General features: G+C 70.1%; 102 protein-coding genes (2 of these 102 running past the window's edge). 52 read left to right on the forward strand and 50 right to left on the reverse strand.

Annotated elements, in window-relative coordinates; translation table 11 throughout:
* On the forward strand, window positions 1-264 hold the end of the coding sequence (locus JEQ17_RS03950) for an enoyl-CoA hydratase/isomerase family protein (protein ID WP_143641711.1). 558 nt of this gene lie to the left of the window's left edge; the window shows 264 of its 822 coding nt (coding positions 559-822); the start codon falls outside the window, past its left edge; it ends in the stop codon at window positions 262-264.
* Window positions 265-329: 65 nt separating this feature from the next.
* A complete protein-coding gene (locus tag JEQ17_RS03955; RefSeq protein ID WP_200393868.1) occupies window positions 330-830 on the forward strand; it encodes a MaoC family dehydratase in 501 nt (166 codons plus the stop codon).
* Here JEQ17_RS03955 and JEQ17_RS03960 read toward each other — a convergent pair.
* Both JEQ17_RS03960 and JEQ17_RS03965 read right to left on the reverse strand, forming a co-directional pair.
* Window positions 809-2,218 carry a family 1 glycosylhydrolase gene (locus JEQ17_RS03960; protein WP_200393869.1) on the reverse strand — a complete coding sequence of 470 codons (1,410 nt, stop codon included), beginning with the start codon at window positions 2,216-2,218 and terminating at the stop codon, window positions 809-811. The genes JEQ17_RS03955 and JEQ17_RS03960 overlap by 22 nt on opposite strands.
* 237 nt (window positions 2,219-2,455) lie before the next feature.
* A complete protein-coding gene (locus JEQ17_RS03965) occupies window positions 2,456-3,322 on the reverse strand; it encodes a crotonase/enoyl-CoA hydratase family protein (protein WP_200393870.1) in 867 nt (288 codons plus the stop codon).
* 127 nt (window positions 3,323-3,449) lie between these two features.
* On the opposite strand from JEQ17_RS03965, the gene JEQ17_RS03970 reads away from it, so the two are divergent.
* The 3 genes from JEQ17_RS03970 to JEQ17_RS03980 are packed head-to-tail and all read left to right on the forward strand — an operon-like array spanning window position 3,450 to window position 6,453.
* Complete coding sequence (locus tag JEQ17_RS03970; RefSeq protein WP_200393871.1) at window positions 3,450-4,244, forward strand: enoyl-CoA hydratase/isomerase family protein; 795 nt, start codon at window positions 3,450-3,452, stop codon at window positions 4,242-4,244.
* A gap of 5 nt (window positions 4,245-4,249) precedes the next feature.
* Window positions 4,250-5,434, forward strand: coding sequence for an acyl-CoA dehydrogenase family protein (locus tag JEQ17_RS03975; RefSeq protein WP_200393872.1), 1,185 nt, complete (start codon window positions 4,250-4,252; stop codon window positions 5,432-5,434).
* Window positions 5,431-6,453, forward strand: a complete 1,023-nt coding sequence (locus JEQ17_RS03980; RefSeq protein WP_200393873.1) for an LLM class F420-dependent oxidoreductase — start codon at window positions 5,431-5,433, stop codon at window positions 6,451-6,453. Before JEQ17_RS03975 ends, JEQ17_RS03980 begins: the two co-directional genes overlap by 4 nt.
* 69 nt (window positions 6,454-6,522) lie before the next feature.
* Here JEQ17_RS03980 and JEQ17_RS03985 read toward each other — a convergent pair whose 3' ends face one another.
* The 6 genes from JEQ17_RS03985 to JEQ17_RS04010 form a co-directional block, all read right to left on the reverse strand.
* Window positions 6,523-7,272 (reverse strand): FadR/GntR family transcriptional regulator, encoded by a 750-nt coding sequence (locus JEQ17_RS03985; RefSeq protein WP_234048055.1) that lies wholly within the window; start codon window positions 7,270-7,272, stop codon window positions 6,523-6,525.
* Between the two features lie 17 nt (window positions 7,273-7,289).
* Window positions 7,290-7,709: a Zn-ribbon domain-containing OB-fold protein gene (locus JEQ17_RS03990; protein ID WP_200393874.1), complete on the reverse strand. Its 420-nt coding sequence runs from the start codon at window positions 7,707-7,709 to the stop codon at window positions 7,290-7,292.
* The gene (locus JEQ17_RS03995) at window positions 7,706-8,857 is read right to left on the reverse strand and encodes a thiolase family protein (RefSeq protein ID WP_200393875.1); all 1,152 of its coding nucleotides are present in this window, start codon (window positions 8,855-8,857) and stop codon (window positions 7,706-7,708) included. The genes JEQ17_RS03990 and JEQ17_RS03995 overlap by 4 nt, the downstream gene beginning before the upstream one ends.
* A gap of 4 nt (window positions 8,858-8,861) precedes the next feature.
* The gene (locus JEQ17_RS04000) at window positions 8,862-10,460 is read right to left on the reverse strand and encodes an AMP-binding protein (protein WP_234048056.1); all 1,599 of its coding nucleotides are present in this window, start codon (window positions 10,458-10,460) and stop codon (window positions 8,862-8,864) included.
* 27 nt (window positions 10,461-10,487) lie between these two features.
* The gene (locus JEQ17_RS04005) at window positions 10,488-11,978 is read right to left on the reverse strand and encodes an aldehyde dehydrogenase family protein (protein ID WP_200393876.1); all 1,491 of its coding nucleotides are present in this window, start codon (window positions 11,976-11,978) and stop codon (window positions 10,488-10,490) included.
* A gap of 113 nt (window positions 11,979-12,091) precedes the next feature.
* Window positions 12,092-13,234 carry an acyl-CoA dehydrogenase family protein gene (locus JEQ17_RS04010; protein WP_200393877.1) on the reverse strand — a complete coding sequence of 381 codons (1,143 nt, stop codon included), beginning with the start codon at window positions 13,232-13,234 and terminating at the stop codon, window positions 12,092-12,094.
* 85 nt (window positions 13,235-13,319) lie between these two features.
* Between JEQ17_RS04010 and JEQ17_RS04015 the strand changes: the two genes are divergently transcribed.
* From JEQ17_RS04015 to JEQ17_RS04040, 6 genes are all read left to right on the forward strand, one after another.
* Window positions 13,320-14,075, forward strand: a complete 756-nt coding sequence (locus JEQ17_RS04015; RefSeq protein ID WP_200393878.1) for an SDR family NAD(P)-dependent oxidoreductase — start codon at window positions 13,320-13,322, stop codon at window positions 14,073-14,075.
* A 2-nt stretch (window positions 14,076-14,077) separates the two neighbouring features.
* Window positions 14,078-14,857, forward strand: a complete 780-nt coding sequence (locus JEQ17_RS04020; RefSeq protein WP_200393879.1) for an enoyl-CoA hydratase/isomerase family protein — start codon at window positions 14,078-14,080, stop codon at window positions 14,855-14,857.
* A gap of 110 nt (window positions 14,858-14,967) precedes the next feature.
* The gene (locus tag JEQ17_RS04025; protein ID WP_200393880.1) at window positions 14,968-16,122 is read left to right on the forward strand and encodes a CaiB/BaiF CoA transferase family protein; all 1,155 of its coding nucleotides are present in this window, start codon (window positions 14,968-14,970) and stop codon (window positions 16,120-16,122) included.
* Between the two features lie 28 nt (window positions 16,123-16,150).
* Window positions 16,151-17,062, forward strand: a complete 912-nt coding sequence (locus JEQ17_RS04030; protein ID WP_200393881.1) for an SDR family NAD(P)-dependent oxidoreductase — start codon at window positions 16,151-16,153, stop codon at window positions 17,060-17,062.
* Window positions 17,059-17,583 (forward strand): DoxX family protein, encoded by a 525-nt coding sequence (locus JEQ17_RS04035; protein ID WP_200393882.1) that lies wholly within the window; start codon window positions 17,059-17,061, stop codon window positions 17,581-17,583. Before JEQ17_RS04030 ends, JEQ17_RS04035 begins: the two co-directional genes overlap by 4 nt.
* Before the next feature lie 46 nt (window positions 17,584-17,629).
* Window positions 17,630-18,787, forward strand: coding sequence for an acyl-CoA dehydrogenase family protein (locus JEQ17_RS04040; RefSeq protein WP_200393883.1), 1,158 nt, complete (start codon window positions 17,630-17,632; stop codon window positions 18,785-18,787).
* Between the two features lie 184 nt (window positions 18,788-18,971).
* On the opposite strand, the gene JEQ17_RS04045 is transcribed toward JEQ17_RS04040, so the two are convergent.
* Genes JEQ17_RS04045 through JEQ17_RS04075 form a run of 7 tightly spaced genes read right to left on the reverse strand, consistent with a single transcriptional unit; the run spans window position 18,972 to window position 25,993 of the window.
* On the reverse strand, window positions 18,972-20,093 hold the full coding sequence (locus JEQ17_RS04045) for an acyl-CoA dehydrogenase family protein (RefSeq protein ID WP_200393884.1): 1,122 nt from the start codon (window positions 20,091-20,093) through the stop codon (window positions 18,972-18,974).
* The gene (locus tag JEQ17_RS04050) at window positions 20,090-21,334 is read right to left on the reverse strand and encodes an acyl-CoA dehydrogenase family protein (RefSeq protein ID WP_200393885.1); all 1,245 of its coding nucleotides are present in this window, start codon (window positions 21,332-21,334) and stop codon (window positions 20,090-20,092) included. Before JEQ17_RS04050 ends, JEQ17_RS04045 begins: the two co-directional genes overlap by 4 nt.
* A gap of 32 nt (window positions 21,335-21,366) precedes the next feature.
* Window positions 21,367-22,515, reverse strand: coding sequence for a thiolase family protein (locus JEQ17_RS04055; protein ID WP_200393886.1), 1,149 nt, complete (start codon window positions 22,513-22,515; stop codon window positions 21,367-21,369).
* Window positions 22,512-23,018: a Zn-ribbon domain-containing OB-fold protein gene (locus tag JEQ17_RS04060; protein ID WP_200393887.1), complete on the reverse strand. Its 507-nt coding sequence runs from the start codon at window positions 23,016-23,018 to the stop codon at window positions 22,512-22,514. The genes JEQ17_RS04055 and JEQ17_RS04060 overlap by 4 nt, the downstream gene beginning before the upstream one ends.
* Before the next feature lies 1 nt (window position 23,019).
* Window positions 23,020-23,931 (reverse strand): SDR family oxidoreductase, encoded by a 912-nt coding sequence (locus JEQ17_RS04065; RefSeq protein WP_200393888.1) that lies wholly within the window; start codon window positions 23,929-23,931, stop codon window positions 23,020-23,022.
* Window positions 23,932-23,933: 2 nt separating this feature from the next.
* A complete protein-coding gene (locus JEQ17_RS04070) occupies window positions 23,934-24,668 on the reverse strand; it encodes a hypothetical protein (RefSeq protein ID WP_200393889.1) in 735 nt (244 codons plus the stop codon).
* Window positions 24,668-25,993, reverse strand: a complete 1,326-nt coding sequence (locus JEQ17_RS04075) for a phenylacetate--CoA ligase family protein (protein WP_200393890.1) — start codon at window positions 25,991-25,993, stop codon at window positions 24,668-24,670. Before JEQ17_RS04075 ends, JEQ17_RS04070 begins: the two co-directional genes overlap by 1 nt.
* Before the next feature lie 174 nt (window positions 25,994-26,167).
* On the opposite strand from JEQ17_RS04075, the gene JEQ17_RS04080 reads away from it, so the two are divergent.
* The 6 genes from JEQ17_RS04080 (at window position 26,168) to JEQ17_RS04105 (ending at window position 33,306) form a co-directional block, all read left to right on the forward strand.
* Window positions 26,168-26,929, forward strand: a complete 762-nt coding sequence (locus JEQ17_RS04080; RefSeq protein WP_200401287.1) for an electron transfer flavoprotein subunit beta/FixA family protein — start codon at window positions 26,168-26,170, stop codon at window positions 26,927-26,929.
* An 84-nt stretch (window positions 26,930-27,013) separates the two neighbouring features.
* Window positions 27,014-27,976 carry an electron transfer flavoprotein subunit alpha/FixB family protein gene (locus JEQ17_RS04085; protein WP_200393891.1) on the forward strand — a complete coding sequence of 321 codons (963 nt, stop codon included), beginning with the start codon at window positions 27,014-27,016 and terminating at the stop codon, window positions 27,974-27,976.
* Window positions 27,977-28,060: 84 nt separating this feature from the next.
* Window positions 28,061-29,140, forward strand: coding sequence for an amidohydrolase family protein (locus JEQ17_RS04090; protein ID WP_200393892.1), 1,080 nt, complete (start codon window positions 28,061-28,063; stop codon window positions 29,138-29,140).
* A 35-nt stretch (window positions 29,141-29,175) separates the two neighbouring features.
* Window positions 29,176-31,773 carry a bifunctional acetate--CoA ligase family protein/GNAT family N-acetyltransferase gene (locus JEQ17_RS04095; RefSeq protein WP_200393893.1) on the forward strand — a complete coding sequence of 866 codons (2,598 nt, stop codon included), beginning with the start codon at window positions 29,176-29,178 and terminating at the stop codon, window positions 31,771-31,773.
* On the forward strand, window positions 31,770-32,744 hold the full coding sequence (locus JEQ17_RS04100; protein ID WP_200393894.1) for an LLM class flavin-dependent oxidoreductase: 975 nt from the start codon (window positions 31,770-31,772) through the stop codon (window positions 32,742-32,744). Before JEQ17_RS04095 ends, JEQ17_RS04100 begins: the two co-directional genes overlap by 4 nt.
* 16 nt (window positions 32,745-32,760) lie before the next feature.
* Window positions 32,761-33,306 carry a PaaI family thioesterase gene (locus tag JEQ17_RS04105; protein WP_234048057.1) on the forward strand — a complete coding sequence of 182 codons (546 nt, stop codon included), beginning with the start codon at window positions 32,761-32,763 and terminating at the stop codon, window positions 33,304-33,306.
* Window positions 33,307-33,312: 6 nt separating this feature from the next.
* On the opposite strand, the gene JEQ17_RS04110 is transcribed toward JEQ17_RS04105, so the two are convergent.
* Both JEQ17_RS04110 and JEQ17_RS04115 read right to left on the reverse strand, forming a co-directional pair.
* Window positions 33,313-34,464 carry an acyl-CoA dehydrogenase family protein gene (locus JEQ17_RS04110; RefSeq protein ID WP_200393895.1) on the reverse strand — a complete coding sequence of 384 codons (1,152 nt, stop codon included), beginning with the start codon at window positions 34,462-34,464 and terminating at the stop codon, window positions 33,313-33,315.
* Between the two features lie 235 nt (window positions 34,465-34,699).
* The gene (locus JEQ17_RS04115) at window positions 34,700-37,057 is read right to left on the reverse strand and encodes a hypothetical protein (protein ID WP_200393896.1); all 2,358 of its coding nucleotides are present in this window, start codon (window positions 37,055-37,057) and stop codon (window positions 34,700-34,702) included.
* Window positions 37,058-37,384: 327 nt separating this feature from the next.
* Here JEQ17_RS04115 and JEQ17_RS04120 point away from each other — a divergent pair, with 327 nt between their 5' ends.
* From JEQ17_RS04120 to JEQ17_RS04140, 5 genes are all read left to right on the forward strand, one after another.
* Window positions 37,385-37,948, forward strand: a complete 564-nt coding sequence (locus JEQ17_RS04120) for an MSMEG_1061 family FMN-dependent PPOX-type flavoprotein (protein ID WP_200393897.1) — start codon at window positions 37,385-37,387, stop codon at window positions 37,946-37,948.
* 57 nt (window positions 37,949-38,005) lie between these two features.
* Entirely contained in the window at window positions 38,006-38,875 is an 870-nt protein-coding gene (locus JEQ17_RS04125; RefSeq protein ID WP_200393898.1) for an ABC transporter ATP-binding protein, read from the forward strand.
* Entirely contained in the window at window positions 38,872-39,852 is a 981-nt protein-coding gene (locus tag JEQ17_RS04130) for an iron-siderophore ABC transporter substrate-binding protein (RefSeq protein WP_200393899.1), read from the forward strand. The genes JEQ17_RS04125 and JEQ17_RS04130 overlap by 4 nt, the downstream gene beginning before the upstream one ends.
* Before the next feature lie 35 nt (window positions 39,853-39,887).
* Window positions 39,888-41,957: an iron ABC transporter permease gene (locus JEQ17_RS04135; RefSeq protein ID WP_200393900.1), complete on the forward strand. Its 2,070-nt coding sequence runs from the start codon at window positions 39,888-39,890 to the stop codon at window positions 41,955-41,957.
* A gap of 146 nt (window positions 41,958-42,103) precedes the next feature.
* The gene (locus JEQ17_RS04140) at window positions 42,104-42,997 is read left to right on the forward strand and encodes a Gfo/Idh/MocA family protein (RefSeq protein ID WP_200393901.1); all 894 of its coding nucleotides are present in this window, start codon (window positions 42,104-42,106) and stop codon (window positions 42,995-42,997) included.
* A 33-nt stretch (window positions 42,998-43,030) separates the two neighbouring features.
* Here the strand turns inward: JEQ17_RS04140 and JEQ17_RS04145 are convergent, their stop codons facing one another.
* The 4 genes from JEQ17_RS04145 to JEQ17_RS04160 all read right to left on the reverse strand — a co-directional run bounded on the left by JEQ17_RS04145 (window position 43,031) and on the right by JEQ17_RS04160 (window position 46,929).
* On the reverse strand, window positions 43,031-43,459 hold the full coding sequence (locus JEQ17_RS04145; RefSeq protein WP_407700136.1) for a cupin domain-containing protein: 429 nt from the start codon (window positions 43,457-43,459) through the stop codon (window positions 43,031-43,033).
* Between the two features lie 223 nt (window positions 43,460-43,682).
* Window positions 43,683-45,044: an NAD(P)/FAD-dependent oxidoreductase gene (locus JEQ17_RS04150; protein WP_200393903.1), complete on the reverse strand. Its 1,362-nt coding sequence runs from the start codon at window positions 45,042-45,044 to the stop codon at window positions 43,683-43,685.
* Between the two features lie 117 nt (window positions 45,045-45,161).
* The gene (locus JEQ17_RS04155; protein ID WP_200393904.1) at window positions 45,162-46,085 is read right to left on the reverse strand and encodes an SGNH/GDSL hydrolase family protein; all 924 of its coding nucleotides are present in this window, start codon (window positions 46,083-46,085) and stop codon (window positions 45,162-45,164) included.
* A 241-nt stretch (window positions 46,086-46,326) separates the two neighbouring features.
* Window positions 46,327-46,929, reverse strand: coding sequence for a tellurite resistance TerB family protein (locus tag JEQ17_RS04160; RefSeq protein WP_200401289.1), 603 nt, complete (start codon window positions 46,927-46,929; stop codon window positions 46,327-46,329).
* Window positions 46,930-47,112: 183 nt separating this feature from the next.
* On the opposite strand from JEQ17_RS04160, the gene JEQ17_RS04165 reads away from it, so the two are divergent.
* Both JEQ17_RS04165 and JEQ17_RS04170 read left to right on the forward strand, forming a co-directional pair.
* Window positions 47,113-47,505, forward strand: coding sequence for a helix-turn-helix domain-containing protein (locus JEQ17_RS04165; protein WP_200393905.1), 393 nt, complete (start codon window positions 47,113-47,115; stop codon window positions 47,503-47,505).
* Between the two features lie 82 nt (window positions 47,506-47,587).
* Window positions 47,588-47,998, forward strand: a complete 411-nt coding sequence (locus tag JEQ17_RS04170) for a VOC family protein (RefSeq protein ID WP_200393906.1) — start codon at window positions 47,588-47,590, stop codon at window positions 47,996-47,998.
* 57 nt (window positions 47,999-48,055) lie between these two features.
* On the opposite strand, the gene JEQ17_RS04175 is transcribed toward JEQ17_RS04170, so the two are convergent.
* The 3 genes from JEQ17_RS04175 to JEQ17_RS04185 all read right to left on the reverse strand — a co-directional run bounded on the left by JEQ17_RS04175 (window position 48,056) and on the right by JEQ17_RS04185 (window position 51,722).
* Window positions 48,056-48,820, reverse strand: a complete 765-nt coding sequence (locus JEQ17_RS04175; RefSeq protein ID WP_200393907.1) for an alpha/beta fold hydrolase — start codon at window positions 48,818-48,820, stop codon at window positions 48,056-48,058.
* A 204-nt stretch (window positions 48,821-49,024) separates the two neighbouring features.
* Entirely contained in the window at window positions 49,025-50,305 is a 1,281-nt protein-coding gene (locus JEQ17_RS04180; protein ID WP_200393908.1) for an MFS transporter, read from the reverse strand.
* 724 nt (window positions 50,306-51,029) lie between these two features.
* Window positions 51,030-51,722: a hypothetical protein gene (locus JEQ17_RS04185; RefSeq protein ID WP_200393909.1), complete on the reverse strand. Its 693-nt coding sequence runs from the start codon at window positions 51,720-51,722 to the stop codon at window positions 51,030-51,032.
* Window positions 51,723-51,944: 222 nt separating this feature from the next.
* Between JEQ17_RS04185 and JEQ17_RS04190 the strand changes: the two genes are divergently transcribed.
* Window positions 51,945-53,576 carry an amidase gene (locus JEQ17_RS04190; protein ID WP_200393910.1) on the forward strand — a complete coding sequence of 544 codons (1,632 nt, stop codon included), beginning with the start codon at window positions 51,945-51,947 and terminating at the stop codon, window positions 53,574-53,576.
* Between the two features lie 84 nt (window positions 53,577-53,660).
* Here JEQ17_RS04190 and JEQ17_RS04195 read toward each other — a convergent pair whose 3' ends face one another.
* Together JEQ17_RS04195 and JEQ17_RS04200 are read right to left on the reverse strand one after the other, a co-directional pair.
* Window positions 53,661-53,861: a ferredoxin gene (locus tag JEQ17_RS04195; RefSeq protein ID WP_200393911.1), complete on the reverse strand. Its 201-nt coding sequence runs from the start codon at window positions 53,859-53,861 to the stop codon at window positions 53,661-53,663.
* Between the two features lie 11 nt (window positions 53,862-53,872).
* Window positions 53,873-55,099, reverse strand: a complete 1,227-nt coding sequence (locus JEQ17_RS04200; protein WP_200393912.1) for a cytochrome P450 — start codon at window positions 55,097-55,099, stop codon at window positions 53,873-53,875.
* Window positions 55,100-55,480: 381 nt separating this feature from the next.
* Between JEQ17_RS04200 and JEQ17_RS04205 the strand changes: the two genes are divergently transcribed.
* The 4 genes from JEQ17_RS04205 (at window position 55,481) to JEQ17_RS04220 (ending at window position 58,727) form a co-directional block, all read left to right on the forward strand.
* Window positions 55,481-56,869 (forward strand): glycoside hydrolase family 43 protein, encoded by a 1,389-nt coding sequence (locus JEQ17_RS04205; protein WP_200393913.1) that lies wholly within the window; start codon window positions 55,481-55,483, stop codon window positions 56,867-56,869.
* A 42-nt stretch (window positions 56,870-56,911) separates the two neighbouring features.
* Window positions 56,912-57,268 carry a VOC family protein gene (locus tag JEQ17_RS04210; protein ID WP_200393914.1) on the forward strand — a complete coding sequence of 119 codons (357 nt, stop codon included), beginning with the start codon at window positions 56,912-56,914 and terminating at the stop codon, window positions 57,266-57,268.
* 73 nt (window positions 57,269-57,341) lie between these two features.
* Complete coding sequence (locus JEQ17_RS04215) at window positions 57,342-57,983, forward strand: class I SAM-dependent methyltransferase (protein WP_200393915.1); 642 nt, start codon at window positions 57,342-57,344, stop codon at window positions 57,981-57,983.
* A gap of 186 nt (window positions 57,984-58,169) precedes the next feature.
* The gene (locus JEQ17_RS04220; protein WP_200393916.1) at window positions 58,170-58,727 is read left to right on the forward strand and encodes a DUF1062 domain-containing protein; all 558 of its coding nucleotides are present in this window, start codon (window positions 58,170-58,172) and stop codon (window positions 58,725-58,727) included.
* Between the two features lie 122 nt (window positions 58,728-58,849).
* Here the strand turns inward: JEQ17_RS04220 and JEQ17_RS04225 are convergent, their stop codons facing one another.
* From JEQ17_RS04225 to JEQ17_RS04235, 3 genes are all read right to left on the reverse strand, one after another.
* On the reverse strand, window positions 58,850-59,503 hold the full coding sequence (locus JEQ17_RS04225) for a hypothetical protein (RefSeq protein ID WP_200393917.1): 654 nt from the start codon (window positions 59,501-59,503) through the stop codon (window positions 58,850-58,852).
* A 19-nt stretch (window positions 59,504-59,522) separates the two neighbouring features.
* Window positions 59,523-60,977 carry an alpha/beta hydrolase gene (locus JEQ17_RS04230; protein ID WP_200393918.1) on the reverse strand — a complete coding sequence of 485 codons (1,455 nt, stop codon included), beginning with the start codon at window positions 60,975-60,977 and terminating at the stop codon, window positions 59,523-59,525.
* Window positions 60,978-61,348: 371 nt separating this feature from the next.
* Window positions 61,349-62,332, reverse strand: a complete 984-nt coding sequence (locus tag JEQ17_RS04235) for an oxidoreductase (protein WP_200393919.1) — start codon at window positions 62,330-62,332, stop codon at window positions 61,349-61,351.
* Between the two features lie 108 nt (window positions 62,333-62,440).
* On the opposite strand from JEQ17_RS04235, the gene JEQ17_RS04240 reads away from it, so the two are divergent.
* Window positions 62,441-63,385 (forward strand): AraC family transcriptional regulator, encoded by a 945-nt coding sequence (locus tag JEQ17_RS04240; protein ID WP_200393920.1) that lies wholly within the window; start codon window positions 62,441-62,443, stop codon window positions 63,383-63,385.
* A gap of 44 nt (window positions 63,386-63,429) precedes the next feature.
* On the opposite strand, the gene JEQ17_RS04245 is transcribed toward JEQ17_RS04240, so the two are convergent.
* Entirely contained in the window at window positions 63,430-63,996 is a 567-nt protein-coding gene (locus JEQ17_RS04245) for a nucleoside deaminase (protein WP_200393921.1), read from the reverse strand.
* A gap of 77 nt (window positions 63,997-64,073) precedes the next feature.
* Between JEQ17_RS04245 and JEQ17_RS04250 the strand changes: the two genes are divergently transcribed.
* Window positions 64,074-65,051, forward strand: a complete 978-nt coding sequence (locus tag JEQ17_RS04250; RefSeq protein ID WP_234048058.1) for an antibiotic biosynthesis monooxygenase — start codon at window positions 64,074-64,076, stop codon at window positions 65,049-65,051.
* A gap of 54 nt (window positions 65,052-65,105) precedes the next feature.
* Window positions 65,106-66,488 (forward strand): FAD-binding oxidoreductase, encoded by a 1,383-nt coding sequence (locus JEQ17_RS04255; protein WP_200393922.1) that lies wholly within the window; start codon window positions 65,106-65,108, stop codon window positions 66,486-66,488.
* Between the two features lie 19 nt (window positions 66,489-66,507).
* Here JEQ17_RS04255 and JEQ17_RS04260 read toward each other — a convergent pair whose 3' ends face one another.
* The 3 genes from JEQ17_RS04260 to JEQ17_RS04270 all read right to left on the reverse strand — a co-directional run bounded on the left by JEQ17_RS04260 (window position 66,508) and on the right by JEQ17_RS04270 (window position 69,312).
* Window positions 66,508-68,022 carry an FAD-binding oxidoreductase gene (locus JEQ17_RS04260; protein WP_200393923.1) on the reverse strand — a complete coding sequence of 505 codons (1,515 nt, stop codon included), beginning with the start codon at window positions 68,020-68,022 and terminating at the stop codon, window positions 66,508-66,510.
* A gap of 225 nt (window positions 68,023-68,247) precedes the next feature.
* Complete coding sequence (locus JEQ17_RS04265; protein ID WP_200393924.1) at window positions 68,248-68,691, reverse strand: hypothetical protein; 444 nt, start codon at window positions 68,689-68,691, stop codon at window positions 68,248-68,250.
* Window positions 68,692-68,859: 168 nt separating this feature from the next.
* Window positions 68,860-69,312: an Lrp/AsnC family transcriptional regulator gene (locus JEQ17_RS04270; RefSeq protein WP_200393925.1), complete on the reverse strand. Its 453-nt coding sequence runs from the start codon at window positions 69,310-69,312 to the stop codon at window positions 68,860-68,862.
* 114 nt (window positions 69,313-69,426) lie between these two features.
* Between JEQ17_RS04270 and JEQ17_RS04275 the strand changes: the two genes are divergently transcribed.
* Both JEQ17_RS04275 and JEQ17_RS04280 read left to right on the forward strand, forming a co-directional pair.
* Window positions 69,427-70,044: a LysE family translocator gene (locus JEQ17_RS04275; RefSeq protein WP_200393926.1), complete on the forward strand. Its 618-nt coding sequence runs from the start codon at window positions 69,427-69,429 to the stop codon at window positions 70,042-70,044.
* Between the two features lie 161 nt (window positions 70,045-70,205).
* Complete coding sequence (locus JEQ17_RS04280) at window positions 70,206-70,580, forward strand: PaaI family thioesterase (protein ID WP_234048682.1); 375 nt, start codon at window positions 70,206-70,208, stop codon at window positions 70,578-70,580.
* 80 nt (window positions 70,581-70,660) lie between these two features.
* Here the strand turns inward: JEQ17_RS04280 and JEQ17_RS04285 are convergent, their stop codons facing one another.
* Window positions 70,661-71,374 carry a hypothetical protein gene (locus tag JEQ17_RS04285; protein ID WP_200393928.1) on the reverse strand — a complete coding sequence of 238 codons (714 nt, stop codon included), beginning with the start codon at window positions 71,372-71,374 and terminating at the stop codon, window positions 70,661-70,663.
* 167 nt (window positions 71,375-71,541) lie between these two features.
* Here JEQ17_RS04285 and JEQ17_RS04290 point away from each other — a divergent pair, with 167 nt between their 5' ends.
* Window positions 71,542-74,418 carry an ABC transporter substrate-binding protein gene (locus tag JEQ17_RS04290; protein WP_200393929.1) on the forward strand — a complete coding sequence of 959 codons (2,877 nt, stop codon included), beginning with the start codon at window positions 71,542-71,544 and terminating at the stop codon, window positions 74,416-74,418.
* On the opposite strand, the gene JEQ17_RS04295 is transcribed toward JEQ17_RS04290, so the two are convergent.
* Complete coding sequence (locus JEQ17_RS04295; RefSeq protein WP_234048059.1) at window positions 74,396-75,388, reverse strand: GlxA family transcriptional regulator; 993 nt, start codon at window positions 75,386-75,388, stop codon at window positions 74,396-74,398. The two genes, JEQ17_RS04290 and JEQ17_RS04295, sit on opposite strands and share 23 nt — an antisense overlap.
* Window positions 75,389-75,576: 188 nt before the next feature.
* Here JEQ17_RS04295 and JEQ17_RS04300 point away from each other — a divergent pair, with 188 nt between their 5' ends.
* On the forward strand, window positions 75,577-76,014 hold the full coding sequence (locus JEQ17_RS04300; protein WP_200393930.1) for a Rid family hydrolase: 438 nt from the start codon (window positions 75,577-75,579) through the stop codon (window positions 76,012-76,014).
* A 40-nt stretch (window positions 76,015-76,054) separates the two neighbouring features.
* Here JEQ17_RS04300 and JEQ17_RS04305 read toward each other — a convergent pair whose 3' ends face one another.
* Together JEQ17_RS04305 and JEQ17_RS50455 are read right to left on the reverse strand one after the other, a co-directional pair.
* A complete protein-coding gene (locus JEQ17_RS04305; protein WP_200393931.1) occupies window positions 76,055-76,738 on the reverse strand; it encodes a response regulator in 684 nt (227 codons plus the stop codon).
* Window positions 76,735-79,152 carry a sensor histidine kinase gene (locus tag JEQ17_RS50455; RefSeq protein WP_200393932.1) on the reverse strand — a complete coding sequence of 806 codons (2,418 nt, stop codon included), beginning with the start codon at window positions 79,150-79,152 and terminating at the stop codon, window positions 76,735-76,737. Before JEQ17_RS50455 ends, JEQ17_RS04305 begins: the two co-directional genes overlap by 4 nt.
* Before the next feature lie 330 nt (window positions 79,153-79,482).
* Here JEQ17_RS50455 and JEQ17_RS04315 point away from each other — a divergent pair, with 330 nt between their 5' ends.
* Window positions 79,483-79,938, forward strand: coding sequence for a DUF5707 domain-containing protein (locus JEQ17_RS04315; protein ID WP_200393933.1), 456 nt, complete (start codon window positions 79,483-79,485; stop codon window positions 79,936-79,938).
* A gap of 158 nt (window positions 79,939-80,096) precedes the next feature.
* Complete coding sequence (locus JEQ17_RS04320) at window positions 80,097-80,561, forward strand: SRPBCC family protein (protein ID WP_200393934.1); 465 nt, start codon at window positions 80,097-80,099, stop codon at window positions 80,559-80,561.
* A 32-nt stretch (window positions 80,562-80,593) separates the two neighbouring features.
* Here JEQ17_RS04320 and JEQ17_RS04325 read toward each other — a convergent pair whose 3' ends face one another.
* The 4 genes from JEQ17_RS04325 to JEQ17_RS04340 all read right to left on the reverse strand — a co-directional run bounded on the left by JEQ17_RS04325 (window position 80,594) and on the right by JEQ17_RS04340 (window position 85,104).
* The gene (locus JEQ17_RS04325) at window positions 80,594-81,430 is read right to left on the reverse strand and encodes a carbohydrate ABC transporter permease (protein ID WP_200393935.1); all 837 of its coding nucleotides are present in this window, start codon (window positions 81,428-81,430) and stop codon (window positions 80,594-80,596) included.
* Window positions 81,427-82,422, reverse strand: coding sequence for a carbohydrate ABC transporter permease (locus JEQ17_RS04330; protein WP_200393936.1), 996 nt, complete (start codon window positions 82,420-82,422; stop codon window positions 81,427-81,429). Before JEQ17_RS04330 ends, JEQ17_RS04325 begins: the two co-directional genes overlap by 4 nt.
* A gap of 2 nt (window positions 82,423-82,424) precedes the next feature.
* Window positions 82,425-83,729, reverse strand: a complete 1,305-nt coding sequence (locus JEQ17_RS04335) for an ABC transporter substrate-binding protein (protein WP_200393937.1) — start codon at window positions 83,727-83,729, stop codon at window positions 82,425-82,427.
* A gap of 151 nt (window positions 83,730-83,880) precedes the next feature.
* Window positions 83,881-85,104, reverse strand: a complete 1,224-nt coding sequence (locus JEQ17_RS04340) for an aminotransferase class V-fold PLP-dependent enzyme (RefSeq protein WP_200393938.1) — start codon at window positions 85,102-85,104, stop codon at window positions 83,881-83,883.
* A gap of 220 nt (window positions 85,105-85,324) precedes the next feature.
* On the opposite strand from JEQ17_RS04340, the gene JEQ17_RS04345 reads away from it, so the two are divergent.
* Complete coding sequence (locus JEQ17_RS04345) at window positions 85,325-86,041, forward strand: FadR/GntR family transcriptional regulator (protein ID WP_200393939.1); 717 nt, start codon at window positions 85,325-85,327, stop codon at window positions 86,039-86,041.
* Window positions 86,042-86,233: 192 nt separating this feature from the next.
* A complete protein-coding gene (locus JEQ17_RS04350) occupies window positions 86,234-87,766 on the forward strand; it encodes a DUF4419 domain-containing protein (protein WP_200393940.1) in 1,533 nt (510 codons plus the stop codon).
* 132 nt (window positions 87,767-87,898) lie between these two features.
* Here the strand turns inward: JEQ17_RS04350 and JEQ17_RS04355 are convergent, their stop codons facing one another.
* Window positions 87,899-88,972: an alkene reductase gene (locus tag JEQ17_RS04355; protein WP_200393941.1), complete on the reverse strand. Its 1,074-nt coding sequence runs from the start codon at window positions 88,970-88,972 to the stop codon at window positions 87,899-87,901.
* Between the two features lie 123 nt (window positions 88,973-89,095).
* Between JEQ17_RS04355 and JEQ17_RS04360 the strand changes: the two genes are divergently transcribed.
* From JEQ17_RS04360 to JEQ17_RS04405, 10 genes are all read left to right on the forward strand, one after another.
* Window positions 89,096-89,473 (forward strand): MerR family transcriptional regulator, encoded by a 378-nt coding sequence (locus JEQ17_RS04360; RefSeq protein WP_200393942.1) that lies wholly within the window; start codon window positions 89,096-89,098, stop codon window positions 89,471-89,473.
* A gap of 64 nt (window positions 89,474-89,537) precedes the next feature.
* Window positions 89,538-90,389, forward strand: coding sequence for a class I SAM-dependent methyltransferase (locus JEQ17_RS04365; protein ID WP_200393943.1), 852 nt, complete (start codon window positions 89,538-89,540; stop codon window positions 90,387-90,389).
* Window positions 90,390-90,437: 48 nt separating this feature from the next.
* Window positions 90,438-90,974: a hypothetical protein gene (locus JEQ17_RS04370; protein WP_200393944.1), complete on the forward strand. Its 537-nt coding sequence runs from the start codon at window positions 90,438-90,440 to the stop codon at window positions 90,972-90,974.
* Window positions 90,975-91,041: 67 nt separating this feature from the next.
* The gene (locus tag JEQ17_RS04375) at window positions 91,042-92,553 is read left to right on the forward strand and encodes a HEAT repeat domain-containing protein (protein ID WP_200393945.1); all 1,512 of its coding nucleotides are present in this window, start codon (window positions 91,042-91,044) and stop codon (window positions 92,551-92,553) included.
* Window positions 92,554-92,663: 110 nt separating this feature from the next.
* Window positions 92,664-94,115 carry a hypothetical protein gene (locus tag JEQ17_RS04380; protein ID WP_200393946.1) on the forward strand — a complete coding sequence of 484 codons (1,452 nt, stop codon included), beginning with the start codon at window positions 92,664-92,666 and terminating at the stop codon, window positions 94,113-94,115.
* Between the two features lie 126 nt (window positions 94,116-94,241).
* Complete coding sequence (locus JEQ17_RS04385) at window positions 94,242-95,504, forward strand: AAA family ATPase (protein WP_200393947.1); 1,263 nt, start codon at window positions 94,242-94,244, stop codon at window positions 95,502-95,504.
* A complete protein-coding gene (locus JEQ17_RS04390) occupies window positions 95,501-96,775 on the forward strand; it encodes a vWA domain-containing protein (protein ID WP_234048060.1) in 1,275 nt (424 codons plus the stop codon). The genes JEQ17_RS04385 and JEQ17_RS04390 overlap by 4 nt, the downstream gene beginning before the upstream one ends.
* A 235-nt stretch (window positions 96,776-97,010) precedes the next feature.
* Window positions 97,011-99,242, forward strand: a complete 2,232-nt coding sequence (locus tag JEQ17_RS04395) for an MMPL family transporter (protein WP_200393948.1) — start codon at window positions 97,011-97,013, stop codon at window positions 99,240-99,242.
* Window positions 99,235-99,744, forward strand: a complete 510-nt coding sequence (locus tag JEQ17_RS04400; protein ID WP_200393949.1) for a hypothetical protein — start codon at window positions 99,235-99,237, stop codon at window positions 99,742-99,744. The genes JEQ17_RS04395 and JEQ17_RS04400 overlap by 8 nt, the downstream gene beginning before the upstream one ends.
* A 174-nt stretch (window positions 99,745-99,918) precedes the next feature.
* Window positions 99,919-102,732 carry an ATP-binding protein gene (locus tag JEQ17_RS04405; RefSeq protein ID WP_234048061.1) on the forward strand — a complete coding sequence of 938 codons (2,814 nt, stop codon included), beginning with the start codon at window positions 99,919-99,921 and terminating at the stop codon, window positions 102,730-102,732.
* A 63-nt stretch (window positions 102,733-102,795) separates the two neighbouring features.
* Here JEQ17_RS04405 and JEQ17_RS04410 read toward each other — a convergent pair whose 3' ends face one another.
* The 8 genes from JEQ17_RS04410 to JEQ17_RS04445 all read right to left on the reverse strand — a co-directional run bounded on the left by JEQ17_RS04410 (window position 102,796) and on the right by JEQ17_RS04445 (window position 109,904).
* On the reverse strand, window positions 102,796-103,635 hold the full coding sequence (locus JEQ17_RS04410) for an alpha/beta fold hydrolase (RefSeq protein WP_200393951.1): 840 nt from the start codon (window positions 103,633-103,635) through the stop codon (window positions 102,796-102,798).
* A 113-nt stretch (window positions 103,636-103,748) separates the two neighbouring features.
* Entirely contained in the window at window positions 103,749-104,438 is a 690-nt protein-coding gene (locus JEQ17_RS04415) for an alpha/beta fold hydrolase (protein WP_200393952.1), read from the reverse strand.
* Between the two features lie 81 nt (window positions 104,439-104,519).
* Complete coding sequence (locus JEQ17_RS04420) at window positions 104,520-105,407, reverse strand: alpha/beta fold hydrolase (RefSeq protein WP_200393953.1); 888 nt, start codon at window positions 105,405-105,407, stop codon at window positions 104,520-104,522.
* 85 nt (window positions 105,408-105,492) lie between these two features.
* Window positions 105,493-106,461: an RNA polymerase sigma factor gene (locus JEQ17_RS04425; protein ID WP_200393954.1), complete on the reverse strand. Its 969-nt coding sequence runs from the start codon at window positions 106,459-106,461 to the stop codon at window positions 105,493-105,495.
* A 101-nt stretch (window positions 106,462-106,562) separates the two neighbouring features.
* A complete protein-coding gene (locus tag JEQ17_RS04430) occupies window positions 106,563-107,573 on the reverse strand; it encodes an ArsR/SmtB family transcription factor (protein WP_200393955.1) in 1,011 nt (336 codons plus the stop codon).
* A 133-nt stretch (window positions 107,574-107,706) separates the two neighbouring features.
* Window positions 107,707-108,468 carry an N-acetylmuramoyl-L-alanine amidase gene (locus JEQ17_RS04435; protein ID WP_200393956.1) on the reverse strand — a complete coding sequence of 254 codons (762 nt, stop codon included), beginning with the start codon at window positions 108,466-108,468 and terminating at the stop codon, window positions 107,707-107,709.
* A gap of 94 nt (window positions 108,469-108,562) precedes the next feature.
* Window positions 108,563-108,928 carry a peptidoglycan-binding domain-containing protein gene (locus JEQ17_RS04440; protein WP_200393957.1) on the reverse strand — a complete coding sequence of 122 codons (366 nt, stop codon included), beginning with the start codon at window positions 108,926-108,928 and terminating at the stop codon, window positions 108,563-108,565.
* A 124-nt stretch (window positions 108,929-109,052) separates the two neighbouring features.
* Window positions 109,053-109,904 carry an 8-oxoguanine DNA glycosylase OGG fold protein gene (locus JEQ17_RS04445; RefSeq protein WP_200393958.1) on the reverse strand — a complete coding sequence of 284 codons (852 nt, stop codon included), beginning with the start codon at window positions 109,902-109,904 and terminating at the stop codon, window positions 109,053-109,055.
* A gap of 185 nt (window positions 109,905-110,089) precedes the next feature.
* Between JEQ17_RS04445 and JEQ17_RS04450 the strand changes: the two genes are divergently transcribed.
* Complete coding sequence (locus JEQ17_RS04450) at window positions 110,090-110,944, forward strand: DUF4132 domain-containing protein (protein ID WP_200393959.1); 855 nt, start codon at window positions 110,090-110,092, stop codon at window positions 110,942-110,944.
* Window positions 110,941-113,779 carry the 5' portion of a hypothetical protein gene (locus JEQ17_RS04455; protein ID WP_200393960.1) on the forward strand. It continues 2,249 nt past the right edge of the window, so the window shows 2,839 of its 5,088 coding nt (coding positions 1-2,839); its start codon is at window positions 110,941-110,943; the stop codon falls past the right edge of the window. Before JEQ17_RS04450 ends, JEQ17_RS04455 begins: the two co-directional genes overlap by 4 nt.

A 113,779-nucleotide genomic window follows, 5' to 3' on the forward strand; every position in this document is an offset into this window, starting at 1 on the left:
AAGTGCGTCGACGACGAGGACGTACACGCGGAGGGTCTGCGGGTGGCCACCGCCCTGGCCGCCGGGCCCGCCAGTGCCATCAGCTGGACCAAGCGGTCCCTCAACCACTGGTACCGCACCGCTCAGCCGATCTTCGAGGCCTCGCTGGGGCTCGAGTTCTTCGGATTCGGCGGGCACGAGGTCGTCGAAGGACTGGCCGCCCATCGCGAGAAGCGCGCCCCGGACTTCGAGGGCGTGGCGGACAAGCACCCGATCGACCTCTGACCGACGGACACCCACGGAACCCCACAGACGCCTGCGAACGCCCACAAGTACATGAGGAGCCCGCCATGACATCGGAGTACACCGCCACCGAGATCCCTGCGCTGGTCGAGGGGATGACGTACGAGGAGATGCCGAAGGGCCAGATCTTCCGGACCGCCCGCCGCACCGTCACCGAGACGGACCTGGTCAACTTCATCACCTGGGGCGGCTTCAACGAGCCGCTGTTCTGGGACGCCTCGCACGCCGCGGACGGCGGCTACACGGGCCGACTGGTCCCGGGGGCGCTGACGTACTGCATCGCCGAGGGACTCGTACTGCAGACGAACGTGCTGCACGGCACGGGCCTCGCCTTCCTGCACATGGAGCTGACGGTGCAGGGGCCGGTGTACGTCGGCGACACGCTGTACGCCGTCGTGGAGACCACGGACTCCCGCCCGTCCAGCAAGCCAGGCAGGGGTGTGGTGACCAGCCGGATCACCGTACGCAACCAGCGGGACGAGGACGTGCTCGTCTACACCCCGGTGCGACTGATCCGGGGCAGGGACTACGGAGCTCCGACGCTCTGAGCCCGGGGCCCGGTCGGCACCAGCGTCAGGCCGGCCGCGGCACCGGACGGGACCGGGCTCGCGAACGCCCCTCCACGCACCCAGTCCGAGGGCATCGGCGGACGCGGCGGGGGCTCGTGGTCCGGGACCGCCATCGCGTAGAGGCGGGTGTAGCGGAACTTCGCCTCCAGGTTGTCGAGCACCGACCAGTACTCGTAGCCGCAGACGGGCACACCGCGTGCGATCACCCGGCCCAGCCAGGAGAGCCTGGCGCGCAGCAGCGCCCGGCGCCGGGTGTCGTCGCTGTGCCCCGTCTCGTCGACCAGGTCCAGATCGCCCATGCCGTTGTCGATGACGGACAGCGGGGGCAGCAGCTCCCCGTACAGGTCGTGGAGGTCCGCGACGGCGTCGGCGAGCGCCTCGGGGATGAGGGGCCAGCCGTACGCCGTCGTCTCCACGTCGTCGAACGGGGTGATCGCGAAGCCGAGGCCGACGAGCAGGCGGTTCACCTCGTTGAGGGTGCCCAGGCACTTGTCGGCCGGCAGCACGTGGGGCAGGTTCTCCGGTGCGGTGACGCGGAAGGGCGTGTGCCAGGACAGGCCCAGCATGTCCTGGGCGGTGGCGATGACCTCCAGGTCGCCGGGGTGTACGCAGCCGGTGGCCTCGACCGGTGAGACGTCGTCCTCGGTCACCATGTGCTCGCCGAGCAGCATGGGGTCCAGGAAGAGGCGGTTGGTCCAGCTCTCCAGGCGTTCCAGGGCGAGGCGGTCGAAGGGGTCGTCGGTGGCCGGGTAGCCGCCGACGAGGGTGACCGTGGTGCCGATGCGGCCGCTCGCGCCGACGGCCCTGAGTGCCTGGGTCGCGAGTCCGTTGGCGAGCAGGATGTGGTGGACCGTGGACAGACCCGCGCGGCCGATGCCCCGGCCCGGTGTGTACATCCCGGCCACATGGTCCGCGAGTGTGGGCCCGGCCAGGTCGGTGGAGGTGATCCAGCGGGTCACGCGGTCGCCGAAGCGGCGGCCCAGTTCGGCGGCGTAGGCGGCGAAGTGTTCCGCGGTGTCGCGGGCCAGCCAGCCGCCGGAAGCCTCCAGCCAGGGCGGCAGTGACCGGTCGAGCAGTGTCAGACCGGGGCGCAGACCGAGTTCGAGCAGCGAGTCGAGGGCGCGGTCGCAGCGGTCCAGGGCCTGCCGGTCCCAGACGCCGGGGCCGTCGGGCTGCAGCCGTGGCCACCCGGCCACCATCCGGTGCGCCTCGGGCGTGACACCGACCAGCTGCCGGATGTCGTCGGTCCACTGCCTGAAGTGCCCGCCGCGCTCTGGCGGGGGCGGCGGCGGGGCCGCGATGGCATCCGCGGTGGCGACCCCCCAGTCGACACCACGGAACGATTCGTACAGGAAACCATCGCTCATGGTCACCGTCCAGGGCGTAATGGTTTAACGCATTCAACTGAATGAACGCCGTGCGGACGCTAACACTTCAGGGAAACTACGACAATGTTTCGGACAGATCTCATCAATTCGCAAGGCGCCGACGGACAACCACTCGGCCCTTGTCGAGCTTGTCGAGGCCGGTATGGATGATCGCGTGACTGTCCCGGGCCGTGGGAGAAGGTGGTGTTTCGGCCATGATCCGGTCGGCGATCGGGGCTACTCCCCGAAGGGCCGGAACTCCTCCTCCTGCCACCAGGGGTGGACGTCCGGCATGTCCTTGCTGACCCGGCCGGGGAACTCGGGCGGCCGCTTGGCGAGGAACGACTCGACGCCCTCGACCGGGTCCGGGCCGCCGCCGATCTGGCTCATGATCCGCGAATCGAGGCGGTGTGCGGCCATCGGATGGGACTCGCCGAGCATCCGCCACATCATCTGGCGCGACAGCGCGACCGAGATCGCCGAGGTGTTCTCGGCGATCTCACGGGCGAGTTCGTACGCCGCGGGCAGCAGTTCCTCCGGCGGGTGGACGGAGCGGATCAACCCGGCCGCCAGCGCCTCCTCGGGGCCGAAGACGCGGCCGGTCGCCACCCACTCCATGGCCCGCTGCATACCCACGGCCCGCGGCAGGAACCAGCTCGCGGCGGACTCCGGCACGATGCCGCGGCGCGCGAAGACGAAGCCGAATTTGGCCGAGGTCGACGCCAGGCGGATGTCCATGGGCAGGGTCATGCTGGCCCCGACACCCGCCGCCGGGCCGTTGACCGCCGCGATCACCGGCTTGTTGCTGGAGTAGATCCGCAGCGCGACCCGGCCGCCGGTGTCCCGGTGCCAGGCGCCCGCCTTGCGATGGTCGAAGGACGAGCCGCCGGAGCTGACGTCGGCGCCGGCACAGAAGCCGCGGCCGGCTCCGGTCACCACCACCACGCGCACCTCGTCGTCGGCGTCGGCCGCGTCCAGGACGTCCAGCAGGTCGCTCATCATCTGCGGATTGAAGGCGTTCAGCCTCTCCGGCCGGTTGAGGGTGACCGTGAGAATCCGGTCCGCCACCTCGGCCCGCACGGTCTCGTACTCCTGCTCGGGCATACGCGTCCCTCCGTCAGCCTCGCCACCCTGCGGCCGGCCTCGTCACTCTGCGACCGGTTCCCAGTTAGCTTAATTAGTTATAGCATTACACTCTACTTACTCATTGATGGATTGCGGCGGTGTGGACATGCCTGAACCGGCGGATCTGGTGGTGACCTCCCACGGGGCGGTCCGGCTGATCGAGCTGAACCGGCCGGAACAGCTCAACTCGATGAGCGAGGAGCTGCACTCCGGGCTCGCGTCGGTGTGGGACACGTTCGCCGACGACCCGGAGGCGCGAGTGGTCGTACTCACCGGACGCGGGCGGGCGTTCAGCGCCGGGGGCAACTTCGACATCATGACCCGGGTCCAGCGCGACCGGGCCTTCCGGGAGCGCAACGTCGACGAGGCCCGGCGGATCATCACCGGCATGGTCCGCTGCCCGCTGCCGGTGATCGCGGCGGTCAACGGGCCCGCCGTGGGCCTCGGTTGCAGCCTGGCGCTGCTGAGCGACCTCGTACTGATCGCCGACGACGCCTACATCGCCGACCCGCACGTCCAGGTCGGGCTGGTCGCTGGCGACGGCGGGGCACTGGTCCTGCCACTGCTGGTCGGTCTGACCCGGGCGAAGGAACTGCTGTTCCTCGGCGACCGGGTGGGCGCCGAGGAGGCCGTCCGGCTGGGTATCGCCAACCGCGTCGTACCGAAGGACAAGCTGCTGGACGAGGCCATGGACCTGGCGAGGCGGGTGGCCGCCCTGCCCGTGCGGGCGCTGCGCGAGACCAAACGGGCGGTGAACCTGCACCTGGAGCAGGCCATGGCCGGCGTGCTGGAACCTGCTCTGCTCGCCGAGCGGGACACCATGCACGACCCGGACCACATCGCCGTCGTCGAGAAAATCATCGCGTCGCGCGGCGGTCGCCGGGCCGTCGAGAAGGGCTGAGGGGCATGGACTTCGCGTTCAGCGAGGAGCAGGAGGAACTGCGGCGCACAGTCCGGGCGTTCCTCGCGGACACCTCCCCCGAGACCGAGACGCGGCGCCTGATGGAGACCCCTCGGGGCTTCGACCGGGCACTGTGGCGACGGATGGGAACGGAGCTCGGGCTCCAGGGGCTTGCCGTCCCCGAGGAGTACGGCGGTGCGGGCTACGGGCCGGTCGAAGTGGGCGTCGTAATGGAGGAGTTGGGACGGGCACTGACGTGCGCGCCGTTCCTCTCGTCGGCCGTGCTCGCGACCACCACGCTGCTGCGCTGCGACGACGAGGACGCCCGCAAGCGACTGCTGCCTGGCCTGGCCTCCGGCGAGCTGGTCGGGACGCTGGCCCTGACCGAGGGCTCTCCCCCGGGCCCTGACGGCCTGGGAGGCGCCCCCACCCGCTGGGACGCCGAGGGGATCCGGCTCACCGCCCGCGAGTCGGCGGGGAGTTGGCTGCTGACCGGGCACAAGATGTTCGTGCTCGACGGCGCCGCCGCCGATGTCGTCCTCACGGTGGCCCGTACCGGCGAAGGCATCGGCGTCTTCTGGGTGGACGGCGACGCGGCCGGGCTGACCCGGGAGCCCCTGCCCACGATGGACCCCACCCGCAGGCAGGCACGCCTCGACTACCACGACGTACCGGCGACCCGGCTCCGTACGAGGAGTGGTGACGGCTGGGGCCTGGTGTCGGAGGTGCTCGACCGGGCCGCGGTGGCGCTGGCGGCCGAGCAGGTCGGAGTGGCGTCCCGCGCGCTCGACATGGCGGTGGAGTACGCCAGGGTGCGGCAGCAGTTCGGGCGGCCCATCGGCTCCTTCCAGGCTGTCAAGCACCTCCTGGCGGACGTCCTGCTGGAGGTGGAGTCGGCCCGTGCCGCCGCGCACTACGCACTGCTCGCGGCCGAGAACGAGGACCCTGAACTGCCCGCCGTGGCAAGCCTGGCCAAGGCGTTCTGCTCCGATGCCTGTCTGCAGGCGACGGAGCAGAACATCCAGGTCCACGGAGGCATCGGCTTCACCTGGGAGCACCCCGCCCACCTGTATCTGAAGCGGGCCAAGACTTCACAACTGCTGTTCGGCGATCCGACGTACCACCGGGAACTGCTCGCACAGCGCATCGGCATGGACAGCGGCACGAACGCGGTCGGAGGAGCGGTATGAAGGTCGACGGGAAGCTCAATGTGTGGCGCACCGCCGAGGTGGTCGAGGAGGCCCGGCACCACGAGAAGGCCGGCTACGACGGCCTGTGGGCCTCGGAGTCCAAGCACGACCCCTTCCTGCCGCTGCTGCTGGCGGCCGAGCACACCGACCGACTCGAGGTCGGTACGGCCATCGCGGTGGCCTTCGCCCGCTCGCCCATGCAACTGGCGTACACCGCCCACGACTTGCAGAGCTACTCCGGCGGACGATTCGTGCTGGGCCTCGGCAGCCAGATCAAGCCGCACATCGAGCGGCGCTTCGCCATGCCGTGGAGCCGGCCCGCCGCCCGGATGCGGGAGTACGTGAGCGCGCTGCGCGCCATCTGGGCCGCCTGGAACGAGGGCGAGAAGCTCGACTTCCGCGGTGACTTCTACACGCACACGCTGATGTCGCCGTTCTTCTCTCCCCCGCCCGCTCCCGGCGGCGCGCCCCAGGTCTTCGTGGCCGCCGTCGGGGAGGCGATGACCCGGGTGGCGGGCGAGGTGGCGGACGGACTCCTCGCGCACGGCTTCACGACCGAGCGGTATCTGCGGGAGGTCACGCTGCCCACCGTCGAGGCCGGGCTGGCGAAGTCGGGCCGCACACGCGGCGACTTCTCCGTCTCCCATCTGCTGCTCACCGCGACCGGGCGCACCGAGGAGGAACTGGCCCGCGCGGTCGACGGCACCAGGCGCCAGATCGCCTTCTACGGCAGCACCCCCGCCTACCGCGGCGTCCTGGAGCTGCACGGCTGGGGCGAACTCGGCGACGAGCTCAACGCGTTGTCGAAGTCGGACCGCGACGACAAGTGGGAGGCGATGGGCGGGCTCGTCGACGACGACGTGCTGCACACCTTCGCGGTGGTGGCGGAGCCGCAGCGCATGGCTGCCGAGATCCGCCGCCGGTACGGGGCACTGGTCGACCGGGTGTCCTTCTACACCGCGTACGAGATCGACGCCGAGGTGTGGGAGCCCATCGTGCGGGAACTGCACGGCAGTTGACGGCCACACGGTCGGTCAGCCGCTGCCCGTCAGGCACAGACCGCCAGCCGGTGTGTCAACCGCTGCCCGTCAGCCGAGCAGGTCCAGGACCGTCGTCATGGACCTGCTCTGCAGCAGGTAGTCCTCGGCCTCCTGGAGGTGGACGCGCCACAGCTCCTCGGCGGCCTCCGCCCGGCGGGCCGCCACCAGCTCGACGAGCGCCCCATGGGCACGGAAACCACGGCGGTTGGCCCGTACGTTCTCGGGGCTGCCCGCGTCGAGGTCGACGTGGGACCAGTTCGCCTGGTCGATGATGTGCCGGACCATGCCGTTGAGGACGCTCAGCGTCTCGTTGCCCGCGAGTTCGACGACGAGCGCGTGGAACTCCATGTGGGCGCGGATGAAGGCCGACGGGTCGTCCATCAGCGCCTCGGCCTCGGTGACGGCGGCCCGCAGTCGCTCCAGGTCCTCGTCCGTGCGCCGCTCGGCGAGCAGCCCGGCGCACGGCGCCTCGATGACCGTACGGGCGTCGTAGACGTCCTTGAGGGTCGTGCCCCGGTATTCGAGGACCACCCCGGCGTAGCGGGCGGCGACGGTGCCCTCCGGGATCTGTACCCGTGCCCCGCCCCTGGCTCCTCTGCGCACGCTGATCAGCGACTCCGACTCCAGTACCCGGAACGCCTCGCGCAGTGTCGGTCTGGAGACGGCGAACTCCTCCATCAGCGCCGTCTCGGCCGGCAGCGCCTCGCCCTCGGTCAGCTCTCCGCGCACGATCTTGCGGCGCAGTTGTGCCGCCACCAGCTCGGCCATCTTGGGGACCCGTACCGGCGTGTTCGTCACCGCGCCCACCTCCACGCTCATTCGGTTGTCAGTCGCTCGTGTCTCGTGTCCGGCACGAAGTACGGGAGTGCGATCTCGTCCGTGAAGTGCCGGAAATCCACGCGTACGCGCATGCCGATGACGACGTCGTCCGGATCGCCGGCGTCGACGTGCGAGAGCAGGGTGGCGCCGTCGTCGAGGTCGATCACGGCGAGCGCGAAGGGTGTGTCGAATCCGGGGCCGGGCGCCCGGTGGACGACGGTCACCGAGTAGACGGTCCCGCGACCCGCGCTGGGCACGTACCGCCAGTCCCGGGACATACAGCCGGGGCAGGCCGGTTCGGGCACGAAGAAGCGCAGGCCGCAGCTCGTGCAGCGGGGCACGACCAGGTCTCCGCGACTCGCCGCGTCCCAGAACGGCCGGGACAGCGGGGTGGGGACGGGTACGGGCCGGCTCATCGGGTCCTCCCCAGCACGCTCATCTCGTAGTGCTGCGCCCCCGAGCCTGCGTTGCCGACGACCGCCAGCTCCGCGCCCTCGACCTGGTGCACCGCGCTGCCGCGCAACTGGCGTACGGCCTCGACGACCTTGAGCGTCATCTGCTGTGTCCCGTTCCACGCGTACGCCAGGCAGCCGCCGTCCGGATTGACCGGATGCTTGCCGCCGACGGCGATGGCACCACTGGCTGCCAGCGGTCCGCCCTCCCCCTCCCCGCACAGGCCGAGGATCTCCAACTGCCTGATGATCTCGAAGGAGTTGGGGTCGTAGAGCGAGAACACGTCCACATCGTGCGGGCCGATGCCGGCCATCGCGTAGGCGCGGGCGGCGGCGTCGCGGCCGAGCTGACCGACCTCCCGGTGCAGCGCCGGATTGGCGTACGCGGCCTGGTGGTACTCCATGCCTCCGCCGAGTACGGCGACGGGCGGGTGGGGCAGGTCGCGGGCCCGTTCGGCGGTGGTCACCACGAGTGCGGCGCCGCCCTCGCCGACGATGCAGCAGTCCAGCAGGTGGAAGGGCGTGGCGACCATACGGGAGGCGAGTACGTCGTCGGCGGTGTACGGTCCGCGGCCGTACATCATCGCCTCGGGGTTGGTCGTGCCGTTGTTGCGGATCGTCGCGGCCACCTCGGCCAACTGGCGCGCCGTGGTGCCGTATTCGTGCATGTGCCGTGCCGCCACCAGCGCGAACTGCGCGACCACGTAGCTGCCCCACACATCGGCGAACTCCAGCGGTACACCGGCCCCGACGGGGCCCGCCCCGCGCGCGACCAGTTTGCAGCCGCCCACCACGACGGTGTCCGCGAGTCCGGCCCGCACGGCGGCCGCCGCCTTCAGCAGGCCCCGGGAGCCCGCGTTGTCGAGCATCGAGTCGCTGGTCCAGCGCAGGTCCCGGCCGAGCATACGGGCCCATGAGCTGCCCTCGCCCGGTACGCCGCCGGGGCCGGGCCAGTCGACCTGGGCGCCGTCGACGTCCGCCGGGGTCAGCCCGGCGTCGGCGATCGCTCCGGTCACCGCTTCGAGGGCGAGGTCCATGGCGTCACGGTCGGGGAGGGTCAGTGCCTGTTCGGTGGCGTGGACGCCGACCACCACGGGCCGGCGGTCGTTCACGGGGTCACCGTCCCGCGCCCAGTGTGTCGCCGCCGGGATAGCCGCCACCGCCGAACCGCTCGTCGAGTGCCTCGTAGTCCTTGGCGAAGTCCTTGGTACGGGGCAGCGCCTCGACGAACTCCACCGTCTTCGGCTTCTTGTACGAGGCGATGCGCGACCGGCAGTGCTCGACGATGTCCGCGGCCGTGACCCCGTCGGCGTCCTGGTGGAGCACCACGACGGCCTTGACGTCCTGGGCCCAGCGTTCGTTGGGCACACCGATCACGGCGGCCTCCTTCACCGCGGGGTGGGACTCGACGCAGTTCTCCACCTCGGCGGGGAAGATGTTCTCGGCGGCCGACTTGAGCATGCGGGTCGTCGTGCCGAGGAAGCTGATCGTGCCGTCGGGCTCACGCCGTCCGAGGTCGGTGGTGTGCCACCAGCCGAAGCGGAATCGCTCCTCGTTGGTTTCCGGCCGGTTCCAGTAGCCGAGGTGCACGAGGTCTCCGCGGACGCAGATCTCGCCGGCCTCCCCGATCGCGCACTCCTTGCCGGCGCTGTCCAGGATGCGTACGGCGCTGAAGGGGCCCGGTCGTCCCGCGTTGCCGGTGCCCGATCCGCCGTGGGCGCCGGTGACGGCGAACCCGGTCACCTCGGTCTGCCCATAGCCACGGCCTTCGCCGCCGCCGTTGCGGGTGAAGCGGCTCGGGTCCGTGGGCACGGTGCCCTGCCACAGGGGTGCGGCGACGCTGGCCCGCAGATGGGAGAGGTCGTGGCCGGCATCGCGGTTCAGCGCGACGAGCTGCGCGATGGTCGGGGGCATCAGATACGCGTGGGTGCACTGCTCCGCCGCCAGCAGCGGGAGCAGTTCCTCGGCGATCACCCGGCGGACGATGACGTTCTTACCGCCGTGGACGAAGGCCGGGACGCCCCAGAACTGGTAGTTGCCGATGTGGAACATCGGTCCGGCGCCGAGGAAGGCGGTCTCCCGGCCGATGTCGCCCATCCAGGCGCTGCTCGCGCCCATGGCGAGCAGGTTGCGGTGCGAGAGCATCGAGCCGGACTGCCGTCCGGTGATCGCGGCGGTGTAGATGACCAGGAGCGCGGAGTCCGGGTCGACGTCGACGGACGGGTCCTCGGGCGATCCGGAGGCCAGGAAGGACTCGTAGGAGTCGGGGCCCACAGCGCCCCCACTGCTCTCGCCGTCATGTCGCAGCCACAACGCCCGGTGGTCGCTGCCCAGTTCGGCTCGCGCCTTGCCGACCGTGTCGCCGATCTCCTCGTCCTGCCAGACGACGACCTTGGGGTCGAAGTCCTCGACGGCGAACGCCATTTCCGGAGCTGCCCAGCGCCAGTAGCCGGGACAGACCATGGCGCCGGTCTTCGCCGCGGCGCCGAGCAGTTCCCAGATCCGGAAGGAGTTCTGCCCCAGCCACAGGATGCGGTCGCCCGGGCCGACTCCGGCGTCCAGGAGGGCGTGGGCGAGCCGGTTGGTGCGCTCGTCCAACTCGGGCCAGGTCAACCGGACTTCGCCGTCGACCAGGGCAATACCGTCGGGGAAGGACCTTCGGTGCTCGCGGATGATGTCGCCGAGCGTCAGGCGGCGGGCGGAATGCATGCTCATGGCTCCAAAGGCTTCGGAAGGTGAGGGTCAGACGCGGCCGATGCCGACACCCTTGACGTTGATGAACTCCTCCAGGCCGGCCCTGCCGCCTTCCCGTCCGAAGCCGCTGAGGCCGACGCCGCCGAAGGGCGTGGCGGGCGAAGTGATGGGATTCGGCCCGGGGTTGACGTAGACGGTGCCGGCCTTCAGACGCGGCACCAGGCGGTTGACGCGCGCGATGTCACGGGACTGGATGTAGGCGGACAGGCCGTACTCGCTGTCGTTGGCCAGGGCGACCGCCTCGTCCTCGGTGTCGAACGGGGTGATGGCCAGGACCGGGCCGAAGATCTCCTGCTGGGCGAGGTCGCTGCGGTTGTCGACGTCCGCGAAGACCGTCGGGGACACGAAGTAGCCGTCGGAGTCGATGCGTTCACCGCCGAACACGAGCCGGCCTGAGCCTCCCTCGACGGCTTTGTCGATCATGCCTTGGACGCGGTCGCGGGCGGCTTCGTTGATGAGGGGGCCTATGTAGGTCGTCGGGTTGAGCGGGTCGCCGACGGGCAGGTGGGCCACGACCCCTGTGACACGCGCGACGACCTCGTCGTATATCGGCCGCTCGACGAGCAGCCGGGTGGGCAGTGCGCAGCCCTGCCCGGTGTTGCTCATGGCGAACGCCGCGCAGTAGGGCACGACTGTGTCCAGGTCGGTGTCGGCGAAGAGCAGGTTGGCGGACTTGCCACCCAGCTCGAACACGACGGGCTTGAGGCTCAGCGCCGCGTCGGCCATGATGCGGCGCGCTGTGGCGGGTCCGCCGGTGAAGGAGATCTTGTCGACCCCGGGGTGCGTCACCAGGGCGGCTCCCGCGTCCCCGAGCCCGGTGACGACGTTGATCACACCGTCGGGGATGCCCGCCTCGCGGGCCAGATCGGCGAAGAGCAGCGCGGAGAACGGCGTCGACTCGGCCGGTTTGATGACCACCGTGTTCCCGGCGGCGAGCGAGGGCGGGACCTTCATCGCCAAGGAGAGCGCGGGCGAGTTCCAGGTGATGATGTGACCGATGACGCCGTAGGGCTCGGCGATGGTGTACTCGACGTTCTCGTGCGGGCTGTAGGCCGCGCCGACCATGCCCTCGATCTTGTCGGCCCAGCCGGCGTAGTACTCGGTCCATTCGGCGACATGCGGTCCGACGTTCTCCGCCCAGCCGCCGACGCAGACGCCGTTCTCCAGCGGGCAGACGGCAGCGAAGGCGGGGATGTGGTCGCGGAGGAGCTGGGCGAAGCGGGTGAGCAGGCGGCGGCGCTCGGCGGGGCGCATGGTGCCCCACACCTCGAAGGCCCGGCGTGCGGCGGCCACGGCCCGGTCCACCTCGGCGGCACCCGCGAGGGGGATGTGCGCCTGGACCAGGCCGGTCGCCGGATTCCTGTGCTCGTAGAGGCCGCCGCTGGTGTCGGTGATGTCCTTGCCGCCGATGACCAGCCGCGGCTGCGGCAGATCGTGCTCGGCTCTGTCCTGGTGCAGTTTCACATCGACCGTGACCACGGATGCCTCCTTGAAACCGTCCGGCGCCGTCCGCGCATCCGCGCATCCAGGTTAAATAGCTAACCTATTTAGCCAAGGTAGTCAATGACTGGAGTGCGCACGACCCCACTTGTTCACAGTCCGAGCGAGCGCCCGATGATCTCCTGCATGATCTCCGAGGTCCCGCCGAACACCCGCTGCACCCGGCTGTCCCGCCAGATGCGCGCGATCTCGTACTCGTTGACGTAGCCGTAGCCGCCGAAGAGCTGCATGCAGCGGTCGATGACCTCCCAGCCGGTCTCCGAGGTCCAGTACTTGGCCGCGGCCGCCTCTTCGGGCGTCAGCTCGCCCTGGAAGAGGGCCATGATGCAGCCGTCCACATAGACCCGGGCGACGCCCAGCTTGGCCTTGATGTCGGCGAGGGCGAACCGGTTCGCCTGGAACTGCCCGATGGGCTGTCCGAACGCCGTACGGGTCTTGGCGTACTCCAGCGCCAGCGCGTAGGCCCGCTCGGCCGCGGCGAGCGAGGAGACGGCGATGGCCAGCCGCTCGGTCGGGAGGTTGCCCATCATGTGGTAGAAACCGCGCCCCTCCTGCCCGATGAGGTTCTCGGCCGGGACGCGGACGTCATGGAAGAACAGCTCGGCGGTGTCCTGGGCCTTCATTCCGACCTTGTCGAGCTTGCGTCCGCGCTCGAAGCCCCCGGTGTCGCGCTCGACGACGATCAGGCTGATGCCCTTGTGGCCGGCCTCCGGGTCGGTCTTGCAGGCGACGATGACCAGGTCGGCCAGGATGCCGTTGGTGATGAAGGTCTTGGACCCGTCGATCACCCACTCGTCGCCGTCCCGGCGGGCGGTGGTGCGGATGCCCTTGAGGTCGGACCCGGCGGCCGGCTCGGACAGCGCGAGGGCGCAGATGGTCTCGCCGCTGATCACCCCGGGCAGCCAACGGGCCTTCTGCTCAGGGGTGGTGAGGTGCATCAGATAGGGCGGAATGACGTCGTTCTGCAGGCCGAGCCCGATGCCGACCGAGCTGGTGGCCGCCATCTCCTCCGCCATGATGGCGTTGTAGCGGAAGTCCCAGATCCCCTGCCCGCCGTACTCCTCAGGGAACTGCCAGCCGATGAGCCCGGCCTTGCCCGCCGCCGCCCACGCGGCCCTGCCCACCTGGCCGTCCCGCTCCCACTGCTCGGCATTGGGGGCACATTCACGCAGGTAGAAGGTGCGGGCGGTGTCCCGGAACAGCTCGTGCTCCGCGGTGAAGATCGTACGGCGCATGCTCGACTCCACTCATGCATCTCGCTTATTTAGCTGAAGTAGTTATACGATAGCGCTGTATCGGCGGCTGGGCGAGGGAGGGCGCGTGAGCGTACGGGACAAGGTGGCGCTCGTCACCGGAGCGGGACGCGGCATCGGTGAGGCGATCGCCGACCGGCTCGCCGCCCAGGGAGCCTCGGTCGCCGTCTGCGACCTGGACCAGGAGGCCGCCGTGAAGGTCGCGGCCGGACTCGCCGAACGGCATTCCGTCCGCGCGACAGGCGTCGGCGTGGACATCTCCGACAGCGCGGCCGTGCGCTCGGCCGTGGAGCGGGTCACCGCCGAACTCGGCCCGGTGGACATCCTGGTCAACAACGCGGCCGTCGACGTCATCGGCCGCTTCGTCGACAGCACCGAGGAGACCTGGGACCGGATCATCGCGGTCAATCTGCGGGGCACCCTCACGATGACCAGGGCCCTGCTCGACTCCATGACCGAGCGAGGCAGCGGCCGGGTCGTCCTCATCGCCTCGGACGCCGGCCGGGTCGGCTCGTCCGGCGAGGTGGTGTACTCCGCGACGAAGGGCGGGGTCATCGCCTTCGGCAAGGCGCTGGCCCGCGAGGTCGCCCGGCACGGCATCACCGTCAACAGCGTCTGCCCGGGCCCGACCGACACCGCGCTGCTCGGCCAGGTCTCCGAGTACAGCCAGAAGATGTACGACGCGACCGTGCGGGCGATCCCGCTGCGCCGCGTCGCCCAACCCGCCGAGATCGCCGGTGTGGTGGCCTTCCTCGCGTCCGACGACGCCGCCTACATGACCGGGCAGACGCTCTCGGTCAGCGGCGGCCTCACGATGGTCTGAGGGTGAGCGCCGTGCTGCGTGTCCAACTCCGCGACAAACTGGCCGTGTTGACCCTGGACCGGCCAGGACAGCTCAATGCCATCGGCTCCGAGACCGCCGACCGGCTCGCCCAGGCCCTGAACGACGTACGCGACAACGACGACGTCCGTGCCCTGGTCCTGACGGGAGCGGGCCGCGCCTTCTCGGCCGGGGCAGACATCAGCGAGATCGAGTCGTTCACGACACCCGGACAGTTCCGTGCCTTCGTGGGCCGCCTGACCGAGGTGTACGCGCTTCTGGAGGAGTTCCCCAAGCCCTCGGTCGCGGCCGTCCACGGGTTCACCTTCGGCGGCGGACTCGAACTGGCGCTCGCCTGCGACCTGCGGGTGGTGGAACGGGGTACGCGGCTCGGCCTGCCCGAGATGAAGCTCGGCGTTCTGCCGGGCGCGGGCGGCACACAGCGGCTGCCGCGTCTGCTGCCGCCCGCGATCGCCAGGCAGATGATCCTCACCGGCGAGCCGATCGACGCGGAGCGGGCCTGGCAGCTCGGGCTGGTCAACGAACTGGCCGAGCGCGGCGGAGCACTCGCCGCCGCCGAGGCGCTGGCCGCCGTGCTGGCGGCCGGGGCACCGCTGGCGCTCGCGGCGGGCAAGCGGCTGATCGACCACGGGCTCGGCATGGATCTGGAGACGGCGATCGCGTACGAGCGCGAGACCGTCTCGGTGCTCTTCTCCACCGAGGACCGGGCCGAGGGGCTCAAGGCCTTCCGCGAGCGCCGCCCGGGAGAGTTCCGCGGCAGATAGCGAGCGTTCCCGAAAACCCATGCCAGACCCCATGACAGACCCCGTGAAAGACCCACGACAGACCCCTGTCAGATCCCGACTGATCCGAACCGGTGTGGAGGTGGTGGACCGTGCGGCCACTGGAGGGCATTGCCGTCGTCGAGCTGGGCATGTGGGTGGCGGCACCCGCCGCTGCCACCATGCTCGCCGACTGGGGCGCCGACGTGGTGAAGGTGGAGGCTCCGACCGGTGACCCCAACCGGTACACCCTCCGGCACGTCGGTCAGGACATCGACAGCGCGCCCCCGTTCGAGACCGACAACCGCGGCAAGCGCGGAATCGTCCTCGACCTGCGGTCGGACGAGGGCAAGGACGCGTTGGAGCGGCTCCTTGAGCGCGCCGACGTCTTCCTCACCAACCTCCGCCCCGGCGCGCTGGAACGCCTGGGCCTGGCACCGGACGAGCTGCGTGCCCGCCATCCCCGCCTCGTCATAGGCACGTTGACGGGCTACGGCTGGACGGGCGCCGAGCGCGACCGGGCCGGGTACGACGTCTCCGCGTTCTGGGCCCGCCCCGGCATCGCCGCCATGCTCAACCCGGCCGGAGAGCCTCCGCCCGGCATCCGCCCCGGCCTCGGCGACCGTACGGCCGCCTCCAACCTGGTGGCGGGCGTCCTGGCCGCGCTGCTGCGGAGAGGGCGTACGGGCGAGGGCGGTGTGGTCGACGTGTCGCTGCTGCGCTCCGGCACGTACGCCAACGGCAACGACCTGGCCCTGCAGAACTTCTTCGGCAGGCGCGGGCGTACCCGTCACCGCACCGAGCACGAGTCCCCGCTCTACAACTCCTACCGGGCCGCCGACGACCGCTGGTTCTGGCTGGTCGGCCTGGAGGGCAGCCGCCACTGGCCCGGTGTCGTCAAGGCGCTGGGCCGCGAGGACCTGGCGGCGGACGAGCGGTTCGCCACCGGCAGGGCCCGGCGTGGCCACGTACGCGAACTGATCGCCGTGTTCGACGAGGAGTTCGCGCGGCGCCCGCTGGACGAGTGGGCCGAGCGCTTCGATGCCGAGGGCGTGTGGTGGGCACCCGTACAGACCCTCGCGGAGGTGTCGGCCGATCCGCAGGCGGAGGCGGTCGGGGCGTTCGTCGAGCAGCCCGGCATGGGTGACGCCCCGATGCTGCGGACGGTGGCGACACCCGTCGCCTTCTGGGGCGTCGACGACAAGCCACGCGGAGGCGCGCCGACGCTCGGCGAGCACACCGACGAAGTACTCCGCGAACTCAACTGACCCGACAGATCTGCTCAGGAGGTACGGCGTGGGCATCCTCGACGACAAGGTCGCCATCGTCACCGGCGGCGGGAGAGGGCTGGGGCGGGCGCACTGCCTGGCGCTCGCCGAGGCCGGCGCGACCGTGGTGGTGAACGATCTCGGCTCGGGCGTCCACGGTGAACAGACCGGTGACTCCCCCGCCGACGAGGTCGTCGCCGAGATCACCAAGCTCGGCGGCCGGGCGGTCGCCAACCACTGCTCGGTGACGGACTGGGCGGCGACCGAGACCATGGTCGCGGACACCGTCACGGAGTTCGGCCGCCTCGACATCGTCGTGAACAACGCGGGCATCGTGCGCGACCGCATGCTGTTCTCGATGAGCGAGGCCGAGTTCGACGCGGTGATCGCCGTGCACCTGAAGGGCACCTTCGCTCTGACGCGGCACGCCTGCGCGTACTGGCGCGAGGCTTCAAAGAGGGGCGAGCGCGTCGCCGGCCGCGTGATCAACACGACGTCCGGGACCGGCCTGTTCGGCAACCAGGGCCAGTCCAACTACGGCGCGGCGAAGGCCGGGACAGCCGGGCTCACCGTCCTCACCGCCCTGGAGATGCGCCGGTACGGCGTCACCGCGAACGCCGTTTCGCCGATCGCGGCCACACGGATGACGGACGGGCTGGACGTCGGCGCGTCCCTCCAGGCCGTCGACGGTTTCGATCCGCGCGATCCCGCCAACGCCTCCGGTGTCGTCGTCTACCTGGCCTCCGACAGCTCGGCCTGGCTGACCGGCCAGGTCCTTCGCATCGAGGGCAACCGGCTGAACCGGCTGCAGGGCTGGACCGTCGCCGGCGTCCATCCCAGCCGGTCCGGCGAAGCCCTCACGTACGACGAACTCGTCGACGCCGTCCCGCAGTTGTACGGGGTCGCCCCCGCCGGCCGCGCCACCGGAGTCGGGCAGTGAAGGCCCGGGGACACGACGTCGCCGCCCTCGTGCTGCGCGCGACGCTGGGCCCGATGCTGTTCGCGCACGGCTGGAACAAGGTCGCGGGGCCGGGCGGGCTCAAGGGCACGACGGGCTGGTTCGAGGCGCTCGGTCTGAAGCCGCCCGGGGTGCATGCCCGGATGGCCGCAGGGACCGAGATGGCGGCGGGCGTGGGCATCGCCCTGGGCGCGGCCAACCCCCTCCCGGCGGCGGCAGCCGTCGGCCTGATGGCCGTGGCGGCCCGGACCGACCACCGTGACAAGGGCTTCTTCGTCTTCAAGGGCGGCTGGGAGTACGTCGGTGTCGTGGGCGGCGCTGCCGTCGCACTGGCGGCACTGGGCAACGGCAGGTACTCGCTCGACGGGCTGCTGCGACGCCAACGGGCGGGCGTGGGGCCCGCGTTGCTGGCCGCGGGAATCGGCACGGCGAGCGCGGCGGCGCTGCTGGCCGTGTGCTACCGGCCGGAGCGGAAGCCGGACGAGACACAAACAGATCACTGATTGCAACCAGATCTATCAGAGTCATCAGGACTATCAGGGAGTCGACATGGACGCGGCTGACTTCAGCGCGGTGCTGTCCGAGGTCCGGCGCTTCGTCCGGGAGCGCGTCGTGCCGCTGGAGGCGGAGATCGACGAGAAGGACGAGATGCCCGCGGACATCCGCGAGGCGGCCAGGAAGATGGGCCTGTTCGGCTTCGCGCTGCCCGAGGAGTACGGCGGGCTGGGGCTGTCGATGTACGAGGAGGCCCAGCTCATGTTCGAGCTCGGCTACACGACCCCGTCCCTGCGGTCGATGTTCGGGACCAACAACGGCATCGCGGGTCATGTCCTCATGGTCGGCGGCACGGAGGAACAGAAGGCCGAGTGGCTGCCGAGGATCGCCTCCGGTGACGTACTGGCGTCGTTCGCTCTCACCGAGCCCGAGGCCGGGTCCGACCCGTCGACGCTGACCACTCGCGCGCATCCGGACGGCGACGAGTGGGTGATCAACGGCGCCAAGCGGTACATCACCAACGCCCCGCTCGCCGACGTCTTCATGGTCTTCGCCCGCACCGACCCCGAGGCTCCACGCACCCGTGGGATCTCCACGTTCCTGGTCCCGGCCGGCACGCCGGGCCTCACCGTGGCTCCGAAGGACCACAAGATGGGCCAGTTCGGCGCCTGGACGGCGGACGTGTTCTTCGACGACGTACGTGTACCGGCCTCCGCGCTCGTCGGCGGCGAGGGCGGCCTGAACCGGGGGTTCGCCACGGCGATGGGCTGCATCGCGCACGGCAGGGTGCACATCTCGGCGCTCTGCGTGGGCATGGCCGAGCGGCTGGTCCACGAGTCGGTCGAGTACGCCCGCACCCGCCGCCAGTCCGGCAGGCTGATCGGTTCGTTCCAGCTGGTCCAGGGCCTGGTCGCCGACTCGATGACCGACTACTACGCGGGCCGCGCCACGGTCCTGGAGGCCGCCCGTGCCTTCGACGCCGGTACGGACACCAAGATCGGCCCGTCCTGTACGAAGTACTTCGCCAGCGAGATGGTGTGGCGGGTCGCGGACCGCGCGGTGCAGATCCACGGTGGCGCGGGCTATATGCGGGGGGTCGCCGTCGAGCGCTTCTACCGCGACGCCCGGCTGTTCCGTATCTACGAGGGCACCAGCCAGATCCAGCAGGTCATCATCGCCAAGGCGCTGCTCGGTGAGGCGGCGCGGGGTTGAACCGGCCACCGGGTCCGTCCGGACCGAGTACGTTCCCGGGCCCGCGCTCGCCGAAGGCGTGACCGAGCGCGGGCTCGTCCGTCGTGGCCTCAAGCCGTCCCAGTCACGGGCCGGCACGTACGAACCCCCGCCTTCATGTCCCCGGAGCAGGTCAGGGGACATGAAGGCGACGGCCGTGCCGGTTTCAGATGCCGAGCCGGTCCAGGAGTCGCTCGTGGTACACCGCCGGGCCGCCGAAGAGCAGTTGTGAGGACTTGGCCCGCCGGAAGTAAAGGTGTGCGGGATGCTCCCAGGTGAAGCCGATGCCGCCGTGGACCTGGATGTTCTCCATGGCCGCGAAGACATAGGCCCGTGAGCAGCATGCGTGGGCGACGGCGGCGGCGACCGGGAAATCGGGGGCACCCTCGGCGGCCGACCGCGCCGCCTCGCGGGACGCGGCCTCGGCCAGCTCCACCTGCACGAGCATGTCCGCGCACTTGTGCTTGACCGCCTGGAAGGAACCGATCGGCCGGCCGAACTGGTACCGAGTGCGCGCGTAGTCGGCGCTCATCTCCAGACACCGGCGGGCCCCGCCCGCCTGCTCGGCGGCCAGTCCGACCGTGGCGATGTCCAGGACCTTGGCCATGACGCGCCCGCCCGCCCCGTCCGAGCCGACGAGGGTGGCGGGCACGGCGTCGAACGTCAGCCGGGCCATCGCGCGGGTGGCGTCCAGGGTCTGCATCGGTTCGGCCTCCAGCCCTGTCGCCTGCCGGTCGACGGCGAACAGCGAAGGGCCGGCGACGGTGCGGGCGACGACGAGGAGCAGATCGGCCGTCGTACCGTCGATGACGAATGCCTTGCGGCCACTCAGTCGCCAGGCCCCGGCTCCACCCCCGTCCGGCACGGCACGTGCCGAGATCAGGGCGGGATCCCAGGAGCCGCTGTCCTCGGCTACGGCGAGTGCGGCCGTGGTCCGCCCGGAGGCGATGCCGGGGAGGTGGCGCGCGCAGGCCGCATTGTCGCCCGAGGCCAGGAGGGCCTGGGCGGCCAGGACGACGGTGGCGAAGAAGGGCGCGCACAGCAGGGCGCGGCCCATCTCCTCCAGTACGACGCCGAGTTCGACCGGCCCGAAGCCGTCACCGCCGTACTCCTCCGGGATCACCAGCCCAGGCAGCCGCAGCTGATCGGCGGCCTGTGCCCACACCGCCGGGTCGAAGCGCGGTTCGCTCTCCATGAGCTTGCGCACGGCTTCCTCGGGCGACTTGGCTTCGAGGAACTCCCGTACAGAGGACCGTAGTTCACGCAGTTCGCTCTCGATGGCGGTCACGACCGCACCTCCTTGGTCGTGGCGACGGCCGGTTCCTTGGGCAGACCGAGGACGCGTTCCGCGAGGATGTTCTTCATGATCTCCTCAGTACCGCCGAGGATGCGCAACGCCGGGGTGGCCAGGAGGAGTTCGGACCAGGCGTACGTGCCCCACCTGCCGGTGTCGGCGATCACGCGGGGGCCGAGGACGTCGGAGACGAAGTGGGCAGCCCTGGTGAGGTTCTGACCGTACATCAGCTTCGACACGGACATCTCGGGACCCGGTACGACCCCGCCGCGCAGTTTGCGCAGGGCGCGCGCGTTGAGGTGCTCGGTGGCCATGGCGTCCACCAGGAGTTCGGCGAGGCGGGCGCGCAGGGCGCGGTCGTCCCAGGTCCAGGTGGCGCGCATCAGTGCCGAGAGCCGGTCCGGGGAGAGGGCGGCGGCCACCGGGCCCGCGCCCTCGCTGCCGACCGTCGCGCGCTCATTCATCAGGGTGGTCAGGGCGACGGTCCAGCCGCCGTCGATCTCGCCGAGGCGGTGGTCGTCGGGGACGCGTACGTCGGTGAGGAAGACCTCGTTGAAGTCCGCGCCGCCGGTCATCTGCCTCAGTGGCCGGACCTCGACACCGGGGGCGTCCATGGGGACCAGGAAGGCCGTGATGCCGCGGTGCTTGGGCGCGTCCGGGTTCGTACGGGTCAGTGCGAGGCCGATCTGGCTGTGCTGGGCGACCGACGTCCACACCTTCTGCCCGTTGAGCACCCAGTCCCCGCCGTCCCGCACGGCCCGGGTCGCCACACTCGCCAGGTCGGATCCCGCTCCCGGCTCACTGAACAGCTGGCAGGCGATGGCGTCCCCGCGGTACATCGCGGGCAACCAGCGGTCCTTGAGGTGGGGTTGGGCGTGGGCGAGGATCGTCGGGCCGATCATGCCCAGGCCGATCACGCTCAACGTGCCGGTGTCGGCCACGTCGTACTCGGACTCGATGGAGTCGTAGAGCAGGTCGTGGACGGGGGTGAGGCCGCGGCCGCCGTACTCGGGCGGGCCGGTGATCCAGCCGAAGCCGTTCTCGTGGCGGATCCGCTGCCAGTCCCGCGCCCGTCGCACGTGTTCGCGTTCCTCCTCGGGCGGGAGGCTGCTGAAGTACGCCATCGTGTCGTCGCCCTCGCCCCAGGTGAAGGCGGTGCGGTCGGGGGCCTTCGCCGCGTGGGCGTCGAGGAAGCGGCGCACTTCGGCGGCGAAGTCCTGCATGTCATGTTCCATCGGGGGTCCCCTGCTGCTGTCAGGTGCTGCTTTCAGGTCGAGAGGATCGTGACCGCGGACACGCCCGGTGCGCCGTACAGGTGGGTGTAGCCGACGCGCGGTGTGCCGGGGATCTGCCGGGGGCCGGCCGTGCCGCGCAGTTGGAGCACGATCTCGTGGATCTGGCGCAGCCCGGAGGCCCCGATGGGCTCGCCGTTGCCGAGCAGGCCGCCGTCCGTGTTGACCGGGAGGCGGCCGCCGATCTCGGTGGCGCCCTCGGCGATGAGGCGTTCCTGTTCGCCGTCCTTGCAGAGGCCGTTCTCCGCCATGTGGATGATCTCCGACCCGGCGTCGGTGTCCTGGAGCTGAGCCACGTCGACGTCCTCGGGTCCGATGCCGGCCCGTTCGTACGCCTCGCGTGCGGCGTCCACCGTCGGGCTCTCCACCGGTTCTCCGACGGGGAACGACGGGCTCTGCACCTCGAAGGCGCCGAGCCTGCGGCTGCGCAGGGAGGTGGACCGGACCCGTACGGGCGTGGAGGTGTACTTGTGGGCCTGGTCGGCGCGGCACAGCACGAGGGCCGCGGCGCCCTCGTCCGGGCCGCAGTACATGTACTGGCGGAGCGGGTAGTTGAGGACCGGGGAGGCGAGGATCTCCTCCGGTGTGAGGGGAGTCCGGCGCCAGGCCTTCTCGTTCCCGGCCGCGTTGCGGAAGTTCTTCGACGCCACGCGCGCGAGCGTCTCGTGAGAGATGCCGTGGTCGTGCATATAGCGGTTGATCTTCATACCGAAGAAGTGGGTGGTGAGGAAGAGCCCGGTCTGCCCGTACCAGGAGGGGATGCCGGCCACGGAGGGGTCCGCGGCGAACGCGCCTCGCGGGTGCTTGTCCAGGCCGATGGCGATGGTCAGGTCGTGCTCGCCGGTCTCGATGGCCCGGGCGGCTAGGGCCACCGCCGTACCGGCCGTGGCGCAGCCGTTGAACACACCGCGCAGCGGAACGCCGGTCAGGCCCAGCTTGCCGACGATCGCGTCCGGGTTGGCGACCTCGAAGCTGCCGACGTAACCGCCCTGGATCCGCGGCCAGGTCACGCCGGCGTCGGCGAGCGCCAGCCGTACGGCGTCCGCGCCCATGTCCATGGCGGGCTTGCCGGGAAACCGGCCGAAGGGGTGGAGGCCCACCCCGATGATGACGGCCTCGGTCATGACGCCTCCTCCTCAACCGGCTCTGCCTGGGCGAAGTCCTCGGCCCCGGCGGGCTCTTCGGCCTCCGCGGACGCTTCGACCGGGGCGAACGCGAACGTCATGACCTCGGTGCCGTCGTCCCGCACGGCATAGGGCACGAGCGTCAGCCGCATGTCCTGCCCGATCCGCAGCTTCTCCGGGTCGGGTTCGGTGAGGCGGGCCTCGACCAGCAACTCGCCGGGCAGTTCGACGTAGCCGACGGAGTACGGCTCGAAAGTCTCCGGGCCGTCGTAGGGCGGGGACGGCGGGCGGAAGTTCTGGGTCGTGTACGTCCACAGCGTCCCGCGGTCCGCGAGCAGCCGTGGTTTCGACTCGTCGCTCGCGCACCGGACACAGTCCGAGGCCGCCGGGAAACTCACCAGACCGCACGCCGTGCACTCGGAGCCGATGAGCCGGAGGGGTTCGGACACGGAGGGCGGCCAGGTGAACAGGCCCTCGGCGACCGGTTGTTGCGTTGTCGTCATGTCACGCCCCGTTCCGGTTGCCGAGGGCGTCGGCGTTCGGAGCCGCCTTGGCCACCAGGTTCGGGACGACGGACGACAGTTCCTCCGGCGTCCACCGGGTCCCGGCACTCGCGCCGGGGCCGTTGACCCAGCCCTCCAGTACGGTGATCCGGTTGCCGACGACACCGAACACCCGACCGGTGACCTCGCGCGATGCCGCCGAGCCGAGCCACACCACGAGCGGCGAGATGGCCTCGGGGGTCAGGTCCTCGCTCTCGGCGGCCCGCTTCATCATCTCGATGTCCTCGGTCAGCCGGGTGAGCGCGGTGGGCGCGATGGCGTTCACCGTCACGCCGTAGCGGGCGAGTTCGGCCGCGGCGATGACGGTGAGGCTCGCGATGCCGGCCTTGGCCGAGCCGTAGTTCGACTGCCCCGGGTTGCCGAAGATGCCGGACGGCGACGTCGTGTTGATCACGCGGGCGTCGTTGTCGTGACCTGACTTGGCGCGCTCCCGCCACCACGCGGCCGCGTGGTGCAGGGTGGCGAAGCTGCCCTTGAGATGGACGGCGAGCACGCTGTCCCAGTCCCGCTCGGTCATCGACACGATCATCCGGTCGCGGAGGATGCCGGCGTTGTTGACCAGCACGTCGAGGCCGCCATAGGTGTCCACGGTCTGCTGGACGAGTCGGCCGGCGCCCTCCCAGGTGGAGATGTCGTCCGTGTTGGCCACCGCCTCGCCGCCGGCTTCGACGATCTCGTCGACCACGGTCTGGGCGGGCCCGGCCGAGGAGCCTCCTCCGTCGCGCGAACCGCCCAGGTCGTTGACCACGACCTTCGCGCCGTGCGCGGCGAACGCCAGGGCGTGCGCCCTGCCGATCCCGTTGCCGGCGCCGGTGACGACCACGACACGGCCGTCGACCACTCCTTCGGACATCCTCAACTCCTTGTTGAATACGGCGAGTTGGCGTCGCCGAGCAGTACTCGCGGGTCCTCGCTGCCGCAGGCGCACCTGCCGTCGACGACGCGGCCCGCGATGCCGAGCGGTGTCTCGGGGAGCGGCGAGGCACGCCCCTCCCCCGCCGCGATGTACAGCTGTCCGTCCGCACGCTCGCCGACCCGCCATTCGACGCCGTTGACGTGCGCGCCGCACCGCTCGGGGCACTCCAGCGCGAGAGCCGGCCCCACGGCGGAGATCAGGGACGCGGACACGCCCACCCCGCGGAGCACCGGCACTGCCGCGGGACGGGCCAGTACGACGGACGTCGAGCGGAACATGTCACCGAGATCGGCCGCTCCGGCGAGCCCCTCCAGGGTCTCCGCCGACAGGCCGATCACCATGTGCGGGTCCAGTTCGCGGTGGAAGACCGCGGTGCGGCGGTGGTCCCATCCCATCGCCTCGGCGATTCCGTACGTCACCTTCAGCTCCCGCAGGGCGCCGATCACCGCGCGGCCCCAGAAGCCCTCGAAGCCGGAGGTGGTCAGCAGTGCCCGCTGCCCGGCGGTCAGTCCGTGCTCCCGCAGCCGTGCCGTGACCCATGCGGTGTCCCGGGCGAGTTCGGCCCAGGTGAGCTCCATGTCCCGCATGCCGTCGGCGGTGGGGAAGCGTACGAGGTAGGCCAGTTCGGGCCGGTCGAGTGTCCTGGCGCGGGCCAGGGTGTCGGCGCGTGCCATCAGCTCTTCACCACCCGGGGGAACTTGGCGACGCTGGTCATGGTCTTCAACAGGTCCTCCTCGGTGCGCATGTCGAGCACCGGCTTGACTCCGGTCCGCTCGCGCACGGCCTCGCCGAGCCGCCCTGCCAGGGCGTCGACATCCGCGGTGAGCCCCGGGTCGTAGCCGACGCGCAGGCGCAGTTCGTCGACCTCGCGTCGGTCCCGGACGATCTGGAACACCCCGGCCACGGTCTCCGGCTGGTCCTCCACCGCCTGCCAGATGTCCCGCAGGACCACGGAACGCCCCTGGACCAGCGTCTCGTCGCCGCGCCGCCCGGCCACCCACATCCGGGCGTGGGTCCGCCCGCAGCCGCAGCGATCCCCCGAGAGGCGGACGAGGTCCTCGCTGCGGTAGCGGATCAGCGGGGCGGCCCGGTTGTCCAGGTCCGTGGCGACCAGTTCGCCGAGGTCCGTCTCCGGGACGTCACGCCATCCGCCCTGTTCGTCGACCTCGACGCACTCCGCGAAGACGGTGTCCTCCCAGAGGTGGAAGCCGTCGTGCTCCCGGCACTCCCAGGCGGTTCCGGTGTCGGCCGCGCTGGTGTACTCGTAGACGTCGATGCCCCAGTCGTCGCGGATCCGTTCGCGCATCTTCCGACTGAGGGGCTGTCCGGCGCACGAGGCGCCCTTGAGCGAGGAGAACGCCTCCTTGAGGTCCGTCTTCTCGGCGAGGTGCTCCAGCTCCACCATCTGCGGATACATCATCTGCAGGTAGGCCGGCCGGTAGGTGCGCAGGGCGTCCACGACCTCGTTCATCTTCCCGAGCCAGGTGTCCACCTCGATCACCACGGCGCCGAGCGCCTGATAGCCGGGGTCCATGAGGTTGCGGAAGGTGCCGGGCGGGCTCAGTACCCGGTCCCCGGGCCTGAGACCGAGTTCCCAGAGGTCACGCACCTGCGCGGTCACCAGGGGCGGCGCGTCCTCCCAGATCTCGGCGAAGAACTCCGGGTCGCCGGTGGTGCCGGAGCTGGAGGAGACGGAGGTCAGCCCTTCGACGGGAACGCAGAGCAGACCGCCGAAGGGATCGCCGGTGCGGGCCCGGTGGGCGCGCACCATGTCCTTGGTGATGAACGGTATGCGCGCCCGGAAGTCCTCCAGGCAGCGGATGTCACGCGGGTGCACCCCGTGCTCGTCCCAGAGCTCACGGTAGAAGGCGGAGTTGCCGTAGGCGTACTCGACGAGTTCCACGACCCGTTCCTCCTGCCGCGCCCTCAGCTGGTCGCGGGGCATGGTCTCCACCTGTGGCTCGAAGTACCTGTCCCCGGTGTCCCTGTCACCGCCCATGGCGCCTCCTCGCGGCTCGGCTGCCCAGATCTTCCAGCTATCAGCACAATCAGTCAACCAATTCGACGGATTTTCGGGAGACTCTCGCGCTCCCGTGATCCATATAGTTAACTATTAGCACTCATTAGACCTTCGGGAGAGCACGGAGAGAGCACTGTGAAGATCGTTGTCTGCGTGAAGCACGTGCCCGACGCCACGGCGGACCGCACCTTCACCGAGGAGGGGAGCACCGACCGCGAGTCGGTCGACTCCCTGCTGTCCGAACTCGACGAGTACGCCGTCGAGCAGGCCCTGCGGATCGCCGAGTCCGGCGTCGACACCGAGATCAGCTATCTCACCGTCGGCCCCGACGACGCGAAGGACGCCCTGCGCAAGGCACTCGCCATGGGTGGCGACTCGGCGACACATGTGAGTGACGAGGACATCGAGGGCAGCGACGCGTTCGGCACCTCACTCGTGCTGGCCAGGGCGATCGAGCGGCACGGCTTCGACCTCGTCCTGTGCGGGATGGCCTCGACGGACGGCACCATGGGCGTCGTACCGGCGCTGCTGGCCGAACGTCTCGGGGTCCCGGCCGTCACCCACATCGAGGAGCTGACCGTCGAGGACGGCACGGTCACCGGCCGCCGCGAGGGCGATTCCGCCACCGTCCGGGTCCAGGGCACACTTCCCGCCGTCGTGTCGGTGACCGACCGTTCCGGTGACGCCCGCTACCCCTCCTTCAAGGGGATCATGGCCGCGAAGAAGAAGCCCCTGGAGACCCTCGACCTCGACGACCTCGGCATCGACGCCGGGCAGGTGGGCCGGGCCGGTGCGCGGTCGGCCGTGGACACCGCCGCCAAGCGCCCGCCGCGCTCCCAGGGGGAGATCGTCGCCGACGACGGTACGGGCGGCGCGGGGCTGGCCGCGTTCCTCACCGCCAAGAAGTTCGCCTGACCGAGCCCCGCGCCAGGCCGCGTGCACCGCATCGCACCTCATCACCCCGCCCCGGAACCGTTCCAACAGGAGGAGTACAGCACCGTGGCCGAGATCCTCGTACTCGTCGATCACACCGACGGCGTCGTACGCAAGCCGACCCTCGAACTACTCACCCTGGCACGCCGGTTGGGCGAACCGTCGGCCGTCTTCCTCGGATCGGGCGCGGACTCCGCGACCGAGGCGCTCGGCCGGTACGGCGCGCACAAGGTGTACGTCGTGGACGCCCCCGAGGTCGACGAGCTCCTCGTCACTCCGGCCGTGGACGCGCTCACTCAGATCGCGGGAAGCACCGGTCCGGCGGCGATCCTGCTGCCCTCGAACCCGGACAGCAAGGAGACCGCCGCACGGCTCGCGCTCCGCCTGGAGTCGGGGCTGATCACCGATGCCGTCGATGTCGTCGCCGGAGACGACGGCCCGGTCACCGAGCAGTCCGCGTTCGCGGCGACGTACCAGGTGACGGCCCATGTCACCCGGGGCATCCCGGTGATCACGGTCAAGCCGAACGCCGCGGCCCCCGAACCGGCCCCCGTCACACCCGAGGTCGAGAAGTGGGACGTCACGTTCGGCCCCGCCTCCGCCGCCGTCAAGGTCCTGTCGCGCTCGCCGCGGGAGCGCGGCGAGCGGCCAGAGCTCACCGAGGCCGACATCGTGGTCTCCGGCGGCCGCGGTGTGAACGGCGCCGAGAACTTCGCGGTCATCGAGCGCGTCGCCGACACACTGGGCGCGGCCGTCGGGGCGTCACGCGCCGCCGTGGACGCGGGCTGGTATCCGCACAGCCACCAGGTCGGCCAGACGGGCACCCAGGTCTCCCCGCAGCTCTACCTCGCCGCCGGCATCTCGGGGGCGATCCAGCACCGCGCGGGCATGCAGACCTCCAAGACCATCGTCGCGGTCAACAAGGACCAGGACGCCCCCATCTTCGAGCTGGCCGACTACGGCGTCGTGGGCGACCTCTTCCAGGTGCTCCCGCAGCTGGTGGAGGAGATCGAGCGGCGCCGAAGCTGATCTCCGCCCCTCCCGGCCTTCCACCCGGAGGCCGATACGATTAAAATCGCTAACTGATTACATCCATTGACCCGAAGGAGCGCCATGACGAAGATCTGGGTCAACTCGGGGGACTCCCACGTGATGGAACCCGACGACCTCTGGATCCGGGCGCTGCCGCCGCGCCTCGCCGACCGTGCGCCGCGCAGCGAACGCGGCGACAAGTACGAGGTGCTCTACATCGACGGCGAGCGCATCGACCGCCAGCTGAACGACTTCATGGACGCCATGCGACCGCCGGGCGCCCGGGACCTCGACGTCCGGCTCAAGGACCTGGACCAGGAGGGCGTCTGGGGCCAACTGGCCTTTCCCTCCATGGGGTTCTGGCTCTGCTCGATCACCGAGCGGGAGCTCGCCCGGGAGACCGTACGGGCCTGGAACGACTGGGCGCACTCCGAGGTCCTCGGGAAGCAGAAGCGCATCATCACCCCCGCCTGCGTCTCGACGACGAACGTCGAGGACGCGGTCGCCGAGGTCGAGCGGGTCGCGGAGATGGGTTTCCAGTCGGTCTTCCTGCCGTGCTCCACCCGGCCCGGTGAGGAGTACGGCCTCGACCTGTGGGAGCCGCTGTGGACCGCGGCCGAGCGGGCCGGTCTCGTACTCGGCTTCCATATCGGCACGGGGGGCGAGAACGTCGTCTTCCGCGGACCCGGCGGCGCCGTCGTCAACTACATGGAGACGACCTACCCGGGCATGCGCGTGGTCTCGCACATGGTCGCGGGCGGTGCCCTGGACCGTCACCCCGACCTCAAGATCCTCATCGCGGAGGGCGGCGCCGGCTGGGTCCCGGCGATCGGCGACCGGATGGACGAGGCCTACCGCCAGCACGGCATGTTCGTACGGCCGAAGCTGAGCCGGCTGCCCAGCGAGATCATCAGGCAGCAGGTGTACGCCTCCTTCCAGCACGACAAGAGCTCCGTGGAGATCGTCGAGTCGACGGGCTACCGCAATGTCATGTGGGGCGACGACTACCCGCACCTGGAAGGCACGTACGGGCACACGCAGTCCACGCTGCACGAGCTGTTCGACGGTGTGTCCGACGAGATCCGCGAGCGGGTCACCCGCGGCACCTTCAACGAACTGTTCCGTCTGCCCGAGCAGACTCCCCAGGAGGCGGCCGTCTGAGCGGCGTCGGCGACGCGAGGACACCGGACGGAACAGTGACCACTCCCCCTGATCCCAAGGACCTGGAACAGCCCCCGTATCCCGAGGACCTGGAACAGCCCGGACTCGTCAGGACCGGGCGGTCGACCTTCGTCCGGCCCATCCGGCCGGAGGACGCCGACCGTCTGGTCGCCTTCGTCGGCGGCCTGTCGCGGGCGACCCTGGCCTACCGCTCGCTCGGCCCGGTGATCCGGGCGCGCGACGACGTGATCCGGCGCGGCGCGTACGTGGACTACCTCAACGAGCTGGCACTCGTCGCGCTGGCCGGCGACGAGATCGCTGGCCTGGTGCGCTACGTCCGTGACACCGAGGACCCGGACCACGCGGAGGTCACCTTCACCATCCGGGACGACGACCAGAGCGAGGGCTTCGGCAGGCTGCTGCTGGAGCACATCGCCGCTGCCGCCCGCGCCCGGGGCATCCGGGTCCTCAAGGCCGACGTCCTCGCCGACAACACCCGCATGATCAACGTGTTCCTCGGCTCCGGCTACCGGGTCGAGTCCGGGCCGCCCGGCCAGATCGTGCACTTCGACATCGCCGTCGACCCGCAGGCCCAGGCGGTCGCGCGGGCCGAGCGCCGCGAGCACACGGCCGTACGACGCTCCCTGCGCCCCCTGCTCGAACCCCGGTCGGTCGCGGTGATCGGTGCCAACCGGCGGCCCCTGACGATCGGTCACGAGATCGTGGCCAACCTGCTGCGAGGCGGCTTCCGCGGCAGCGTGTTCCCCGTCAATCCACGGGCCGAGCAGGTCGCGGGAGCCCGGGCGTACCCAAACGTCCGGGAGCTGCCCGAGCCGCCGGACCTGGCGCTGATCGCCGTACGGGCCGAGGCGGTGCCCGAGGTCGTACGGGAGTGTGCGGAGGCCGGCGTCAAGGCGGTGGTCGTCGTCTCCACCGGCTTCGGGGAGACAGGTGCGGCCGGGCGGTCGACCGAGCTGGAGCTGTCCCGGTTCGCCCGCGCCTCCGGGATGCGGCTGGTGGGCCCGAACTGCATGGGCGTGGTCAACACGACGCCCGCGGCGAGGCTGGCCGCGACCTTCTCGCCCGCCCTGCCCACGCCCGGCCGGGTGGCGATGTCCAGCCAGTCCGGGCCGCTGGGGCTCGCGGTGCTCGACTTCGCCCGGCGGCTGCGGCTCGGCTTCTCCGGGTTCGTATCGGTGGGCCATGCCGTGGACGTGTCCACCAACGACCTGCTCCAGTGGTGGGAGGAGGACCCCGAGACCTCGGTGATCCTGCTGCACGTCGAGACGTTCGGCAATCCGCGCCGGTTCGCGCGTATCGCCCGCCGGGTCGCGCCGCGCAAGCCGATCATCGCGGTCCACCCGGGTCACGCGCCCGCGACGGGCCCGGCGGACTCGGGGGTCCGAGGAGGCCCGGAAGTTCGTGGAGGCCCGGGGCGTCGAGGGGATTCGGTGAGTCGTGCGGATCCGGCGGCCGGTCCATCGGACTCCGTGGGTCGGGCGGATCCGGCGGCCGGTCCATCGGATTCGGCGGTGAGTTCGCTGTTCGCCCAGTCCGGTGTGATCCGTACGCGCAGCCTCCAGGAGCTGTTCGACGCGGCGCTGCTGCTCGCCCACCAGCCCCCTCCGCCCGGCAACAGGGTCGCCGTGATCACCAACGCGGGCGGCCCCGCGGCGCTGACCGTCGGCGCCTGCGCGGCGAGCGGCCTGCGCGTGCCCCCGCTCGGCGAACGCACCCGGGAGACGCTCCGCGCGGCCCTGGGCCCCGGGGCAGAGGTCGCCAACCCGGCCGACCTCACCCCCATGGCGACCGCCGCGCACTACCGGCAGGCACTCGACGCCGTGCTGGCCGACGACGGGATCGACGCCGCCATCGTCCTGTTCATGCCCCCACTGGCGGACAAGCCCGACGAGGTGGCGGCGGCGATCCTCGACGCGGCCGAGGCCGCGCCCTCGAAGCCGGTGGTGGCGAGCTTCCTGGGTGGCGCGGGCGTCGCCGACCTCCTCCATCGCGGCCAACTCGTCGTCCCCACCTACGCGTTCCCCGAAGCGGCGGCGGCCTCGCTCGGGCATGCCGCGGCCTACCAGGCGTGGCGGAGTACGCCCGCGGGTGTCATCCCGGATCTCCCCGGAGTGGACGCCGACCGGGCCAGGTCGCTGCTCGCGGGATGCGCCCCTGGTCCCGTACCTCCGCGTATCGCCGCCGAGTTGCTGGACTCGTACGGGATCGCCGTTCGGGACACGCGACCGGGCTCCGGCCCGGACGCGTTCCTCTCCGTGGGCGCCGATCCGGTGTTCGGCCCGGTGGTGGCCTTCGGCCTCACCGGGGACTACGCCGACCTGATGGCGGACGTCGCCCACCGGGTGACCCCGCTCAGCGACCGGGACGCCCGGGAGATGGTCCGCTCACTGCGGGCGGCTCCGCTGCTGGACGGCAGGGTGGGCGGCCCGGGCGTGGACCTCGCGGCGCTGGAGGAGACCGTGCTGCGGATCTCCGCGATGGTCGAGGACCTGCCCGAGATCGAGGCGATGGAGCTGCGTCCGATACGGCTGCTGCCGCCCGGGGACGGGGTCGCCGTCACCCGCGCGACGATCCGGCTCGCCGACGAAACAAGGAAAGGTGGCCCCTCGTGAGGGTCGGCATCTACTTCGACATGCGCAATCCCCCGCCCTGGCGGCAGAGTTGGTCCCGGGTGTACGGATTCGCCCTGGAGATGTGCGAGGAGGCGGACCGCCTCGGCATCGACTCGGTCTGGTTCTCCGAACACCACGGGTTCGAGGACGGATACCTCCCGCAGCCGCTCACCATGGCGGCAGCGGCAGCGGCCCGCACACGGCGGATCCGTCTCGGTACCGCGGTCATCCCCGCCCCGCTGCACGCGGCCCCCGAGATCGCCGAACAGGCCGCGCTCGTGGACATCATCAGCGACGGCCGGCTGGACCTCGGACTCGGCACGGGCTATCGCGTGCCCGAGTACCGGCTGTACGACGCGGACCTGACCAAGCGCTACTCCACGACCGACCAGCGGGTGCGGGAGATCCGTGGCCTGTGGGCCGAGTCGCTGGTCACGCCCGGCCCGGTCCAGGACCCGCTGCCGATCTGGCTCGGCTACCAGGGTCCGCAGGGCGCCCGCCGGGCAGGCCGGCTGGGCACCGGGCTGCTGTCGCTCAACCCCGCGCTGCTGGAGCCGTACCGGGAAGGGCTCGCCGAGAGCGGGTACGACGTGTCGGCGGGCCGGATGCAGGGTTCGTTCACCACGTTCGTCACCGAGGATCCGGAGGCCGACTGGCCGGTGGTCCGCAAGCATCTCTCCTACCAATGGGACAGCTACCGCCGGTACATGGTGGAGGGGACCGACCAGCCCGCCCCGCGTCCGATCAACCCCGAGAAGTGGCGGGAGACGGGACTGAGCGCGACCGGCGTCGGTCAGTTCCTGTACGGCACACCGCAGGAGACCGCCGATGCCATCAAGGCGTACGTGGCGGGGCTGCCGGTCGAAGGGGTCTTCCTGTGGGCCTCGCTGGCCGGGATGCCCGAGGAGATGGTCGCCCGCCAGGTCCAGCTCATCGCCGGGAAGCTGCGTCCGCTGCTTGCCGATGTCTGACACGAGGAGTTCCGCCATGTCGACGACGGGAACCGGAAAGACCGACGCGCCGACGCCGAACGGGCACTGGGCGGCGTCTGGCCTGTCGGAGCCGCCCCGTACCGCCGGGGGCGTGACCCTCTGTGGAGGGTGCCGCGCCCTCGGCTCGTGCAGGCTCGGCGTGGAGCGCGAGCGACTCGACGAGGACGGTGTGGCGAGGTTCGAGCTGAGCTGTCCGCGTTCCCACGAGGGCGGCCCCGATGTGGCACACGGCGGCTGGACGGCGGCCGTCCTGGACGACTGTCTCGGCCATCTCCCGTTGCTGCACGGCGTGATGAGCGTGACGGCCGAGCTGACGGTGAGCTTCGTGAAGCCCGTACCGGTGGAACGACCCCTGGAACTGCGGGTGTGGGCCGATCGGAGGGAGGGCTCACGCTGGTACATCACGGGCGAGTTGACCCTGTCGTCGGGCGGAGCCGTGCTGGCCCGCGCCTCCGGAATCTGGGTGACTCGCGACCAGAGCCACTACGTGCGGCACGCGCAGTGGCTGGCCGGGCAGGGCGGGGACGCCGAGAATCGGTGAGAGCGGTCAGTAGGACCGCAGCCCCATGCTGCGGGCGATCCCGTTGCGCTGGATCTGGCTGGTCCCGCCGGAGATCGTGGCGACGATCGACTCGCGGTAGCGGAAGCTCATCACACTCTCGGTCGAGAATCCGTGGCCCGCGCAGACCTGCATCCCGAGCCTGGCAGCCGCCACATACGTCTCCGACCCCTTCAGCTTCGCCATCGAGCCCTCACGAGTACACGGCTTGCCCTGCGCGAGCAGCCAGGCGGCGCGGTACGCGAGCAGCCGGGCGGAGTCGATCTCGGTCTGCAGATCGGCCATGGCGTGGGCGAGCGCCTGGAAGTTGCCGATCGGACGGCCGAAGGCGTGCCGGGTGCGCGCGTACTCCAGCATCTCGTCCAGCGTGGCCTGTGCGGCGCCCAGATATCCCCCGCTGATGATCACCTTCTCCAGTTCGATGTTGGAGAGCATGACCTTCCAGCCCTCGTCGCGCGGCCCGACGAGGTTCTCCTTCGGTACGAGGGCGTTGTTGAAGAAGACCTCGTTGGTGCCCAGGATGTGCCGGGCCAGCGTGGGTGTGCGGCGCACTTCGACGCCGTCGGTCGCGGGGTCGACGAGCAGCAGGCTGATGCCGCCGTGCTTGGGTTCGCGGGGTCCCGTACGCACATAGGTCGCGATGGTCGTGTCGGGGAGGCCGCCGCCGGTGCACCATGCCTTCTGGCCGCGGACGAGGAAGTGGTCGCCGTGGTCCTCCGCGGTGGTGCGCAGCGCGGCGGCGTCGGAGCCGCTGTCCGGCTCGCTGAGGCCGACGGCGAGCCGGTGGCGTCCCGTCATGACCTGCTCGCGGATGAATTCGCGCTGTGCCTCGTTTCCCCACCGGAACACGGTGATTCCCGGGATGAGCACGCCGATGTAGCACATGGCGACATCGAAACTGGCCCGCCCGAGTTCCTCGGCGATCAGAACGAGTTCGAGCGGTCCCCCGCCGTCACCGCCCTCCTCCTCGCTGAACGGCAGCGAGAACCAACCGAGTTCGGTCATGCCCCGAAACAGCTCGGGCGGTACGACGCCCTCCTCGTCCCACTGCTTCGCCTTCTCGGCCGGGCACACATCGGCAACGAACTGCCGTGCCGTCGCGCGCAACATGTCCTGCTCGTCGGTCAGCCCGAAGTCCACGACCACTCCTCGCCACCACTAGCCTATTCATCTATCTAATTATTCTATGTTAGCGGATAAGGCGAGAGGGTCACAGATGTGGGGCGCCTCGGCCCATCCCCGGTCGAGTCCCGATCAAGCCCCAGCGCTGATCGCCGGTGGCGAGCCAGGCGTCATCGAAGGGTTGCGCGTGGTCGCCGACAGGGCGAGCCGGTGGTTCCATGCCGCACCCGACGAGAAGGGTTCACTGGATGCGTCAGCGGATGTCACCGTTTCGGAAAGCCCGCACGGTTGCCTCGAACGCGGGGTCGGCGAAGTAGTTGGAATGGCCGAGGGCCGGGGGATGGACGAGGTCGCCCGCGGGGCGTGCAAACGCGGCAGGGTCGAGAAGTTGGCGATCGACAGGTGACGGGGCGGGGTCCACGGTGGTTCCTTCCCGGGGCAGCCCGGCGGGTGCGACCACCCAACTGCCGATCGGATCGGTGGGACGGTAGAGGTTTCGCCAGCGCCACAGGGCCGGGGCATCCTCGGGGGTCAGCAGTCCGCCGATCCGATCGAGGCTTTCCGCGTTGAAGAAGGCAGGGAAGAACCGGACGAACAGACGCGTGAGCGGGCTGCCGTAGGTGAGCATCCGGACGTCACGGTTGGTGTCGGCTGTGGTCTGCAGGATCACGGCCGCCCCTATCACCGATCCTTGGGAGTGGCAGGAGAGGATCACTTTCCCGCGCTTGGTCGGTTCGTCGCCTCCCGCCAGATATTCCAGCCGTTTCAGCAGGTCGGGCACGGTGCGCTCGGCGTAGCAGGGCGGCGCCAGCGGATGGGTCTCGCGCGGCCAGAACGTGCCGATGTCCCACAGGATGCCCACGGTGCGCCGGAAGCGTGGGCTCTTGTACGCCTGCCGCCCGGCCCACAGGAGCCCCACGAAGGCGGCACTGAGGACGAGGTTGGCGAGAAGGACGAGCCATCGCTGATCTGTGACAAAGGACGAATCGACCACGTAGACGACGATGCCGACGACGGCCACGGCCGCCGCAGTCGTCAGGAGGATGCCAAGGGTCTTTCGGCCGGTGGATTCGAGCAACTGTGCCCGCGCCCAGGCCGTGGCGATGTCCGCGGCCCGGCGAGGATCGCTCTGCGAAGCGGGATAGGCCTTCGCAACCTCCCGGGCGGCGGAGCGTCGTACACCACTCTGCACCAGCCACGAAACGGTGCCGATGCCGACGGCAGCCAGGACGAGGACGGCAGCGCCGGTGCCCGCCCAGAAGTAGACGTCCGGCACGATGAGTTGGGCCTGCTCCCTGCCGCGGCGGTAAGCGGCGGCAGGCGCACCCAGAATCTCGGCCACACGCAGCATCAGCCCTGCGGCCAGGGCGCCCGCGAGCGCCCAGCCGAGGAAGGCGACTCCGGTCTGAACGAACCCTCCCCACGGTTGGCGCGGAAGGTTCGGCGCAGGCGGGGCCTTGTCGCGTTTGCTGGTGAAGAGCTGAGAGACAAGGAGCGCCGCAAGCATCACGGCCTGGGCGAGGAACAGCATGTGGATCCAGGCGACTTCCCAGGGCAACTGGCTCGCCGCCGGCGTCCGGGCGCCGTTCGAGCCCCAGCTTGCGGCCACTGCCGCCCCGACGACCAGGGCGAGCGCAGCCCAGGGAAGGACACGGTAGAAGTCGGACTCGGAGGAGTTCTCAACCATGCCGTTCGGGCGCTCACGCCGCCCTGTCCCAGGGACCGCCACCCATACGACGACACACGCCAGCACCAGCAGCGCCAGCACCAGGCACGAACTACGGAAGAACATCGCCCCGGCTTCCCAGTTCCTGCCGTCAAGAAGGGCGTTGGGCCCTCGTTCAGGGCGGTCGAGCAGCGGGGCGAGCAAGAACACGGCGATGACGGTGAGCGCCGCCGTGATGTGCAGGGATCGGAGCCGTCGCACCGGCCCGCGTCCGTTCCACATACGGCGGTCCTCCAACGGCGTCCGCACATCGGGAGTTGGAGCACTCTGCAGTACGGGCTGCGCCTCCGCGACCTGCCAGGTCTTGTTTCCCAGGTACCACAGCAGCATGACCAGGGCGATCGGCACGGCGGCGGTCACAGTGAGATGGCGTCCGGGGGTGTCGAGCCAGCCGTAGTTCAGCCAACGCAGCCAGCTCTCGTTCCCGGCACAGGGCCTGACGGTCGCGTTGCCGCACTGCCAACCGACCAGGTCGACCGAGGCCGACACAGCGCCGAGGACGTAGGTGCCGGTGAGCGAGAGGGCGAGCAGTCGCTGGACGCCGGTGCGGAAGGCCACTGCCAGGCTGGGTGCACCGACGCGATGGCCCGGGTCGGCGAAGTAGGCCATGTTGAGGAGCATGAACGGCAACAGCAGCAGCCACAGGGCCCGTTGTCCGTCACCGGATGTCAGACCGCCCCACGAGTAGGCCTCGCGCCGGAACCCATCGGCGTCCTCCTCCGTCGGCGCGATCTGCCATCGACGCCGGTAGCAGCCCGCCTGTACGTCGCCGGCGACGCGCTCAACGCCCGGATGGTCCAGCAATGATTCGGGAGGGGTGCCCGAGACACCATGGACGCGTAGCTCAGTCCATCCCTCGCGGCCCCGGTTCACGTAAAGACCCACCGCCGCCTCCTGACGAGCCGACCCGATGCTCCCAGGATCGACGTCCAGCCCCCAAGCTGCCAGTCAGCGGACGACGATTCCGTTCGCGCCCGGTGTCCGAACTCGACGGGCATCCAGCCCGTGCGGCGGCGCCTGCTGCCCTCGCTGGTCCAATGATCGTCTGCGACTGGCAGATCCTCCACATGCCGCTCAAGACGCCCTTGGCCGGGCCACGAGAGCAGCCCCACGCGCCTGGGCGGTCGCCTCCGGGCTGCAAAGTAAGGTAAGCCTAACGTCGAATGATGTTCCATACGCGACTGCTCGCTGGACGTACGTTGGGAGTCGGCCTTGCCGCACACGATCGATACCGCCGGGAACGGGCCCGACACGGTGACCGAGGAGGGCTGGGTCGAGCTGGGGTCGAGCGTCGAGTTGCGTGAACTGTTGGGCGAGCCCTGGCCCGTGGTGATCGAGAAGGTTCACGACCGGCTCACCGACAAGGACCGGGACATAGTGGCCCGCTCGCCCTTCTGCCTGCTGGCCACGTCCGACGCGCGCGGCAACTGTGACGTCTCCCCGCGCGGGGACGCGCCGGGTTTCACGTACGTCATCGACTCCGGCACGATCGCCCTGCCCGACCGGCCGGGGAACCGGCGGGGCGACAGCTTCCACAACATCCTCGACAACCCGCACGCCGGTCTGCTGTACCTGATACCCGGGAGCAAGGAGGTCCTGCGGGTCAACGGCCGGGCCCGCATCCTCACCGACGCCCCGTTCTTCGACGCCATGAAGCTGGACGATCAGCGCCCCGCGCTGGCCCTGGTTCTGGAGATCGACGAGATCTACCTGCACTGCCCGCAGTCCCTGCGCCGCTCGGGAGTATGGAATCCGGCGTCGTGGCAGACCGGCTGAGCCGGCACCAGCGGCACCCCTTTCAAGATCAATTAAGGTTAGGCTAACCTTCACCGCGTGAGATCTGGTGAAGAAGCAGCCGAAACCCCTCGTCTGCGCGGTCATGAACTGTCGGCCACGGGTGTGACCGTGTCGTACGACGGCGTCGACGTCGTACACGACGCCGCTGTCGCGCTGCGGCCCGGCGAGGTGACCGCCCTGGTCGGTCCCAACGGCAGCGGCAAGTCGACGCTCCTGCGGACGATCGCCCGGTTGCAGCGGGGCCGCCACGCCACGCTCAGGATCGACGGCGGCACCGACGGCCTCGCCCTGAGTGCCCGTGAGTTCTCGCGCCACGTCGCCCTGCTGACCCAGGGCCGCCCCACGCCGAGCGGACTGACCGTGCGGGACGTCGTCGAGTTCGGCCGCTACCCGTACCGGGGCCGCTTCGGCAGGCCCGATCCTGACGCGTCGGCCGCGGTCGACCGGGCGCTCGCCCTGACCGGTGTCACGGACCTGGCGGACCGGGGCGCCGACCACCTGTCGGGCGGGCAGTTGCAGCGGGTGTGGCTCGCCAGTTGCCTCGCCCAGGAGACCGGTGTGCTCCTGCTGGACGAGCCGACCACCTATCTCGACCTGCGCTACCAGATCGAACTCCTCGACCTCATCCGCGACCTGGCGGACGACCACGGGATCGCCGTCGGCGTCGTCCTGCACGACCTCGACCAGGCGGCGGCCATCGCCGACCGGATCACGCTGCTCGAAGCGGGCCGGATCGTCGCCGACGGCCTGCCCGAGGACGTCCTCACCCCGGAGCGCCTGACCGCCGTCTACGGCATCCGGATCGACGTCGACACAGACCCCCTGACCGGCCGACTGCGCACCCGCCCGATCGGCCGCCATCACACACGGAACACTCGAACCGAAAGGCTCGGCACCACCTCATGAGACGCCTCCTGCTCACCGCGGCCGCCACCACCGCCGCGGCGCTGACCCTTGCCGCCTGCGGCACCACCGAGCCCGCCGCGGACAAGTCCGAGAAAAAGTCGGAGGCCATCACCCTCACCGACGGCACCGGCGCGAAGCTCAAGCTCGACGGCCCGGCCACCAAGGTCGTCGCGACCGAGTGGAACGAGGTCGAGAGCCTCATCACGCTCGGCGTCGACCCCGTCGGCGTCGCCGACGTCAAGGGCTACAAGACCTGGGACACCGCCGTCCCGCTGAAGAACGAGCCGAAGGACATCGGCACGCGCGGCGAGCCGAGCATGGACACCGTCGCCTCCCTCTCCCCCGACCTCATCGTGGCCTCCTCCGACCTGCCGCCCGCGGCCGTGAAGCAGCTGCGCAAGATCGCCCCGGTGCTGGGGATCAAGTCCGCGGACGCCTCGGACCAGGTCGGTCAGATGCTGGAGAACCTCGACCTCATCGCCAAGGCCACCGGCACCACCGACAAGGCCAAGACCGCCCGTACGAACTTCGAGGCCAAGGTCGCCGAGGGCAAGAAGGCCCTGGCCGACGCCGGTCTCGACGGCACGGACCTCGCCTTCGCCGACGGTTACGTCACCTCCAACCAGGTCTCCCTGCGCCCGTACACCAGCGGCTCGCTCATCGGGGCCGTCAACGAGCAGATCGGTCTGAAGAACGCCTGGAAGATCAAGGGCGACGCGGCCTACGGCCTCGGGACCACCGATGTCGAGGGCCTCACCGACCTGCCCAAGGACGTCCAGTTCGCCTACATAGGCAACGACGGCGACAAGGGCAGCACGCCCTTCACCGGCGCGCTCGCGAAGAACGCCGTATGGAAGTCCCTGCCGTTCGTGAAGGCCGGGGACGTGCACCGACTGCCCGACGGCATCTGGATGTTCGGCGGCCCCGAGTCGATGGAGGCGTACATCGACGCCGTCGTCGACGCGCTGACGAAGTAGACGACCCGGAAAGAACAGACGAAGCAGACGAAGCCATGGCCGTCACCGCAACGCCTCCCACCGCCACCCGTCCGCCGACGACCGCGTCCCGGACGGGCGCGGCCGCGGTGGCGGCCGGGCTCGTCCTCCTGGTCGCCGTCCTCGCCGTCGTCGACATCACCCAGGGCACCGCCGCCGTCGGACCGGCAGAGGTGTTCAAGGCCCTGACCGGGCAGGCCGATCCGTCCGACGCGTCCGTCGTGATCGCCTCCCGGCTGCCGCGGATGACCGCCGGCATCCTGGTCGGCGTCATCCTCGGCGTGGCGGGCGCCGTACTGCAGGCAGTCAGCCGCAATGTGCTCGCCGCTCCGGACACCCTCGCGGTGAACGCCGGTTCCTACCTGGCGCTGGGGCTGGTCGGCGCCACCGGCGTCTCGCTCCCGCTGCTCGCCTCCTCCGGGGTCGCCTTCACCGGCGGGCTCCTGGCCGCGGCCGTCGTCCTCGCCCTGTCCGGACTCGGCACGGGCACCGTACGACTGGTCCTCGCCGGCACCGCGCTGGCGCTGGGCCTGACCTCCATGACGGAGAGCCTGCTCCTGCTGTTCCCCGAGCAGACCGAGGGCCTCTACCAGTGGAACCAGGGCAGCATCAGCCAGAACGGCTTCGACGGCGTCCTGCAGATGCTGCCCGTCGCCCTGATCGGACTCGTCGGCCTGCTGCTGACCGCCCGTCGGGTCGACGCACTAGCCCTCGGTGACGACGCCGCGCGCGGACTGGGCGTCCCGGTCCGCGCCACCCGCGTGACCGTGGTCGTACTGGCGACGCTGCTGTCCGCGGCGGCGGTCACCCTCGCCGGGCCAATCGGCTTCGTCGGCCTGTGCGCACCGGCCCTGGTGCGTCCGCTCAGCCGCCGGTTCCGGGGCCTCGTCCGCATCCGTACGATCCTGCCCGTCGCCGGTGTGGTCGGCGCGGGCCTGGTCCTCGGGTCGGACGTGCTGCTGCGGGCCCTGGTGCCCTCGGACACGGCCGTCGCCGTCCCCACCGGCGTCGTCACCAGCCTCATCGGCGCCGTGTTCCTGGTGGTGATGGCCCTGCGGCTGCGGGACACGTCCGGAGCCGAGGCACCGGACCGTTTGCGCATCCCCAGCCGGGCGGCGTTCCTGGTCACGCTGGCCGCCCTCGTCGCCGTGGTGGTCGGTGTCACGATCGCCGGCGCGCTGCTGGGCGACAGCAAGCTCCTGCTCGGCGACGTCGTGAACTGGGCGCAGGGGCGGGCCGGTCAGACCGTGTCCTTCGTCCTCGACACCCGGATGCCCCGGGTGCTCGCCGCCCTCTGCGCGGGCGCGGCGCTCGCCCTGGCCGGCACGCTGGTGCAGGCCGTGACCCGTAACCCGCTCGCCGAGCCGGGGGTCCTGGGCGTGTCCGGCGGTGCCGCGCTGGGCGCCGTACTCCTTGTCACCACCGTGCCTGTCGCCGGTACCTGGAGCGTCGCGGGTGCCGCGTTCGCGGGTGCGGCAGTCACGTCGGTCATCGTCTTCGGGCTCGCCGCCCGGGGCGGCTACCAGCAGAACCGGCTGGTCCTCGTCGGCATCGGCATGGCCGCCGGTACGACGGCACTGGTAAGCCTGCTCATCGTGCTCACCGACCCGTTCAACGCCACCAAGGCACTGACCTGGCTGTCCGGTTCGACGTACGGCCGGACCATGCCGGACGTCCTGCCCGTCACACTCGTGCTGGTGCTGGGCCTTGTCGTCGCGGTGGCCCGGCGCACCGAGCTGGACCTCATCTCCCTGGACGCGGACACCCCGCGACTCCTCGGCCTGCGACTGTCCCCGGCCAGGCTCGGCTTCCTGGTGGTCAGCGTCCTGCTCAGCGCGACCGCCGTCGCCTCGGCCGGAACCATCGGCTTCGTGGGCCTCGTGGCCCCGCACGCGGCACGTGCCCTCGTGGGCCGGCGGCACGTACGGGTGGTGCCCGTCGCCGTCCTCCTCGGCGCAGCGCTCGTCTGCACGGCCGACCTCCTCGGCCGCACGGTCATCGCCCCCGCCCAGTTGGGCGCCGGCCTGATGACGGCGGTCATCGGCACGCCGTACTTCCTGTATCTGCTGGTACGAAGCCGGCGATAGCCCCGCGGGACCGCGTGCTCGCGCTGTCCGGTGCGGTGGGTGGGGCTGGGCAGCGTCCGGGCCTGCGTGAAAAGCTCACCCCGGGAGGCGCCGGACGATCACGGACGGCGGCCCCTTATGAGACAGGCACGACGAGAGGTGGCGGCATGCGCATCGGACTGCTCGGTACTGGGCCCTGGGCCGACATGGCTCACGCTCCCGCCCTGAGCGGGCATCGCGAACTGGACTTCGTGGGGGTGTGGGGCAGGAGCGCCGACGCGGCCAAGGCCTTGGCCGACCGCCATGGGACGCGCGCGTACGAGGATGTCGACGCCCTCCTCGCCGAGGTGGACGCGGTCGCCATCGCCCTGCCTCCGTCCGTGCAGGCTCCGCTCGCGGCGCGCGCCGCGCGGGCCAACTGCCATCTGCTGCTCGACAAGCCTCTCGCGGCGACCGTGGAGGAGGGACGTGCCGTCGTCGAGGCGGTCGAGCAGGCCGGTGTCGCCTCGGTCGTCTTCTTCACCAGCCGCTTCCAGCCCGAGATCCAGGCCTGGATCGCCGAACAGGCCGCCACGGAGGGCTGGTTCACCGCACGCGCGGAGTGGCTCGGAGCCGTGTTCACGAGTGACAGCCCGTTCGCGGCATCGCCCTGGCGGCAGGAGAAGGGCGGCCTCTGGGATGTCGGCCCGCACGCCCTGTCCGTGCTGATGCCGGTTCTCGGAGATGTCGAGCGGGTGGCCGCCGCCGCGCGGGGTCCGAAGGACACCGTTCATCTGGTGCTCCACCATGTCAGCGGGGCGTCGAGCACCCTGACTCTCAGCCTGACGGCCCCGCCCGCGGCCGCCGGGGCCGCCGTCGAGCTGCGGGGCAAGTCCGGGGTGACCATCCTGCCCGGGTCCGCCGAAGGGGCGGTCGAGGCGCTCACCCGGGCTGCCGACGCCCTCCTCGAAGCCGCCCGCACCGGCCGCCCGCACCCGTGCGACGCCGCCTTCGGCCTGCGGGTGACGGAGATCCTCACCGACGCCGAAGCACAGCTCGGCAGCGCACCCCAGATCCGCTGAGAGCGCTACGGAACCAAATTCTCCGGCGTGTGCCTAACTCCCGGCACACGCCGGAGCGTCCGCGTCGAGGGACAGCGGGCTGCCCTTGGGCACGAGGTACGTGACGTACAGCTCGACCGGCTCGGTGCCGAGGTTGCGGCCGACGTGGATGTGCCGGGACCCGGCGGGCTCTATGAACGACGTGCCCGCCGTGCTGACTTCCACGGAGCAGTCCTGCAATGTGCGGGTGAGTGTGCCCGACTTGACGACGGCGATGAGCTGGCCCGGGTGATAGTGCCAGCCCGTCGTGCCGCCCGGTGCGATGGTGATGGACCGCACGATGACGTCCGTACGCCCCTTGGCCTTGACCTTCAGTGTTCCGGCCGAGGTGCCCTGGGCGAGGACCGTGCCGGTGACCCCGCTGCCGGGAGTGGCGAGCGCGGACGACGACCCGAAGGCCAGTGCCGCCGCACAGCCGGTCATGACGATCGTTCTGCGGACCTTGCCCAGCCGAGACGTGCTGCTCATGGAAATCCCCTCCGGATCGGCCAACTCATGGGCCCGTCCGCCGACTTGGGCCCGACAGGCTCACTGCCCCCGAGCATCGCCGTCCACACACGAGTGGCCCGGATCGCTCCGGGCCACTCGTGTGCCCACCGGGCTACTCGTGTCCCCGCCGAGACACGTACGCTCGCGTGCCCTCGGGTCACCCGTTCTCGGTGCGCTCCCGGATCTGCTCCGGGGTCAGGTACGCGTTCGTGTGCTCGAAGTCCCGCAGCTTCGCCGACGAACGGGACAGCAGTCCGGTGCCCACGAAGTCGTGGCCGGCCACCGCGTTCAGCGCCCAGTTCGTCGCCACCCGGACCTTCGCCACATTGGTGCGCAGCGCAGACCAGTGATAACCGCGGGCGACGACCTGGGCGGGCAGGCCGCGCAGCTCGACACCGAGCGGCTTGGACACGGCGTCGAGACCACCGAGGTCCACGACCAGTCCCAGATCCTTGTGGACGTACGGGGTCATCGGCTGCCCGCGCAGCGACGCGATGACGTTGTCGGCGACGTGCTTGCCCTGACGCATCGCGTGCTGGGCGGTCGGCGGGCAGATGGCGCCCTCCGTGTCCTTGGCCTCGTCCGGCACGGCGGCGGCGTCACCGAGCGCGAAGACGCCGGGGTGGCCGGGCAGGGACATCTCCGAGCTGACCGCGAGCCGTCCCTTGACCGTCTCGGCGCCCAGGGTGGCCATGAGCGGGCTCGCCGCGACTCCGGCGGTCCAGATCAGCGTATGGGTCGGGACCACCCGGCCGTCGGTGAAGGTGACCTCGTCCGGGCCCGCCTTCGCGATGGAGACGCCCAGCGAAATGTCGATGCCCCGCTTGCGCAGGATCTCCTGGGCGCTTTGTCCGAGCTTGTCACCCAGTTCGGGCATGAGCTTCGGTGCGATGTCGATCAGGTGCCACTTGATCAGCTTCGGGTCGAGCCGCGGGTAACGCTTGACGGCGTTCTGCGTCAGGCGCCGCAGGCACGCGGCGGTCTCCGTACCGGCGTAGCCGCCGCCGACCACCACGAACTGGAGCCGCGCCGCCCGCTCGGCCTCGTCCTGGCTGGCGTCGGCGAGGTCGAGCTGCGAGATGACGTGGTCGCGGAGGTACGCGGCCTCGGCGAGCGTCTTCATACCGCGGGCGTGGTCCGTGAGGCCCGGAATGTCGAAGGTGCGCGTGACGCTGCCCGGCGCCAGCACGATGTGGTCGTAGCGCTCGTTCACGATCTCGCCCGTGATCTTGCGGACGACGCAGACCTTGGCCTTCAGATCCACACCGATGGCACCACCGGGGATGATGCGCGTGCGGTACTTGCGGCTGCGGCGCAGCGACACGGCGATCGACTGCGGGGTCAGCACTCCGGAGGCGACCTGTGGGAGCAACGGCAGATAGAGCTGGTAGGAGAACGGTGTCACCAGCGCCAGGTCCGCCTCGTCGGATCCGAGTTTGCGCTCCAGACGCCGGACGCACCCGACTCCCGCGAAGCCCGCTCCGACCACCAAGATCTTCGGTCGTACCACGATGTCCATCCCTTCACCGGCCGCGCACGTTCTGACTTCCCACGGACCCTCTGCCCCCTGAGTCCCCCCTTCGCACGTGGTGATCCCCCGATGAGGCGAGCGGACACACTCCTCGTGGGAGGTCCGTCAGTGCCCGTGCCCCTTGCTCAGGCTCCGCAGCACGGTACGTGCCATGGCCGCCTCGCCCTTGGCGTTGGGGTGGGCCGGGGCCGCGGGCGACGCAGGTCGCAGCGGTTCGACCCAGCGGATGTCCGGGGCCTTGCACATGTCGTGTCCGATCGTGGGTCCGTACGTGTCAACGTATTCGGCCCCGTTCAACCGCGCCACCACGCGCATCATCAGGTTGAGGCGCTTGCCGGTGTCGCGCAGATAGGGGAAGTCCTTCGCCGCGAACGGCACCGAGGGGTAGCAGCCGCTGCCGTCGTCCGGCAGGAGAGCGGGGTAGCCGACGACGATCACGCGGGCGTGCGGCGCCCTGGCGTGCACGGCCCGCAGTACGCGGGTGATCTTGGGTGCCGTTTCCAGGATCCTCAGGGTCAGCTGATCGACCCCGGAGGACGTGAAGTGCCGCCGGCACGGGTCCCCCGTGAGGTCCTGCGAACTCAGCTGGGCGCAGGTGCTGATGATGGAGCTGAACCCGATGTCGTTGCCGCCGATCTGGACGGTCACCAGGTCGGTGTCCCGCTGGACGGCGTTGAGCTGTGGAGGGTTGGTCCCCTGTGCCTTCCACATCTGCTCGGTGGTGGCGCCGCCGCAGCTCACGTCCTTGAACGTGGACGTTCTGCGCTCCGCGGCGACGAGCGAGGGGTAGTTGTGGTCGGAGCGGGCGCAGTTCGCGTCCACCTGCGTCGGGATCCCCGGCCCCGAGGTGTAGGAGTCCCCGAGCGAGACGTAGTCCGTGCCCCGGCCGTGCCCGTGGCCGCCACCGTGCGCCGCGACGGGTGCCGCCGACGCGACGACGAGGGCGCAGCCACTGACCGCCGCTCCCACGGCGGTCGCCCGTCGGCGGTTCGGGGCCGTGCTGCCGTACTGGGTGCGACGGTTCTTCAAGATTCCCCCCTGGGTCCAGTACCGCGAGCCGGGACCGCCGACGGCGCGCCCTTGCACGGTGACTGAACTTGTATACCGGCCAGTTCGTCCACAGGACAGAGGAACGCAGGACGCGGGAGCAACGGGTTCGCGCCGCTGTTCCTCGTCGGCGTGACCACGAGGCCGCCGGCGTCACGACGCTGCCGACTTCACAGGGCCGCCGACTCCGCCAGGGGGGAGGCGGAGTCGGCGGCAACCCCTGTCAGACGCCGAACTCCGTGGGCGACAGACCGAGCGCGGCGCAGGCGTCGCGAATGGCGTACTGCTCGGACTGCTCGAAGTGCCCGTCGGCACCCGCGACCACGATGCCCGTCTGGATGACCGCGCGGGCCTCCGCCGGCTTCTTGGCGGCCTTGGCGATCTCCCGCAGTGCCTCGGCCTTGCCCATCTCGAAGTTGGCGATGAGCTGGTCCAGGTGCTTGTTGAAGCGCTGGCGAAGCTGGTCCGCCGGGAAGTTCTGCAACACCTCGTTGGAGACGATCAGCTCCTCCACGCGCTGCCTCTCCGCCTGCTCCACATGTCCGTCGGCGGCGGCCACGAGCGCGCACATGGCCATGCTGGCGTCACGGTAGGCGCCGCTCTTGAGCTCGGTCTTGACCGACGCGAGCTGGGACTTGAGCAGCCCGACCATCTTGGCCTTGGAGCCGCCGGAGGACGAACCGGACGCGTGGCCACCGCTCTGGCCCTGCCCGTACGGAGCCTGGCCCTGCCCATGGGGGGCCTGCCCCTGTCCGCCCGATCCCCTGGAACCCTGGGACTGCTGGAGGTTCTTGGCCTGGTCCTTGAGCCGGTCCCACATCGCCACTACTGCCACCTCGGCTTCTGCTGTTGCCTGTCCGGTACTGATATCGGTGGCGCTGGTTCACGCCCCGCGACAAGTGAACGCTCTTCGCGGGCACCAGGGTTCCCGAATGGCAAAGGCAACGTAAAACAATCCTGGTCTGCGGGCTCTTTCACCGCCCGCACGGGTCCGTGATGTGATGGCGGCGTGAGTCGTGCCGCAGAAGAGAGCAACCGTCGCATGCTTCGGGCACGGGATGCGATGGACCGCGGCTACGCGCAGCCGCTGGACGTGCCGGCCCTGGCCCGGATCGCCCATGTGTCCCAGGCGCACTTCACACGCACCTTCCGGGCCACGTTCGGCGAGACGCCGCACCGCTATCTGCAGCGCCGCCGGGTCGAGCGGGCGATGTTCCTGCTGCGCGAGACCGACCGCAGCGTGACGGACATCTGCTTCCAGGTGGGCTTCGGCAGCCCGGGAACCTTCAGCCGCACGTTCCGCGACATCGTCGGCCTGTCACCGAGGTCATACCGACGGGCAGCGGTGACCGCGCCCGTACCGACGTGTTTCACGATGGCGTGGACGCGTCCCAACGGCTGACCGTCCGCAGGAGCCGTACCGTCCCGTCGGCTGAGCAGTTTTGGATAAGTTTTCGTCCGGCCGGCTCGATAGCGTGATGCACATGTTCACCGCAATCACGCACTCGCAGATCTACGTCCTCGACCAGGACGAGGCCCTCGACTTCTACGTCGGCAAGCTCGACCTGGAGGTCAACACCGACGTGTCCCTGGGTTTCATGCGCTGGCTGACCGTCAACGTCCCCGGTCACCCCGACCGCCAGATCCTGCTGGAGAAGCCGGGCCCTCCGGCGTTGTCCGAGGAGACGGCAGAGCAGGTGCGGGAGCTGTTGACCAAGGGGGCGATGGGCGGCCACCTCATCTTCACCACCGACGACTGCCGCAAGACGTACGAGAAGCTGCTGGGCCGGGGTGTCGAGTTCACCGAGGAACCCACCGAGCGTCCGTACGGCATCGACTGCGGGCTCCGCGACCCCTTCGGCAACAGCATCCGCTTCACCCAGCCCAAGGAGTAGGGCTTCTGACATCGGTATCGGCGCCCGACCGGTGGCCGGACGCCGATACCCCTCAGGTCAGGCCGGTGTCATGACGGCCCGGCCGAGATGCCGGGCGAAGAAGCGAACCGCGCTGTCGGCCTCGAACCGGGGCAGTTCCTTGTGGGCACCCGCGTTGGCGTGCAACGTCTTCTCCTTCGAGGCGAAGGCGTCGAACAGCGCCAGACCGGACTCGCGTGGGATGTGCTCGTCGTCCCACTGGAGCGCGTACTCGATCGGAACGGTGATCCGCCTCGCGGTCTCGGCCAGGGGGTCGGGCCAGAAGAGGCCGAAGACCGCGGCGGTGATCCTGGGTTCGATCGCTGTCAGCGGCACCCCGATCGCGGTGCCCATGTTCAGGCCGAAGTAGCCGACCGGCCCTTCGGTGCCGATCTCCGGCAGTTCCTGGAGGGCGTCCAGGGTCGCCTGCCATTCCGGGACGGCACGCTCCGCCAGGTGGGCGTTGTACCGGACGACGATCGGGCCGACCGGTTCGCCCGTCGCCATGGCTTGCTGCATGGCGGCGATCTCCCGCTCGTCGTGAGCCGTGCGCGGTCGGCCGCCGTGCCCGGGGGCGTCGATGGTGGCGACATGGAAACCGCAGCCGGTCACGAGGAGTTGTGCACGGCCCGCCATGGCCGGTGCCTTCTTGTGTGTGCCGCCGCCGTGCCCCATCAGCACCAGGGGCGCGCGGTCGGGGCCGGATACGGGCGACCAGAGTACGCCGGGGACTTCGCCCACGGTGAAGTCGCGTTCGCGGAGACCGTCGGACGATGTCTCCGCGGTGAACTGCACAGAATGCATGGGTTGTTGCCTTTCGGGAGTGCCTTGTCGAGGCGCTCCCGGCGACACCTATGTCAGTCGCCCGACCGTGAAGGGAAGGGGGAGCACCCACATGGATACGGCGTTCATGGGTCTCACCTCCTCGCTCGATGTCACGATCGACTGCAAGCTAGCAGCCCGGACGTCGTCCCGCCCAACCCTTTTCCGGCTCGGGCCACTTCGCGGTCAGGCTGTCGCCCGGGCCATGTTGCCTGAGCCGCGCAGGACCGGATCGCCCCGCAGCCGCAGGAAGGCGAGGCCGAGGGCGACGGCCTGGAGTACGCCGCACACCAGGATGGCGTGCTGGAGCGCCGACAACGGTGTCAGAGCAACCACGATTCCCGCGACCGGGAAGGGCAGCAGCAGGAGCAGGATGGTCAGGGAGAGGGTGCTTCCGAAGGCGGCCGGGGGTATGAGGAGCGAGCGCAGTGTGCGCAGCACGACGGTCAGGCCGCCGTCCGCGGCCATGAAGAGCGCCATGACCAGGACGTACGAGATGTAGGTGGGCGCCTGGGCCAGGGCGAGACAGGCCGCGGACGCGACGGTGGAGCAGACCACGCCGACTCCCCACAGGCCGAGCCGGTTGAGCGCGAATCGGCAGGCCGCGACGGCGAGGAGGGTGGATGCCGCCGCCGCCGACCAGAGGGTGCCCACGGCCGCCGAGGTCAGTCCGAAGCGCTCGATGACGATGATCGGGCTGGCGGCCTGCAGCAGTCCCAGCGCCAGGTTGGACACGACCAGACCGGCCACGAGCCAGCTCAGCACGGGCAGCGAAGTCAGCGTGTGCCAGCCGGTCTTGAGCCCCGCTTCCCGTCGCACGCCGTTCTTCGCGGAGCCGCGCAGTGGTGTCGGCGGGGTTTGCAGGGCGAGACAGGCCGCGAGGACGGACAGCGCCCCGAGGACGGCGAGCATATGGCTCGGCCCGGCGAGCAGAAGCACACCTCCCAGCGCCGGCCCGGTGAGCGTGGCGGTCTGGTCGATACCGATCAGCACGGACTGCACCTTGTGCGCCTGACCGGCCGTACGTCGGCTGACTATCGCGCCCACGGCTTCGTTGGCGATGAAGCTGAACTGTGTCAGGGCACCTGTGCCGGCGGCCAGCGCCATCACAGTGACCGTTTCGGCCGTCCCGCGCGGAAGCATGAACAGGGCGACGCCTCCCGCCGCCACGAGCAGCGCCCGTGCCAGGGAGGCGAGGAAGAACACGATCGCGGCCCCGCGCCGGTCGACCAGGTCGCCCGCCAGGCCGAAGGCCGCCACCCGCGGAAGCCATTCCAGCGCGAAGGCCAGACCTGTCAGGGAGGCGGACCTGGTCGTGGCCAGCACGAGGAGCGGCATGGCGTAGGTGCACATGGAGAAAGCGAGCGCGTCAAAAGCTCGGGGTGCGTATACCCGGCGGAGCAGGCTGCCTTGGGGAATGGCTGCATGCCGACCGGCCGGTTGGCCCTCGTAAACGGAGATGGTCACGGAGTGGGGTGCTTTCAGTCAGCGGGGGCACGGCAAAGGAGAGGGCCGACCCGGCGGCCTTCGCATGAAGGACCCGGGTCGATGATTCTTGGCCTGAAGCCGGAAGTGTGTGGGAGCCGTTCGCCGTTCCTACAGGGCGTCGGCCGACCCTCGGGGAGCTTCCGTCGTCGGCCGCGTCGAGCGGGCGGCTCCGCATTCGATCAGCAAGGCGTCAAACGTTGCTCGTACGCGATACGCGGCCGTCGCACCGCCGTCCGCGCACCGTCGGCGCGGGCCCTTGAACGGCCGCGCGGCCTCGTCGGACATGCCTCTGGGGTTCCCGCGACCGCCCGCCGAAGGAATGCCGGTTGGCCCACTCGTGCCGCTCCGCTCGGCGGCGTGCATGGCTGTGACGGGGACGCTGTCCGTCCACGCCAGGGTGCGAGCTCTTGGGCACGCGGACTCCACTCGAGTGGGGGCAAGAGGGAAATCAGGCCTGCGGTATGAAGCGGCACGCCCGACAGTTGTGAAAGGACCTTGCCATACGCCTTGTTGCGCAATCAACCACGGATTGTGCACGAGTTTGCCGCGCCATGCCCGCGCCACTGCCCGAGTGCAGGTGTCAACTCCACCGGCAAGATGGACAGTTCGGGTCGTCCCGGACCGACCGGTCCGGGTGGCGTACGAGGGCCTGGGAGCCTCTCGGGGCCGGGCAGGCCCTCGTACGCGCCGGTTCTGCAACGTTCTATGCGTAGAACGGCCCCGGGTACGCCCACGTCGTCGTACCGAAGATCTCGGGGTCGTCGATCGAGATCCGCAGGTTGCTGACCTTCAGCCCGTACTGGGTCGGAGTCATGCCGGCCGGGCAGTCGACGTCCACGATCGGGGTGAAGTTGACGAACCAGTTGGGCCCGTACTCGGCGTCGGGATAGTCCCGGAGCCGCTGGACGAGGTTGGCCGCGCCGCCCTCGACGTAGACCGGGGACAGGCGGCGCTGGTCCTGGTGGACGACGAAGGAGGTGGAGTGGTCGAAGCTGCCGTCGGGACGCAGGCAGCCGAAGGTGCGGTCGGTGTCGGCATACGCGTCGAAGTAGCCCGTACCGGCCAGTCCCGCCTTGTAGCCGGGCTGCTCACGGACGTTGTGCAGCACCGTCCCGAGCTTGAAGCCGCCACAGCCGGAGGACGGGTCGAACTGCCGGAAGTACAGCTGGCAGGTGTTCGGTTCGTTGTACGCGGCGTCCGGGTCCGGGGTGTAGGGCTGGGGCACGACGGCCCCGTAGAACTTCATCGTCATGGAGACGCCGCCCGGAGTGGGCGCCGGGATGTCGACGACGGTGCTGGCCTGTGCGGCGTTCGGTCCGGTCAGGACGAGTCCTGTGGCCGCCAGCAGCGCGACGCCCAGTCGCGCCAGCATCCTGCGGATCCCTGTCTTACGCATCTACTGCTCCCCCTTGAGGCACATCGGTCAAGGCACGCTAACCGCGACTCAACACCCGCACCAGACAAACGACTTGAATCCACACAAGTGGAGGAATGGTCCACAGGGATGCCGTGCACCACGTTCCGGCTGACCCCCGGGGTGACCCGGGGGCTGCTCTCACCACAGAGCCGGGGGACAGTCGGAGCGAGAAACCTCGATTACGCCTCTAACGTGCGGTGAATGGACCCGATCAACGCCCCACGCCGCCGCACCGTGCTCGCACTCGGCACCGCCGCCACGGCCGCCCCCTGGCTCGGCGGAGCCTCCGCCCGTGCCGACGCCTCGACCACGGGAGGGGCCGCGGACACGGCACGCCCGGCGGCAACAGAACTGGACGAGTTGGGCATCGTCGAACTCCGCCGGCGGATGGACGACGGACGGCTCACCGCCGAACAGCTCACCCGCCACTATCTGGGGCGCATCGAACGGGTCGACCCGCTCCTGCACGCGGTGATCGAGGTCAATCCCGACGCACTGCGAGAAGCCCGGCGCCTGGACGCCGAGAAGGCTCGTCGTGGACCCCTGCACGGCATGCCCATCCTGCTCAAGGATCTGGTGGAGACAGCGGACCGGATGCACACGACGGCCGGATCACTCGCCCTGGAGGGCCTGCGCCCGACGAGGGACGCCACGGTCGCCGCCAGGCTGCGCGCGGCCGGTGCCGTCATCCTCGGCAAGACCAATCTCAGCGAGTGGGCCGGCGGGATGTCGCTCACCCACCATGCCGGCTGGAGCGCCCGCGGCGGCCAGACCAGGAACCCCTACAAACTGGACCGGTCACCGAACGAGTCCAGTTCAGGCACCGCGGTCGCCGCGGCGGCCAACCTGTGCGTGGCCGGAATCGGTACGGAGACCAACGGCTCGATCATCGATCCCGCCTCGGCGAACTGCGTCGTCGGGGTGAAGCCGACCGTCGGACTGGTCGGGCGCGGCGGTGTGATCCCCGGCGTGCCGAGCCAGGACAGTGTCGGTCCGATCGCGCGCACGGTCCGCGACGCCACGATCCTCCTGGGCACGCTCGTCGGGGTCGACGACCGCGATCCGGCGACCGGGGCGAGCCGGGGCCACTTCCATCGCGACTACACCCGTTTCCTGGACGCCGACGGGCTGCGCGGGGCCCGCATCGGCGTACCGCGAGCGGTGTACTTCGGTTACAGCCACCACGCCGACGAGATCGCGGAGCGGGCGATCGCCACCCTGCGCAGGGCCGGGGCGACAGTCGTCGACCCGGCGGACATCCCGACGGCCGAACAGCTCGAGGACCTGCCCAGCTCGATGGTCGTCCAGGCGTACGAGATCAAGCGCGGACTCAACGCCTATCTGGCCGCCGCCCCCGGCGACCATCCGCGCAGCCTGGCGGAGCTGATCGCGTTCAATCGTGCGCATGCCGACCGCGAACTCCGCTATGTGCGGCAGGACGGGCTGGAGGCGGTGCACAAGCTGGACTTCACCGAGCGCGAATACCGTGAGGCGCTGGCCACCAACCACCGGCTCTCGCGCACCGAGGGCATCGACGCGGTGCTGCGCCGCTTCGACCTGGACGCGCTCGTCATGCCGACGACCGGACCACCGGCGAAGATCGACCTGATCCGTGGGGACAGCTACGGCGGCGGCTCGTCGACGCCGGCCGCGCTCGCCGGATACCCCGCGATCAGTGTCCCGGCAGGCTTCGCGTTCGGCCTGCCGGTCGGTCTGACCTTCATGGGTACGGCCTGGAGCGAGCCGATTCTGCTCCGGCTGGCCTACGCCTACGAGCAGGCGTCCCGCGTCCGCCGACCGCCGACCTACCGGGCTGCCGATGTCGGCTTCTGACCCCACGGCCGAAAACGTGTCTCGGCTGCGACGCGTACGGCCGCGTACCTGTGGTGGCCCCTGCCCAAGGGGCCACCACGGCGGTCACGGTCGCGCGGTCTCCGAGACCTTGATGGCGCCGACCGGGCAGGCTCGGGCCGCCTCCCGGACCATCGGGTCGCCGCTGTCCTCCTGTCCGGGCAGGAGGGTGCTGAAGCCGTCGTCGTCCTGGGTGAAGACGGCCGGGGCGGACATCGCGCACTGCCCGGCGCCGATGCACACGCCCTTGTCGATATCGATGTGCATGAGGAGACCCCCTACCAGGCCACGGGCAGATCCAGCATCCCCTGGATCGTGTCGCCCGGTTTGAAGCGGACCTCGTCCGGCGCCACGTCGAGCCGCAGCCCGGGCACCCGCTCGAACAGGGAACTCAGGGCGATCTCCATCTCGGCACGGGCGAGGTTCTGGCCGAGGCACTGGTGGATACCGAAGCCGAACGCCACGTGATGACGGGTGGGGCGGTGCCAGTCGAGGGCGTCGGGTTCGGCGTAGACCTCCCCGTCCCGGTTGATGACCGAGGTCGCGAAGACCACGCCCTCACCTGCGCGGATCGTCGTCCCGTCCACCTCGATGTCCTCCGTGGCCTGCCGCAGCAGCCCGTCCGCGATGGACAGCATCCGCATCAACTCGTCGACGGCGGCGGGCCACAGGGACGGGTCGGCACGCAACTCCGCGAGTCTCTCCGGGTGTTGGAGCAGGGTGTACGTGCCCAGCGAGATCATGTTGGCGGTCGTCTCGTGGCCGGCGACCAGCAGGATCGTGGCCAGCGAGATCGCCTCCTGACGGTCCACCGCGCCCTCGCGCAGCTGTTCGTGGACCAGGGCGTCGAGGACACCGTCACCGGCGGACGACTCGGACTTGCGGTCGATCAGCGCCCCGAGGTAGCAGTCGAGCTGGTCGCGCGCGTCCCGCACCTCGTCCAGGTCCTTGCCGCGCAGGAGCCGACGGGACTGCTCCTCGAAGAACTCGTGGTCGGCGTACGGGACACCGAGCAGTTCGCAGATCACCGTCGAGGGAACGGGGAGCGCGAAGGCGTTCACCAACTCGGAGGGTGGGCCCTGCGCGAGCATCGCGTCGAGGCATTCGTCGACGATCCGCTGGATGGCGGGCCGCAACGCGGCGGCACGCTTGAGGGTGAAGCTCGGGACCAGCATCCGACGCTGGGCGTGGTGCTCGGGGTCGTCGACGTTCAGCAGGGCTGCCCGACGGTCGCGGAATGCCACGATGCGCGGCGAGGTGGCCGGATAACCGGGGCGCATTCGGTCGGAGGACAGGCGGGAGTCGGCGAGCAGGCTGCGGGCCAGGTCACGGCCGGTGACCAGCCAGGTGGTCCGGCCGTCGTAGAGGGTCACACGGGCGAGCGGTCGGGCGGTGCGCAGGGGGTCGTAGCCCGTGGGCGGCTGGAAGGGACAGGTGCGGTCCTGGGGGAAGGCGACGGGTGCCGAGAGCGGCTTCACGTCTGCCGTATCCGTCATGTCTGTCATCGAAGACCTCGCGGACGAAGGATGCGTCGTACCGATCTTCATTAGATGCCGCGGGCACCTATGAGGCGACGTCGACTTCAGCCACATCCACGAAGGGGGACAATCTGGCCGGAATTGACCGCTCCGGTGTGCGAGTTCGACCGATCCGTCGAACACGGCGACGTCTCCCCGCGGGAAGTCCGCAACCCTCGGCAGCACAGATTCACCACAGCCTCGACAGAGTGATTGACGCACGTTGAACCGCGCTCTACCTTCTGATCGGCCTTCCGAACCTGGTTCGAGATTTCGGCCAACTCGCTTGTTCGGCTGCGTAGTTCACGTCCCCGGTCCCCCGCCCCGCGCAGCCGCTCACCCGCCCCCGTACGCCGCCTGGAGACCACGATGAGCGCAAGACCCCAGCCGTCCCGTCGCCTCTTCCTCGGCATGGCCGCCACCACTCCCCTGGCCATGTCCGGCGTACTGACTCTTGGCGCCGGCACGGCCCACGCGGCCGACTCTGCGTACGTGATGTGCTACTTCACCGAGTCGACCAGCCTCGGCGCCGGCACCGACTACGGCCTTCATCTCGCCGTCAGCCCGGACTCGCTGAACTGGACACCGCTCAACCAGAACAACCCCGTGGTCACCCCCACCGCGGGCGCCCTCGGTCTGCGCGACCCGTTCCTCATGCGCAAGCAGGACGGCACCTTCGTGGTCATCGCCACCGACCTCAAGGGCACCGACTGGAGCTACAACAGCCAGTACATCCATGTCTGGGACTCCGCCGACCTGCGCACCTTCACCGGTTACCGCCGCCTCAAGCTCCACGACATGACCACCCACAGCTGGGCCCCCGAGGCGTTCTGGGACGCCGGGCGGGGCCAGTACGCGGTCATCTACTCCTCGGTCAACTCCAGCGGCCACAACGTGATCATGGTGAACTACACCACCGACTTCGTCACCGCCTCGGCCCCTCAGGTCTTCTTCGACCCCGGCTACGACGTCATCGACGGCAACATGGCCGTCGGCGTCAACGGAGTCAACTACCTCTTCTTCAAGAAGAACCAGACGCTGGTGGCGGCGAGGTCCACCTCTCTCGACCCGGGCAGCTTCACCGAGTTCGGCGCGGGTGTCGCACACGGCGGCACGGAGGCCCCGACGGTGTTCAAGTCACTGACGTCGAACACATGGTTCCTCTGGGGAGACACGTATACGCCCAATGGTGTCTTCTACGCCTGGCAGTCCAGCAACCTGGCCTCGGGCACCTGGGCCGCGCTCGACCAGAAGACCTACACCCAGCCGGTCAACTCCAAGCACTGCGGCATAGCGACGATCACCACGGCCGAGTACAACAACCTGCTCACCAAGTGGGGCGCGCCGACCTGGAACCGGCTCAAGTCGTACAACTTCCCGGACCGTTACGTGCGGCACGCCAACTATGCCGCCCGGATCGACACGTACCCCTTCGACCTGTACACCGACTCGCAGTGGAAGCTCGTGCCGGGCCTGGCCGACAGTTCCGGGGTCTCGTTCCAGTCGGTCAACTATCCCACGCGCTATCTGCGGCACTACAACTACCAGCTCCAACTCGACGTCAACGACGGCACGTCGACATTCGCGGGCGACGCGACCTTCTACCGCACGGCGGGCCTCGCGGACAGCTCCTGGTCGTCCTTCCGCTCGTACAACAACCCGACCCGCTACGTCCGCCACGCCAACTACGTGCTGCGCATCGACCCGATCTCCACGTCCACCGAACAGCAGGACGCGACGTTCCGCGTCGGCTATTGACTCGGCTGTTGAAGGGCCGACGCCCCCTGGGATGCTCTCCGGATGAAGTTGAGCGCGATAACGATCGACTGCCCTGATCCACTGGCTCTGGCGGCGTTCTATCAACAGGCCACCGGCCTGACACCCCACCCGAAGTCCGACGCCGACTTCGCTGCTCTCACCTGCGAGAACGGGCTCTCCATCGGCTTCCAACGGGTCGACAACCACCAGGCTCCAGGCTGGCCCGACCAGACGGTTCCCCAACAGCTCCACCTCGACTTCACGGTCGACGACCTGGACGAGGCCGAGGCCCGCCTGCTGGAACTGGGCGCGGGCAAACCGGCCCACCAACCGGACGAGTCCAGCTGGCGAGTCCTGACCGACCCGGCCGGACACCCCTTCTGCGTGACCAGAGGCTGATCCCTCTCAGCGCGATTCATTGGCTTGTTCTGGGACCAGCAATGATGCGAGTGACCGCACTAGGGTCGGCATCATGGCAGTCGACGAGGATGCCCTTCTGGCGGAGCAGATTGCTTACTACCGGGCCCGCGCGCCCGAGTACGACCGGGTCTATGCCGAGCGTCAGGATCTGCGCGACCTGCTGACCCTGGTCGACGACCTCCCGATTGCCGGGGACGTGCTGGAGCTGGCCTGCGGGACGGGGCAGTGGACCGGGGCGTTGGCCGCGCGGGCGCGCTCGGTCACCGCTGTCGACGCGTCACCGGAGATGCTGGGTATCGCTCGAGCACGGACCGCCTCCGCCAAGGTCGGGTTCGAGCGGGTCGACGTGTTCAAGTGGCAGCCGCCGCGCCGCTACGACACCGTGTTCTTCGCCTTCTGGCTCTCCCATGTCCCGCCGTCCCGGCTCGGTGACTTCTGGAACACCGTGGCCGCCGCGCTCGCACCGCACGGCAAGGCCGTCTTCATCGACGAAGGGCCTTCCGCCGCCGCCCGTGCGGAAGTAGCCGCGGAAGTGCGTCGACTCGACGACGGCAGCGAGTACCGCATCGTGAAGGTCTTCCACGAACCGGAGGAACTCACTGGCGAACTAACCGAGTTGGGATGGTCCGCCGACATCCGGACGCGGGAGGAGTTCATCGTCGGCATCGCAGAACCACGTTCCGCGACGCGTTGAGTTACTCCAAAACCAGTGGAGCCGCGCCCCTGTGCGCCACTACCGTGCTGCCGGACCAAGTCGTCTGGGACGGGACGTGCCGTTGTACACCGTGTGAGAACCCCCGAGTGCTGAATCGTCGCGCGTCGCGCAGTTGCGCCGCGCTCCTTTTTGCTGCGGATTTCTCACTGGAACCGGTGTACTTCTGTGCTCGAAAACTGGGTGGTCATGCCCACCTGCCTTCCGCTGGTTCTCCGCCGTTGCCACGCGTGCGCGTCCGAGCGTTTCCGGGCGAACGGCAAGTTTCGCGTCAACGCACACCACAAGCTCATCGACGCCTGGCTCCTCGCGCTCTGTACCGTCTGCGGGGAGACCACGAAGCTCACGGTCCTGGAGCGGATGAACGTGCGCTCCGTACGACCCGAGCTGCTGGACCGGCTGCATGACAACGACCCTGGCCTGGCAACCGAGTTGCTCCAGGATCCGGTCGTGCGGCGCCGCAACCGCATCGCCCTCGACTGGGACAACGCCTGGCGCCTCGACACCGGCGGATCGGATCACCCGGATCGCGAGGTGAACGATGTGCTCGATGTATCGGTCCGCTTCGCGGCTCGGATCCCTGTCCGGCCGGTGCGACTGATCGCTGAAGGTTGCGGTCTCTCGCGGGCCGAGGTCGGGAGACTGATCACGGAGGGGAACCTGGTGTCGGCGATCCGGCTGAGCGGCACGCTCTCCGGCGACTTCACCTTCACGCTCAAACGCTGAGCCCCCTCGGGACCAGGGGCCTGTCCGGCGAGATCTGCCGGACAGGCCCCTGGTCCCGCACATGCCTCACAGCACTCAACCAACGGGCACACGAGCAACGGCCACCCGGACAAACGTCGAGCTCAGCCCGCCGCGCCGTCGAGCAGCCGGCTGTAGCGCAGCCGCAGCGCCCGCTCCGTGCTGGCCGCCACAGTTGCGAGCCCGACCACGGTGTTGGCCCATGCCGACAGATCAATGGGCGAGGTGAACGTCCCGACGTACTGGGCGACGCCCTCCGGCGCCCGGGTGACCTGTTCGGCGAGCTGAAGGATCAGGAGCACCAGGCCGATGACGAGCACGATCACCGAGAGGAAACCGACACAGCGGCTCAGTGCCGGGTGCGATCGGTCGAGACGCGCGCGGCGCCCCTCTGCGGAGGCGGGATCCGGGACGAGTTGGTGCTCGGCGCCCTCGGCGGTGACGTAGTGGCAGCGTCTGAGCCCGAATCCGCTCGTCCTCACTTCGACGGTGCCGCCCAGGACGGGGAAGACGGCAGGGACTTTGGACTCGGCGTGATGCCTGCCGTCGAGGTACAGGTGGGCCTTGACGTAGCCCTCCGACGCATTCTGATGCTTGACGTCGACGGCGTAGACCGTCGGCCTGCCGTCGTCGTTCATCAGCCGAAGATGGAACAGTGCGCGCGTAAGCATCTGCCACCAGCGGAAACGCTTCAACGGTCGCCCGTCCCCGGGCTTGACCCGTTGTACGGCCCGACGATGCCGCCACTCCTTGAGCATGTCTCCCCTCCCGCTCCCGCTACTTGCCCGGCTCCGCCGCGCAGGCGAGGTCCCGCGCAGGGCTCCGCCCGGTGGTCAGGAACGCCGTCACCGTGTCGTTCGCGCACGTGTTGCGGCCGTACGGATAGACCCCGTGTCCGCCCTGGTCGGCCGTCACCATCGTGGCCCGCTTCCCGAACGCCCGCCGCAGTTCCTGGGCGCCGGCGAGCGGTGTCGCCGGGTCGCGCTCGTTCTGCGCGACGAGCACGTTCGACGGGCCCCGGTCACCGATGCGTACCGGCGGCTCGACGCGCTCGGTCGGCCAGAACGCGCACGGTCCTATGCCGGCCGTGGAGGCGCCCAGCATCGGGTACTTCAGCCGGTCGACCGCGACATTGCGCTGGTACTCCCGGACCGTCCCCGGCCAGCGTGTATCACCGCACACGACGGAGAAACGGGCGGACATGAAGTTGTCCATGTCTCCCGTCGGCGGGTCGATCGGCAACGGCCGGCCCGTGTCGAGCGCCTGCCAGGTCTTCGCCAGCTGAGGCAGGAGCGAGTCGTCGTAGAGGTCCCCGAACGTGAGCCCGCGGAACAGCGTCCCGTCGATACCGTGGACCGGCTTCGCCTCCAACCGCTCCGCCAGGTCGAAGAACTTCGCGGTCACCTGCTCCGACGTGGTGCCCAGACCGTACTCGGGGTGCGCGGCCGCGAACGCCGCGAAGTCCGGGAACCGGTCCTCCATACCCCGGCCGAACAACCGCATGGCCGTGGCGTCGTACCCACCGGGGCCCAGGTTGCTGTCGAGCACGATCCGGTCGCTGCGTTTCGGGAACATCGTCGTGTACACCGCGCCGAGGTAGGAGCCGTAGGAAGCACCGTGGTACGAGAGCTTCGGCTCGCCCAGCGCCACCCGGATCCGGTCCATGTCGCGCGCGGTGTTCGCCGTGGTGGTGTGCGGCAGCATCCACGCCGTCCGCGAGGTGGCGCACTGCCGGGCGACGGTCCGCGCCTTCCCCGCATCACGAGCGACATCGGCCGCGGTGTGCGCGTACGTCGGGAAGTTGCCGCGTGACTGCTGTTCCGGCGTCAGATCACAGGTCACCGGTGTGCTGCGGGCAACTCCACGCGGGTCGAAGCCGATCACGTCGTAGGAGTCCAACACCTGCTGCGGCAGCCCCGACTCGGCGAGAACGGCCGGCCAGCCGAGTCCCGTGATGCCGGGGCCGCCCGGATTGGTCACCAGCACGCCGCGGCGCTGCGCCGGCTTCTCGCTCGCCAGCCGGGAGATCGCGATCTCGATCTGCCGGCCGTCGGGATCCCGGTAGTCCAGCGGGACTTCGAGCGTCGAGCACTCCAGACGGGGTGCGGCGACCTTCTCCGGGCACGGACCCCACCGCACGGTGTCCGGCGTCGCGGCCACCGACACTCCGGGAACCGCGGTCGCCGCCGCCACCGCGGTGGCGGCGAGGGAGAGGGATAAAGCTCTGCGCATCTGTTGTCCTCCTGAGGGGCCTACGGGAGCGCTGGAACGGGTGGCCTCGGGACAGCCCCGCCGCCCGCCGTTCATGCGGAACAGCGCCCATGCATCCACCTCAGCCGCCGTCGCGGTCATCTGACAGGGCGTGATGTCATCGGTTGACCATGACGTTCGTCAGGACGAAGGCATGACGTGGCGTCACTGACGTGGTGTCACTACCGCCTCCCGGAGGACCGGAGAGGCAGCCCGAAACGGGCCCTTGCTGGGGCCGGGAGACCTCTGGCAGGTCGGCGGTACGGGCAGCCCGCGGCGGATCGGAGGACAGCATCGCGGTCACCCGCGACCTGGATCTCGACGCCGACGGGCCGGCCGCATCGATGCGGTCGTCAGGCAGTGAGCCGTTCGCTGACCTCCCAGAGGCGGGCGGCCGCCTCCGGGTCGACGGCACGGGACAGTACGCCCGGGACACTGTCCCCGCCGGCCCAGGCGGCCTCGTTCTCGGGGGTCACCAGCGGGCTGATGTCGACGTTCTCGCAGTACACCCCGCCGAGACCGTCGAGCTGCGGGCTGGTCGCGCACCAGACGCTGGTGGCCGCGCCCTGCTGCACGGTCTTCATCTGGCGCTCGGGGTCACGGACGGGCCGCCCCTCGCTGTCCAGCGCGCCCGCGGCCTGGAGAGCCGCCGGGTCGAGGTGCTTGACCAGGCCGGTGTCGACGATGAGACCCGGGTGCACGGCGAACGCCCGGATGCCCTGCGCCTGCCCGCGCCGGTCCACCTCCACGGCGAACAGGGCGTTGGCCGTCTTCGACTGGCCGTAGGCCACGAAGGGCTCGTAGGTCCGGTGCTCGAAGTGCAGGTCGTCGAAGTCGACGCCGGCGAAGCGGATGCCCCGCGACGACAGCGCCACTACCCGCGCACCCCCGGCCGCGACCAGCGCGGGCCACAGCCGGGTGGTCAACTGGAAGTGCCCCAGGTGATTGGTGGCGAACTGCCCCTCGTATCCGCGCGCGTCCCGCGCCAGCGGGGTCGCCATGATTCCGGCACTGTTGACCAGGAGGTGCAGCGGACGCCCGGAGGCCAGGATCTTCTCCGCGAAGGCGTCGATGGACGCCGGGTCCAGCAGGTCCAGGTGCCCGACCTCGGCGCCGGGCACGTCCTTGAGCGCCGTCCGGGCCCGCTCCACGTCCCGCGCCGGTACGACGACCTCGGCGCCGGCTGCACGCAGGACGCGGGCCGTCTCCAGCCCGATGCCGGAGTAGCCGCCGGTGACGATCGCGACCTTTCCGGTCAGGTCGATCCCCTTGATCACCTCCTCGGCGGTGGACGTGGCGCCGAAGCCGGAACCCAGGGGGTGCTGTGTGGTGGTCATGTCTGGTCTCTCCTCAAGCCTCAGGTCGAGCTGTCCAGACCACCGTAGGTCGGCGGATCCGTACGATGAATGCTTGAGAATCCGCATTACTTGCGTGATAGTTCGAATATGACCGTAGACCCACTGTCCGACGCCCTCGCCGTCGCCGACGCCCGCAGCGTGTTCTCCGGCGGCTTCGAGGCCGGCGGGGACTGGGCGATCCGGCTGCGCGGCCGAGACCGGCTGAAGGTGAACGCCGTACTGCGCGGCAGCTGTCTGCTGGTCCGTGAGTCGGGCGGCGAACCCCTGCGGCTCGCCGAGGGGGACGTCGTGGTCTCCGACGGCAGGCAGCCCTACATGCTGTGCAGCGGGCCCGGCATCGAGCCGACCGACTCCGACGACGTCGTCATGGACCCGGCGACCCGGATGGTCCGACTCGGCCAGGGCGAGGACGTGGACGTCGCCTGCGTGTCCGGGCACATCGACCTGAGCCGTGACCGCGGCGACCTGCTGCGCCGGGCGCTGCCGGAACTCGTCCACGTTCGGGCCGACTCGCCCGAGGCCGGCGTACTGCGGTGGCTCATCGGGCAGTTGACGGCGGAGATGAAGACGCGCCGGGCCGGCGTCGAGTTCGTCTCGGCCCAGCTAGCGCAGCTGATGTTCGTGCAGGTGCTGCGGATCTGTCTGACCGACTCGGACGGGCTGCCGCCCGGCTGGCTCCGCGCCCTCGCCGACGAACGGCTCGCCCCGGCGCTGCGCCTGATGCACGGCGACCCGGCCCACCCCTGGCAGCTGGAGGAACTCGCCCGGGCGGCGGCGATGTCCCGCACCACGTTCGCCGTACGTTTCAAGGAGGCGGCCGGGGTGCCGCCGCTGACGTACCTGCTGAACTGGCGTATGAGCCTGGCCGCCCGGGCCCTGAGGCAGGACACCGCCCCGGTCGCGGCCCTCGCCCGCTCGGTCGGCTACACCTCCGAGAGCGCCTTCAGCAACGCCTTCAAGCGGGCGGTGGGCGTGGCGCCGCGGACCTACCGGGTAGAGGCCGCCGCCGGGACTCGTCCGAGCGACGGCTGATCCCGTACCGGCATAGCGCCCGCCCCGGCAACTTCAGCGACGACTCAGTAGGGATGCCGGTCGGGCTTGTGCGACCAGGTTTCGTAGGCCTGAATGCCGAGTTCGGGGTGGATCTGCTCCACGTGGATTCGGCGCTGGTCGAGGGGCTTCTGGAAGTCCTCGTACTGGAAGGCGTCGTCGAAGCCGATCTCGCGCGTGGCCTTCAGATCGCAGCTGTAGTAGACGTTGTCGATCCGCGACCAGTAGATGGCGCTCATGCACATCGGGCAGGGAGCGCCGCTGATGTAGATCGAACAGCCTTTGAGCATCCGGGCCCGCTCCGGTACCGGGTCTGGCGATCCGTCGGGGCGCGGCACGTATTCGAGCGTGCTCTCGTTCTGGTGTTCCGGCGATATCGAGGGAGCCTCGGGATTCAGGCGCTGCACTGCCTTGCGAATGGTCTCCACTTCGGCGTGCGCGGTGGGGTCCCCTGTGAGCAGAACGCGGTTCTGACCCCGGGCCACGATTTCGTCGTCCCGGGTGATCACGGCACCGAACGGACCGCCCCAGCCCTCTTCGACGGATTCGGTGGCCAGCCGTACCGCTTCGGTCAGAAACTCCTTGTGACTCATGTCGGACCTCCGCTCGGCGTCACCGATAAATCTGCCCCGTTTGTCCGATAACTCCCCTTGGAATTAGACTACTCCGTATGGGTGTCAGTGCAATCCGTGCCCCGACCGGCGACGGTGCGACCGTTGTGACCTCCCAGAAGGTGCGGGAAGGCCACGCCGACGACTATGAACGCTGGCAGGAGCGGACCAACCGGGCCGTGAGCGCATTCGACGGATTCGAGGGGACGGAGATATACCCCCCGGGCGCCGGTGACGAGCGGGAATGGGTGGTGGTCTTCCGCTTCTCCCGTATCGACCTGCTGACCGCCTGGCTGGAATCCGGGGAGCGACAGGAACTGCTCGCCCAGGGCCGTCCGTTGTTCGACGGGACACCGACCCTGGAGGTCCTGGTCGGCGGCGCGCCGCCGACCGCCGATGAGGAAGCCGTCACGGCGGTCATCTCCCACGAGGTGCTGCCCGGCCGCGAAGAGGACTTCGTGCGGTGGCAGGACAAGGCCCTCAAGGCCCAGGAGAAGTACCCGGGTTTCATGGGGACCGAGTTGTTCAAGCCGGTCGAGGGGATCCAGGACAAGTGGGTCGTAGTTTTCAGATTCGACACCCGCGAACACCTCGACGCGTGGCTCGCGTCGGGCGCCCGCGAAAAGCTTCTCGAAGAGGGCCGGGACTACTTCTCCTCCTACGACGTACGCAAGGTGGAGTCGGCGTTCAGCGGTTGGTTCCGTTTCGGAGAAGGCGCGGACGAGGCTGTCCCGCCCAACTGGAAACAGGCCATGACCGTGGTGCTGGCGCTGTATCCCACCGTGATGGTTCTGAATCTGACGGTCGGTTTTGAGCTGGACGACATCGGACTGCCCGGCTATATCGGCCTGTTCATCGGAAACCTGCTGAGCGTCTCCATCCTGACCTGGCTGCTGATGCCCCTGGTCAACCGTGTCCTCGCCTTCTGGCTGGTGCCCAGCCGGGCGCGTTCCGTGCGGACCCATGTGGCGGGGGCCGCCCTCGTGGTGTTGTGCTGGGCGCTGTGCATTCTGATTTTCGGGCTGACCACCGGCTGACGATCGACCGACGACCGACTGACCACCGGCTATCCACCGGCTGAGGAGCGCACCATGAGCGGAGTTGGCGGAGTCAGCGAAGTGATCGCGGGGCAGATCGTCCGGCGGGGCGACGCCGACTACGACAGCACCTGGTCGGCCATGCTGTGGAACGGCCTCAAACCGGAGCGCTTTCCCGACCTCATCGTCCGGGTCGCTTCGGACCGCGACATCCAGGCGGCCGTCCGGCTGGCCCGCTCCGAAGGGCTACGGGTCGCCATCCGCTCCCATGGGCACAGTTGGTGCGGCTCCCCGCTGCGCGACGGCGGCATGCTCATCGACCTCTCCGCGCTCAACGCCTGCGAGATCGATCCGGCCGCGCGCACCGCGACCGTGCAACCCGCCCTCACCGGCCGCGAGTTCGTCGCCGCGCTCGCCCCGCACGGCCTCGCCTTCCCGGCCGGGCACTGCGGGCCCGTCGCCCTGAGCGGCTATCTGCTCAGCGGTGGCCTCGGCTGGAACTCCGGCCTTCTCGGTCCGGCTGCCGCCGGCGTGCGGGCCGTCGAGGTGGTCACGGCGGACGGCGACGCCCTCACCTGCAGCAGGAGCGAGAACCCCGACCTCTTCTGGGCCGCGCGGGGCGCGGGACCCGGCTTCTTCGCGGTCGCCACCCGCTTCCATGTGACCCTGCACGACCTTCCGGCGGCGGTCGCCGAGACCACGTACACCTTTCCCCTGTCCGAGGTCGAAGCGGTGACCCGATGGGCCACCGAAGCAGCCCAGCGCCTTCCCGCGAATGTCGAGGCGTCCTTCATGCTGTCGACCGCCTCCCCGGACATCTCGGCGGCTTCGCCGAGGCCCAAGGTGATCAGCTTCACCGGCACCGCCTTCGCTCGCACACGTGACGAGGCGGTCCGCTGTCTGGAGCCGCTGCGGGCCTGCCCGTTCGCCGAACGCGCCCTGTTCCGGCAGACGGACGGGCCGAAGACCTTCGAGGATCTGTACGGCACCTCGTCCGGCTTCTGGCCCCAGGCGCATCGCAACGCGGTGGACACCCTGTGGTCGGACACCGGGTACGAGACGCTCATGCCGATCCTCGCCGCCGCGCTCGCCCGGGCCCCCTCCGAGCAGTCGCTCATCCTGGCTCCCCTGTGGCCCGCTTCCAGGGACCGCTCGCTCTCGGAGGACATGGCCTTCTCGGTGCTGGGCGAGACCTATGTCGCCCCCTTCGCGATCTGGGACGACCCGGCGGCGGACAGCGCCAACACCCGTTGGCTCCGGGACACCATGCGTGCCGTCGAGCCGTACGGAACCGGCCACTACATCGCCGAGGCCGACCTCACCGCCGACGCCTCCAGGGCTCGGAGGTCGTACGCGCCGGAGGACTGGGAGCGGCTACAGGCCCTCAAGGCCACGTACGACCCCGCGAACGTCTTCCACACCTACCTCACGCCGTAGGCGCCCACGGGGCTCGGGCTCAGGGCTGTGGACGGCCGACGGCCTGCTGGTAGCGGAACAGGGCGTCGGGGTCGCAGCTGCGCTTGACGTCGACCAGGCGCTCGTAGTTGGCGCCGTAGTAGGCGTGCCGCCAGTCGTGCAGGTCCGGGTCGGGGAAGTTGACGTAGGCGGCGTCGGTCCTCAGGTGACGGCGCAGCATGTGGTGGGCGGCGCGGGTCTGTTCCAGCAGGCCGCGCACCTGGGCGGGCGGGGTGCCCGGCTTCCAGTGGGTGCCGATGTCGATGACGAAGGCGGCCTCCCGGTGGGGATAGGCCGTCTCGTCCGGTCGTCGTGTCGCGGTGTCGCCGCCCATGGCGAACAGGGTCACGTAGCCGGTGCTGCGGCCCGGTCCCGGGCGCCAGTTGCGGGTCCAGTCCGCGATGGCGGCCACGGTGTCCGGGGCCGGCCACTGGTTGGGGACGAGGGACTTGGAGGCGTAGGCCTCTTTCGGGCCGGGCGTCTCCATCAGGAAGTCCTGCGCGGACCAGAAGCCGCGTTCCTCGATGACCGCCCGGTCGGGACGCAGGCGCAGCAGGGACGCGAACCGGCGGAGCAGTCCGTCCTGGTCGCCGAGTCGCTGGCCGAGCAGGGCGAGGGTGGCCGTGCCGTCGCCGGCGTGCTTGAAGCCGATGCGTACGTCGAAGTCGTTGTCCCGGTCGGTGTCGAGGATGTCCCGCAGCTCCTCCAGCACCTCGACTGCCGCGCGCAGGGGGAAGGTGAGGTGGAAGACGGTGGCGCGCAGCCTGCCCACGGGTACGGCGGAGAAGGTGAACGCGGTGTTGATGCCGAAGTTGCCGCCCGCTCCGCCGCGGCAGGCCCAGAAGAGGTCCGGGTTCTCGTCCTCGGCCGCGCGGACGAGGGTGCCGTCGGCCAGTACGAGACGGGTCTCCGTGAGCCGGTCGCACGTCAGGCCCCACTTGCGGTCGTTGAAGCCGAGACCGCCGCCGAGGGTCAGGCCCGCCACGCCCACCTCGGGGCAGCGGCCGCCGGGGAAGTACAGGTTCGCGGCGCGGGCGGCGTACACGTCGGAGTTGGTGGCGCCTCCGCCCAGCCGCAGCTCATGCCCTCGCGGCACGACCTGGTTCATCGCACGCAGGCTGATCACCAGGCCCGGGGTGGTGGAGTAGCCGGCGTAGTTGTGACCGCCGGAGCGGGGAGCGAGCGGCACTCCGTGTTTCGCGCACCACAGGACCGCCGTCCGTACGTCGCTCTCCGTCGCGCAGACGAGGACCCCGGCCGGACGCACGGACGCGTAGCGCTGGTTGTCGGCCGTCGCACGGGCCGCGTACTCCGGCTGCCCCGGTCGGTAGAGCCGGGCAGCCGGACTCAGGCTCCTGACCAGCTCGCGCCAGGCGCCTGACTCCGCTCCCCCGACAAGGGAGGTCCGGCGGGCGGAGGCGAGGGCCGGGCCGTTTCCACCGCCCAGCGCGATCGCGGCCCCGGCGGCCGCGACGGCCCCTCCGGTTCGCAGGACATCTCGTCGGCCAGTCTGCACAGGTACGCCCCTTCGCACATGGTGTCCGGATGCCGGAGGCGTGGGAGTCGTGCACGCGTCATGCGCAAGATCCCCAGCCCGGGCAGGGCTCACGATGGAGAAGGACGGGGTCGGGAAGGGGTTCTGACACCCTGGGACAGGCAAGCTTCATGCGAACGGGCCACGCATGATCAAGGCCCCGGCCCGGCCGCCGGTCAGACGTCGTCCCCTCCAGGCGTCGTCCCGTCAGGCATCCTCCGGGCGCTCGCCCGGATCCCACGCCGCGGGGCCGGCTCCCGCGGCTATGCGGCGGTAGGCGGCGCGGGCATGGACGAGGCGGGCGACCGCCGTGCCGATGAGGGCGGCGGCGAGCAGACAGCTCAGCCAGAACGTGTCGCGGTGTCCGGCCCAGCTGAGGGTGCCCAGGGGCGGGATGGCGAAGACGTTGAGGAACAGCCAGCACAGCGCGGCCGTTCCGGGGGCCGCGGTGAAGCGTGAACGCCCACCCAGCAGGGCGGCCAGCAGGGACAGCGCGGTCAGCGCGAGTGCGGGCCTGTCGGGGCCGACGAGAGCGTTGAGGGTTGCCACCAGCAGCAGAGCACCGCCGAAAGCCGCAGCCCACACCAGCGGGGTCGCGACCGGCCGCGGGACGGGCCTTGCCCCGGCGCTGAGAGACACCCACTCGATCACGCTGACGGTTCCTTCCGGTCCTCCCGGGCGCCGACGGAGAGATGCACCGACCGTCCCATGGCCGTAGCGCGCGGCCCCAGGAAGTGGATTCTCCCACTCAGCCCTGGGCTGCACTCCCATTGGCCGATTCCGGGCGCTCGCCGGGGACCAGTGCCTCCGGAACCGGTCTCAGGCAGGCAGCGGGCGGTCGTCGACAACGTGCTTCATGACGATGGTGGAGGTCAGGCGCTGGACGCCGGGCAGGGTGGCCAGCTGTTGGTCGTACAGCTGCTGAAAGGCCGCCAGGTCGTCGCTGACGACGCGCAGGAGGTAGTCGGGTTCGCCGAAGAGGCGCTGGGCCTGCACCACGTGCGGGACCGCGGCCACGGCCTGCTCGAAGGCGGCGACGGTGTCGCGGTCCTCCCAGCGCAGGGTGGCGAAGACCAGGGCCTCGAAGTCCAGACCGACAGTGGCCGGATCCACGACAGCGCGGTAGCCGCGGATCGCGCCGGTTCGCTCGAGGTCGCGCAGGCGCCGGTGACACGGCGAGACGCTCAGCTTCACCCGGGCTGCCAGTTCGGTCACCGTCAGACGGCCGTCCAGCTGCAGCTCGGTAAGAATCTTCCGGTCCAGGTCATCCATGGGGAAGATTGTGCCCCAGCGGCCCGGATTCGGGGAAAATACGAAAACACTTTCGCGCACATCCCGCCTAACGTTCCCTCTCGTAAGAGTGAGCGAGAGAGGGATCGGTTCAGCGTGGACGCGGGCACAGTGGCGGCATTCCTGGCAGTGGATCTTCTGCTGGTGTTCACGCCCGGCGCGGACTGGGCGTACGCGATCACGGCAGGACTGCGGAACCGGTCGATCGTCCCCGCGGTGGCCGGACTGGTCGCCGGATACGCCGGATACACCCTGCTCGCCGTGGCCGGCCTGGTGGTGATCGTCGCGAGCTCCGCGGCCCTGCTGACGGCACTGACCGTGCTCGGGGCCGCCTATCTGATGTGGCTCGGCTGGGGAGTCCTGGCACGACCTGCCACGCCCAGCGCCTCCAGCGAGGTGATGGCCACCTCCAACCGGCAGATCATGCTGAAGGGCGCCGGGATCAGCGGCCTCAACCCCAAGGCGCTGCTGCTGTACTTCTCGTTGTTCCCCCAGTTCATCGACCCGGCGGCGGACTGGCCCGTCGCCGCCCAGACCGCTCTGCTGGGCACGCTTCACATGGTCGGCTGCGCCGTCGTCTACCTCACCGTGGGCCTACTTGCCCGGACCGTGCTGCAGGCGCGACCGGCAGCCGCGCGGGCCGTCACCCGTGCAAGCGGTGCCATGATGATCGCCATCGGCGGGTTCCTCCTCGTGGAACGTCTGGCCGGATGACGGCCCGCCGTGTTCGGCCCCCGGGAGACACCCCCACCTCCCCTCAGCCAACCTGCCGGTCCGACCGGAACACCCATCCAAGGAGCGCAGTGGACCACCAGGAAGAGGCAAGCCCCGAGGTGCAGGAACGCGTCCGGACCAGCTTCGAACTCCAGGGGCTGATGGGCCATCTCGGTGCGCGCATCACACACATCGCACCGGGCCGCGTGCACATCGTTCTCCCGAGTCGCCCCGAAGTGACCCAGCAGCACGGCTATGTCCATGCCGGGGCGACCAGCGCCATCGCCGACAGCGCGGGCGGCTACGCGGCGTTCACGCTGTTCCCCGAGAACACGTCGGTACTCACGGTCGAGTACAAGATCAACCTCCTGGCACCCGCCGTGGGCGATCACATCGAGGCCGTGGGAACGGTGTTGAAGCCCGGACGGACACTGACCGTGTGCCGACTGGAGGTGTTCGGCGTCGAGGGCGACCGTCGATCGCTCGTCGCGACCGGTCAGCAGACGCTGATGTGCGTGAAGAGGTCCGAAGGCTGAGTTCGCCGACCCTCGTGCGCCGAATTCCGCGCGCACGTCTCCTCTCCACGCGCACGCCTCCCCACCGCGCGCACGCCCCCTCACAGTTCCGCGAGAGCCCTTGCGCAGTACACCGGACCGCCCCCCAGCCCGGCGACGTTCAGGATGGACTCCTCCGTCAGCTGGGTGTCGTCCTTGCGCGGGCAGTTGTTGTCCAGGTCCGGCTCGCCGATGACCTTGACGTCGGGCAACACCTCCCCTTCGCAGGGGACTTCCTCGTACTTGTCACCTGTGTCCGAAGCCTCCAGACAGTCACCAACACGGATCTCCATGCCACCTTGGCCCGGTTCGCCGGGGTGCGGGGCCTTGAGGTTGCGTACGCAGGCATAGCCCGCACCGACCACGTACTTGAGGTAGTCGCGCGAGCCCGCGACCTCCCATCCGGGATCGCCGCTGATGCCCAGTACGTCGTCCGTGGAGTCGGAGCAGTCGATGTAGGTGTACACGGTTGTCTTCTTCTCGACGCGTTTGAGGACCTTGCCGATGGCGTCGGGGTCGTCGCACGGCATCTCCACGGCATGACCCTGCTCGTCACCTCTCGGAGGCCCGTAGCAGTCGCCCTTGGCCATCAGCACGTTGTCGTCGTTGTCGTAGTACGCAGGCTTGGACGAGCTGCTCGACGGGGTCCCGGTCGTGGCCGGGGTCGACACGGTCGGTGGCGCCGACGATCCACGCGCGCCGTCGTCACCATCGTCGCCCCCGTCCGAGCAGCCGGATGCCCACACCAGTACACCCAGTAAGGCGACAACTCGCATGACACGCCCATATCGCATCTCAAGCCCCCCCCTGCCTCGGCGTTGCGGCCAGCATGGGACGTCGGCATCGGTCACGCAAGCCCTCACGCCTCACCCGGGAACCGCTCAACTCCCCTTGTGCGTAGGTACATTGAGACCGCTGATTCCTTGAGCGAGTGGGGGCGGGGATGCGCGACACGGTCCTGGACGGCCGGTACACGCTCACGGAGCGGATCGGTGCCGGCGGTATGGGCGTGGTGTGGCGGGCCAGGGACGCTCGGCTCGAACGCCCGGTGGCCGTCAAGCTGTTGAGCCTGCCGCCGGGCACGGCCGGTGCCGAGCGGGAGCGGCTGCTCGCCATGTTCGGGCGGGAGGCGCGGGCCGCCGCCGCGCTGGACAGCTCGTACATCGTGCCGGTCTTCGACCACGGGGCGGACGGTGAAGTCCCCTACCTGGTCATGCCGTTGCTCTCGGGCCGGACCGTGGGCGAGCTGCTGACCGAGGGGCCGCTGCCGCCGGAGCGGGTCGCCGAGCTCGCGGTACAGGTCTGCCGGGCCCTGGCGACCGCGCACCGGGCCGGCATCGTGCACCGCGACATCAAACCGGCGAACGTGATGCTCACGGACGAGGGCACGGTCAAGGTGCTCGACTTCGGCATCGCCAAGTTCCTCGACGCCGCGGCCGGCGGCGGTCGGCTCACCACGACCGCCGACTCCCCCATCGGCACCCTCCCCTACATGGCGCCCGAGCGCTTCACGCGGGGCGCGGACGACGGCCGTACGGACGTGTACGCGCTGGGCTGCACGGTGTACGAGATGCTCACCGGCGCACCGCCCTTCGACTCGACGTCGGCGCCCGCGCTGATGCACAGCCATGTGTACGAGACACCGGAGAAGCCGTCGGTACGGCGTCCGGGGCTCGCCCCCGAGTGGGACGAGCTGGTGGGGCGGATGCTGGCGAAGCCGGTCGATCAGCGGCCGACGGCGGCGGAGGCACGGGCGGTGCTCGAGAGACTCGCCCAGCCCGTGCCGCGGGTCCCACTCGGGAGCGAGCCTCCGGCCCAACTGCCCGACCACACCCCGCCTTCGGGGCAGCCCGCTCTCGCGACCGCGCCGGGAAGCCCGGCCCCGGTATCCCCCGGAACCCCCGAACCGCAGGACTCCGCAGCCGCCTCAGCCGCGCAGCGACTCGCCATGGGGGCCCCGACCATCAGCCCCGACCCCACCTCCTACCTGCTCGCGCCGCCGCTCCCGAAGCAGCCGCCCGCCGCTCCGGCCGCTCGCCTGCGCGGGCGGCGCGTCACGTGGATCGCGGCCTCCGCGGTCGTCACCGCGCTCGTGGCCGTGCTCTCGGTCGTCCAGCCCTTCGGCGGCGACGACGGCGACGAGGGAAGCGGGAAGAGCGGCACCGGCGGGCCGAAGGCCGGCGCCGGCACTGTGGCCCCGGTGGCGAAGACCCAGACCCTCACGATCGGCTCCGACGCCGATGCCAAGGGCCCCGCCCCGGCGGTGCGGGGTGCCACCAAGGGCGGCAAGGTCACCGTCCTCGAACCGGGTGGTATCACCACTCTCGACCCGGGCAACATGTGGTCCGGGCCCGACCGGTTGATCTCCCGGCTCGTCTACCGCAGCCTCACCACCTTCGAAACCCTGCCCAACGGATCCGTCCGACTCGTCGGGGACCTCGCCCAGGACACCGGCCGGCCGACGCTGGACGGCCGCGACTGGACGTTCACCCTCAAACCGGGTCTCACCTACAACGACGGATCGCCCGTACGCGCCCAGGACTTCGCGTTCGCGGTCAAGCGCGCTCTCGACCCGGACAAGTTCCCGATGGGCGACCGCACCCTGCGCAGTTTCCTGCTCGGTCCCGAGGACGCGGAGGGCATCGGCGGCGAGCACGAGATGCCGCCGGGCGTCATCGAGACCCCGGACGACCGCACGATCGTGTTCCACCTCGACGGCGCCCACCCCGACTTCAACGTCGTCCTGGCCGGCCCGAACGGCGCACCCGTGCCGGAGCGGGTCGCCGACATCTCCGGCACCTCCACACTCCTGCCGTCGACGGGCCCGTACCAGGTCGACTCCTTCACCGGCGCCAAGAACCTCACGCTCACCCGCAACCCGAAGTGGCGCGCGGAAACGGACCCGGTGCGCACCGCGTACCCCGACCGCTACGAGATCACCGGCTCGCTCACCCTCGACGAGATCAAGACCCGGATCCGCGCGGCCGGTTCGAAGTCGGCCGTGATGACGTTCTCCGGCTCACTGGACAAGGACGGGCTGGGCACGACGGACGGCGCCACCGGCAGCGGCACGGTCCGGGTGACGTCACCGGCCCCCCACGTCCTCGCGTACTCGATCGACACCAAGCGTGTACCGAAGCTGAAGGTCCGTCAGGCCATCGCCACCGCGTATCCGGCAGCGGACGTCCTGGCCGCGAGCGGCGAGGACGGCGTGGCCACGCATCACCTCCTGCCACCGGGCATCCCCGGGTCGCGCGACTTCGACCTGTACGGGGCCGGGGCGCACGGTGACCCCGCCGGTGCCCGGGCGCTGCTCGCCGAGGCCGGCGAGACGGGCTTCCCGCTCACCCTCGCCTATGCGACGACAGCCGACGAAGCACGGGCAGAAGTCGTGAAGAAGGCCCTGGACAAGGCCGGGTTCCGGGTGACGCTGAAGAACGTCGACGTCTCCGACCTCTACGAGAACGTGGGCGACGGCGCCTACGATCTGGCCCGTCTGCCGATGAACATCAGCGGCCTCCCGTTGGCGTCGGCGTTCCTGCCGGACTCCTTCGACGGCCGATACACCTACCCGACCACCTCCAACTTCTCCCGGCTCAACAGCACGGCGGTCAACGACGCGATCGACGAGGCCAACGCGACGGCCGACGTGGCGGCCGCGGGCGAGAAGTGGTCCACCGTCGACCGCCGGGTGATGGAGCAGGCGGCGGCCATTCCCGTGTACGTGCCGGTGCGCACGTTCCTCTACAGCTCCAGGCTGAAGGGGCTCCAGGTGGACCTGGACGGGTTGTCGCCGCTCAACGCGTATGTGACCGAGTGACAGCCGTGGCCGCATGTGTCTTCCGGTAGGCGGTCGGGGTCACTCCCACCTCTCGGCGGAAGATGTTCCGGAAATTCGCGGCCGTGCCGAACCCCGTCGCTCCGGAGATCCTCTCCACGGACCAGTCGGAGGATTCGAGGAGTCGTCGCGCGCCCAGGATCCTCTGTCGGGCGACCCAGTGCATGGGCGGCATTCCCGTCTCGCGCACGAAGTGCCGGATGAAGGTTCTGCGCGAGAGCCGGCTGTGGTCCGCCATCCGCTGCACGGTGATCGAGGATCCGAGGTTTTCGATCACCCATTCCCTGGTCGCCCGAAGGCCGGCGCGAGGAGAGGGCGGAACGTCCACGTACTGTGGCTCGCTCGCGCTTCGGGCGGCGGAGAAGACGACGTCCTTCGCCACGTCGTCGGCGACTGTCGTTCCGAAATCGCTCTGGATGACGTGGAGACATGCGTCGATTCCCGAGCCCGCACCCGCGGACGTGAGAATTTTCCCGTCCTCGACGAACAGCCTGTTCTCAGCGACATCGACTCCGGGATATGTCGTCCGAAGCTGGTCGGTGTATTGCCAGTGTGTCGTAGCCGACTTCCCATCGAGTATCCCAGTGGCCGCGAGCGCGAAAACGCCCGTGCAGACGGCGACTATTCGAGCGCCCCGCTCACCCGCGAGCTGCACCGCCTTCAGATAGCCCTCCGGGATGGGGAGACTCGGGTTCTCATAGCCAGGAACCACGACGATATCGGCGTACTCCACATCCGAGAGCGAGTGAGTCGGCCTGATGTCCGCGGCCACATCGATGTGCGATGACCGGTCGCTCGAACCGTCGTCCGCGTCGAGATTCCGGTCCCCGCACACGAAGACCCGATAGCCCGGATGCTGACCGAACACATGCGCCGGGATGCTGATGTCCAGTGAATACGCTCGCGGCATCGCAAGGATCGCGACAATTGTCCGGTCGTCGCTGGATCGCAATTGCGCCCCCTGGTCTCCGTGCCCCCTACCTGCCTACGCGCCTCTCCAGGCTAGCTCAGGGGCGCGGCATCGGACCTGGCCTGCGGTTACGGCACGATCCTTGCTGAAAGTGGCACGGCTGCTTCTGTTCCACCTCAACCCGGCCTCATATCGTCCGTACAGAACTCACTTTTGACGATCGGAGCGACATGAGCAGGGCAGACGCAGATCAGGTCGAAAGCTTCGGAGTCCCCTGGGAAGAAAGCTACGGGTACGCTCAGGCGGTAAAGCGCGGCGATACCATTTACCTCTCCGGCCAGGTGGCACACGACGGGACTGAACTCGTCGCCCCCGCTCCTGTGAATGAAGATGGGCTGGTCACTGACTTTTCCAACATGGCTGAACAGTTGCGCCAGTGCTATGCCAACGCGGCAGAGTTGTTGAAGCGATTCGACGCGTCGCTGGACGACGTCGTCGACGAAGTCCTCTACGTGGTCGATGCCGATGCGGGTGACGCTGCGGCGGGGCCGGTGCGGAAGGAAGCCTACGGACGGCCGGACCCTCAGGTGGCAAGCACCATGATCGGCACCCCTCGACTGGCCTTCCCGGAGCTGCTGGTCGAGGTGAAATTCGTGGCGCGAGTCTGACGGGCCGGTCGGGTCGTGAGACGTGCGTGCCGGTGGGCCGTCACAGGTGGGCGCCCGGCGGGTTCGGGCGGGTGAGGCCGAGGTCGTACGCGAGGATCGTGACCTGTACGCGGTCGCGCAGCCCGAGTTTGCGCAGCAGCGCGTTGACGTGGGACTTCACGGTGCCGACGGTGATGCCGAGTTCTTCGGCGATCTCCGAGTTGTTGAGCCCGGACGCGACCAGGGTGAGGATGTTTCGTTGGCTGCCGGTCAGGCTGTCCAGCTCGCGGGGGCCGGTGTCGGCACGGGTCCCGGTGCCCGCCCCGGACGCGTAGTGGCCGATGAGCCGCCGTGTCGCGGACGGGGCGAGCACGCTCTCGCCCGTGGCCACCACTCGGATGCCGTGCAGCAGTTCGGCGGGATGCACGTCCTTGAGCAGGAATCCGGAGGCACCCGCGCGCAGTGCGTCGAAGACGTACGAGTCGAGGTCGAAGGTGGTCAACACGAGGACGCGGGGCGCGTCCTGGCGGCCGGTGATGATCCGGGTGGCGGCGATGCCGTCCAGTTCGGGCATCCGGACGTCCATGACGACCACGTCGGGCACCAGTTCTTCGGCGAGGCGTACCGCGGCGGCGCCGTCGGCGGCCTCGCCGACGACCGTCATGTCCTCCTCGGCGTCGATCATTGCGGCGAACCCCGCCCGTACGACGCCTTGGTCGTCGACGACCAGCACTCTGAGACTCATCGCTCCCCCTCTTCGTGGCTCTGCTCTTCGTGGCTCTGCTCTTCGCAGCCCTGCTCTTCGTGGCTCTGCTCCGGAACGAGCGGTAGCCGGAGTCGGAGCGTGTCCGGCGCATCGGTGGCCAGGGTGCCGCCCAGCGCCGCGACCCGCGCCAACAGCCGCTCCCGTACGGCGGGGCGAGCGGCACGAGGTACCCCGGTGGCCGTGAGCGTCAACGTACCGTCGTCCGCGTCGAGTTCGAGCACCGCGGGCTCGTCCCTGCCGGCCGCAAGCATCGTCTCGGCGGCATGGTAGGCGGCCAGATCCACCGCCGTAGGCAGTCGCTCGGGCACGCGATCGGTCATCCGTATCTCTACGTCGCGGCCGGTGGCCCGGCTCTGGTGAGCGAGCAGGTCGAGGGCCTGAAGGGTTGGCTGGGGCCTTAGCTCGGGCTCCGCCTCTCCCTCTCGGACCGTGTCGAGCAGGGCGCGCATCGCGGCCAGGGCCTCGCGGGCTCGTTCGGCGGTCGTGTCGAGGCGGCCCGCCTCCGCCTCCGCGACCATTCCTGCGGTGCGCGCCAGCACGGTGGTCTCCAGCCCGGCGGCGATCCGGCGGCGCTCGGCCCACGCGTCCCTGACGGCCTCCTCGGTCCAGGTGGCGAGGCGTTCGTCCCGAGTGCCACGGGCGGCCCGGTCGCGCCGCCCGCGCAGGGTTCCGGCCCAGCGGGCGGCGCCGACCACCAGGGATGCCCCGGCCGTCGCCGAGGCGGCGACCGCCCAGGCGGCGATGGTCGTGCCCCGGTCCATGACGGCGGTGGTCGCGGCCGCCGCGTGCACCACCACGGCCACGACCGGGAGGGCCGACAGGGCCGTCAGGATTGCGCGCGGGCGGTTTTCGGCAGGGGACGGACCTGCGGCGAGGCGTGTCTCGTCCGAGGCGGCGGCAGCGTTACGGGCCGCGTCCGCGGCCAGCGCCGCGCAGGTCGCGAGCATGCTCAGCGCCGGTGGCAGGAGGACCGGACCGGTGTACTCGCCCGTGGCCATCGCCGGCGGCCAGAGCAGGGCCAGACCGAGCAGGACGCCCTCGGCGGCGCGGGGCGCCCGGCGCAGCCAGAGCAGCGCGACCGCCTGTGCCGCGGCGAGCAACGCGAAGAGGACCCCCGCGGACACGTGCGAGCTGCTCGAAGCGGTTTCCGTCCGGACGACCAGCGCCGGGAGCAGCGGCTGCACGCACAAGCCGACGGCTGCCGTCACCTGCGCCAGGCGGTAGCTCCACGGAACGGACCGCTCCACCGGGACGGCGGTCCGGCCGGGCAGAACCGCGCTCACCTCCCAACCGCCGTCCGCCGTCGGGCCGCTGGTCAGTGTGCCGCCCGCCTCCCGTGCCCGGGACCGCAGGAAGCCCTGGCCGCGTCCGCCGCCGAGGCCCGCACCGTGTGACGCCGAACCGGCCGGCGGTGCCGCGCTCGTGACCACGACGTCCGTGCGCGTGTCGCCGTACCGGCACAGCACCCTCGTCTGCGCACCGGGGGCGTGCCGGGCCACGTTGGTCAGCGCCTCGCGCACGATGCCGTACGCCGCGTCCGCCACGGCGCCGTCCGGCAGTGGGTCGATCTCGCAGTCCACCTCCTGGTCCAGCCGGCGGAACCCCGCGACCAGGCCCCGCAGCCGTTCCTCCGGCGACGGCAGGTCCTCCCGCGAGGGCGCCGGTGCCCGCACCGCGCCGAGTGCCCGGGTGACCTCGCGGCCGGTCTCGGCCGCGAACTCCAGTGCCTCGTCGGCCATTTCGGGGCGACGGTCCCGCAACCCGAGTGCCGCCCCCGCCGTGACCACCACGGCCGTCAGATGGTGGGCGCTGACGTCGTGCAACTCCCGTTCCATACGGCGCCGTTCGACCGCCGGAAGGCGGTGCCGCTCTGTCTCGGCCCGACTCAGCAGTTGTTCGGCCGTTCGCCGGGCGCGACGGGCCCTGCGTACGAAGAGGCCTGCGCCGCACGCGACGGCGTACAGGAGAGCCGTCAGGACGAGGTCGAGTCCGTTCCGGTCGCTGAGGCCGTGCAGGGTGAGGCCGTACATCAGTTGCCAGACGGCGAGCGTCACCACGCACAACACAGTGGTGAAGGTGTCGCGTTCGGTCGCCACGGTGAACAGGGCCAGCGCGACACCCGCGGTTCCGAGTACCGCCATCGCCCCGGTGGGCAGCGGACCGGCGCCCACCGCACAGGCTGCGGCGACCACAAGGAGGGTGACGACCGGGCGGGTACGGCGGAGAGCGAGGGCGGCCGTCACCAGTCCGGCGACCAGGGCCGCCAGAAAAAGGGAGGACGAGGGCGGGACGGCTCCGCGCACCAGTGCCACGCCCGGCCACACCACGGCCTGGGCACAGATCAGCAGGACCGGGAACAGCCGGTCGTCGGTATCGGTATCGGTTCGGTTCATGGCGGATCAAGGCTATGGCCGCGTGTGAGCGGCCCGGCTCCGGCTGAAGGGGGATTTCGTTCTCTTACCTGGGTTGCAGATGCGGCGGTGCTCGGACGACGGACGGCCGGTGGACTGCCCGGGCGCGTTTCTCTATCTCTGGTTCGAGACGGTAATCATCCCGCAGCGCGAGGATCTCGCCATGCCTCGCGCCATAAGCTCGATCCCGTCGAGAAGGCGATCGACCAGTGGTTCACCTACTTTCCTCGAATCGCCATTACCTGCATCGCTTTCCGTGTCTTGGCGCAGGTGAAAAGCATCTGCTCCGAAACGAATTCAGGGGGATCTCCCATGTCCAAGCGCATTCTCGTGTCGTCGCTCATCGGTGTTTTCGTCGTAGGCGGCATTACCGCCGGTGGCTTCGCCGTGGCATCGGCCTCCGCCGCCACCGAGCCGACCCTGAAGAACGGCTCGGCCCGCTACGTCGCCCCGTCCGACGGCGGCGCGGGCAAGCTCACCTTCACCGCGGACGTGAGTGACGACTCGGGCATCCGAAGCCTCAAGGTCCTTGCGTGGCCCGCGAGTTCGAAGCTCGACCCGACCGAGGCGGACCTCCGGTCCGTGGACAGCGCCACGTGCAAGAGCACGTCGGACGAGACGTCCCGCTGCACCTACACGCTGCGGGTCACGAAGGAGGAGGAGGCCGAGCTGGCCCAGGGCACCTGGTACGTCTCGGCGCTCGCGGCGGCGAAGGACGGGGACACGACGTTCGTGTCCCGCGCCGCGTCCTTCGACGTCACGCGCTGATCCACCACCGCCGACATCACGCGCTGATTCACTACCGCGGCCGGGCGCCTCAGAAGGCGCCCGACCGTTCGGGTCGGTGGCCGAGGGCGAGGGTGGGCCGCAGGGCCCCGCATGCGGTCATCAGGCCGTTGTCGGACCCTGGTGCTTTCATGGGAACCATGACCAGCAGAAGTGTCGTCGTCGAGCGGCGCATCGCCGCGGCCCAGGGACCGGTGTGGGAGGCCATCACCGACCTGGCCGGAATGCAGCACGTCCTCAGCAGCGTCTCGAAGGTCGAGGTCCTCACGGAGGGCGCCTTCGGCGTCGGCACGCGGTGGCGTGAGACACGGCGCATGTTCGGCAAGGACGCCACCGAGGAGATGTGGGTGACGGCAAGCGAGCCGCCCGAGCGGTATGTGGTGGAGGCCGAGTCCCACGGCTCGCACTACATCTCGGAGTGGGTGCTGCGAGCCGACGGCCCGGTGACGACGACGGTCCGCATGACGTTCTCGGCCGTGGCGTCCGGTGGGGTCGCGGGCTTTCTGGCCAAGATCATGGGCGCCCTCGGCGCGCGGGCGGTCAGCAAGGCCATCGCAAAGGACCTCGACGACATCGCCGCGGCACTGGAGGGCCGCAGCGGCTGAGCCGCGTGCGGCCCCGCGCCGGCGCCGGCCCCTCAGCCCTTCACCGCACCGGCGGTGAGCCCCTGGACGATATGGCGGCTGGCGAAGGCGAACAGCACCATCGTGGGCAGGATGGTGAGGACCGCGGCCGCGGACATGGATCCCCAGTCGATGTTGAAGCTGGAGATGAAGCCGTTCAGGGCCGTGGGGACGGTCTTGTTGCTGTCGCTGTTCATCAGCGTCACCGACAGGAACAGCTCGTTCCAGCAGTTGACGAAGTTGAAGATGAACGCGGCCACGATCCCCGGGCGCATCACCGGCAGCAGCACCCGGAACAGCGCTCCGAACCGGGACAGGCCGTCGATCATGGCGGCCTCCTCCAGCGCGTCCGGGATGTTCTCGAAGAAGCCGCGGAGCATCACGGTGCAGAAGGGGATGCACACGGCGACGTACACGAGGATGAGCCCGAGCCTGTTGTCGACGAGGTTGAGGTCGGTCATGAGCAGGTACAGCGGCCCCAGCGCGATGAAGGTCGGGATCATCTGTGTGACCAGCGCGGCCATCAGCAGGGCCGACTTGGTGCGGAACTCGAAACGGGCCAGCACGTAGGCCGACAGCATCGAGATCGCGGTGGCCACCACGCCCGCCACGAACGCGACGAGGAGGCTGTTGGTGAGATAGACGCCGAAGTCGGCCTTGCCGAAGAGCCCGCTGTAGTTCTCCAGCGAGAAGTGCTCGGGCCAGTAGGCGATCGGGAAGGCGAAGATGTCGCCGGGCGCCTTCAGGGACGTGATGGTGATCCAGTAGAGCGGGAAGACGGTGAAGACCACCCACAGCCCCAGGAAGGTGAACTTGGTGGCCCGGCCCGCCGTGGACTCCTTGCCGATCACGACTTCACCTCTCGCTTCTCACGCGTGGCCAGGAGGAAGAAGACCGCGAACACCAGCAGCGTGGCGACGACGATGAGCCCGAGCGCGGAGGCCCTGCCGTAGTCGCCCTGCTGAGTGATCTTGATCATCCAGGTGGTCACGATGTGCGTCTCGTTGTTCGGCCCGCCGCCGGTCATCCCGAAGATCAGGTCGGGGAAGTTGAAGATCCAGATGACACGCAGCAGGACGGTCAGCGCGAGCGTGACCCGGATGTACGGAATGGTGATCTGGAAGAGGGTGCGCACCTTGCCCGCGCCGTCCAGTGCCGCCGCCTCGTACAGCTCCTCGGGGATGGACTGCAGCGCGGCCAGGATCATGATGGTGAAGAAGGTGACGCCGTACCAGATGTTGGCGACCACGACGGCGAACATCGCGGTCTGCGGGTCGGCCAGCCAGGCGACCGGCTCGTCGATCAACCCGGCCTTCTGCAGCAGGTCGTTGACGACGCCGAACTCGCTGTTGAACATCCAGCGGAACAGGATGCCGATGAGGAAGCCGGAGATCGCCCAGGGGAAGAAGATGAGCGCCTGGTAGAGGCCCCGGAAGCGGAACTTCCTGCGCAGCCACAGCGCGAGGGCGAAGCCGATCACCAGTTGGGGCACGATCGAACCGAACACCCAGATCCCGGTGTTGCCCAGCACGGTGCCCCAGGCGGGGTCGGCGAAGACGTCGCGGAAGTTCTTCAGGCCCACCCAGGAGGTGTCGGTCAGGTCCGTCAGCTTCCAGTTGCGGAAGGCCATCTGGCTGCCGGCGATCATCGGGTAGTAGGTGAACACCGCCACGAACACCGCGGCCGGTGTCATGAAGGCGGCGATCAGGAAGCCGCGCCGGGCGGTGAACTCCGGCTTGCGACGGCCTCGTTGCGTGCCGCGGCCGTGCGGGGTACCCCCTGTTCCGGAGGGCCCCGCCGACGCCGATTTCGTCGTTTCCGTCGTGTCGGACGCGGTGGGCATGGCTAGTTCTCCTGCTGCCGCTTCTCGGTCCAGTACGCGTCCCAGCCGTCCAGCAGCTTCTCGGGAGTCGTCTTGCCCAGCACCATCTTCTGGATGTCCGCGTCGGCCTTCTGCTGCCACTCCGCCCACCAGGCGACACCGCGCGGCTGGCTGACGTTGAGGTAGGTGTCCGGGTTCTCCGTCATGGTGACGTAGCTGGACCAGGGGCCCGTCTTGTAGAAGGGGTCCTCGGTCGCCGACTTGAGGATCGGCACCAGGCTGTTCTTCTTGGTGAAGGCCGTCGACGCCTTGCCCTCGGAGAGGAACTCGACCAGTTTGACGGCCTCTGCCTTGTGCTTGCTGCCGTCCGCGATCCCCCAGCCGGCGGTGGCGAGCGGCTGTACGGTCTTGCCGCTGGGCCCCGCCACCAGCGGGGCGGTGTCCCACTGGTCCTTCGCGATCGCCTTGGACTCCGAGACGGTGGCGATCACTTCCGGGTCCTGCAGCAGGAAGGCCGTTGAGCCGTTGGAGAAGCCCTCGACCATCTCCGGATAGCCCCAGGAGACCGACGACTTGGGGGACGCCTCCTTGAAGAGCTTGAGGTAGGTCTTCATCGCGTCGACCGCCTCGGGGGCGGCGAAGATCGTGCTGCCGTCCTTCACCTTGAAGCCGTCGGCCGGGTCGATCTTGTCGGCGACGTACGCCTCGATGACGGCGGTGGCGTTGCCGTTGGCGTTGGCCCCGCCGCGGAAGGCGTAGCCGTACCGGCGCTTGGCCGGATCGTGGATGGCGGAGGCCTGTTCGAGCAGCTCGTCCCAGGTGGCCGGGGGCTTGTCGAAGCCGGCCTCCTTGATCAGGTCGGTGCGGTAGAAGACGCTCAGGCCGTAGAAACCGTACGGGACGAAGTACGTCTTGCCGTCGGCGGTCTCGGAGGCCTTGACCGCGTTCTCCGTCATCGCCTCCCAGCCCTTCCAGGGCTTGAGGTCCTTCTTCATGTCGTGGAGCCAGCCGTTGTTCGACCAGGGGCCCACGGTGGTGTCCCGTACTTCGAGGGTGTCCACGCCGCTGCCGGACTGGAGCATCTGCTGGATCTTCTGGTCCGCCTGCTCGGTGGGCGGCGAGATCAGATTGACCTTGATCTTGGAGTTCTGCTGTTCGAAGTCCGCTATCAGGCTCTTCAGCAGGTCCGTGCGGGCGGGGTTCGTCAGGCTCTCGACCATGTTGAGGGTGACCGTCCCGTCGGCTTCTCCGCCGCTCATGGCGGAGCAGCCGGTCAGGACCATGGTGGCGGCGGTGCCGAGGGCGAGAGCTGCCGTCCTTCTACTCATCGTGCCGACCTCTTCCTTGGATACGGACGTACCGGCTGCGGCTTCGGGGGGAGCCGTGAGCCGTGTGTCGGGGGCCGTGGTGTCGGGGAATCGCGATGTTGGATCGCGGTGTTGAGGAGTCGCGGTGTCGCGCCGTCGACGCGCCGGGCTTTCAGTGGGCCGCGTGGGCCCATTCGCCGATGACCGGGACGCAGTCCTCGGCGAAGTACTCGTAGTCGGCGGCGGTGTTGTAGACGTGTGCGGACAGCCGCATGTAGCCGATGCCGTCGAAACTGGTGAAGGCCGCCTCCACGCCCAGTTCGCGGGCCGCCCGGTCGCGCAGCGCGTCCGCCTCGACCCGGCCGGCGGCCAGCCCCTCGGGCAGCCGCACGAGCCGCATGCCGGGGACGGGCATGCCCACGTCGACGGTGCCGGGGACTGCGCCCAGTTCGGCGAAGGCGGCTCCCACGAGGCGCTCGGCGTAGCCGGCCAGGTCGTCCATGTACTGGCGTGCGGTGTCCCAGCCCCAGGTGCGGTCGACGAAGTCCAGCGCTGTCGACGCGGCGAGGTAGCCGGTGACGTCGACCGTGCCCTGCTGGTCGAACCGGTCGGGATAGGGGTCGGGGGCGCCCCAGGAGTCGATCAGCGGATAGAGGTCCTCGCGCTGCGTGCCCCGGGCGACCAGAGCGGCGGTGCCGCGCGGCGCGCAGCCCCACTTGTGCAGGTTGCCGACCCAGAAGTCGCACGTCAGGCCGTCGAGCGGAGCCTCGATCAGACCGGGGGCGTGCGCACCGTCCACGAGCAGGGGGATCCCGAGCCGCGCGGCCTCCGCGCCGATCCGCTCCACCGGCATCCGGCGGGCGGTCGCCGAGGTGATCTGGTCGACGACGATCAGATCCGTGGCGTCGTCGACCTCCGCCATCACGGCCTCGTACGCCTGCTCCTCGTCCGCGTCCAGCGGCACCCGGGCGGTGCGGACCTCGCCGCCCCAGCGGCGGGCCAGCCGTTCGGCGCCCATGGTCACGGCTCCGTAGCCGTGGTCGGTGACAACGATCGCGCCGCCGCGTCGGCGCGGTAGAGCGTTGAGTACGACGCTCACTCCGGCGCTCGCGTTGGGCACCAGGGCGAGGTCGTCGGGGGTGGCCCGCAGGAAGGCCGCGAGGTCGACCCGCGCGTCGGCGATCTTCTGCGGCAGCGCGGGGAACCACACCACCGGGGAGCTGTCCATCTCGGCCCTCAGTTCGTTCTGCCGCTCCTGCGCCACCAGCGGGACCGCCCCGAACGAGCCGTGGTTCAGGTGCTTCATGACGGGGTCCAGCGACCACGCCCTGGCGGCGGGCCGGCCGTCCGCCAGCAGCAGGGGACGCGGGGCGGTGGTGACCTCGGTCTCGCTCACATCACTCCACATCTACCGAACCCGAGTGCCACCAGACATCAGAGGATGACGGCGACACGTATGATGACTCGGCATCCTGGCAGGCGTTTTCCGGCCTCGCAAGGGTCGTGCAGCGAAAGTCATCAGATGACTCCCGGCCGATACATCCGAGACATCAGATGACTGACTACAGTGCCCGAGGGTCTCGGTGGTGCCGCCGGCCCGTCAGGGGAGGAATCGGATGTCCGCAGTCGACAAGGCGTTCCACGGTCTGCGTCACATGATCGCGACGGGGCGTCTGGGCCCGGGAGACCGCATCCCGCCCGAGGCCGAGCTCGGCGAGGAACTGGGCGTCTCGCGGGGCCCGCTGCGCGAGGCCGTACGGATGCTCGCGGCGCTCGGTGTGGTGGAGCCGCGACACGGTTCGGGCACGTACGTCTCCCAGCTCCGCCCCGAGGACGTCATCGGAAGTCTGTCGCTGACCCTCGAACTCCTGCCGCTGTCGGGCCTGTTGGAGGTCTACGAGATCCGGCGGGTACTGGAGGCGCACGTGGCCGCGAAGGCCGCCGCGCGCCGGACCCCCGAGACGGTGAAGACGCTCTACTCCCTCATCGAGTCCATGGAGGCCACCGAGGACCCCACCGAGGCCTCGGAGCTCGACCACCGTTTCCACGCCGAGGTGGCGCGGGCCGCCGAGAACCCCACGCTCGCCTCCCTGCTCGCGGTCTTCCGCGCCCGCTCCCGCAAGTACCAGGTCTTCACCCTTCCCGAAGGCCCCGAGATGCGACGCAAGAGCGACGCCGACCACCGCGTCCTCGCCACGGCGATCGCCGACCGCGACCCGGGCGCCGCCGCCGGCGCGGCCGAGGCCCACGTCGCCCAGACGGAACGGTGGCTACGAGCCTTCATGCCACCGGTGGAGGAGAACGACGGCGGGCCGGAGGACGCCCTGACCTGACCACTGCTCGGGCGATCGCGGTGGAGGAGTGGGACGCGTCCAGGTAGGCCGGGCCCCAAGGGGTTTCCAGCCAGTCCACGGTCAGGTGCCGTCCGGGCCTCGTGTACGTACGCGGCCTGTTCCCCCGCGTCCACGAGCACGGCCAACTGATCACCGAGGTGCCGGGAGCTCCAAGCTCCATAGAATCGCGCGATGGTGACCTTCGAGATCGACGATGTGACGCCTTCCGTCGAGCCGTTGCCGACCCGGCCTCTCGGGGAGCTGGTCGTGGGTGCGCTCGCGGTCGGTGGGGACCCGAGTGTGCCGGTTGTCGAGCCGAATGGGGTGCATCCGCTGCTCGGGGCGGTGGGGCGCGCGTTCGCGGATCATCGTCGGCTCGTGCTGACTCCGGACGCGGTGTGGCTGACGATCGCGCAGGGCCTTGCCCAGCACATCCGTCTGCATGCCGAGGAGCTGCGGCCGCGGCTGGTGCGTCACGCGGGTCGTAAACGGCTCACCGTGGCCGTCGACGGGCAGCTGCCGCACGACCCGAACTCCTGGCAGGACGCTGTGGAGTTGTTCCACAAACTGCTCGCGGCGGAGATCGAAGGCACCGGTACGACCGCCGACCTCTTCGAGTGCGACTTCTCCACCAGCACCGACGTCGAACGGGTCGCGGGACGCATCGTCATGCTCGACGCGTACGCGCCGTACTTCGCCGTCTGGATGACCTTCGTGTGCGGCATCCCGTCGGTCACGTTGACCGGCACGGTCGAGGACTGGCAGCGGATTCGCGCACGGCTGGACGTGGTCGCCGAGCTGGGCCCGGAGACGTGGTGCCGGTCGCTCGTCCCGATAGCCGACCAGTTCGTGCGTGCCGCGGCAGGCGACGTGGACACCGCGTTCTGGCGGCGCATCTACAGTCCGGTCGACGCCTATGGCGGCGAGGTGGTCACCGGGTGGATCGCGCGCTTCTATCCGTACCTGACCCGCCACGGTGCCGCCACGAGGCCGAATCCGCTGCTGGAGCTTCCCCTCGACGAACCACGCGACCTGACCCTCGACGGCATGTTCTACCAGGGCCCTGGCGTGCGCAGCGACGACGTGCCGGCGACGCTGTCACGGCTGGTCGTCCACATCAACGACCGGGTGGGAGGCGACAATCGAGTGGTCGCCCTGCATGCCGGGCTCGTGGGTGTCGGCCAGGACGACGACGGATCGCTGCGGCCGGTGGCCGGCTGGCACCTCGCGCCGGCGGCGGTCGAGATGGACGACGTGGTCGACCGGATCGTGCGTGACCACGCCACCACCCCCGCGCAGTCCCCGGACGGGCTCTGGTTCGAGGGGTGCGCGGACGTGGTGGCGCTCTACAGTCGTGTCGGCTCCGCGACACTGTTCGACGGCGCCTGGCGACTCCGGCCGATCGCCGACCGCCGCACGGTGTGGCGAGGCCACCGCGCCCACTCGATCGCCGTCGTCATCGACCTCGCGGACGGTCGGAGTCTCGGCGCGGTCGACAACTCCCGCACAGGGACGACCCATTGGGTCGTCTGCCGGATCGAGGAAGTACCGTCCGACGGCACGGAGACGACCCGCCCGCGCTTCCGTCTCGTCGACGAGCCGAACGAGGTCCCGGTGTACGGCACTTCACTCGCCCTCCTCCTCGACGCGGCCCTGGACTCGGGCGGTGACATCGCGCACCTGGAGACCGGCCGACTCGACGAACTGGACCGCGACATCGCCTGACCGAGGCGACCGGATGCAGGGCGTGGGAACCGGGCGAGCGGCGCGCCGCCTCGCGAGCCACCCGCGCTAGCCACTCGCGCTAGCCACCCCGTCGGACTGCCCGGTCAGACCACCGGTGTCAGACCATTTGTGTCAGGCGCTGTACTGGTACGCCGGATACGTCAGATATCCCGCGTCGCCGCCCTGGTAGTAGGTCGCCTCGTCGACGGGCGCGACAGGCACACCCGTGCGCAGGCGTTCCACCAGGTCGGGGTTGGCGATGAAGGCGCGGCCGAAGCTGATGAGGTCCGCGCCCAGACCGAGCCAGTGGTCGGCCTCGGAACGGCCGGTCTGCTTGGGGCCCATCGGGAGGACCGGGTTCATGACGAGCGTGCCCGGCCAGGCGCGGCGAAGCGCCACCAGCACCTCTTCGTCCGTGGTCGCTTCGAGATGGACGAACGCCACCTCCAGCCGCGCCAACTCGGCCAGCAGGGCGGTGTAGAGCTCCGTGACCTCGGTCTCCCGCACACCCCAGAAGGTCCCGCCCGGGGAGAGCCGGATGCCCGTGCGCGCCGCGCCGACCGCGTCGACCGTTTCGGACACCGCTTCGACGGCGAACCTGATCCGGTGGGCCACGGAGCCTCCGTACCGGTCCGTGCGCAGGTTGGCGTTGGACGAGAGGAACTGCGAGATCAGGTATCCGTTGGCGCCGTGCAGTTCCACTCCGTCGAATCCCGCGTCCACGGCCCGACGTGCCGCGTCGGCGTACGAGCGGGCGTGCGCCGGGACTTCCGAGGTCTCCAGCGCGCGGGGCACGGGGACCGGCTGGGGTCCGGTCGGCGTGAACACCTCGCCGACGGCGGGCACGGCCGAGGGGCCGACGGGCCGCATGCCCGTGGTGTCGGGATGCGACACGCGCCCGCCGTGCATGATCTGGGCGAAGATCCGCCCGCCGTTGGCGTGCACGGCGTCCGTCACCGGCTGCCACGAGGCCTGCTGCTCCTCGGTGTGCAGACCGGGCGTGCCCGGGTTGGACTGCCCGATCAGACTCGGCTGGACGCCCTCGGTCACGATAAGACCGGCGGTCGCACGCTGGGCGTAGTAGGTCGCCATCGACGGCGTCGCCAGGCCACCGGAAGCGGCCCTCACCCGGCTCATGGGGGCCATCACGACGCGGTTGGGCAGCGTCAGTTCGCCGAGCTGATGGCGCTGGAACAGGCTCTTCACTTTCAAGACTCCTTCGCGATCCGCTGTACCCGGTGCCGGGCACAGCGGTTACGCTAAAACCTGACATTGATGTCAGAGGCAAGGCCTGTGGCGCAGGTAACAACGGGGAGCGGGGAGAACGGCATGCGCATCGGAGAGCTCGCCGAAAGGGCCGGCGTCAGCGTCCGGTCCCTGCGCTACTACGAGGAACAGGGCCTGCTCACCAGCACCCGCAGTGCCAGTGGTCAGCGGCACTACACGGACCACGAGGCCGAGCGCGTCACCTTCATCCAGCGGATGTACGCGGCAGGTCTGTCCAGCCGGACCATCACCGAACTGCTCCCCTGCGTCGACTCGCCCAGCGATGAGAACTCGGACGCCGCCCTCGAACGCATGGGCCAGGAACGCGACCGGCTCACCGCGCACATCGCGGAACTCGTTCAGACCCGCGACGCCCTGGACGGTCTGATGGCCGCGAACCGGGCACACCGTGAGCAGTCCCAATCGGCCGCATGCGTCTGACGCCGCCCCCGTGCCCGGCCCCGACGCGGTGACACGGGACAAAGCGGGGCGTCACCATGTACGTATGACGGACGAGACGATCGTGAACACGCATCAGGCCGAGGCCTGGAACGGCTATGAGGGCACCCACTGGGCCGACCACCAGACGCGCTACGACAATCTCAACGACGCCGCCAACGGGCCTCTCCTGGCCGCCGCCCGCATCAAGGACACGGACGCGGTCCTCGACATCGGCTGCGGCAACGGACGTGTCACCCGCCTCGCGGCCGACCGAGGAGCCAGTGCCCTCGGCGTCGATCTGTCCGTGCCGATGCTGGAGCGGGCCAGGGCGAGCGCCGCCGAGGAAGGGATCGACAACGTCTCCTTCGTACAGGGCGACGCGCAGGTGTATGCCTTTCCCGAGGCGGGCTTCGACGTGGCGCTCAGCCGCTTCGGGGTGATGTTCTTCGCCGATCCGGTGGCCGCGTTCGCCAACATCGGACGGGCTCTGCGGCCGGGCGGACGCCTCGCCTTCGTCTGTCCGCAGGCCTTCAGCCGTATGGAACAGTCCGTCGTCCTCGCGGCCGTCGCCGAGCATGTGCCCCTGCCCGACCTGTCCCAGGACACGAAGACCGGCCCCGCCTCCTTCGCCGACCCCGAACGCACCACGGGCGTACTGCGCGACGCCGGCTTCGAGGACGCCGGCGCCGAGGCGATCGAACGGACACAGCTGTGGGGCGAGGACGCGGAGGACGCCGCGCACTTCCTCTTCGGCTGGGGCCCCATGCGGCACTGGCTGCGGGACACCGACCCGCAGGCCACGGAGCGCGCCCGGCTCGCGGCCGTCGACGCCTTTCGCGCCTACGAGTCGGACACCGGCGTACGGCTGACGGCCCGCCTCTGGCTGGTGACCGCCACCTGGCCGGGGGGCGCGTAGACGAGCCAGTCGCGAGGCGGGAGCAGCGATGGAAAAGGGGGCAACGGCATGAACCGGCCGCTTCTCTACCTCGACGTGGACGGGCCGCTCAACCCCTACGCCGCCAAGCCGCACCGGCGACCCGCGGGCTATGCCACGCATCGGATGAAGCCCGAGGGCTGGATCGCCCAGCACCCCGGCACGCCGCGGGCCTACGTAAAGCCCCTCCGGGTCTGGCTCAACCCCGAACACGGTTCCCGTCTACGGGAGTTGGGCGAGCGGTACGACCTGGTGTGGGCGACGACCTGGGGCGCGGAGGCCAACACGTTCATCGGGCCTGTCATCGGCCTTCCCCGGTTGCCGGTCGTGGACTGGCCGACGACACATGACATACGCCCGGACGGCACGTTCTGGAAGACCCGTCACCTCGTCGCGCACGCCGAGGGCCGCCCGTTCGCCTGGGTCGACGACGATCTCGACGACACCGACCGCGCGTTCGTCGCCTCGCACCACGGGAGCCCGGCGCTTCTCCATCATGTCGACGCCCGGATCGGGCTGCTCGACACCGACTTCGCCGTTCTCGACTCCTTCGCCCGCGCCCTGTGATCGTCGGCGGACCCGCCCGCCGTACAACCTCCGAGCTGCTCGGAAGTCTTCCTTTCCGGGGTGCAACATGGGATCGGAACACCAGATCGCCTTCTTCCTGCGGGAGTTGGCGGGACGCAACACGCAGCGTCGCGTGGCGGCGGCGAAGGGGCTGGGCAGGGTCGGCCGTCGCGAGCACGCCTGGGTGCTCGCCGAGACGGCCGGTGACCCGGTGCCCCAGGTGCGCGAGGCCGCGGCCATCGGCCTCGGCCGGCTCGGGGTTCCAGAGGCGGGCAGGGATGTGTTGCCGCTCCTGATGGGCGACATGGATCCATGGGTACGCCGCAGGGCCTCGCTCGCCGCGATCCACCTCGAGCTTCGCGGCGACGGGATCGTACGGGCCTTCGCGGAGCTGCTCAAGGACCCTGAGTACCACGTCCGTATCAACGCTCTCGTCGGGCTGACGGCATTGGGCGCACCCGGCGATGTCCCGGCGCTGGTGAGCCTGCTCGGCGATCCGGACGGCGCCGTGTGGGGACGGGCACGGAGTCTGATCTACGACCTGAGGGAGGATCCGGCCGTGAAGGCCGAGGTGATCCGGACAGCCCGGGAGGGCGACGCCGCCGCACGCACGGAGGCGCTCACGCTGCTGCCGCGCCAGTGCGACGAGCGGCTGCTCGACTCGCTGCTCGCGGGGTTGCGCGACCCGTCCCCCGACGTACGGATCGCGGTGGCGCGACGGCTGTCCGACATGGAGACGCCGCAGGTTCGTGACGCCCTTGCCGCAACTCTTGACACCGAACAGAGCCCGGCCGTGGCGGCGCGTCTGCTGGGCATGCTGGAACAGCCGGACGACCGGCAGTTGATCGGCCCGGCACGGCGATGGCTTCGCGACCCCGTGGCCGGTCCGGCGGCCGCTCGCGCGCTGGGAGAGGTGGACACCGGAACGGCCGTGGAACTCCTGCGCGGCGTCATCGACGACAAGGCGGTACCGGGACCGACGCGTGCCGCCGCCGCGAAAGCCATTGGCGAGTGCGGGAGATGGGACGCCGTGTGGCAGTTGCTCCCGCTGCTCGACGACCCGGACGCGGACGTGCAGGAAGGTGCCGTCGACGGCCTGGGCGCAGCCGTCTACAGAGGGCTGCGCCTCTGGGAACGTTGGCCCGTGACACACGTTCTGGTCGATCGCCTCGCGTCGGAGCCCAGCACCGCCTACCGGACCGGCTACGCCCTGATCGGGCTGCCCGACGCACTGCCGGCCCTGCGGCGCCTGGCCCACAGTGCCGAGGCGGCCGAGGTCAGGGCCGCGGTGCTCAGGCTGCTCGTCCCGGAGGACCTTGATGCCCCCGGTCGCGGCAGATACGGATCCGAGGAGGACGTACGCCTCTTGGTGCGGGGGCTCGACGACCCTGAGGAGCCGGTCCGCTACAGCGCCGCGCTCGCTCTCGAGCAGTGGCTCAAGTTCGGCTTCGCGCTCCCGCCAGACCGCGAGGCGCTGCACGAACGGCTGGAGACCCTCACCTCGGACCCGTCCTCGCGGCTGCGGCAGGCCGTGGCCGCCGTGCTCGATGCCCTCGCCGATCCAGGTGGCCGGAACTGACTGCCACGGAAAACCACCTGACAGGTCGACGGGAGGGCGATACTGTCGCTCGCGATGACGACTCACTCTGTTGACAGAATGGGGGTCCCGTCCGCGCAAGGTGAGTGCTGATGCTCACTGACACCGCGTACGAGGATCTCCGCCTTTCCTTCTGGCCGCGCGTGCGAGAGTTCGCCGTGCCGCCCTCCATGATCGAGACTGCCACCGCGCGTCGCCTCGCCGGGGACTGGGCAGGGGCGTGTGCCGCCGCGGGCATCGACGTCGATCTCGATCTGCGATCCCTGGCTCGCACCCGAGGCCGGGATCTCGCCGCCCAAATCCGCGCGGATCTACGCCACTTGGCGCCTGACCTGTTGCGCTGGCACATGCCGAGGATCGCTCCCCACGGGTTGCTGCGCCCCGGCCTGACGATCGCTCTGACGCGGTACGACGCGGTGGAGCGTGACGGCCTGGGCACGCGTGACGGCCCTGGCCCGGTGACTCTGGTGGTCCGGACGGCGCCCGCCTGGGCGGATGCCGGTCAGCGCGTCAGCCTCGCGCTGTGGGACGGATCCCACGCCGACGCCGGCGCCCTCCGTCACCCGCATCCCCGTCCGAACCGGCGGTTCCGTCTCGATCTGCACCGTCATCTGTGGGACGCGCGCAGGAGCGACGAGCTGCGGGTCCGGTCGGGGGCCGATCGGACCCCGACCGGCGAGGGCCTTCTCCCGGTGAACCCGGATGTGCGGGAGCCGGTGCCGTGGGATCCGCGTTGTGCCGTCGACCGGTGGGCCGCCGAGGCAGGGATACTGCTCCGCGCCGAGGGAAGGTCCACCGGTACCGTCGCCGTGCGGCTGGGGTCCGGGCAGCGGTTGCTGCTGGACCTGGTCGCGGACGGTGAGGGCCCGGGGCAGCCCGGGTTCACCGTCGCGGTGGCGCGCACGAGAGGGGCCGCCGCCGCGCTGCCGGTCCTGCCCGACGCGGCGACCTGGACACTGCCCGACCTGGAACTGATCCGCAGTGGTTCGATCGGGATCGATCGGCTGCACCCGCTGGTCGCTTCGGCGTTGGCACCGGACCAGTCCCCGAAAGGTCCCTGCCTGAAAGGTCCCTCCGGGGCCGCCGGGCAGGCACCCGCCGCGCCGGGGCAACCGCACCTCGTGGAGTGCCGGGGAGAACAGCACCGGATCGGCCTGGTCGACGGCGTCCTGTCCCCGCTGGATCACGACCCTGCCGAGATCCGTCGGGAAGAACTCCTGGCCGAGCTGACCGGCACACCACTCCCCTGCCTCCAGACCATCGACACGGCCCATCGCCATCCGGACTGCCTCACCGGAGTCCAAGAACGCCTCCACCACGGCGACATCGCCGGAGCACTGGCCGTCGTCGAGGGCCTGCTGGGCCCCGACGCACTGCTGCGCGACGGCGCGCTACGGGACGAACTGGAGGCGGCCGCGCGGCGGCGCATCCTCTACGGGCTCTTCCGGGCGGACCTCGCCGGCCCGGGACCCGGCCGCGTCCGCCCGAGTCCGCCTCGCCCTCCCGGCCACCGCTCCCGTCCACGCCACACGACCGGCCGCTGATCCAGGGGCGTCTTTCCCTGGCTTCCGCTCGCCCCTGTCCTCGGCTCGCCCCTGTCCTCCCTCCCTCCTGCCCCCTGCTCGCCCCTGCCGTTACTCGCCGCTCCACGAACCCTCAGGTGATCAAACATGCCCTCATACAGCCCGTTCGCCGCGCCCGACGCACCCTCCGACCCGACGCACATCTCCCAACTGGACATCGCCGGCGACCTGTTGGCCCGCCTGCGCGACACCACCACGGAACCGCGCCCCGACATCCAGCTGGAGGCCCTGACACTGGCCGTCGCCGCCGACCTGCCCGTCCTCCTGTGGGGCGAGCCGGGTATCGGCAAGACCGCGGCCCTGACACAGCTCGCCGCGTCCCTGGACCTTCCACTGACCACCGTCATCGCCAGCGTGCACGAGCCGTCGGACTTCTCCGGGCTGCCCGTCATCGGCGACGATCCCGCGGAACAGGGCGTCCCGATGGCCCCGCCGGACTGGGCCGTCCGGCTGGTACGGGCCGGCCGCGGGCTGCTGTTCCTGGACGAGTTGTCCACCGCGCCTCCCGCCGTGCAGGCCGCGCTGCTTCGCCTCGTACTCGAACGGCGCATCGGTGACCTGCAGTTGCCGCCCGGCGTACGTATCGTGGCCGCCGCCAATCCGCGGTCCTCGGCGGCCGACGGCTGGGAGCTGAGCCCGCCCCTGGCCAACCGGTTCGTCCATCTCCAGTGGACCCACGACCACGACGTGGTGGTCCGGGGCCTCGGCGGGACATGGCCGCGGGCCACTCTGCCGCGGCTGGATCCGGAGCGGCTGCCGGAGGCCGTGCGCTTCGCCCGCCGCGCGGTGTGCGAACTCCTCTCCGCCCGCCCCGGACTCGTACACCGGCTGCCCAGCAACGAGACGCGTCGGGGCGGACCTTGGCCGTCTCCGCGGAGCTGGGAGATGACCCTGTGTCTGATCGCCTTCGCGACCGCGGCCGGCTCCTCACGGGAGGTGCTGTCCCTGCTGGTCAGGGGAACTGTGGGGGACGGCCCCGGTCTGGAACTGCTGGCCGGTCTGGACCGTATGGACCTGCCGGACCCCGAACTGCTGCTCGCCGAGCCGGAGTCCGCCGTCCTTCCCGAGCGGGGGGATCTGCGGCAGGCCGTGCTGGACGGTGTCGTGGCCGCCGTCCGCAAGCGCCCGGACAAGGCGCGCTGGGACGCCGCGTGGGCGCTCCTGGTGCGGGCGCTGGACACCGGATCCCCGGACCTGGTGGTCGTCCCCGCGACCACTCTCGCCTCGCTGCGACAGCAGGACTGGGACGTTCCGGCATCGATCGAGCGGCTGGCCGGGGCGGTGTCCATCTCCCGGCGGGCGGACCGGGCGGCGGCCCGGGCCGCGGTCGCAACCAAGGCGAGCCGGTGATCCCGGAGCCGACGAGGGCGCTGGACCTCGACAAGCTCTTCGCCGCCCGACTGCAGGCGGCCCGGGCCCGGCCCTACCTGGCGACGGCGCTGTTCGCCCTGCACACCGTGGAGTCGCGTTCGGTGCCGACGATGGCCGTCGACCGGCACTGGCGGTGCTACGTCTCACCGGCGTTCGTGGATCACACGCCGGTGGAGGAACTGGCCGGTGTGTGGGTGCACGAGGTGTCGCATCTGTTGCGCGACCACCACGGGCGCAGCGACAGGGTCGCGAGGGAGCGCGGTCTGACCGGCCCCGGGGAACGGCTGCGTATGAACATCGCCGCGGACTGCGAGATCAACGACGACGTGTACGGCGACGGGCTGGCCTGGCCCCAGGACGTCGTCGAGCCGGGCTCCCTGGGGCTGCCGGAGGGGCAGCTCATGGAGGACTACCTGCGGCAGTTCCGGCTCGGGCCGCGCACGCAGAGCCACGCCTGGCTGGACTGCGGCAGTGGGGCGGACGGTCTGGACAGGGAGTGGGAGCTGGGGCCGAACGGTGCGCACGGCCTCAGCGCCCAGGAACGCGACGCCGTTCGGTTCCGGGTGGCGCAGGGCATCAAGGGCCGTCCCGGGAACGCCCCCAAGGCGTGGCAGCGCTGGGCCGAGGAGGCGTTCCAACCACCGCAGCCGTGGCGGGAGTTGCTGGGCGCGGCGATCCGTTCGGCGACCTCGGGCTCCGGCGCGGGCCAGGACTACAGCTACGGCCGTCCCTCACGCAGGTCGGCCGGGGTGCCGGGCGTGGTGCTCCCCAGTCTTCGGCGCAGGCCGCCCCGGGTCTCCGTGATCATCGACACCTCCGGCTCGGTCAGCGACGCCGAACTGGGCAGTGCGCTCCGCGAGGTTGCCGCGATCTCCCGTGCCGTGGGCGGCCGCCGGGACCTGGTCTCCGTACTGCCGTGCGACGCGGCCGCCGAGGTCGTGCACCCGTTGTGCCGTGCCGAGGGGATTCCGCTGCTCGGCGGCGGGGGCACGGATCTGCGCACGGGCTTCGCCAAGGCGCTCCGTGCCCGGCCGCGGCCGGACGTGATCGTGGTCCTGACCGACGGTCAGACACCCTGGCCGAGCGCGCAGCCGTCCTGCCGGACGGTGGTGGGCCTGTTCCCTCGGCCGTACGACTCCGCGCCGTACGACTCCGGGGCGCACGACGAGGACAATCCCGAGTACGTCCCCGACACACCGCCCACGTGGGCTCGCGTGGTGGAGATCGGCTCGACATCCGCCGCTCGGTGATCCCTTCAGGTCAACTCGCGGACCGGGTTCCGGATTCATGTCCGCCGGTGCGCAGGGCGAGTCCGTAGACCTTCGACGTGGAGGCCGGGCCGGCCGAAGACCGCACCGTGGCTGTGACCCAGTTCACATCATCCGGATCGAACTCCTGGGCCGGTCCTGCGTCTTGTCTGCGCGCAGCCGAACGACCTCGTGCCGGGATCCGCCTCCATGAGATCCCCTCGATCAAAGGATGGACATGTTTGACCGCGTTGCGGAATTGACGGTTCGGTGGCCCAGAGCTGTGCTTGTGGTGGCCTCCGTCCTCGTGGCTGCGATGAGCGTCGTGGGAGTGGGCGCCTTCGGGAAACTGGTGGGCGGCGGCTTCGACGACCCGGACTCGCAGTCCACACAGGCCAGTCGGGTCATCGACGAGAAGTTCGGCGGTGAAGCGAACCTGGTGCTGCTGGTCAGCGGTGGCACCCAGCGCGTCAGCGACCCGGCGGTGGAGCAGGACGGCCGACAGCTGGTGGACGAGCTGCGCAAGGAACCCGAGCTCGGCAACATCGTGTCCTACTGGGACACGCGGAGCGACTCGCTGCTTGCCCGTGACGGCCGTTCGGCCATGGTCCTCGCCCATGTGAAGGGCGACGAGTCGACGCGGGAAGAGCACGCGCACGACATCATCGACGGCTACGCGGGCCGGTACGAGGGACTCACCGTCAAGGCCGGCGGCGGTACGGCGGTGGGCGCCGAACTGTCGGAGCAGGTCCTCAAGGACCTCCTCCTCGCGGAGATCATCGCGGTCCCCGTGACGCTGCTCCTTCTTCTCATCGTGTTCGGGGGCGTGGTCGCGGCTCTGCTGCCGCTCGCCATCGGCACGGTGGCGGTAGCCGGGACCTTCGCGGAACTCGCCCTCCTGGGCAGCGTCACCGACGTGTCGGTCTTCTCGATCAACCTGACCACCGCCCTCGGGCTCGGACTCGGCATCGACTACGCGCTGTTGATGATCAGCCGTTTCCGGGAGCAGCTCGCCTTGGGTGCCAGCGTCGCCGATGCGGTGAGAACGACGGTGCACACCGCGGGACGAACGGTCGTGTTCTCGGCCGGCACGGTCGCGGTCGCACTCACCGCGCTCCTGGTCTTCCCGCAGTACTTCCTGCGCTCGTTCGCCTACGCCGGCGTGGGTGTGGTCGTCATCGCTGCCGTCGGCACCCTCTTCGTGATGCCCGCTCTGCTCATGCTGTTGGGGCATCGCATCAACAGCGGCAGGCTCCCCTGGCCCAAGGCCGACCGCCGGCGCGCACCGTTCTGGGGCCGGCTGGCCGGGACCGTGATGCGCCGACCGGTGCTGACCAGCGTGCCGGTCCTCGCGGTGCTCCTGCTCGCCGCGGCCCCGCTCCTCGGCGTCACGTTCGGTACCCCCGACGAAAGGGTCCTTCCCGAGGACGCCACGAGCCGGCAGGTGTCCACCGCGTTGCGGGCGGACTTCGAGGGCGACGACGAGGCGGCCATCCAGGTGGTGGCCGACGGGTCCGTGAACTACGAGGCTGTCGACGCGTACGCGGGGAAGCTGTCACTCCTCGACGGGGTCGTTCGTGTCGAGGCGGCGACAGGCACCTACGAGAAGGGGAACGCTCAGGCTCCAGGACCGGCGAACAAAGCCCTGGAACGCCCCGACGCGCAGCGGGTCACCGTCATCGGTACCGCTCCGCCCAAGTCGGACAGCGCGCAGTCCCTCGTCCGGGCGGTCAGGGACGTCGCGGCGCCCGCCGGCGCCAAGGATGTCCTGGTCGGAGGGGGAGACGCGGAGCTGCTCGACACCAAGGAATCGATCGCGAGCCGACTGCCCCTGGCCGGCGGCCTGGTCGCCGTCACCACGTTCGTCCTCCTCTTCCTGTTCACCGGAAGCATCGTCCAGCCGGTCCGTGCGCTGGCCCTGAACATCATCAGCCTGGCCGCGGCGATCGGCGCGATGACCTGGATGTTCCAGGACGGCCATCTCAGCTCCGTACTGGGATTCACGGCCCAGCCGATGGACACATCGATGACGGTGCTGCTCTTCTGCATCGCCTTCGGGTTGTCCATGGACTACGAGGTGTTCGTCACCAGCAGGATCAAGGAACTCCACGACGACGGCGAGAGCACCGAGAACGCCGTCGTCCACGGCCTCGGACACACCGGGAAAATCGTCAGCGCCGCGGCCTGTCTCCTCGCGGTCGGATTCTTCGCGTTCGCCACGGCGAAGGTCAGCTTCATGCAGATGTTCGGCCTCGGCAGCGGTCTGGCCATCCTCATCGACGCCATCGCCGTACGCGGAGTACTGCTGCCTGCCGCCATGCGGCTGCTCGGCCGATCGGCCTGGTATGCGCCGGGGCCGCTCCGTAAGTTCCACCAACGTTTCGGAATCAGTGAGAACGGCCCCGCAAGCAGCCACGCCACCGCGGGAGTCGAACCAATTTCAATGAAGGAGTCCGCACGAAATGCGTAACCTTATGAGGATCGGCGTTGCCGCCGGAGTCGGCGTCGTCCTGCTGACCGGCTGCCAGAGCGACGATTCCACCGACGACGCGTCGAACGACAGGCCGTCGGCGCAGGCGACGAACGCGGCCGGGGAAGTCCCGACCACCCCTGGAACACCGAGCGGCTCCGGTGCGAGTGGCCAGGCGGACAGCCTCGACGGCGGATGGCTCGGAGAATCCGATGTCGACAAGGTCGCGATGATCGTCCAGAAGAAGAAGGTCATGCTCGCCTTTCAGTCCGCGGACGGTCAGAAGCGGCAGGCGTGCGAGGGCCTTCTTCAGCAGAAGTCGATTCTTCTCAAATGCGTCGAGGACAACAAGGACCGGCTGAAGGGAACCGTCGAGATATCGAGCGGCGAGAAGATCGCGATTGCCTGGACGTCCGGCAAGAAGGATCTCCTGACGAAGAGCGGTAACGGTCAGATGGACTTCTCGCAGTGGGGCCTTCCGTCGCCTCCGGCGGCCGGCTGAGATCTCGCTTCCCTCCCGAATACGGCGGAATTTATCAGCCGTACCCGTCCCGCCCCTGTCCGCCGGCCCTCCTCTCGACGAACCTGACCGTGCCCGACCAATACGGGAGGCTTCATGGCACCCCTTTCACCGTCTGCCCCGGAAGGCGACCGGAATCGCACAGGCAATTACGGTGTGAACTCGGTCGGTCGTCTCGTCGGACGGTCGGCGGAACTGGCGATCATCGACGGGCTCTTCGGGACTGCCGCCGCAAGGGGTACGGCGCTGATGCTGACCGGAGAGGCCGGGGTGGGCAAGAGCGCGCTGCTGGACGCCGCGGCGCTGCGCGCTCGCGAGACCGGCTTCCGGGTTCTGCGTGTCGTCGGCTCCCAGTTCGAGGAGGGCGTCAGCTTCTCGGCACTGAACCAGATACTGCAGCCGCTGGCCGGAGAGATCGTCGCGCTGCCCGCACGGCAGGCGGAGACCCTGCAAGTGGTCCGCGGGCTGTCCGAGGGGCAGCCGACCGAGCTGCTGGCCATCGCGAACGCCGTGCACATCCTGCTGTCCCGGGCCGCTGCCGGAAGCAGTCCTCTGGCTCTGGTCATCGATGACGTGGCGTGGGTGGACCGCCCCAGCGCCGCGGTTCTCAGTACGGTCGCCCGCTGCATACGCACCGGCTCCATCGCGCTGCTGGCCGCGTCCCGGACCGGCGACGAGTCCTTCCTCAGCAGCACCGGGACACCCACGTACGAGGTTCGGCCCCTGGACGACGTATCGGCGAACGAGCTGGTGACCGAGCGGTTCCCCGCCATGGCGTCCAGGGTCCGCCGGCGTCTTGTCGCGGAGGCCCGGGGAAACCCCCTAGCGCTGCTGGAGTTGCCCGTCTCGCTCAACGACGCACAGCAGTCGGAGCGAGGAACGCTGCCGACGGTGCTGCCGTTGACCGAACGTCTCAAAAGAATCTTCTCCACGCGGGTCGGCGCGCTCCCGGACGCCACCCGGAAACTGCTCCTGCTCGCGGTCCTGGACGGCTCGGGCGAGTTGCACATCCTTCGGCAGGCCTTGGGCGACCCCGACGGCCTGACGGAGCTGTGTCCTGCCGAGAGGAACGGACTCGTGCAGGTCGACAGCCTGACGGGCCGTCTGGTCTTCCGGCACCCGCTCACCCGGTCCGCGGTCATGGATCTGTCGACCAGCGCCGAACGCCGGTGGGGACATCTGGCACTCGCCGGGGAGCTCCCGGAAGGGTCCGAACGCCGGGCACGGCACCTCGCCGAAGCCGCCGTGGGCCCCGACGACCAGGTGGCCGCCCTTCTCCATCAGGTGGCCTACAGCACCCTGCACCGGGGTGACGCCGTCGGTGCCGTCACCACCCTGCTGCGCGCCTCGGAGCTGAGCAGCACGGGGACTGCCAAGGGACGAAGGCTGGCCGAGGCGGCCTACCTGGGCGCCAACATCACCGGTGACCTCCGCAACGTACGCGCCCTGCTGGACCGTGCCGGACGCGCCGATCCGATCGGCGCCGACTCCCTGGCGGCCGCCGTCGCCGCGGCCAGCCAACTCCTCAACGGCGAGGGCGACGTGGACACCGCCCATCAGCTTCTCGTCGGTGCCGTCGACCACCACGGCGTGCCCGCCGGGGCGGACTACACCATCCTCCGCGAGGCGCTGCACACCCTGCTGGGTGTGTGCTTCTTCGGCGGACGGCCGGACCTGTGGCGGGCCTTCGACCGTGCCGTCGCGCGATACCGGCAGTGCTCCTCGGATCCCCTGCTGACGGTGATGCGGGGCGCCTTCGGCGATCCGGCCCACGCGGCACTGTCCGTACTGGACCGTCTCGACGAACTCATCTCCGGCCTCCACCAGGAGACCGACCCCACACGCATCATCCGGGCCGCCGTCTCCGCCACCTATGTCGACCGACTGCCGGGCTGCCGCAGCGCGTTGCGGCGCGTCATCGACGACGGCCGGAACGGCGGTGCCATCACGTCGGCGATCGAGGCGCTCTTCCTCCTGGCGAACGACGCGTACACCAGCGGGCAGTGGGACGAACTCCGCAGAACCACGGACGAGGGTCTCGGGTGGTGCGCGACATACAACTACCGCGTGCTGGGATGCGCTGCCCAGTTCCTCCAGGGGCTGGTGGCCGCCGCACAGGGAGACAGCACCACCGCTCGGCAGATCGCGGACCGCCTCATCTCCTGGGGGAATCCCCGAGGCCTGGGCATGCTCCGCTTCTACGCCTCCCACATCCGCGCCCTGTCGGCTCTCGGCAGCGCGGACTTCGACGCCGCCTACCGCTTCCTGGGCGAAGTGGGCACCCCCGGAGAACTGCCGCCGCACATGCCGCACGCTCTGTGGCTCCTCCTGGACTTCACCGAGGCCGCCGCCCACTCCGGCCGCCACTGCGAAGCGGCCGCGCATGTCGCGGTGGTCAGGAAGACAGACATCCCGTCGATCTCACCGCGGCTGGCCATGCTGACGGATGCCGCCGAGGCGATCGCCACCCCGCACTTCGTGGACCATGAACTGTTCGAAGCCGCCATCGCCACGCCCGGCGCCGAACGATGGCCGTTCGACTGGGCCCGGATCTGTCTGGCGTACGGCGAAAGGCTGCGCCGGGCCAAAGCGGGCGTCGAGGCCCGCGTGCACCTGGAAGCCGCGCTCAGCACGTTCGAGCGCCTGGGAGCCACCCCCTGGAGCGCGCGGGCGGGCAACGAGCTGCGGGCGAGCGGGATCCCCATCAGGACGGTCATCCCTGGCGCGGCCCCGCCCTCACAACTGACCCCGCAGGAACGGCAGGTGGCACAACTGGCCGCGACCGGACTGACCAACAAGCAGATAGCCGCGCGGCTGTTCCTGTCTCCCCGAACCGTGGCAGCCCATCTGCGCAGTGTCTTCCGGAAGTTGAACGTCACCTCACGCGCCGGACTTCGCGACGCCCTGACCGGGCTGGCCCAGCCGTCCTCGCCGTCCGCGCTCGAAGACAGCATGCCTTCGGCTCCGTGATGGCTGCCGCGGACGGCCCGCCTGCGAAGGTGAACAGGCGGGCCGTCGTGGAGTGGTGACTGTCTATCGGCGCGTGCCGCGGTCGGCCCGCTCGATGAGCTTGGTGACCGCTTCCGGGTGGCTGATCATGACGGAGTGGGAGGCGCCCCGGACCTCGACGGTGCCACGGGCGTGGGCGCGCTGATACTCGAAGCGCTGCAGTGCCGGCGGAATGGCCTTGTCCGAGGTCGCGACCAGTCCCCAGGAGGGAATGGTGCGCCAGGCGGCGGCCTGGGTGACATCGGTCAGGGAGGACGCGCTGAACGGCCTCTGGGCCGCCTGCATGACGTTGGTGACCGACACCGGAAGGTCTCCGGCGAAGGCGCTGCGGAACTTGCCGGCCTTGAGGTAGAGGTCCGAGCCGGTGCTGCCGTCCGGGTTCGGGAACGGCACGGGGTCGACCGCGTCGGGGATCTCGCTGCCCGGGTACTTGCCGAGGAGCTCGCCCACCTGCTCGCCCTTGTCGGGCACGAACGCGGCAACGTAGACAAGTGCCTTGACGTTGGGGTTGCCGGCCGCCGCGTTGGTGATCACCGCGCCGCCGTAGGAGTGGCCGGCCAGGATGACCGGCCCCTTGACGGACTTGAGGACGCTCGCCAGGTAGGGCGCGTCTGTCGGCAGTCCACGCAGCGGGTTGGCGGGGGCGACGACCGGATAGCCCTCCTTCTGGAGCTGCTTGATCACGTCGTTCCAGCTCGCGGACGCGTCGGCGAAGCCGCCGTGCACAAGCACCACCGTCGGCTTGGCGGCGTCCTTCGGGGTGGACGTCGGCGCCGCCGACGCCGATGTTGTCAGGAGGACAGCCGCTGCGGCGCCCGCGGTGCCCGCAGCGACTATTCCTTGACGTACGACCTTCTTGCGCATGTTCTTGGTTCTCTGCTTTCTGCCGGCATCTCTGGTGGCATTTCCGGTGGCGCGAAATCCTGTCGGGATTCGTGAGAGCTCACGCTCGTTGCGGGTGGCCGTCCCGCGTGGGGCTACGCCTGGTGGGCAGCGGCCTGCTTGATCAGTTCCGCCACGGCCTCCGGCTGGGAGACGTAGATGGCGTGGCTGCCGGCGACCTCGCTGACGGTGGCTCCGGTCCGCTCGGCCATCGCGCGCTGCGCCGACGGCGGGATCATGCGGTCGTCGGTCGCGACGAGATACCAGCTCGGCTTGGCACGCCAGGCGGCCTCCGTGACCGTTCCGTTGAGGGCCCCCAGACCCCAGGGAACCTGCGAGTCGGCCATGAACTGCGCGTCCTCGGGCGGCACATCACCCGCGAACGACGCGGCGAACTTCTCGCGGTCCAGGAAGAGGAAGCCGTCCTGGGGCGGCAGGATCGGCGGAACGGGCGCGCCGGGTGCCGGGTCGGCGATCAGGGTGCCGACCGACTCGTCCTTGTCCGGTGCGAAGGCCGCGATGTAGACGAGCGCGGCCACACCGTCGTGCCGGCCGGCCTCGGTGATCACCGCTCCACCGTAGGAGTGGCCGACGAGCACGGACGGTCCGTCCTGGGAGTCGAGGACCTGATGGGTGACCGCCACATCGCCTTCGAGGGTGTGGGTCGGGTTCTGCACGACGCTGACGTTGAAGCCGTCGCGGGCGAGAAGGCGGTACACCGCCTGCCACCCGGAGCCGTCGACGAATCCTCCATGTACGAGAACGATGTTCTTCACGGTGCTCATGCGATTGCTCCTTGTTTGTCGGAAGCTTCCGGGCAGCTACAAGCTAGGTCGGACCGTCCGCGCGGGCTTCTGCCAAATGGCCTAGTTCACGAAGCGCGTCACTGCCCGCGCGAAGGTCTCCGGCTCCTCGATGTGACCGAAGTGCCCGCTGTTCTCCAGGATCAGCAGCCGCGATCCGGGGATCAGCCCGTGCAGTTCCTCGGCCCACCGCACCCCGCAGATGACGTCGTGGCGGCCGACTACGACGAGAGCGGGCACCGTGAGTGAACCGAGGTCCGCACGGTCGTCGATGACGTGCGGGGCGAGGTTCTCGTCCAGCCCGGAGATGTGCGTGGCCCGCACGGAGGCACGCAAGGGAGCGAACTCCTCTTCCCTGCCCCAGTAGTCGGCGAAGTACGAGGGAAGCAGTCCCCTGGCGACGGCCGTCATCTGAACGTCGTCGGAGATCGTCGGGATGGCCTGGAAGGCCGCGAGGACCTCGGGGAGTCCGGGGTGGTCCGCGTGCCGCTCGGCGAAGAGCTGGACCAGGCGCATGGCCTCGGCGCCGTGTTCGGGACCGGTCAGCGGCGCGCTGTCGTAGAGGATCACCCCGGCGACGCCTTCGGGGTGGTGCAGGGCGTGGTACTGGACGACGAAGCCGCCGTGCGAGTGCCCCAGGAGATGCACCTCGGGTACGCCGAGGTGGTCGATCAGCGCCCCGAGGAACCGGCTGTATCGGGGCCGGGTGTAGCCGTGGGGGTGGGAGGACAGTTTGCCCGAGGCGCCGGTGCCGATCGGCTCCGGGTAGACGACCGTCAGGTGCCGCTCCAGCGCGGGCATCCGCAGGTACTCCCAGAGGATGCCCGGCCCGCCGGAGTGCGCGATGCACACCGGTCCGGTGCCGTGCACGTGATAGCGCTGCACGACTCCGTCGATCTCGACGGTGTGCGTTCCGGCGGCCAGGGGGTTGGTCGAAGAGGACGTTGTCATGGGGTCTCCGTGTCGGGCAGGTGTCGATGACACCGGCAGGACGCCGGAGAGAGGACGAAGTTCGACCCGGCCTACGTGACGCCCGTCACATCGGAGTGAGTGACTGGAGGGCCTGTACCGGCCTGGGGTGCAGGAGGCGCAGCCGGTGCGGACGACCGGCGTCGTCCAGGGTCATCAGCCAGGCCACCGAGGGCGGGCAGTGGTCCGGATCGTCGGCGGGGCCGAGAAGGTCCATCTCCCACACGACGAGGGACCGGCCGGCCACGGCATGGACCAGGCGCTGACGTACGCCGGCTTCGAGGTCGCCGTCCATGCCCCGCACGAGGAGGCTCCTGTCACCCACCGGTTCGTTCCCCCTGACCAGTGCGATGTCGGGTGACCAGCGTTCCGTCAGCAGCGCGCCGAACCGGCCGCTCTCGGCGGCGGCCAGTGTCTCGCGTGCCTCGATGCGGCTGGCGCGGGTGCGCCGCGCGGTGTCTCCGTGAGGTGCGTCCGCGGTGGCGGCGAGGGCGGCCGCGAGCTTGACCCGTCCCTGGTTGAGCCGGCTGCGGACCGTGCCGACCGGGACTCCGCAGGCGTCGGCCATCCGCTCGTAGGACGTGACGCCGGTGCTGAAGTGACGCAGTACCAGGGGCAGTCGCAGTGTGGGGGAAAGCTCTTCGACGGCCTCCCAGATCCAGTCCCGCATGGCGTGGTGCTCCAGCCGGCGCTCCGGTCCGTCGTCCGTGGAGGGCACCTGCAGATCGTCGATCGGCCGGAAGGCAACGGCGCCTCGCAACAGGGAACGGGCGGCGTTGCGCACGATCATCCGCAGCCATGCGCCGATGGCCGCGGGATCCCGGACGTCGCCCACCCTGCGAAGCGCGGTCACGGCCGCGTCCTGGAGGACGTCGTCGACGTCGGGCCCCGGTCCCAGGATGCTCAGCGCCACCGCACGCATGCCTGCCCGGTGCCGTTCGAGCAGCAGACCCAGGGCGGTGACGTCACCCGCCTGTGCGGCACGCGTGAGCGCCGCGTCCTCCAGGCGTACGGCGTCATCCGCGTTCGGGCTCATGGGGTGTTCCTCTTCCGGCGTCTCCCGTCTGCGTGTGACCGTACTGCGGGCGGCCCGGTGACGTCACGGCCGCCCCGGGGAGACCGGGCTCCGCCTGTATTTCAGTCGTCCTGCACCGTGCTCTGGCGTTCCTGGTCGGGAAGGCGGAGGAGGGCCGCTCCCAGCGGGGTGAGGGTGTGCAGGACGGTGTTCGCATGGCGGTGGCTGGCGATGAGTCCCGAGTCGCGCAGCACGGTGGTGTGGTGGCTGGCGTTGGCCGGGGACACCGAGACCGCGCGGGCGATCTCCGAGTTGGTGGCGCCGTACGTCACGGCGAGCAGTACCGCGGCGCGGGTGCGTCCGAGCAGTGCCGACAACGGCGCCTCGGCCGGGCTGTGTTGGGGGATGGGGCCGCCCGACGCCAGCGGGTACAGCAGGACGGGCGGCAGATCGGGATCGGCGAAGGAGACCGGCTTCTGCCAGCAGAAGTACGAGGGGATCAGCACCAGGCCACGGCCGCCCAGGTGCAGATCACGATCGACACCACCTACGTACTCCACCTCCAGGACGGGGGCTCTCCAGCGCATCGCAGGACCCAGTCCCCTGAGCAGCCCTTCCGCTCCGCCGTGCAGCAGATCGCGCCCCCGGAGGGCGCACTCGGCGTCGACGCGGGCCTGCATACGGTCGCTGTAGGGGGCGATGGCCGCGTTGTGGTACTTGCGCAGCGCCGCGACCAGATCCGCACGGACGTCCTTGTCTGCCAGGCGGTACATGTCCGTCGGCACGTTCCTCACCTGTGCCAGCAGACCGATCTCGTGCCGGACCCGGGCGGGCGGCGTGTCGAGGATCGCGTCGAGCCCGCTCTTCAGCCCGTGGCTCGCCTCGGCCGGGGTCAGGAAGTCGGGGAAGTACGTGGCGCGCGGAAAGAGCGGCAACAGCAATGTGCGTACGACGGTGCCCAGTTGCTGTGTGGCGATGGCGGCACGGGCGTCGCGGTACCAGGCGGCATGGGCCCAGCGCCCCATCTGGGACTGTAACCGGTGCAGGCTGGCGGTGATCTCCCACAAGGGGTCGGGGCGGCAGGCGAGCCGCGTTCGAACAAGATCCTCCGACGTGAAGTGGATACGCAGCACGGTCCCCCCATGCATGATTCCTGCCCGATGCGGCAGACGATGCCGCGGCGGTCCTCGTGAAGACAATGACTGGAACGGATCATCCTCCGGTCGCACACAGCGGGGTCAGTGCTGTGTACGCCCGCCCGAACCATCAGCCCTGGATCAGGGCGGCCACCTCTGTGCGTATGGCGGGCATGTCTGCGAAGACCGTACCCGGGCAATCCGTGGCAGCCCAGTGGCGGTGACCCCCGATGGCCGGCGCGACGAGGGCGGCTCCGCTCACCGGATTCACGTAGGACACCTTCCCCAAGGGCGCGATCGCATGGCGCTCGGCCAGTTCGGCCAGGAGCTGGATGAGCGCGGTGCGTGCGGCGGTCGTCGCGGGCGTGGTCGTCAACGTCCCCAGAAGGGCGATTCCGAGGTTTCCGCTGTTGTATCCCTGGACGTGCGCACCGGTGACGAGCCGCCCCGACACGTCGTGCGCGGGCGTGCCGTCGGTGCCGGACCAACGCCCTTCGTACACAAGGCCGTTCCTGTCGATCAGGAAGTTGTAGCCGATGTCTCCGTAGCCCTTGCCGACGGTGTCGTTGCGGTAGATCGCGCGTACCACCGCGGCCGGGTCCGGATCGGTGCTCCCGTCGGCGGTGTGATGCACGGTGAGGGTCTGGACCGGGTAGTACTCCGGCGGCCAGATCTCCGTGCCGTCGGCGGTGTACCGCAGACTCTCGTCCGCGCCCCAGGCCGCGCGCGAGCGCAACGTGTACGCGGCGGAGGCGGCAGCGGCCGCCGGGTGGGGCACGACACTCAACGCGGCGGCGACTCCGAGCGCGCCCAGGAACACGCGTCGCGGTACCGGGGACGCCGTGCGAACTGGGCTGCGGGAGCCTGCGGGGTTCGAGTCCGGGACCGTCATCGCGTGATTCCTCCTGTGGGGGTGTCCGGGCCGGTCGAAGCTGCCCGCTCCTTCGGTCGGGAAGAGCGGGCAGCCGGTGGAACGGAGGAGTGCCCTAGATGGCGCAGGCGGGCTTCGGGTTGTAGAGGCGGTTCCAGGTGCTGGGGCCCACGATGCCGTCGGCTCCGCCGTCGGTGCCGTTGCACGTCTGCACGTAGTAGATGCCCTGCGCGGTGGCCGGGCCGTAGTCCCCGTCCACCTCAAGGTAGGTCGGGTACTTGCTGTAGACGTTGATGAGGCACTGCACCTGACGAACCGCGTTGCCCTCGGCGTTGGGACGGACTGTGGGCCGCGCGGTGTCGGCGATGTAGTTGCAGTACGGCTCGGCGACCGCGGCGCTAGCGGAGGGCGCGACCGCGAGGCTTCCTCCGAGGGCCAGTACGGCGGTACTGCACAGGAGGGCTAGGCGGCGGGTACGCATGATGTCTCTCCCGAGGTGTGTGGTTGTTGTGATGAAAGCAAGAGTGCGTGTGAACACGACCGCCGGTCCACGAGATTCGAACAGGCCGAAAGAAGGCAGGTCAGACGCACCTCCGCGCCAGATGTCAGGACGCGGGATTCCAGACACCGTCGAACAACGCCAGTTCCAGCAGCTCCGGGCATGACCCGGGCCACCCGATCCCGGCGGAGGCGAGTTGCTCGGTCGCGGAGTGGATCCACGCCAGGTACACGCCGTACCGATGGGAGGTCCAGCCGCTGTCCGACCAGATCCAGGCCGCCACGTCCGACGCGGAGGTCAATGCCATGTCCGCACCGACCCGCGTGGCATGGGCCCTCATCACACGCGCGACCCGCTGATCCAGGATCAGCGCGCGGGGAGCGACGGAAGCGTCCGTCGCCAGGTCGTGGGACTGGCCCTGGTCGAGGGAGTATGCCTGGTCAAGGACGTGGCCCTGGTCGAGGAAGTGGAGGAACTTGGTGAAGAACGCCGGTCCCAGTCCCTTCACCGCCCCGCGGAGGCCGTGGTACGCCGCGACGGCGCCCTCCCGCCGAAGGGCGGCGCCGGCCTTGGCCAACTCGTCGTCGACCGTGGGCTCCGACAGGATCTCCTTGAGGCGGTGCGGACCGTAGCCGGTCCGACCCTGACCCCACACGTACGACGCGACCAGGGCCTCGGCCCACTCGGAGCGCTCTGCCGCCCCGCGGGTCGAGGCGACCACCTGGGCACGGCTGATTCTCGCGGTTCCAGTCCGCGACCGCTCGGGGAACTCGACGGGCCACGGCTCGACGCCGGACCACTGTGCGGGCACGTACTCCACGGCGTGGCCGCCGGCACCTGTCACGTACGGGGCGCCGGATCCGGCCAGCCAAAGTCCCAGCGCGCGCACCGCGGTCGGGGGCAGCAGCCGCCTCCCCATCTCGTCGTCCAGCGCGTCCGCAAGATCCTGACGTCCCATCCGGTACTCCCCGTTTCCCACAACACCTCGAAGCCCCGCAGAGTACTGGGGACTTACCGGCTCCGGACTCGAAGTCGGCCCGGAGGCGGGGTCCGAGGCGGCTTCGAGTGGGCTCGGAGCAGGCGTTGTCAGTGGTCTCACCTAGAGTTCCGGTCACTTGATCAGTGAAGTGCGGGGAGGCACATATGGGGTGGGTCACGGCCGGGGACTACGAGGTCGGCCTCGACGGCGGAAAGGTGGTGTGCCGCAACGCCGCGGGGCGGCAGTTGAAGTCCGTACCGGCCAAACTCGCCGACGATCCCGCGGTCATGGGGCTGCGACAGCTCGCCGAGTGGCTGGAACGGCACGAGCGCCAGTGCCTCGCCGATGTCGAGAAGTGGATGGTGCGCTCGCTTCCGGTGCCACTCGCCGTCGTCGCCCGGGTGTGGCCGGATCCCGCCTGGCAGAGCGCGCTGCGCGATCTCGTCGTCACGGGTCCGGACGGCGAAGTGGCGGGATTCCTCCGTGACGCCGACCTCGACCGCGGGCTCGGCCTCGTCGACCTCGACGGCGACAGCGTGCGCATCGCCCCCGAGCTGGTCCACCTCCCCCACCCCGTCCTCCTCGACGACCTTGAGGAACTCCGGGAGTTCGCCGTCGAACTCGGCGTCGAGCAGCGGGCCCAGCAGCTCTTCCGCGAAGTGTGGCAGCGCCCCGCGGGCCTCGACACCGAGGCCACCACCGTGGAGGACTATGCGGGCGGCGCCTTCAAGCAACTGCGCTTCCTGCACGGCAGGACCACCCAGCTCGGCTACCGCGTGCGCGGCGGCAACGCCGTCTGCTCCGTGCGGGAGGACGCCCGCGGCGTGGAGGCCCGCGTCTGGATCGGCGACTACGACGGCTACGAGGAGACCGAGACCGGCCCCCTCATGTGGACCGACGGCTCCGGCCGGGTGCTGAAGCTCGGTCAGGTGGGGCCCGTCGCCTGGTCGGAGGGCATGCGCATGGCTGCCGCACTGTTCGCCGGGCGTGACATCGAGGACGAGGAGCAGGCGGCATGACCACGGACGCACACACCACCGCATACGCACACACCACCGCGGCCGCGCTCCTCGAAGCCGGCGCCGTCCTGCCCGTGGGCACCACCACCGGCGAGGACGCCGACGCCCTCACCGTACGGACGTACACCCACCCCGCGCTGGACGGCAGGCTCGCCGTCCGTCTCGTGCCGGGCACCCTCGGCGAGGCCGAGGACCTCGCCCTGGAGTTCCTCGGTCTGGCCCGCGAACCGGAGACCCCCGAGGTCGGACAGGTGCGTCGCGAGACCCTCGGCTTCCCCGCCTGGGCACTGGTCAACGACCCGGCCAACGGCCACCACGCGCTGGCCCTGGTCAAGGACGTGGAACGGCTGGCACGCCAGGCCAAGTCCCGCCCCGGCACCGCCAAGGAGGGCTTCGAGGAACTCGGCGAGCGGCTCGGCCGTGCCGTGCCGCACTTCCTGCCCACCTTCTACGAGCAGGCCGCCCGGATCTTCCTCCAGCACGAGAACACGACGTACGCCGCCGCCTTCTTCGGCAAGGCACGTGAGGCCGAGCGGGTGCACGCGCTCACCGTCGACGAGGAGCGGCAGCGCGCCGTGTTCCTGGAGTTCGCCTTCGCCGGGGCGCTGACGGTCAAGGCGCTCAAGGAACATGTGAAGGACCTGGCCCACCGGCTGGATCCGGCCACGGCGTGGTCGCAGTTCCGGCAGCTGTGCGTGGAGCGCTGCGCGGCGGGCATGCCGCCGTACGCGTCGCTGCCGCAGGACGCCCGCGTCCTGATCAAGGCCGCCGGGCTGCCCCGGGTCACCGAGGAGTGTGCCCTGGTGGCCGACCTGGTCGCCTCGCCCGCCGCGGTGCGTGCGCCCGTCTCCTTCTGGACCGCCTACCGAGCCACCCTTCCGGTCCTCGCCGAGCGGCAACCGGCCGTACGGGCACGGCTGTTGGAGATCATGCCGACCTCCCTGGGGCGCGAGGTCAAGGACGACGAGTTCTGGTTGACGCTGCTCGCGGAGAGCGGCGCCGATCGCCTCCTCACCGGCGAGGACGGCGCGGACGGCCAGGACAGCCAGGACAGCCAGGACAGCCAGGGCAGTCAGGACGGCGAGAAGGCCGGAGCCGTCGACGCGGCGGAGTGGCTCAGCCGCTGGGCCGCCCACCGCAAGCACGGCGGCACGGTCTGCGGACGTTCCCCGCTCACCCTCCAGCTCGTCGAGCGGATGGCGCCGCGGCTGTGTGCCGACGGCCGGGCCGTGGACCTGTTCACGGGCCGCTGGCACGCCGGTGCCGACCTCGACCTGCTGGACCTGTGCGTGGCGCGGGGGGTCCCCCTCGCCTTGCCCGACGCGGACACAGAGGTGTATCTGTCCCTCGACCGCTGGCTTCGCGATCGTCAGTCCGGCGGGCGCGACCTGACCGCCACCGCCGCTGATCCTCGTTTCCGGCCCCTGCTGCACCGGGCCATCGACACGTTGAGCGACGACCGGACACTCGCCGGCGTGCTGGAGGCCCTCGCCTCCCACCCTGTACTGGGTGACGTGCTCCGCGAGTGGTTGGACGACGCGGCCGAGACGTTCCGCGCCTCGAAGGGCCTGCCCGGCGCCCGCGCCGCACTCCACCGCCTGCGCCGCTTCCGTCCGGTCGCCGCCAGGGTCAGCCCTCAAGCGGTCGCGCGTATCGCGGAGCACGAGATCGCACCGCTGCTCGGCCGCACCCTGCGGTCCGGCATCCCCGACGAACTGGGCTGGCCCGCCCTGGACGAGGCGCTGCGCCTCCTCGAAACCGACACCGGGACCAAGAGCAAGCACAGCCGCAACCGCAACCGCGACGACGACCCACTGCGCCTGACCGAGGCCTGGCCCGCGCTCATCCTCTCCCGCAGACACAAGGCCGTCGTCGTCGGACCGGACAAGGTGCTGCTCGACCACGACCTGCGCCTGCCCGTCGAACTGGACCGCTGGCAGCAGCCGCAGTTCCGCTACACCGACGGCGAACTGCTCGTGATGTGGCGACAGGACAGCAAGCAGTTCGGCTACTGGTCGGCCCGCCCGTCCGAGGTGTTCACCCTCGGCGGCGAGCAACTGCCCCACTGGTACAGCAACGACGCCGGTGCCCCCTCCATCCCCCTGTCCGGCGGCGGCCGTGCCACCGGCGGACGCACCCTGCACGCCGGCGACACCGTCCTGCCGCCGAGCCGGTCCGTCATAGGTGACGGCACGACCTGCTGGCGCCAGGGCAGGCAGGGCCGACAGCAGGTCTGGCTGGAGTACGACCCGGTCACCGGTACGCACGGACGGGCGTCCCTGCCCGCCTTCCTGCGGTCCGGCATCCGCGAGGACGCCACACTCCTGCAGCACCACTGCGAGGTCCTGCCGCTGCAACCCGGCCTGGAACACAGCCCCTTCGGCACCGACGGCTCGGTGCTCGGCCGCTGGGTGCGCTCGGAGGGTGAAGGAGCCGAGGCGCGGACGACCGCCGGTACGCCGGACGGCCGGACCGTCACGCTGCGGGCGGCCGGCTTCCCTCTCGGTGCGCTCCGGCTGCCCGGAGGTGCCGAGCCCGTCGCCGCCTGCCTCAACCTGCATGTCGCGCTGTACGCCTCCGACGACACCTCCGCCGGCGGCGAACTCGGCCGGGTCGCACCCGGTCAGCAGGGCGGGGAGTACGCCGCCGGCACCCGGCTCGTACCGCCTCTCGCCTTCTGGCACGCGCTGCGCCCCCGTGACGAAGAGGCGTCCGCCGTGCTGCGCGTGCTCACAGACGAGGCCGCGGCCGATGTGCTGCGTGCCGCTGCCCAGGCCCTGACCGAGCGCGAGGCCCAGGTCGCCAAGGCCGGCGACGCCGCCAATACAACCGTCG

This window comes from Streptomyces liliifuscus, assembly GCF_016598615.1.
GTDB lineage: Bacteria > Actinomycetota > Actinomycetes > Streptomycetales > Streptomycetaceae > Streptomyces > Streptomyces liliifuscus.

What these genes read in the sequence shown, in the direction of transcription:
- JEQ17_RS03955 (WP_200393868.1), top strand. Translation starts at nt 330, where the DNA reads ATGACATCGGAGTACACCGCCACCGAGATCCCTGCGCTGGTCGAGGGG.
- JEQ17_RS03960 (WP_200393869.1), bottom strand. Translation starts at nt 2,218, where the DNA reads ATGAGCGATGGTTTCCTGTACGAATCGTTCCGTGGTGTCGACTGGGGG.
- JEQ17_RS03965 (WP_200393870.1), bottom strand. Translation starts at nt 3,322, where the DNA reads ATGCCCGAGCAGGAGTACGAGACCGTGCGGGCCGAGGTGGCGGACCGG.
- JEQ17_RS03970 (WP_200393871.1), top strand. Translation starts at nt 3,450, where the DNA reads ATGCCTGAACCGGCGGATCTGGTGGTGACCTCCCACGGGGCGGTCCGG.
- JEQ17_RS03975 (WP_200393872.1), top strand. Translation starts at nt 4,250, where the DNA reads ATGGACTTCGCGTTCAGCGAGGAGCAGGAGGAACTGCGGCGCACAGTC.
- JEQ17_RS03980 (WP_200393873.1), top strand. Translation starts at nt 5,431, where the DNA reads ATGAAGGTCGACGGGAAGCTCAATGTGTGGCGCACCGCCGAGGTGGTC.
- JEQ17_RS03990 (WP_200393874.1), bottom strand. Translation starts at nt 7,709, where the DNA reads ATGAGCCGGCCCGTACCCGTCCCCACCCCGCTGTCCCGGCCGTTCTGG.
- JEQ17_RS04000 (WP_234048056.1), bottom strand. Translation starts at nt 10,460, where the DNA reads ATGAGCATGCATTCCGCCCGCCGCCTGACGCTCGGCGACATCATCCGC.
- JEQ17_RS04010 (WP_200393877.1), bottom strand. Translation starts at nt 13,234, where the DNA reads ATGCGCCGTACGATCTTCACCGCGGAGCACGAGCTGTTCCGGGACACC.
- JEQ17_RS04040 (WP_200393883.1), top strand. Translation starts at nt 17,630, where the DNA reads ATGGACGCGGCTGACTTCAGCGCGGTGCTGTCCGAGGTCCGGCGCTTC.
- JEQ17_RS04050 (WP_200393885.1), bottom strand. Translation starts at nt 21,334, where the DNA reads ATGGAACATGACATGCAGGACTTCGCCGCCGAAGTGCGCCGCTTCCTC.
- JEQ17_RS04055 (WP_200393886.1), bottom strand. Translation starts at nt 22,515, where the DNA reads ATGACCGAGGCCGTCATCATCGGGGTGGGCCTCCACCCCTTCGGCCGG.
- JEQ17_RS04060 (WP_200393887.1), bottom strand. Translation starts at nt 23,018, where the DNA reads ATGACGACAACGCAACAACCGGTCGCCGAGGGCCTGTTCACCTGGCCG.
- JEQ17_RS04065 (WP_200393888.1), bottom strand. Translation starts at nt 23,931, where the DNA reads ATGTCCGAAGGAGTGGTCGACGGCCGTGTCGTGGTCGTCACCGGCGCC.
- JEQ17_RS04070 (WP_200393889.1), bottom strand. Translation starts at nt 24,668, where the DNA reads ATGGCACGCGCCGACACCCTGGCCCGCGCCAGGACACTCGACCGGCCC.
- JEQ17_RS04075 (WP_200393890.1), bottom strand. Translation starts at nt 25,993, where the DNA reads ATGGGCGGTGACAGGGACACCGGGGACAGGTACTTCGAGCCACAGGTG.
- JEQ17_RS04090 (WP_200393892.1), top strand. Translation starts at nt 28,061, where the DNA reads ATGACGAAGATCTGGGTCAACTCGGGGGACTCCCACGTGATGGAACCC.
- JEQ17_RS04105 (WP_234048057.1), top strand. Translation starts at nt 32,761, where the DNA reads ATGTCGACGACGGGAACCGGAAAGACCGACGCGCCGACGCCGAACGGG.
- JEQ17_RS04130 (WP_200393899.1), top strand. Translation starts at nt 38,872, where the DNA reads ATGAGACGCCTCCTGCTCACCGCGGCCGCCACCACCGCCGCGGCGCTG.
- JEQ17_RS04135 (WP_200393900.1), top strand. Translation starts at nt 39,888, where the DNA reads ATGGCCGTCACCGCAACGCCTCCCACCGCCACCCGTCCGCCGACGACC.
- JEQ17_RS04140 (WP_200393901.1), top strand. Translation starts at nt 42,104, where the DNA reads ATGCGCATCGGACTGCTCGGTACTGGGCCCTGGGCCGACATGGCTCAC.
- JEQ17_RS04145 (WP_407700136.1), bottom strand. Translation starts at nt 43,459, where the DNA reads ATGACCGGCTGTGCGGCGGCACTGGCCTTCGGGTCGTCGTCCGCGCTC.
- JEQ17_RS04150 (WP_200393903.1), bottom strand. Translation starts at nt 45,044, where the DNA reads ATGGACATCGTGGTACGACCGAAGATCTTGGTGGTCGGAGCGGGCTTC.
- JEQ17_RS04170 (WP_200393906.1), top strand. Translation starts at nt 47,588, where the DNA reads ATGTTCACCGCAATCACGCACTCGCAGATCTACGTCCTCGACCAGGAC.
- JEQ17_RS04175 (WP_200393907.1), bottom strand. Translation starts at nt 48,820, where the DNA reads ATGCATTCTGTGCAGTTCACCGCGGAGACATCGTCCGACGGTCTCCGC.
- JEQ17_RS04185 (WP_200393909.1), bottom strand. Translation starts at nt 51,722, where the DNA reads ATGCGTAAGACAGGGATCCGCAGGATGCTGGCGCGACTGGGCGTCGCG.
- JEQ17_RS04190 (WP_200393910.1), top strand. Translation starts at nt 51,945, where the DNA reads ATGGACCCGATCAACGCCCCACGCCGCCGCACCGTGCTCGCACTCGGC.
- JEQ17_RS04195 (WP_200393911.1), bottom strand. Translation starts at nt 53,861, where the DNA reads ATGCACATCGATATCGACAAGGGCGTGTGCATCGGCGCCGGGCAGTGC.
- JEQ17_RS04200 (WP_200393912.1), bottom strand. Translation starts at nt 55,099, where the DNA reads ATGACAGACATGACGGATACGGCAGACGTGAAGCCGCTCTCGGCACCC.
- JEQ17_RS04205 (WP_200393913.1), top strand. Translation starts at nt 55,481, where the DNA reads ATGAGCGCAAGACCCCAGCCGTCCCGTCGCCTCTTCCTCGGCATGGCC.
- JEQ17_RS04210 (WP_200393914.1), top strand. Translation starts at nt 56,912, where the DNA reads ATGAAGTTGAGCGCGATAACGATCGACTGCCCTGATCCACTGGCTCTG.
- JEQ17_RS04215 (WP_200393915.1), top strand. Translation starts at nt 57,342, where the DNA reads ATGGCAGTCGACGAGGATGCCCTTCTGGCGGAGCAGATTGCTTACTAC.
- JEQ17_RS04225 (WP_200393917.1), bottom strand. Translation starts at nt 59,503, where the DNA reads ATGCTCAAGGAGTGGCGGCATCGTCGGGCCGTACAACGGGTCAAGCCC.
- JEQ17_RS04230 (WP_200393918.1), bottom strand. Translation starts at nt 60,977, where the DNA reads ATGCGCAGAGCTTTATCCCTCTCCCTCGCCGCCACCGCGGTGGCGGCG.
- JEQ17_RS04235 (WP_200393919.1), bottom strand. Translation starts at nt 62,332, where the DNA reads ATGACCACCACACAGCACCCCCTGGGTTCCGGCTTCGGCGCCACGTCC.
- JEQ17_RS04240 (WP_200393920.1), top strand. Translation starts at nt 62,441, where the DNA reads ATGACCGTAGACCCACTGTCCGACGCCCTCGCCGTCGCCGACGCCCGC.
- JEQ17_RS04245 (WP_200393921.1), bottom strand. Translation starts at nt 63,996, where the DNA reads ATGAGTCACAAGGAGTTTCTGACCGAAGCGGTACGGCTGGCCACCGAA.
- JEQ17_RS04250 (WP_234048058.1), top strand. Translation starts at nt 64,074, where the DNA reads ATGGGTGTCAGTGCAATCCGTGCCCCGACCGGCGACGGTGCGACCGTT.
- JEQ17_RS04255 (WP_200393922.1), top strand. Translation starts at nt 65,106, where the DNA reads ATGAGCGGAGTTGGCGGAGTCAGCGAAGTGATCGCGGGGCAGATCGTC.
- JEQ17_RS04270 (WP_200393925.1), bottom strand. Translation starts at nt 69,312, where the DNA reads ATGGATGACCTGGACCGGAAGATTCTTACCGAGCTGCAGCTGGACGGC.
- JEQ17_RS04280 (WP_234048682.1), top strand. Translation starts at nt 70,206, where the DNA reads ATGGGCCATCTCGGTGCGCGCATCACACACATCGCACCGGGCCGCGTG.
- JEQ17_RS04285 (WP_200393928.1), bottom strand. Translation starts at nt 71,374, where the DNA reads ATGCGAGTTGTCGCCTTACTGGGTGTACTGGTGTGGGCATCCGGCTGC.
- JEQ17_RS04290 (WP_200393929.1), top strand. Translation starts at nt 71,542, where the DNA reads ATGCGCGACACGGTCCTGGACGGCCGGTACACGCTCACGGAGCGGATC.
- JEQ17_RS04300 (WP_200393930.1), top strand. Translation starts at nt 75,577, where the DNA reads ATGAGCAGGGCAGACGCAGATCAGGTCGAAAGCTTCGGAGTCCCCTGG.
- JEQ17_RS04305 (WP_200393931.1), bottom strand. Translation starts at nt 76,738, where the DNA reads ATGAGTCTCAGAGTGCTGGTCGTCGACGACCAAGGCGTCGTACGGGCG.
- JEQ17_RS50455 (WP_200393932.1), bottom strand. Translation starts at nt 79,152, where the DNA reads ATGAACCGAACCGATACCGATACCGACGACCGGCTGTTCCCGGTCCTG.
- JEQ17_RS04315 (WP_200393933.1), top strand. Translation starts at nt 79,483, where the DNA reads ATGTCCAAGCGCATTCTCGTGTCGTCGCTCATCGGTGTTTTCGTCGTA.
- JEQ17_RS04320 (WP_200393934.1), top strand. Translation starts at nt 80,097, where the DNA reads ATGACCAGCAGAAGTGTCGTCGTCGAGCGGCGCATCGCCGCGGCCCAG.
- JEQ17_RS04330 (WP_200393936.1), bottom strand. Translation starts at nt 82,422, where the DNA reads ATGCCCACCGCGTCCGACACGACGGAAACGACGAAATCGGCGTCGGCG.
- JEQ17_RS04335 (WP_200393937.1), bottom strand. Translation starts at nt 83,729, where the DNA reads ATGAGTAGAAGGACGGCAGCTCTCGCCCTCGGCACCGCCGCCACCATG.
- JEQ17_RS04345 (WP_200393939.1), top strand. Translation starts at nt 85,325, where the DNA reads ATGTCCGCAGTCGACAAGGCGTTCCACGGTCTGCGTCACATGATCGCG.
- JEQ17_RS04350 (WP_200393940.1), top strand. Translation starts at nt 86,234, where the DNA reads ATGGTGACCTTCGAGATCGACGATGTGACGCCTTCCGTCGAGCCGTTG.
- JEQ17_RS04360 (WP_200393942.1), top strand. Translation starts at nt 89,096, where the DNA reads ATGCGCATCGGAGAGCTCGCCGAAAGGGCCGGCGTCAGCGTCCGGTCC.
- JEQ17_RS04365 (WP_200393943.1), top strand. Translation starts at nt 89,538, where the DNA reads ATGACGGACGAGACGATCGTGAACACGCATCAGGCCGAGGCCTGGAAC.
- JEQ17_RS04370 (WP_200393944.1), top strand. Translation starts at nt 90,438, where the DNA reads ATGAACCGGCCGCTTCTCTACCTCGACGTGGACGGGCCGCTCAACCCC.
- JEQ17_RS04375 (WP_200393945.1), top strand. Translation starts at nt 91,042, where the DNA reads ATGGGATCGGAACACCAGATCGCCTTCTTCCTGCGGGAGTTGGCGGGA.
- JEQ17_RS04380 (WP_200393946.1), top strand. Translation starts at nt 92,664, where the DNA reads ATGCTCACTGACACCGCGTACGAGGATCTCCGCCTTTCCTTCTGGCCG.
- JEQ17_RS04385 (WP_200393947.1), top strand. Translation starts at nt 94,242, where the DNA reads ATGCCCTCATACAGCCCGTTCGCCGCGCCCGACGCACCCTCCGACCCG.
- JEQ17_RS04395 (WP_200393948.1), top strand. Translation starts at nt 97,011, where the DNA reads ATGTTTGACCGCGTTGCGGAATTGACGGTTCGGTGGCCCAGAGCTGTG.
- JEQ17_RS04400 (WP_200393949.1), top strand. Translation starts at nt 99,235, where the DNA reads ATGCGTAACCTTATGAGGATCGGCGTTGCCGCCGGAGTCGGCGTCGTC.
- JEQ17_RS04410 (WP_200393951.1), bottom strand. Translation starts at nt 103,635, where the DNA reads ATGCGCAAGAAGGTCGTACGTCAAGGAATAGTCGCTGCGGGCACCGCG.
- JEQ17_RS04415 (WP_200393952.1), bottom strand. Translation starts at nt 104,438, where the DNA reads ATGAGCACCGTGAAGAACATCGTTCTCGTACATGGAGGATTCGTCGAC.
- JEQ17_RS04420 (WP_200393953.1), bottom strand. Translation starts at nt 105,407, where the DNA reads ATGACAACGTCCTCTTCGACCAACCCCCTGGCCGCCGGAACGCACACC.
- JEQ17_RS04425 (WP_200393954.1), bottom strand. Translation starts at nt 106,461, where the DNA reads ATGAGCCCGAACGCGGATGACGCCGTACGCCTGGAGGACGCGGCGCTC.
- JEQ17_RS04435 (WP_200393956.1), bottom strand. Translation starts at nt 108,468, where the DNA reads ATGACGGTCCCGGACTCGAACCCCGCAGGCTCCCGCAGCCCAGTTCGC.
- JEQ17_RS04440 (WP_200393957.1), bottom strand. Translation starts at nt 108,928, where the DNA reads ATGCGTACCCGCCGCCTAGCCCTCCTGTGCAGTACCGCCGTACTGGCC.
- JEQ17_RS04445 (WP_200393958.1), bottom strand. Translation starts at nt 109,904, where the DNA reads ATGGGACGTCAGGATCTTGCGGACGCGCTGGACGACGAGATGGGGAGG.
- JEQ17_RS04450 (WP_200393959.1), top strand. Translation starts at nt 110,090, where the DNA reads ATGGGGTGGGTCACGGCCGGGGACTACGAGGTCGGCCTCGACGGCGGA.